Origin of the sequence: Actinoplanes sp. NPDC049316 (genome assembly GCF_040677315.1) — a bacterium.
Taxonomy (GTDB): domain Bacteria; phylum Actinomycetota; class Actinomycetes; order Mycobacteriales; family Micromonosporaceae; genus Actinoplanes.
In genome coordinates, this window is sequence record NZ_JBFAQM010000007.1 from 113469 (window position 1) to 226232 (window position 112764).

Annotated in this window: 109 protein-coding genes and 2 pseudogenes (2 of these 111 running past the window's edge); 74 read left to right on the plus strand and 37 right to left on the minus strand. The window is 73.0% G+C overall.

What is annotated here, in order from left to right:
- A protein-coding gene (locus AB0K03_RS13385) for a LacI family DNA-binding transcriptional regulator (RefSeq protein WP_364683948.1) crosses the window boundary here: on the minus strand, window positions 1-267 show its 5' portion. It extends 735 nt beyond the left edge of the window; 267 of the gene's 1002 nt are visible here — the first part of the coding sequence; its start codon is at window positions 265-267; its stop codon lies beyond the left edge, outside the window.
- A 40-nt stretch (window positions 268-307) separates the two neighbouring features.
- Here AB0K03_RS13385 and AB0K03_RS13390 point away from each other — a divergent pair, with 40 nt between their 5' ends.
- Complete coding sequence (locus AB0K03_RS13390) at window positions 308-1150, plus strand: ATP-dependent sacrificial sulfur transferase LarE (RefSeq protein ID WP_364683950.1); 843 nt, start codon at window positions 308-310, stop codon at window positions 1148-1150.
- Window positions 1143-1832, plus strand: coding sequence for a nickel pincer cofactor biosynthesis protein LarB (gene larB, locus AB0K03_RS13395; RefSeq protein WP_364683952.1), 690 nt, complete (start codon window positions 1143-1145; stop codon window positions 1830-1832). Before AB0K03_RS13390 ends, larB begins: the two co-directional genes overlap by 8 nt.
- Before the next feature lies 1 nt (window position 1833).
- Here larB and larC read toward each other — a convergent pair whose 3' ends face one another.
- Entirely contained in the window at window positions 1834-3054 is a 1221-nt protein-coding gene (larC, locus tag AB0K03_RS13400) for a nickel pincer cofactor biosynthesis protein LarC (protein ID WP_364683954.1), read from the minus strand.
- 84 nt (window positions 3055-3138) lie between these two features.
- Between larC and AB0K03_RS13405 the strand changes: the two genes are divergently transcribed.
- The 4 genes from AB0K03_RS13405 (at window position 3139) to AB0K03_RS13420 (ending at window position 8321) form a co-directional block, all read left to right on the plus strand.
- Complete coding sequence (locus AB0K03_RS13405) at window positions 3139-4212, plus strand: LacI family DNA-binding transcriptional regulator (protein WP_364683956.1); 1074 nt, start codon at window positions 3139-3141, stop codon at window positions 4210-4212.
- Window positions 4213-4384: 172 nt separating this feature from the next.
- The gene (locus tag AB0K03_RS13410) at window positions 4385-6757 is read left to right on the plus strand and encodes a cbb3-type cytochrome c oxidase subunit I (protein ID WP_364683958.1); all 2373 of its coding nucleotides are present in this window, start codon (window positions 4385-4387) and stop codon (window positions 6755-6757) included.
- A 5-nt stretch (window positions 6758-6762) separates the two neighbouring features.
- Window positions 6763-7485, plus strand: coding sequence for a hypothetical protein (locus tag AB0K03_RS13415; RefSeq protein WP_364683960.1), 723 nt, complete (start codon window positions 6763-6765; stop codon window positions 7483-7485).
- The gene (locus AB0K03_RS13420; RefSeq protein ID WP_364683962.1) at window positions 7482-8321 is read left to right on the plus strand and encodes a slipin family protein; all 840 of its coding nucleotides are present in this window, start codon (window positions 7482-7484) and stop codon (window positions 8319-8321) included. Before AB0K03_RS13415 ends, AB0K03_RS13420 begins: the two co-directional genes overlap by 4 nt.
- Window positions 8322-8366: 45 nt before the next feature.
- Here AB0K03_RS13420 and AB0K03_RS13425 read toward each other — a convergent pair whose 3' ends face one another.
- Both AB0K03_RS13425 and uidA read right to left on the minus strand, forming a co-directional pair.
- Window positions 8367-9770: a glycoside-pentoside-hexuronide (GPH):cation symporter gene (locus AB0K03_RS13425; RefSeq protein ID WP_364683964.1), complete on the minus strand. Its 1404-nt coding sequence runs from the start codon at window positions 9768-9770 to the stop codon at window positions 8367-8369.
- Between the two features lie 5 nt (window positions 9771-9775).
- A complete protein-coding gene (uidA, locus tag AB0K03_RS13430) occupies window positions 9776-11551 on the minus strand; it encodes a beta-glucuronidase (protein ID WP_364683966.1) in 1776 nt (591 codons plus the stop codon).
- Window positions 11552-11723: 172 nt separating this feature from the next.
- Between uidA and AB0K03_RS13435 the strand changes: the two genes are divergently transcribed.
- The 3 genes and pseudogenes from AB0K03_RS13435 (at window position 11724) to AB0K03_RS13445 (ending at window position 12727) form a co-directional block, all read left to right on the plus strand.
- Window positions 11724-12338: a cytidylate kinase-like family protein gene (locus AB0K03_RS13435; protein ID WP_364683968.1), complete on the plus strand. Its 615-nt coding sequence runs from the start codon at window positions 11724-11726 to the stop codon at window positions 12336-12338.
- Window positions 12339-12348: 10 nt separating this feature from the next.
- Window positions 12349-12456: pseudogene (locus AB0K03_RS13440) on the plus strand (TRIC cation channel family protein); the annotation flags it as partial.
- A gap of 16 nt (window positions 12457-12472) precedes the next feature.
- Window positions 12473-12727 (plus strand): TRIC cation channel family protein, encoded by a 255-nt coding sequence (locus AB0K03_RS13445; protein ID WP_364683970.1) that lies wholly within the window; start codon window positions 12473-12475, stop codon window positions 12725-12727.
- Window positions 12728-12810: 83 nt separating this feature from the next.
- On the opposite strand, the gene AB0K03_RS13450 is transcribed toward AB0K03_RS13445, so the two are convergent.
- Window positions 12811-14181, minus strand: coding sequence for a lactate racemase domain-containing protein (locus AB0K03_RS13450; RefSeq protein WP_364683972.1), 1371 nt, complete (start codon window positions 14179-14181; stop codon window positions 12811-12813).
- Window positions 14182-14308: 127 nt separating this feature from the next.
- Here AB0K03_RS13450 and AB0K03_RS13455 point away from each other — a divergent pair, with 127 nt between their 5' ends.
- A complete protein-coding gene (locus AB0K03_RS13455) occupies window positions 14309-14695 on the plus strand; it encodes a response regulator (protein ID WP_364683974.1) in 387 nt (128 codons plus the stop codon).
- On the opposite strand, the gene AB0K03_RS13460 is transcribed toward AB0K03_RS13455, so the two are convergent.
- From AB0K03_RS13460 to AB0K03_RS13480, 5 genes and pseudogenes are all read right to left on the minus strand, one after another.
- Window positions 14696-15103: an arsenate reductase ArsC gene (locus AB0K03_RS13460; protein WP_364683976.1), complete on the minus strand. Its 408-nt coding sequence runs from the start codon at window positions 15101-15103 to the stop codon at window positions 14696-14698.
- A gap of 17 nt (window positions 15104-15120) precedes the next feature.
- Complete coding sequence (locus AB0K03_RS13465; RefSeq protein ID WP_364684327.1) at window positions 15121-15594, minus strand: N-acetyltransferase family protein; 474 nt, start codon at window positions 15592-15594, stop codon at window positions 15121-15123.
- A gap of 20 nt (window positions 15595-15614) precedes the next feature.
- Complete coding sequence (gene arsB, locus AB0K03_RS13470; protein ID WP_364683978.1) at window positions 15615-16694, minus strand: ACR3 family arsenite efflux transporter; 1080 nt, start codon at window positions 16692-16694, stop codon at window positions 15615-15617.
- 1 nt (window position 16695) lies between these two features.
- On the minus strand, window positions 16696-16998 hold the full coding sequence (locus AB0K03_RS13475) for a metalloregulator ArsR/SmtB family transcription factor (RefSeq protein ID WP_364684329.1): 303 nt from the start codon (window positions 16996-16998) through the stop codon (window positions 16696-16698).
- A gap of 78 nt (window positions 16999-17076) precedes the next feature.
- Window positions 17077-17379 (minus strand): annotated as a pseudogene (locus AB0K03_RS13480) (metalloregulator ArsR/SmtB family transcription factor); the annotation flags it as partial.
- A gap of 113 nt (window positions 17380-17492) precedes the next feature.
- On the opposite strand from AB0K03_RS13480, the gene AB0K03_RS13485 reads away from it, so the two are divergent.
- On the plus strand, window positions 17493-18929 hold the full coding sequence (locus AB0K03_RS13485; protein WP_364683980.1) for an FAD-dependent oxidoreductase: 1437 nt from the start codon (window positions 17493-17495) through the stop codon (window positions 18927-18929).
- A 159-nt stretch (window positions 18930-19088) separates the two neighbouring features.
- On the plus strand, window positions 19089-19757 hold the full coding sequence (locus tag AB0K03_RS13490) for a class I SAM-dependent methyltransferase (RefSeq protein ID WP_364683982.1): 669 nt from the start codon (window positions 19089-19091) through the stop codon (window positions 19755-19757).
- Here AB0K03_RS13490 and AB0K03_RS13495 read toward each other — a convergent pair.
- The 5 genes from AB0K03_RS13495 to AB0K03_RS13515 all read right to left on the minus strand — a co-directional run bounded on the left by AB0K03_RS13495 (window position 19717) and on the right by AB0K03_RS13515 (window position 24573).
- Window positions 19717-21825: a peptidase M6 immune inhibitor A gene (locus AB0K03_RS13495; RefSeq protein ID WP_364683984.1), complete on the minus strand. Its 2109-nt coding sequence runs from the start codon at window positions 21823-21825 to the stop codon at window positions 19717-19719. The genes AB0K03_RS13490 and AB0K03_RS13495 overlap by 41 nt on opposite strands.
- A 48-nt stretch (window positions 21826-21873) precedes the next feature.
- Complete coding sequence (locus AB0K03_RS13500) at window positions 21874-22140, minus strand: hypothetical protein (protein WP_364683986.1); 267 nt, start codon at window positions 22138-22140, stop codon at window positions 21874-21876.
- Between the two features lie 84 nt (window positions 22141-22224).
- A complete protein-coding gene (locus AB0K03_RS13505; protein ID WP_364683988.1) occupies window positions 22225-22848 on the minus strand; it encodes a suppressor of fused domain protein in 624 nt (207 codons plus the stop codon).
- Between the two features lie 22 nt (window positions 22849-22870).
- Window positions 22871-23677 (minus strand): ABC transporter permease, encoded by an 807-nt coding sequence (locus tag AB0K03_RS13510; RefSeq protein WP_364683989.1) that lies wholly within the window; start codon window positions 23675-23677, stop codon window positions 22871-22873.
- Entirely contained in the window at window positions 23674-24573 is a 900-nt protein-coding gene (locus AB0K03_RS13515; protein ID WP_364683991.1) for an ABC transporter ATP-binding protein, read from the minus strand. Before AB0K03_RS13515 ends, AB0K03_RS13510 begins: the two co-directional genes overlap by 4 nt.
- 131 nt (window positions 24574-24704) lie before the next feature.
- Between AB0K03_RS13515 and AB0K03_RS13520 the strand changes: the two genes are divergently transcribed.
- The 4 genes from AB0K03_RS13520 (at window position 24705) to AB0K03_RS13535 (ending at window position 27560) form a co-directional block, all read left to right on the plus strand.
- Window positions 24705-25970 carry a histidine kinase gene (locus AB0K03_RS13520; protein ID WP_364683993.1) on the plus strand — a complete coding sequence of 422 codons (1266 nt, stop codon included), beginning with the start codon at window positions 24705-24707 and terminating at the stop codon, window positions 25968-25970.
- Window positions 25958-26635 (plus strand): response regulator transcription factor, encoded by a 678-nt coding sequence (locus AB0K03_RS13525; RefSeq protein ID WP_364683995.1) that lies wholly within the window; start codon window positions 25958-25960, stop codon window positions 26633-26635. The genes AB0K03_RS13520 and AB0K03_RS13525 overlap by 13 nt, the downstream gene beginning before the upstream one ends.
- A 122-nt stretch (window positions 26636-26757) precedes the next feature.
- Window positions 26758-27369 carry an STAS domain-containing protein gene (locus AB0K03_RS13530; protein ID WP_364683997.1) on the plus strand — a complete coding sequence of 204 codons (612 nt, stop codon included), beginning with the start codon at window positions 26758-26760 and terminating at the stop codon, window positions 27367-27369.
- Complete coding sequence (locus AB0K03_RS13535) at window positions 27366-27560, plus strand: hypothetical protein (protein ID WP_364683999.1); 195 nt, start codon at window positions 27366-27368, stop codon at window positions 27558-27560. Before AB0K03_RS13530 ends, AB0K03_RS13535 begins: the two co-directional genes overlap by 4 nt.
- 10 nt (window positions 27561-27570) lie before the next feature.
- Here AB0K03_RS13535 and AB0K03_RS13540 read toward each other — a convergent pair whose 3' ends face one another.
- A complete protein-coding gene (locus AB0K03_RS13540; protein ID WP_364684001.1) occupies window positions 27571-27738 on the minus strand; it encodes a hypothetical protein in 168 nt (55 codons plus the stop codon).
- 253 nt (window positions 27739-27991) lie between these two features.
- On the opposite strand from AB0K03_RS13540, the gene AB0K03_RS13545 reads away from it, so the two are divergent.
- The 4 genes from AB0K03_RS13545 (at window position 27992) to AB0K03_RS13560 (ending at window position 31019) form a co-directional block, all read left to right on the plus strand.
- Complete coding sequence (locus AB0K03_RS13545; protein ID WP_364684003.1) at window positions 27992-28666, plus strand: response regulator transcription factor; 675 nt, start codon at window positions 27992-27994, stop codon at window positions 28664-28666.
- A complete protein-coding gene (locus AB0K03_RS13550) occupies window positions 28663-30000 on the plus strand; it encodes a HAMP domain-containing sensor histidine kinase (RefSeq protein WP_364684005.1) in 1338 nt (445 codons plus the stop codon). Before AB0K03_RS13545 ends, AB0K03_RS13550 begins: the two co-directional genes overlap by 4 nt.
- On the plus strand, window positions 29997-30578 hold the full coding sequence (locus tag AB0K03_RS13555) for a GerMN domain-containing protein (RefSeq protein WP_364684007.1): 582 nt from the start codon (window positions 29997-29999) through the stop codon (window positions 30576-30578). The genes AB0K03_RS13550 and AB0K03_RS13555 overlap by 4 nt, the downstream gene beginning before the upstream one ends.
- 111 nt (window positions 30579-30689) lie before the next feature.
- Window positions 30690-31019 carry a BON domain-containing protein gene (locus AB0K03_RS13560; RefSeq protein ID WP_364684009.1) on the plus strand — a complete coding sequence of 110 codons (330 nt, stop codon included), beginning with the start codon at window positions 30690-30692 and terminating at the stop codon, window positions 31017-31019.
- A 226-nt stretch (window positions 31020-31245) separates the two neighbouring features.
- On the opposite strand, the gene AB0K03_RS13565 is transcribed toward AB0K03_RS13560, so the two are convergent.
- Window positions 31246-32049: a polysaccharide deacetylase family protein gene (locus AB0K03_RS13565; RefSeq protein WP_364684011.1), complete on the minus strand. Its 804-nt coding sequence runs from the start codon at window positions 32047-32049 to the stop codon at window positions 31246-31248.
- A 72-nt stretch (window positions 32050-32121) separates the two neighbouring features.
- Window positions 32122-33351, minus strand: coding sequence for a dipeptidase (locus tag AB0K03_RS13570; protein ID WP_364684013.1), 1230 nt, complete (start codon window positions 33349-33351; stop codon window positions 32122-32124).
- A 220-nt stretch (window positions 33352-33571) separates the two neighbouring features.
- Here AB0K03_RS13570 and AB0K03_RS13575 point away from each other — a divergent pair, with 220 nt between their 5' ends.
- Window positions 33572-35239 (plus strand): DUF7594 domain-containing protein, encoded by a 1668-nt coding sequence (locus tag AB0K03_RS13575; RefSeq protein WP_364684015.1) that lies wholly within the window; start codon window positions 33572-33574, stop codon window positions 35237-35239.
- Between the two features lie 58 nt (window positions 35240-35297).
- Here AB0K03_RS13575 and AB0K03_RS13580 read toward each other — a convergent pair whose 3' ends face one another.
- Window positions 35298-35549, minus strand: coding sequence for a DUF3455 domain-containing protein (locus tag AB0K03_RS13580; protein WP_364684017.1), 252 nt, complete (start codon window positions 35547-35549; stop codon window positions 35298-35300).
- On the opposite strand from AB0K03_RS13580, the gene AB0K03_RS13585 reads away from it, so the two are divergent.
- A complete protein-coding gene (locus AB0K03_RS13585) occupies window positions 35526-38249 on the plus strand; it encodes an EAL domain-containing protein (protein ID WP_364684019.1) in 2724 nt (907 codons plus the stop codon). The two genes, AB0K03_RS13580 and AB0K03_RS13585, sit on opposite strands and share 24 nt — an antisense overlap.
- 243 nt (window positions 38250-38492) lie before the next feature.
- Here AB0K03_RS13585 and AB0K03_RS13590 read toward each other — a convergent pair whose 3' ends face one another.
- On the minus strand, window positions 38493-39479 hold the full coding sequence (locus tag AB0K03_RS13590; protein ID WP_364684020.1) for an alcohol dehydrogenase catalytic domain-containing protein: 987 nt from the start codon (window positions 39477-39479) through the stop codon (window positions 38493-38495).
- A gap of 109 nt (window positions 39480-39588) precedes the next feature.
- Here AB0K03_RS13590 and pgi point away from each other — a divergent pair, with 109 nt between their 5' ends.
- The 5 genes from pgi to AB0K03_RS13615 all read left to right on the plus strand — a co-directional run bounded on the left by pgi (window position 39589) and on the right by AB0K03_RS13615 (window position 45146).
- On the plus strand, window positions 39589-41220 hold the full coding sequence (gene pgi, locus AB0K03_RS13595) for a glucose-6-phosphate isomerase (protein ID WP_364684022.1): 1632 nt from the start codon (window positions 39589-39591) through the stop codon (window positions 41218-41220).
- 110 nt (window positions 41221-41330) lie between these two features.
- On the plus strand, window positions 41331-42446 hold the full coding sequence (locus AB0K03_RS13600) for a winged helix DNA-binding domain-containing protein (RefSeq protein WP_364684330.1): 1116 nt from the start codon (window positions 41331-41333) through the stop codon (window positions 42444-42446).
- Window positions 42443-43624: a winged helix DNA-binding domain-containing protein gene (locus tag AB0K03_RS13605; protein WP_364684024.1), complete on the plus strand. Its 1182-nt coding sequence runs from the start codon at window positions 42443-42445 to the stop codon at window positions 43622-43624. Before AB0K03_RS13600 ends, AB0K03_RS13605 begins: the two co-directional genes overlap by 4 nt.
- 38 nt (window positions 43625-43662) lie before the next feature.
- Window positions 43663-44583: a CehA/McbA family metallohydrolase gene (locus AB0K03_RS13610; RefSeq protein WP_364684026.1), complete on the plus strand. Its 921-nt coding sequence runs from the start codon at window positions 43663-43665 to the stop codon at window positions 44581-44583.
- 5 nt (window positions 44584-44588) lie between these two features.
- Window positions 44589-45146, plus strand: a complete 558-nt coding sequence (locus AB0K03_RS13615) for a GNAT family N-acetyltransferase (protein WP_364684027.1) — start codon at window positions 44589-44591, stop codon at window positions 45144-45146.
- A gap of 114 nt (window positions 45147-45260) precedes the next feature.
- On the opposite strand, the gene AB0K03_RS13620 is transcribed toward AB0K03_RS13615, so the two are convergent.
- Window positions 45261-45740: a MarR family winged helix-turn-helix transcriptional regulator gene (locus tag AB0K03_RS13620; RefSeq protein WP_364684029.1), complete on the minus strand. Its 480-nt coding sequence runs from the start codon at window positions 45738-45740 to the stop codon at window positions 45261-45263.
- Window positions 45741-45826: 86 nt separating this feature from the next.
- On the opposite strand from AB0K03_RS13620, the gene AB0K03_RS13625 reads away from it, so the two are divergent.
- The 8 genes from AB0K03_RS13625 to AB0K03_RS13660 all read left to right on the plus strand — a co-directional run bounded on the left by AB0K03_RS13625 (window position 45827) and on the right by AB0K03_RS13660 (window position 54826).
- Entirely contained in the window at window positions 45827-46699 is an 873-nt protein-coding gene (locus AB0K03_RS13625; RefSeq protein ID WP_364684030.1) for an alpha/beta hydrolase, read from the plus strand.
- Window positions 46700-46765: 66 nt separating this feature from the next.
- Entirely contained in the window at window positions 46766-48115 is a 1350-nt protein-coding gene (locus AB0K03_RS13630) for a carbohydrate-binding protein (protein ID WP_364684032.1), read from the plus strand.
- A gap of 86 nt (window positions 48116-48201) precedes the next feature.
- Window positions 48202-50034, plus strand: coding sequence for a glycoside hydrolase family 76 protein (locus tag AB0K03_RS13635; protein ID WP_364684034.1), 1833 nt, complete (start codon window positions 48202-48204; stop codon window positions 50032-50034).
- Between the two features lie 96 nt (window positions 50035-50130).
- A complete protein-coding gene (locus AB0K03_RS13640) occupies window positions 50131-51234 on the plus strand; it encodes an LLM class flavin-dependent oxidoreductase (protein WP_364684036.1) in 1104 nt (367 codons plus the stop codon).
- On the plus strand, window positions 51231-51836 hold the full coding sequence (locus tag AB0K03_RS13645) for an FMN reductase (RefSeq protein WP_364684037.1): 606 nt from the start codon (window positions 51231-51233) through the stop codon (window positions 51834-51836). The genes AB0K03_RS13640 and AB0K03_RS13645 overlap by 4 nt, the downstream gene beginning before the upstream one ends.
- A gap of 42 nt (window positions 51837-51878) precedes the next feature.
- Window positions 51879-52451 carry a histidine phosphatase family protein gene (locus tag AB0K03_RS13650; RefSeq protein WP_364684039.1) on the plus strand — a complete coding sequence of 191 codons (573 nt, stop codon included), beginning with the start codon at window positions 51879-51881 and terminating at the stop codon, window positions 52449-52451.
- A gap of 117 nt (window positions 52452-52568) precedes the next feature.
- On the plus strand, window positions 52569-54212 hold the full coding sequence (locus tag AB0K03_RS13655) for an alpha/beta hydrolase (protein ID WP_364684041.1): 1644 nt from the start codon (window positions 52569-52571) through the stop codon (window positions 54210-54212).
- 77 nt (window positions 54213-54289) lie between these two features.
- Window positions 54290-54826 carry a DUF488 domain-containing protein gene (locus AB0K03_RS13660; protein WP_364684043.1) on the plus strand — a complete coding sequence of 179 codons (537 nt, stop codon included), beginning with the start codon at window positions 54290-54292 and terminating at the stop codon, window positions 54824-54826.
- Here AB0K03_RS13660 and AB0K03_RS13665 read toward each other — a convergent pair.
- Window positions 54802-55398: a TIGR03086 family metal-binding protein gene (locus tag AB0K03_RS13665; protein ID WP_364684045.1), complete on the minus strand. Its 597-nt coding sequence runs from the start codon at window positions 55396-55398 to the stop codon at window positions 54802-54804. The two genes, AB0K03_RS13660 and AB0K03_RS13665, sit on opposite strands and share 25 nt — an antisense overlap.
- 56 nt (window positions 55399-55454) lie before the next feature.
- Window positions 55455-56552 (minus strand): ROK family transcriptional regulator, encoded by a 1098-nt coding sequence (locus tag AB0K03_RS13670; protein ID WP_364684047.1) that lies wholly within the window; start codon window positions 56550-56552, stop codon window positions 55455-55457.
- A 91-nt stretch (window positions 56553-56643) separates the two neighbouring features.
- Here AB0K03_RS13670 and AB0K03_RS13675 point away from each other — a divergent pair, with 91 nt between their 5' ends.
- Entirely contained in the window at window positions 56644-57942 is a 1299-nt protein-coding gene (locus tag AB0K03_RS13675; protein WP_364684049.1) for a DUF1479 domain-containing protein, read from the plus strand.
- Between the two features lie 81 nt (window positions 57943-58023).
- On the opposite strand, the gene AB0K03_RS13680 is transcribed toward AB0K03_RS13675, so the two are convergent.
- Genes AB0K03_RS13680 through AB0K03_RS13690 form a run of 3 tightly spaced genes read right to left on the minus strand, consistent with a single transcriptional unit; the run spans window position 58024 to window position 61828 of the window.
- The gene (locus AB0K03_RS13680; RefSeq protein ID WP_364684050.1) at window positions 58024-59766 is read right to left on the minus strand and encodes an L-lactate permease; all 1743 of its coding nucleotides are present in this window, start codon (window positions 59764-59766) and stop codon (window positions 58024-58026) included.
- A gap of 44 nt (window positions 59767-59810) precedes the next feature.
- Window positions 59811-60890 carry a glutamate--cysteine ligase gene (locus AB0K03_RS13685; RefSeq protein WP_364684052.1) on the minus strand — a complete coding sequence of 360 codons (1080 nt, stop codon included), beginning with the start codon at window positions 60888-60890 and terminating at the stop codon, window positions 59811-59813.
- Complete coding sequence (locus AB0K03_RS13690; protein ID WP_364684054.1) at window positions 60887-61828, minus strand: class I SAM-dependent methyltransferase; 942 nt, start codon at window positions 61826-61828, stop codon at window positions 60887-60889. Before AB0K03_RS13690 ends, AB0K03_RS13685 begins: the two co-directional genes overlap by 4 nt.
- A gap of 76 nt (window positions 61829-61904) precedes the next feature.
- On the opposite strand from AB0K03_RS13690, the gene AB0K03_RS13695 reads away from it, so the two are divergent.
- From AB0K03_RS13695 to AB0K03_RS13725, 7 genes are all read left to right on the plus strand, one after another.
- On the plus strand, window positions 61905-62906 hold the full coding sequence (locus AB0K03_RS13695) for a LacI family DNA-binding transcriptional regulator (RefSeq protein WP_364684056.1): 1002 nt from the start codon (window positions 61905-61907) through the stop codon (window positions 62904-62906).
- 21 nt (window positions 62907-62927) lie between these two features.
- Window positions 62928-63257, plus strand: a complete 330-nt coding sequence (locus AB0K03_RS13700; RefSeq protein WP_364684058.1) for an antibiotic biosynthesis monooxygenase — start codon at window positions 62928-62930, stop codon at window positions 63255-63257.
- 148 nt (window positions 63258-63405) lie between these two features.
- On the plus strand, window positions 63406-63663 hold the full coding sequence (locus tag AB0K03_RS13705) for a hypothetical protein (protein ID WP_364684060.1): 258 nt from the start codon (window positions 63406-63408) through the stop codon (window positions 63661-63663).
- A gap of 32 nt (window positions 63664-63695) precedes the next feature.
- Window positions 63696-64148 carry a DUF6232 family protein gene (locus AB0K03_RS13710; protein ID WP_364684062.1) on the plus strand — a complete coding sequence of 151 codons (453 nt, stop codon included), beginning with the start codon at window positions 63696-63698 and terminating at the stop codon, window positions 64146-64148.
- A 135-nt stretch (window positions 64149-64283) separates the two neighbouring features.
- Window positions 64284-64748 (plus strand): hypothetical protein, encoded by a 465-nt coding sequence (locus AB0K03_RS13715; protein ID WP_364684064.1) that lies wholly within the window; start codon window positions 64284-64286, stop codon window positions 64746-64748.
- A 172-nt stretch (window positions 64749-64920) separates the two neighbouring features.
- Complete coding sequence (locus AB0K03_RS13720) at window positions 64921-66171, plus strand: amidohydrolase (protein WP_364684066.1); 1251 nt, start codon at window positions 64921-64923, stop codon at window positions 66169-66171.
- A complete protein-coding gene (locus AB0K03_RS13725; RefSeq protein ID WP_364684068.1) occupies window positions 66168-67676 on the plus strand; it encodes an MFS transporter in 1509 nt (502 codons plus the stop codon). The genes AB0K03_RS13720 and AB0K03_RS13725 overlap by 4 nt, the downstream gene beginning before the upstream one ends.
- 38 nt (window positions 67677-67714) lie before the next feature.
- On the opposite strand, the gene AB0K03_RS13730 is transcribed toward AB0K03_RS13725, so the two are convergent.
- The gene (locus tag AB0K03_RS13730) at window positions 67715-68491 is read right to left on the minus strand and encodes a thioesterase family protein (protein ID WP_364684070.1); all 777 of its coding nucleotides are present in this window, start codon (window positions 68489-68491) and stop codon (window positions 67715-67717) included.
- 90 nt (window positions 68492-68581) lie between these two features.
- Here AB0K03_RS13730 and AB0K03_RS13735 point away from each other — a divergent pair, with 90 nt between their 5' ends.
- From AB0K03_RS13735 to AB0K03_RS13745, 3 genes are all read left to right on the plus strand, one after another.
- Window positions 68582-71380, plus strand: a complete 2799-nt coding sequence (locus AB0K03_RS13735; protein ID WP_364684332.1) for an AAA family ATPase — start codon at window positions 68582-68584, stop codon at window positions 71378-71380.
- 88 nt (window positions 71381-71468) lie between these two features.
- A complete protein-coding gene (locus AB0K03_RS13740) occupies window positions 71469-73703 on the plus strand; it encodes a M4 family metallopeptidase (RefSeq protein ID WP_364684072.1) in 2235 nt (744 codons plus the stop codon).
- A 209-nt stretch (window positions 73704-73912) separates the two neighbouring features.
- A complete protein-coding gene (locus AB0K03_RS13745; protein WP_364684073.1) occupies window positions 73913-74158 on the plus strand; it encodes a hypothetical protein in 246 nt (81 codons plus the stop codon).
- 61 nt (window positions 74159-74219) lie between these two features.
- Here the strand turns inward: AB0K03_RS13745 and AB0K03_RS13750 are convergent, their stop codons facing one another.
- From AB0K03_RS13750 to AB0K03_RS13765, 4 genes are all read right to left on the minus strand, one after another.
- Window positions 74220-75227, minus strand: coding sequence for a TerC/Alx family metal homeostasis membrane protein (locus AB0K03_RS13750; protein WP_364684075.1), 1008 nt, complete (start codon window positions 75225-75227; stop codon window positions 74220-74222).
- 94 nt (window positions 75228-75321) lie between these two features.
- A complete protein-coding gene (locus AB0K03_RS13755; protein WP_364684077.1) occupies window positions 75322-76092 on the minus strand; it encodes a class III extradiol ring-cleavage dioxygenase in 771 nt (256 codons plus the stop codon).
- 61 nt (window positions 76093-76153) lie between these two features.
- Complete coding sequence (locus tag AB0K03_RS13760; protein ID WP_364684079.1) at window positions 76154-77359, minus strand: DUF1501 domain-containing protein; 1206 nt, start codon at window positions 77357-77359, stop codon at window positions 76154-76156.
- Between the two features lie 10 nt (window positions 77360-77369).
- A complete protein-coding gene (locus AB0K03_RS13765) occupies window positions 77370-78611 on the minus strand; it encodes a DUF1800 domain-containing protein (protein WP_364684081.1) in 1242 nt (413 codons plus the stop codon).
- Window positions 78612-78939: 328 nt separating this feature from the next.
- Here AB0K03_RS13765 and AB0K03_RS13770 point away from each other — a divergent pair, with 328 nt between their 5' ends.
- From AB0K03_RS13770 to AB0K03_RS13800, 7 genes are all read left to right on the plus strand, one after another.
- Window positions 78940-79587 (plus strand): GPP34 family phosphoprotein, encoded by a 648-nt coding sequence (locus AB0K03_RS13770; RefSeq protein ID WP_364684083.1) that lies wholly within the window; start codon window positions 78940-78942, stop codon window positions 79585-79587.
- A 34-nt stretch (window positions 79588-79621) separates the two neighbouring features.
- Window positions 79622-81112: an APC family permease gene (locus tag AB0K03_RS13775; RefSeq protein WP_364684084.1), complete on the plus strand. Its 1491-nt coding sequence runs from the start codon at window positions 79622-79624 to the stop codon at window positions 81110-81112.
- Window positions 81109-81690, plus strand: coding sequence for a GNAT family N-acetyltransferase (locus AB0K03_RS13780; RefSeq protein WP_364684086.1), 582 nt, complete (start codon window positions 81109-81111; stop codon window positions 81688-81690). Before AB0K03_RS13775 ends, AB0K03_RS13780 begins: the two co-directional genes overlap by 4 nt.
- 150 nt (window positions 81691-81840) lie before the next feature.
- Window positions 81841-84276, plus strand: coding sequence for a hypothetical protein (locus AB0K03_RS13785; protein WP_364684088.1), 2436 nt, complete (start codon window positions 81841-81843; stop codon window positions 84274-84276).
- Window positions 84277-84502: 226 nt separating this feature from the next.
- Window positions 84503-86179 carry a DEAD/DEAH box helicase gene (locus AB0K03_RS13790; protein ID WP_364684090.1) on the plus strand — a complete coding sequence of 559 codons (1677 nt, stop codon included), beginning with the start codon at window positions 84503-84505 and terminating at the stop codon, window positions 86177-86179.
- 32 nt (window positions 86180-86211) lie between these two features.
- Window positions 86212-87141, plus strand: coding sequence for a helix-turn-helix domain-containing protein (locus tag AB0K03_RS13795; RefSeq protein WP_364684092.1), 930 nt, complete (start codon window positions 86212-86214; stop codon window positions 87139-87141).
- The gene (locus AB0K03_RS13800; RefSeq protein ID WP_364684094.1) at window positions 87129-87707 is read left to right on the plus strand and encodes a dihydrofolate reductase family protein; all 579 of its coding nucleotides are present in this window, start codon (window positions 87129-87131) and stop codon (window positions 87705-87707) included. Before AB0K03_RS13795 ends, AB0K03_RS13800 begins: the two co-directional genes overlap by 13 nt.
- 7 nt (window positions 87708-87714) lie before the next feature.
- On the opposite strand, the gene AB0K03_RS13805 is transcribed toward AB0K03_RS13800, so the two are convergent.
- The gene (locus tag AB0K03_RS13805; RefSeq protein WP_364684095.1) at window positions 87715-88479 is read right to left on the minus strand and encodes a GntR family transcriptional regulator; all 765 of its coding nucleotides are present in this window, start codon (window positions 88477-88479) and stop codon (window positions 87715-87717) included.
- A 218-nt stretch (window positions 88480-88697) separates the two neighbouring features.
- Between AB0K03_RS13805 and iolC the strand changes: the two genes are divergently transcribed.
- The 9 genes from iolC (at window position 88698) to AB0K03_RS13850 (ending at window position 98746) form a co-directional block, all read left to right on the plus strand.
- Window positions 88698-89648, plus strand: coding sequence for a 5-dehydro-2-deoxygluconokinase (gene iolC / locus AB0K03_RS13810; RefSeq protein WP_364684097.1), 951 nt, complete (start codon window positions 88698-88700; stop codon window positions 89646-89648).
- Complete coding sequence (locus tag AB0K03_RS13815) at window positions 89641-90510, plus strand: Cgl0159 family (beta/alpha)8-fold protein (RefSeq protein WP_364684099.1); 870 nt, start codon at window positions 89641-89643, stop codon at window positions 90508-90510. The genes iolC and AB0K03_RS13815 overlap by 8 nt, the downstream gene beginning before the upstream one ends.
- Entirely contained in the window at window positions 90507-91385 is an 879-nt protein-coding gene (gene iolB / locus AB0K03_RS13820) for a 5-deoxy-glucuronate isomerase (RefSeq protein WP_364684101.1), read from the plus strand. The genes AB0K03_RS13815 and iolB overlap by 4 nt, the downstream gene beginning before the upstream one ends.
- Window positions 91382-93235, plus strand: coding sequence for a 3D-(3,5/4)-trihydroxycyclohexane-1,2-dione acylhydrolase (decyclizing) (gene iolD, locus AB0K03_RS13825; RefSeq protein ID WP_364684103.1), 1854 nt, complete (start codon window positions 91382-91384; stop codon window positions 93233-93235). The genes iolB and iolD overlap by 4 nt, the downstream gene beginning before the upstream one ends.
- A gap of 11 nt (window positions 93236-93246) precedes the next feature.
- A complete protein-coding gene (locus tag AB0K03_RS13830) occupies window positions 93247-94743 on the plus strand; it encodes a CoA-acylating methylmalonate-semialdehyde dehydrogenase (RefSeq protein ID WP_364684105.1) in 1497 nt (498 codons plus the stop codon).
- A 42-nt stretch (window positions 94744-94785) separates the two neighbouring features.
- A complete protein-coding gene (locus AB0K03_RS13835) occupies window positions 94786-95781 on the plus strand; it encodes a sugar ABC transporter substrate-binding protein (RefSeq protein WP_364684106.1) in 996 nt (331 codons plus the stop codon).
- A gap of 65 nt (window positions 95782-95846) precedes the next feature.
- Window positions 95847-96914: an ABC transporter permease gene (locus AB0K03_RS13840; protein ID WP_364684108.1), complete on the plus strand. Its 1068-nt coding sequence runs from the start codon at window positions 95847-95849 to the stop codon at window positions 96912-96914.
- A gap of 3 nt (window positions 96915-96917) precedes the next feature.
- The gene (locus tag AB0K03_RS13845) at window positions 96918-97733 is read left to right on the plus strand and encodes an ATP-binding cassette domain-containing protein (protein WP_364684110.1); all 816 of its coding nucleotides are present in this window, start codon (window positions 96918-96920) and stop codon (window positions 97731-97733) included.
- Entirely contained in the window at window positions 97733-98746 is a 1014-nt protein-coding gene (locus AB0K03_RS13850; RefSeq protein WP_364684334.1) for a Gfo/Idh/MocA family oxidoreductase, read from the plus strand. Before AB0K03_RS13845 ends, AB0K03_RS13850 begins: the two co-directional genes overlap by 1 nt.
- A gap of 21 nt (window positions 98747-98767) precedes the next feature.
- Here AB0K03_RS13850 and AB0K03_RS13855 read toward each other — a convergent pair whose 3' ends face one another.
- The gene (locus tag AB0K03_RS13855; protein WP_364684112.1) at window positions 98768-100252 is read right to left on the minus strand and encodes an OmpA family protein; all 1485 of its coding nucleotides are present in this window, start codon (window positions 100250-100252) and stop codon (window positions 98768-98770) included.
- A 2-nt stretch (window positions 100253-100254) separates the two neighbouring features.
- Entirely contained in the window at window positions 100255-100617 is a 363-nt protein-coding gene (locus tag AB0K03_RS13860; RefSeq protein ID WP_364684114.1) for a MerR family transcriptional regulator, read from the minus strand.
- Between the two features lie 58 nt (window positions 100618-100675).
- Here AB0K03_RS13860 and AB0K03_RS13865 point away from each other — a divergent pair, with 58 nt between their 5' ends.
- Both AB0K03_RS13865 and AB0K03_RS13870 read left to right on the plus strand, forming a co-directional pair.
- Window positions 100676-100846, plus strand: coding sequence for a hypothetical protein (locus AB0K03_RS13865; RefSeq protein WP_364684116.1), 171 nt, complete (start codon window positions 100676-100678; stop codon window positions 100844-100846).
- Window positions 100847-100886: 40 nt separating this feature from the next.
- Complete coding sequence (locus AB0K03_RS13870; protein WP_364684118.1) at window positions 100887-101516, plus strand: GyrI-like domain-containing protein; 630 nt, start codon at window positions 100887-100889, stop codon at window positions 101514-101516.
- Between the two features lie 225 nt (window positions 101517-101741).
- Here the strand turns inward: AB0K03_RS13870 and paaK are convergent, their stop codons facing one another.
- From paaK to paaI, 3 genes are read right to left on the minus strand one after another with little or no spacing between them, the layout of a single operon-like run.
- Complete coding sequence (gene paaK / locus AB0K03_RS13875; protein WP_364684120.1) at window positions 101742-103049, minus strand: phenylacetate--CoA ligase PaaK; 1308 nt, start codon at window positions 103047-103049, stop codon at window positions 101742-101744.
- Between the two features lie 12 nt (window positions 103050-103061).
- Window positions 103062-103670 carry a TetR/AcrR family transcriptional regulator gene (locus tag AB0K03_RS13880; RefSeq protein ID WP_364684122.1) on the minus strand — a complete coding sequence of 203 codons (609 nt, stop codon included), beginning with the start codon at window positions 103668-103670 and terminating at the stop codon, window positions 103062-103064.
- Window positions 103667-104071, minus strand: coding sequence for a hydroxyphenylacetyl-CoA thioesterase PaaI (paaI, locus tag AB0K03_RS13885; protein ID WP_364684124.1), 405 nt, complete (start codon window positions 104069-104071; stop codon window positions 103667-103669). The genes AB0K03_RS13880 and paaI overlap by 4 nt, the downstream gene beginning before the upstream one ends.
- 75 nt (window positions 104072-104146) lie before the next feature.
- Here paaI and paaN point away from each other — a divergent pair, with 75 nt between their 5' ends.
- The 10 genes from paaN to AB0K03_RS13935 all read left to right on the plus strand — a co-directional run.
- Window positions 104147-105835, plus strand: a complete 1689-nt coding sequence (paaN, locus tag AB0K03_RS13890) for a phenylacetic acid degradation protein PaaN (RefSeq protein WP_364684126.1) — start codon at window positions 104147-104149, stop codon at window positions 105833-105835.
- Entirely contained in the window at window positions 105828-107006 is a 1179-nt protein-coding gene (locus AB0K03_RS13895) for a thiolase family protein (protein ID WP_364684128.1), read from the plus strand. Before paaN ends, AB0K03_RS13895 begins: the two co-directional genes overlap by 8 nt.
- Complete coding sequence (locus tag AB0K03_RS13900; RefSeq protein ID WP_364684130.1) at window positions 107006-107740, plus strand: enoyl-CoA hydratase/isomerase family protein; 735 nt, start codon at window positions 107006-107008, stop codon at window positions 107738-107740. The genes AB0K03_RS13895 and AB0K03_RS13900 overlap by 1 nt, the downstream gene beginning before the upstream one ends.
- Window positions 107737-108579: a 3-hydroxyacyl-CoA dehydrogenase family protein gene (locus AB0K03_RS13905; RefSeq protein ID WP_364684132.1), complete on the plus strand. Its 843-nt coding sequence runs from the start codon at window positions 107737-107739 to the stop codon at window positions 108577-108579. The genes AB0K03_RS13900 and AB0K03_RS13905 overlap by 4 nt, the downstream gene beginning before the upstream one ends.
- Window positions 108576-109502 (plus strand): 1,2-phenylacetyl-CoA epoxidase subunit PaaA, encoded by a 927-nt coding sequence (paaA, locus tag AB0K03_RS13910; RefSeq protein ID WP_364684134.1) that lies wholly within the window; start codon window positions 108576-108578, stop codon window positions 109500-109502. The genes AB0K03_RS13905 and paaA overlap by 4 nt, the downstream gene beginning before the upstream one ends.
- Before the next feature lie 85 nt (window positions 109503-109587).
- Entirely contained in the window at window positions 109588-109884 is a 297-nt protein-coding gene (gene paaB / locus AB0K03_RS13915; RefSeq protein WP_364684136.1) for a 1,2-phenylacetyl-CoA epoxidase subunit PaaB, read from the plus strand.
- Window positions 109885-109894: 10 nt separating this feature from the next.
- Window positions 109895-110764, plus strand: a complete 870-nt coding sequence (gene paaC, locus AB0K03_RS13920; protein ID WP_364684138.1) for a 1,2-phenylacetyl-CoA epoxidase subunit PaaC — start codon at window positions 109895-109897, stop codon at window positions 110762-110764.
- On the plus strand, window positions 110758-111249 hold the full coding sequence (gene paaD, locus AB0K03_RS13925) for a 1,2-phenylacetyl-CoA epoxidase subunit PaaD (RefSeq protein WP_364684140.1): 492 nt from the start codon (window positions 110758-110760) through the stop codon (window positions 111247-111249). Before paaC ends, paaD begins: the two co-directional genes overlap by 7 nt.
- Window position 111250: 1 nt before the next feature.
- Entirely contained in the window at window positions 111251-112309 is a 1059-nt protein-coding gene (gene paaE, locus AB0K03_RS13930) for a 1,2-phenylacetyl-CoA epoxidase subunit PaaE (RefSeq protein ID WP_364684142.1), read from the plus strand.
- A gap of 117 nt (window positions 112310-112426) precedes the next feature.
- A protein-coding gene (locus AB0K03_RS13935; RefSeq protein ID WP_364684144.1) for a cutinase family protein crosses the window boundary here: on the plus strand, window positions 112427-112764 show its 5' portion. The gene runs 361 nt beyond the window's last position; 338 of the gene's 699 nt are visible here — the first part of the coding sequence; it begins with the start codon at window positions 112427-112429; the stop codon falls past the right edge of the window.

Genomic DNA, 112764 nt, shown 5'->3' on the forward strand with positions numbered 1-112764 from the left:
GGCCTCGTACGCGCCTTTGATGATCTCGCCGTAGAACGGGTTGGTGACGTCCGCGATGACCAGCGCGATCGCCTCGCTCGTGGCATGAGCGCCGGGATGCCGGCCGTCGAGGCGGTCGGAGCGGTAGCCCAGCCGTTCGGCCGCGTCGAAGATCCGGCGCGCGGTGCCGGTGCCGACCCGCCCCGGGCGGGCATAGGCCCGGGACACGGTGGACGCCGCCACGCCGGCCTCGCGCGCGACGTCGTAGATGGTGGGACGCCGTCCCATGTCCGTCATGCTAACGGCACATCACAGTCCGGAGACATCCATGAGTAACGACGAATACGCCGCTCGGATCACGGCGCGGGTCGCGGAGACGCTCGCCGGCGTCGGCCGCCTCGGCGTGGCGTTCTCCGGTGGCGTCGACTCCTCGGTCCTGCTCGCCCTGGCGGCCCGGGCGCTCGGCCCCGGCCGGGTGGTGGCGGTGCTCGGCGTCTCGGCGAGCCTGGCGGCCGACGAGCGTACGGCCGCGCACGACGTGGCCCGGCACATCGGCGTACCGGTGGTCGAGGTGGCCACCCGGGAGGACGAGCGGGCCGCGTACCAGGCCAACGGGCCGGACCGGTGCTATCACTGCCGCGACGAGCTGTTCACGCGCATCAGTGCGGACGTGGTGGCCGCGTACCGGCTCGACGCGGTCGCGTACGGGGAGAACGCCGACGACGCCGGGCGCCCGGACCGGCCCGGCGCCCGCGCGGCGGCCGAACACCGGGTGCTGCGGCCGCTCGCCGACGCCGGGCTCGACAAGGCCGCCGTACGCCGCATCGCCCGGGCCTTCGCCCTGCCCTGCGCCGACAAGCCCGCCGCACCCTGCCTCGCCTCGCGGATCCCGCACTTCTCGGTGGTCAGCCCGCAGAAGCTGGCGCAGATCGAGCAGGCGGAGGCCGCGCTGCGCCGGCTGGGCTTCACCGATCTGCGGGTACGCCACCACGGCGACGTCGCCCGGATCGAGCTGCCCACGGGCGACCTGGTCAGAGCCGTGACCGACCCGCTGCGCCGGGCGGTGCACGAGGCGGTGACCGCGGCCGGGTTCCGCTTCGCCGCCGTGGACCTCGCCGGCGTCCAGTCCGGCGCGTTCACCCTGCCGCTGGTCGCCGTCCACCATGACTGACCCGGACCTGTCGGCGTTCGCCACGCCGGACCTCTCGGCTTTCGCCACGCCGGACCACGAGCGCGCGGACCGGCGCGGCTACCCCGAGGCCGTCTACTGCCAGGGCAAGACGCCCCGGCAGGTGGCGCTGATCGCCGCCGACGCCGCGCGGCGCCCCGGGGTGGTCACGCTGTTCACCCGCGCGGAGCCCGCACATGCCGAGGCCGTCCTGGGGGAGTTGCCGGACGCGCACCACGACGAGGAGGCGCGCGTGCTCGCGTGGCCGCCCACCCCGCCGGCGCCGTCGGGCGGGCTCGTCGTCGTGGTCGCCGCCGGCACGTCCGACCTGCCGGCCGCCCGCGAGGCCCTGCTGACCGCCCGGTACCTCGGCCGGGCCACCGAGCTGGTGGTGGACGTGGGCGTCGCCGGCCTGCACCGGATCCTCGCCCGGCTGGAGCTGCTGCGCCGGGCCCGCGTCGTCGTGGTCGCGGCCGGGATGGACGGCGCGCTGCCCAGCGTCGTGGCGGGCCTGATCCCCGCGCCGGTCGTCGCGCTGCCCACCTCCGTCGGCTACGGCGCGGCGCTGCACGGCGTCGCGGCCCTGCTGACGATGCTCAACGCCTGCGCCCCCGGCATCGGCGTCGTCAACATCGACAACGGGTACGGCGCCGGGCACCTCGCCGCCCAGATCGCCGCCCCCTGAGTCAGCCCGGCCGGGCCTCGCGGGGCAGCGGGGCGCCCGGGACCAGCCCGGCGGCGGCCGCGGCGGCCACCGCCTCGGTGAGCGCCGAGCGCTCGGGCCGGCCGAGGCGGCGCGCCAGGGCCGCGACGTCGTCGAACTCGGGCATCACGTGGGTGATGAGACCCCGGTCGTGGCCCACCTTGACGGCGACGGTGTCACCGGCCACGGCGACGTCCACGAACGCGCGGGCCAGCGCGTGCTTGCGCAGTTCGCCTTCGCGGACCCCCAGCGTGCTGGTGTCGCGGAAGATCCGGTCCCGCAGCGCCGCCGCGCGGCCGGGGTGGCAGAGCACGCTGAGGGTGTGTGCCGGGCGGCCCTTCTTCATGACGATCGGGACCAGCCAGGCGTCGGCGGCGCCGCAGTCGAGGAGCCCGGCGAGGACGCCCGGCCACAGCCGGGGGTCGAGGTCGTCGATGTTGGCCTCCAGCAGCACGGCCGGCTCGCCGAGCCCGTCCGCGGCGGTGCTGCCGAGGACGACGCGGACCACGTTGGCCCGGCCGGGAGTGTCCCGGTTGCCCGCGCCCGTGCCGACCGCTTCGATCCGCAGCGACGGCAGCTCCTCACACGTCTCCGCGAGCGCGCGGATCACCGCCACCCCGGTCGGTGTGGCGAGCTCCCCGGGGCCGCCGGAGCGTACGCGCCACCCGAGGGCGAGCCGAGTCACCGCGGGCACCGGCACGGGGAGCTCGCCGTGCGCGGTCCGGACCCGTCCCGAGCCGACGGCGACCTCACCCGCGCTGAGGGTGCCGACCCCGAGCTCCTCCAGGGCGGCGCACACACCGACCACATCCGCGATCGAGTCCAGGGCGCCGACCTCGTGGAAGTGCACGTCCTCGGCCGCGATGCCGTGCACGTACGCCTCAGCCTCGGCCAGCCGCGCGAAGACCGCGGTGGACCGGTCCCGGACCCGCTCCGGCAGCCCCGAGCCGTCGAGCAGACCGCGGATGTCCCGCCACGTACGCCGCGGAACATCGTCGACAAGCGGCTCCACCCGGATGTGCAGAGCGCGTAACCCGGCCCGGGTGGCCGGCGCCGAGCGGAGCCGGACGGCCCCCGGGACGACCAGGTCCACGGCGCGCTGGACGGCCCGCAGGTCGGCGCCGGCGTCGACGAGCGCGCCGAGGAGCATGTCGCCGGCGACGCCGGCGGACGCGTCGATCCAGGCGTGCCGGTGGTCTGTCACGCGCCGGCCGCTGCTGGACGGTTGCCGGGGGCCGTGCCGCTCACTAGCGTCAGGATCGGACCGCCTCGGCGCTGGAGGTGCGGTGTGGACGGAGCCGGGCCCGGCCCTCGACCGCCCAGGATCGACGACGTCGCGCGGGCCGCGGGCGTCGCGCCGTCGACCGTGTCACGGGCGTTCTCCCGGCCGGGACGGGTCAGCTTCGAGACCGGCGAACGCATCCGCCGCATCGCGGCAGAGCTCGGATACCGCACGACCTCGCTGGCCCGGGCGCTGCCGGCCGGGCCCACCTCGATGATCGCGCTGGCGATCTCGGACATCACCAACCCGTTCTACAACGAAATCATCCGGGGCGCCCAGGTGGCCGCGTCCGAGGCGGGTTACACCATCCTGCTCGCCGACACCCAGGAGTCCGGCGCGCACGAGCGCCGGGCCCTCGACCGGGCCGCGGCGACGGTCGAGGGCATCGTGCTGGTCACTACCCGCATGTCGGACTCGGCGATCCGGATGACGGCGAAGCAGCGCCCGTTGATCGTGCTCAACCGGGCGGTCAGCGACGTGCCTTGTGTGATCACCGACAACCCCCGCCGCGTACGCCGGGCGGTGGAACACCTGGCCGAGCTGGGCCACCGGCGCATCACCTACCTGGCGGGGCCGGAGGCTTCGTGGGCCGACGGCATGCGCTGGCGGTCGCTGCGCGAGTCCGCGGTGGAGCTGGAGCTGCAGGTCCGCCGGATCGGCCCGTTCCCGCCGACCGTGGCGGGCGGCGCCCGGGCCGCCGAGCAGTTCGCGGTGCACCCGACGTCGGCGGTGCTGGCCTACAACGACCTGGTCGCCATCGGGGCGATCCGGGCGCTGACCGCGATGGGGGCGCGGATCCCGCGCGACGTCAGCGTGATCGGCTTCGACGACATCTTCGCGGCGGAGCTGGTGACGCCGCCGCTGACCACCGTCGCCGCGCCACTGGGGGCCATGGGCCGTACGGCGGTGGGCAACCTCCTCGCGATCGTGCGCGGCGCCCGCCCGCGCTCGCAGGCGCCGGTCAGCCTGCCGTGCCGGCTCGTGGTCCGCGAGTCCACCGCGCGCCGCGGGCGCACCCGGATCGCCGCACGGACCGCGCCGGCCGGCCGCCGGCCTCCACCCGGCGGCGCCCCGGTGTAGTCGCGTGCGCATTGATCAGCGACTATGCGCTCACGGCCGGGCGAAATTCTGCGAAACGCGAGGAACTCATCGCGCCGGAATGGCGCGCGAGTGCCTTCTTTGTGCTTGCATGAGACCGTGCGACCGCGGACGCGAAGTCGCTTCTTTCCAGGTCCGGTTGGCTGGAGGTGTCGTGACCACTGTTCGCGAGCGGCCCGGGGAAACGGGTCGCCGGCCGTTGCTGGTGAGCAAGGCCTGGATCCAGGCCGTTGCGCTGGTGATGCTTTTCGGGTTCGCGGTGATGGGTCTGCTGGCGTACCGCACCTACACCGCCGAGCCGCCCATTCCCGACCGGGTCGTCACGACCGACGGCCGGGTGCTCTACACCGGCGCCGACGTCAGCCGGGGTCAGCAGGTGTTCCTGCACAACGGCCTGATGGAGTACGGCTCGATCTTCGGTCACGGCGCCTATCTCGGTCCGGACTTCACCGACGACTACCTGCACCGCTCGGCCGAGTCCGTGACCCGCCAGCTCGGCGGCGCCGGGTCGGACGCCGTCGCGCAGCGGGTGATCCATGACTTCCGGGAGAATCAGTACAACGAGGCGACGGGAACCCTGACCGTCACGCGCGAGCAGGCGGTGGCGTTCGACGAGAACGTCGCCTACTACGGGCAGTTCTTCGGCGCGAACGACACGAGCAAGGGCCTGCGACCCGAGGCGATCACCGATCCGACCGAGATCCGGCAACTCACCGCGTTCTTCTCCTGGACGGCGTGGGCGGCCTCGACCGACCGGCCGGGCAAGGACTACTCGTACACCAACAACTGGCCGCCCGAACCGCTGGTGGGCAACAAGCCGACGGCGAACGTGGTGGTGTGGAGCGTGTTGTCGCTGGTCGCGTTGCTGGCCGGCATCGGGGCGCTGTTCGCCGTGTTCGGCCGGTGGGGCGACCGGCTGGGCTGGCGCGGCCGCCAGGCGGACACCTTGTCGTTCCGGGGGCCGGACGCCGTGACGCTGACCCCGGCACAGCGCGCCACCGCCTGGTTCTTCCTCGTCGTCGGCCTGCTGTTCCTCGTGCAGACCCTGCTGGGGGCGGCGAGCGAGCACTACCGGGCGGACGTGACCAGCTTCTTCGGCTTCGACCTGGCCCGGCTGCTGCCGTACAACCTCGTGCGGACGTGGCATCTGCAGCTGGCGCTGTTCTGGGTCTCGGCGGCGTTCCTGGCGGCAGGCATCTTCCTGGCGCCCATCATCGCCGGGCGGGAGCCGCGACGGCAGAACGTGCTGGCCTACATCCTGCTCGGCGCCGTCGCCGTGGTGGTCTTCGGCAGCCTCATCGGTGAGGGCCTCAGCATCCACGGTGTGTTCTCCCGGCCGGGCTCCTTCTTCCAGAGCCAGGGCTTCGAATACCTCGACCTGGCCCGGGCCTGGCAGGTGCTGCTCACCCTGGGGTTGTTCATCTGGGCGGCGATCCTGTTCCGCGGCCTGCGGGTGCGGCTGGCCCGCGACCACATGGGCAACATGCCATGGCTGTTCTTCCTGGCGGCACTGGCGATCCCGGCCTTCTATGCCGTGGGGCTGCTGGTCGACAACAGCGACAACTTCACCCATGCGGACTTCTGGCGCTTCTGGGTCGTCCACCTGTGGGTGGAGGACTTCCTGGAGCTGTTCACCACGGTCATGGTGGCCTACATCTTCGTGATGCTCGGGGTCATCCGCGAACGGGTCGCGATGACAGTGATCTACCTCGACGTGCTGCTGTACTCCGCCGGTGGGGTCATCGGCACGATGCACCATCTGTACTTCTCAGGCGAGCCGGCCGAGCACATGGCGCTCGGCGCGTTCTTCTCCGCGGCCGAGGTCATCCCGCTGACGTTCCTGACCGTCGAGGCCTGGAGCTTCCTGCAGCTGGGTTCGCGACAGGAAGGAAAATCGGCCACGCCCTTCCCGCACCGGTGGGCGGTGATGTTCCTCGTCGCCGTCGGTTTCTGGAACTTCGTCGGCGCGGGGATCTTCGGCTTCCTCATCAACCTGCCGATCGTGTCGTACTACGAGATCGGCACCGCGTTGACGGCGAACCACGGTCATGCGGCGATGATGGGCGTCTACGGGATGCTCGCCATGGGTCTGGCCCTGTTCTGCCTGCGCTACCTCATCCCGGAGCGGCACTGGCCCGAGCGGCTGGCGAAGATCTCCTTCTGGTCGGCCAACCTCGGTCTCCTGTGGATGTGCTTCGCCACGCTGCTGCCGGTGGGCATCCTGCAGCTGTACGAGTCGGTGGACTCCGGATACCACGCGGCCCGCACGCTGGAGTACGTCACCAACCCCACCAACAGCGTCTTCGAGTGGCTGCGCCTGCCCGGCGACGTCGTGTTCATCGTCGGCGGGGCGCTGCCGTTCCTGTGGATCTGCTGGCTCGGGGTACGGCACAGTGTGCGCCGCCGCCTCCCCACGACCCTGGAGGAGCCGGAGGACATGCTGTTCACCGACATCACCGTGCCGGCGGAGGACGGCCGCCAGCGGGAGGCCTCCGGCGCGTCGGCGACCACCAGCACGAGGGAATGACGGCCGTGGACCCTGTGGTCGTGCTCGTCCTCGGCTACGCCGGGCTGATCCTCGCCGTGGCCGGCGGCCTGGAGCGGCTGGCCCGGCACGCCGCGGCGCGCTCGGACCGCTACCGCACCGCGGGTTTCACGTATCAGCCGGAACACGATCTGTGGGTGTGCCCCCGCAACGAGCAGTTGTGGCCGCACGAGGTCGACCGGGACCGCCGGCTGGTGCGTTACCGCGCCCGCCCGGCGGTGTGCAACGCCTGCCCGGCCAAGACCGACTGCACCGGCTCACACGACGGCCGCGAGATCGTCCGGCCGGTCGACCGGTGGCCGCACTCCGAGGCGGGCCGCTTCCACCGCGCGGTGTCGGTCACGCTCACCGCGATCGCGGCGGCCTTCATCGCGACCGCGGCTGTGGCGTACCACCGGCCTCCGGAGCTGGCAGCGCTGGTCCCGGCCGGCGCGCTGACCGGTTGGCTGCTGTGGCGCTGGGCGCGTGACTTCTGGCGTACGCCGTCGGGCTTCCCGGACGTGCAGACCGTGCGCGGCCGCACCTCGGGCGATCCGCTGCCGGGCCCGGCGGCCGCGCGCGGGGGCGCCGGGCCGGTCCTCGTGGACCTCGTACCGCCCTCGCGGCAACGCGCCGGCACGGTGTGGGGCTTCGACCGGCACTCGTCCGCACACCGTTACCGGTCGGCCCGCGAGGCGGCCTCCGACGACATCGGGGAGGACCCGGCATGATCGGGTACTGGATCGGCGCAGCCGTACTGCTTGTGGCGCTCGCGCTGCTCGTCAGCCTGCGGGTGCTGCGCGAGTACGAGCGTGCCGTGGTGTTCCGCCTGGGACGGCTGCACGGCGCCCGCGGTCCCGGGCCGCTGCTCCTGCTGCCCCTCGTCGACCGGATGGAACGGGTGCCACTGCGGACGATCACACTCACCATCCCGCCGCAGGAGGTGATCACCCGGGACAACGTCCCGGCCCGCGTCAACGCCGTGGCGTACTTCCGGGTGACCGATCCCGTCCGGGCCATCGTCGAGGTGGAGGCCTATCCGGTGGCGACGTCCCAGATCGCCCAGACCACCCTGCGCAGCGTCCTCGGCCACGTCGACCTCGACACGCTGCTCGCCGAGCGGGAGCAGCTCAACGAGAGCATCCGCAAGATCGTCGACGAACAGACCGAGCCGTGGGGCATCAAGGTGACCACGGTGGAGATCAAGGACGTCGAGATCCCCGAGGCCATGCAGCGCGCCATGGCCCGCCAGGCCGAGGCCGAGCGGGAACGGCGGGCCAAGGTCATCAACGCCACCGGCGAGCACGAGGCCGCCCAGGCGTTGCACGACGCCTCCCACATCCTGTCCGCCAGCCCGTCGGCGCTGCAGCTGCGTTATCTGCAGACGCTGCTGGAGATCGGCGGGGACCAGCGGACCACCGTCGTCTTCCCGCTGCCGATGGACCTCATCGCGCCGTTCCTGCAACGGCAGTCGCCGGCCCCGGACGGCGAGAGCGACGCCGGGCCGTTCCGGCAGCGGCAGCACCCGGCCGGGGACAGCGACGGGGACCGGCCGGGAAGGATGTGAGCCGGCCGGCCACGCCGGCACTGCGCAGGCCGGCCGGGCCCGGCGTCAGGGGGCCGGCCGGGCCGCACCCGCCAGGCGGCGCTGCTGCGTCTCGGCGACCATGGCGGCGAACTTCTGCTCGGTCAGCGGGTAGCGGAAGAAGATCAGCATCCCCAGCAGGATGAAGACGACGGGGATGAAACCCGAGGCGTACCGGATCGCGTCGAGCGCGGCCTGACTCTGGGTCGCGGCGCCGCCGACGTAGCCGCCCAGGGCGATCGCGAACGCGGCCACCGCGCCGCCGACCGCCTGGCCGAGCTTGCGGGTGAAGGAGAACACCGCGTAGGTGATGCCCTCGGTGCGGACACCGGTGCGCCATTCGCCGTACTCGACGGTGTCCGCCTCCAGCGCCCACATCAGCGTGTTGATGCCGGCCGTGGAGACGCCCATGATGCCGAAGAACGTCATCGACACCCACGGCGTGCCCGGCGGGGACACCGAGATGCCGACGCCGGCCAGCAGACCGATGGCGCCGAAGGACAGGAAGGCCCGCTTCTTGCCGATCGCGCGGACGATGCGGGGCGTCAGCGGCGCCACGATGAAGATCGCGCCCACGCTCAGCACGGTCAGCGCGGTGAGCAGCTCCGCATTGCCCAGCACGTCCCGCGCGTAGTACACCTGCACGGTCTGCAGCGAGAACAGCGCCGTGAGGAACGCCAGCGACGCGAGGCAGAGCATGATGAGCGGCTTGTTGCCGCGCAGCGTGCCGAAGCTCTGCCGGGCGCTGACGTGCTCGACGTCGCGCTGGACCGACTCGCGCGCGGTACTGAACAAGAACAGGTACAGCGCGAGGCCGATGACGGCGAACACGGCCGTGGTGATCAGCAGCGAACGCTGGAAGCCGTCCGGGTCGCCTCGGTATTGCTGGATCTGCGGCGAGACGACGAGCGCCAGCATGATGGTGGTCAGGGCCGTGCCGATCATCCGGAAGCTCGCCAGCTTGGCGCGCTCGTCCGGGCGCTGGGTCATGGCCGCGGCCAGCGAGCCGTACGGGATGTTCACCAGGCTGTACGCCAGCCCCAGCAGCCCGTACGTGACATACGCGGCGACCAGGCTCAACCCGCCCCCGTCGAACAGCCCCGGCACGGTGAACGTGGCGAGACTCAGCAGCAGCACCGGCGGGCCGGCGAAGAGGAAGAACGGCCGGAATTTGCCCCACCGGGTCATCGTCCGGTCGACGACCCGCCCGGCGAAGACGTCCGCGAAGCCGTCCCAGACCCGGATCAACAGGAACAGCGTGCCGGCGGCCGCCGCGCTGATACCCACCACGTCGGTGTAGTAGATCAGCAGGAAGAACGACGTCATGGAGAACGCCAGGTTGTTCGCCGCGTCGCCTGCGGCGTACCCGAGGAACTGCGCGGTGCCCAGCCGGGGCGCGGTCGTGGCCGGCACGGTGATCGTGGCGCTCATGGCGGTCAGACGTCCTTACGCCAGCGGCGCCGCAGCGCGAAGGCCGCCGCCTTGGGCTGCCGGTCCCGGGTGAACACGCCCTTCTTGTTGCCGCCCACGCGCATCACGCCGGAGGTGGTGGCGAAGTCCGCGAAGTTCCAGACGTGCTCGCCCACGACCGCGTCGATGCGGTCGAAGACCCGGTGGTTCATGTCCAGGTACTCGACCTGGTACTCCTCGGTCCACGGCTGGTTGCCGAGGGCGTGCAAGCCGGGGTACGTGTCGGCGCCGTACTCGGTGATGATGATCGGCTTGTTCTCGCTCGCCCAGCCGCGTAGTTCCTCCTCCCACGCCTGCTCGGCGGCGGCGAGATCGCCGGTGTGGACGTACCAGCCGTAGTAGCGGTTGAGCATGAGCACGTCGGCGAACTGCGAGACCCGGCACTTCCCGTACGGCGCGAGCATCACGTTGACGAAGCCGACGGGCCGGCTGGGATCCAGCTCCCGGGTCAGCTCGAACAGCGGCCGGAAGTAGTCCTCCGCCCCCTCGGTGTCGCTCTCCGGCTCGTTGGCGATCGACCACAGCACGACGCTCGGATGATTCTTGTCCCGTCCCACCAGCTCGCGGATGGCCTGTGCGTGCACCTCGCGGGACTCGTCGTTGATCGTGTCCGGGCTGAACGTGGTGTAGCCCTGTGCGCCGAAGATGCCGCCGCCGAGTCCCATGTTGAGCCCCACGGCCGCGGTCTCGTCGATCAGCACGACGCCGTGGCGGTCGGCGTAGTCGAGGACCTCCTCCGAGTACGGGTAGTGCGACGTGCGGAACGAGTTCGCGCCGATCCACCGCAGCAGCTCGAAGTCGTGCACCATGTACGCGTCGTTGTGTCCCTTGCCGAGCACCGTGACGTCCTCGTGCTTGCCGAAGCCGGTGAAGTGGAACGGCTCGCCGTTGATGAGGAACCGGTTGCCGCTGACCTTGACCGTACGGATCCCCACGCTCTGGTGGTAGCTGTCCACGACGGTCCCGTCGTCGTCGGCGAGCCGCACCTCCAGGTCGTAGAGGTAGCCGTCGCCGGGGGCCCACCGGTGTGCGTCGCGGACGGTCAGCGTGCCGCTCGCGCCGCTGCCCTCGGCCACCGTGCGGCCGGCCGCGTCGCGCAGCACCACGCGGGTGGTGGCGGCCGCGCCGGCTTCGGTCGCGTACTCGACGATGCCGTCGGAGCCGTCCAGTCCGGTCACGACAGTGACGTCGGTGAGGTGCAGCGGGTGCGTCTGGTAGAGCCAGACCGGCCGGTGGATGCCGGCGTAGTTGAAGAAGTCGTGCCAGTAGCGCTGCCGCGGGCCGGCCGGGGTCTCCTCGACGACCCCCGGCGGGATCGACTGGAAGGTCAGCGTGTTGTTGACGAGCACCGTGATCCGGGCGAGGTCGCCGGCCCGCACGTGGGCGGTGATGTCCGCCGCGAACGGTGTGTAGCCGCCCTCGTGCGAGACCACCTCGGCGTCGCCGACCCACACCGTGGCGCGGTGCGTGGCCGACTCGAAGTGCAGCACGATCCGCCGGCCGTCCCAGCCGCGCGGCACCCGTACCTCGGTCTGATACCAGACGTCGCCGAAGTAGTCGCGGACCGCGGGGTCGGCGGCGATGTCGTTGAAGCTGGCCGGCACGGCCATCTCGCGGGCGTCGGCCAGCGGGCCGGCGAACCGTCGCGCGGCGCGGCCCGCGCCGGCCGGGTCGAGGCTGAAGCGCCAGAGCCCGTCGAGGCGCTTGCGCTCGCGGGTGGCGGTGTCCTGGGGTCGAAGCACGAGGGACCTCCTTGGGTCTGGCGGCAAGCGGTCCCCTCCATTGGGCGCGCGGTGAAAGATCGAGGTCAACGAATTGCCATCTGTTGCCGCGGCCCCCGCGTGCCGCTTGCAACCGGCCGTCGCGCGGCGCACGATGAGGCCGGGTCCCACCCGATCGGCGGAGGAGGTGGTCATGGTCCCGCCCGTCGTGACGATCTTCGAGTCGTACGGCTCCGGGGCGCAGGAGATCGGCATCCGGGTCGCCGCTGCGCTCGGGGTGGCCTTCCACGCCCAGGCCTTCTCCTCCGAGGAGCTGGAGGGGCTGCGGAGGCCGGACGACGAGGGCCTGTTGTCCCGCGTGTTCGCCGCCATGGGTGGCTCGTACGCCGCCCTCGAAGGGCCGGCCGTGGCGATGGCGCAGCGCGACGACCACGACCTGATCCTGCGCAACACCCGCTGGGTCACCGACGCGGCGCGCCCGGGTGCGGTGATCGCCGGCCGCAACGGGGCGCTGATCCTCGCCTCGTGGCCGGGGGCGCTGCACGTCCGGCTCGACGCCCCGGTGCAGGCCCGCATCGAACGGGCCGCCCGGATCGACGCCATCTCCCCGCAGCGCGCGGCGAAGCGGCAGCGCCGGGAGGACACGATCCGCGCCGACATGTCGATCCGGCTGTACGGCTGGGACCCGCGCGATCCCACCCGGTACGACCTCGTGCTGAACACCGCGACCCTGGACCCGGACGCCTGCGCCGACATCATCGTCGGCGCGAGCCGGGTGAAGTCCTCCCGGACCGCCCCGGCGACCTGACCCGGTGCCGGTGTTCCTGGTCCTGGACCTTCTCGGCACATCGGCGTTCGCGGTGAACGGCGCGCTGACCGCCATCCGGGGCGCCAGGGTGGATCTCGTCGGCGTCGTCACGCTGGGCATGATCACCGCGGTGGGTGGGCGGCGGGACCCTGCGCGACGTGCTGATCCGGCAGGTGCCCGGCGTCCTCAGCAGCGGCCTGTACGCGATCCCGGCCCTGGCCGGCGCCGGGCTGGTCGTCGCGGCCGACGCCGTCGGCGTGGCCCGCCTGCTGGGTGTGCCGGCGACGATGTGGGCGGCGGCGGTGTGCTTCCTGATCCGGGTGCTGGGCCTGCACTTCGGCCTGGACGCCCCGAAGCCGCCCGGGGCGCCGCCCGTCGGCGGTGACTAGCGGGCCAGCCAGGTGAGCGCGGTAGAGCTCCTCCTATTCGGCCCGGATGCCGTCCAGGACCGCCGCAGCGGCGGAGGCGGTGCTCATCGCGTACGCAGCCGGAACAGCGTCTCGCCGGCCCGCGGGACGACCAGGGTGTCCGGGTCTTGCGCGTACGCCGCCGCATCGATCAGCGCCGGGTCGAGGTAGCCCAGGTTGGCGGCCCGGCAGACCTCCTCGGGGATCGCCGTGGCGAGCGTGACCCGGACCCGCAGCCGTTCCTGTCCGGTGGCCGCGTCGAACGAGCCGGCGCCGCGCAGGTGCGTCGAGTGGGCCAGCACGCCCCACGGCACCTGGGCGAACCGGTCCCACTGGGCGACGAAGTAGTCGCGGCAGTGGTAGCCGATCTCGTAGATCTCGGGATGTGTGGAGGACAGCTCGGTGACGTGCGGGGCGTAGAGGATCACCTCGCCGCCGTCGGCCACCACCGGTTCGACCTTGTAGAAGCCCTTCGCGGCGGTCCAGATCTCGTCGTACATGGCGGGGACGATCGACAGCACCCGGCGGACCGGGGCGTCGAGGTAGGTGACGTGGGTGGCGGCGCACACCTCGGCGGCGGAGGCCCACGAGGCGCGGGTGTCGCCGAACGACACCGAGTGCAGCCTGCTTCCGGCCCCGGCGGACGGGCCCGCCGCGGCCGCCGGCACGGCGTCGTCCACCGCGCCGTCGGCGGCGCCGTCGGCCACCTCGGCGGTGACCACGCTCAGGGCCAGCTTCTCCGCCGGGATCAGCGCGGCGCCGTCGTCGATCAACGCGCGTACGGGGGTCAGCCCGCTCGTGCCGATGATCTCCGCCGAGGTGATCAGCGCGCCCAGCCAGTGCGAGACGTCGATGATCCGCTTGCCGCCGACACCCGGGAAGAAGTACTTGTTGCCGCCGGACATCCCGACGACCTCGTGGGGCAGCACCGGCCCCACCACCAGCGCGACGTCGTGCTCCACGACCGCCCGGTTCAGCAGCACCGGCACGGCGACGTCCATCCGGCCCGCGGAGAGCTCCGCGATCCGGGCGGCCGGGATCGTGCCGAGGTCGGCGAAGGTCTCCGGCTTCCACCACTCGTGGTTGACGACCACGGTGCCCGGATAGGTCTCGGCGAGCCGGCCCGGCTCGTACCCGAGGTGCCGGGCGAGCGCCTCCTCGGTCATCGGCGCGTGCGTGCCCAGCGCGACGAGCACGGTCAGCCGCGTGACGCGTCCGTGCAGGGCCCCGTGCACGGCCCGCAGGAGCAGCGGCAGGGGACACGTACGCGTCGCGTCCGGCACGAGCACGCACACGCTGCGCCCGTCGAACGGATGCGCGGCAAGCTGCTCGGTGATGAACGCGGTGACCTCCGCGTCGCCGAGCACCGTACCGGCATCCCCCACGCGGGCCGCCGACGCCGCCAAGCCCGGCGGAAGCGCACTGATGGACGTCATACCCGTAGCGTCCCCCGCTCCGGCCGCCGCGTCCAGGCGGACGCAGATCGCGGCCCGGTTCGGCTCAGGGAACGGCCGCGCCGGCCGATCAGATCCCTTGGCCGGACCTGCGACGAAAGGCGACCGCATGCTCGCATTGGTGGTCGACGACTCCAGCACGATGCGCCGCATCCTGCAACGCACGATGGCCGGGCTGGGCTTCGCCGTGTACGAGGCGAGCAACGGCCGGGAGGGCCTGGACCTGCTGGTGGAGATCCCGACGGTGCCGGACGTGGCGCTGATCGACTGGAACATGCCGGTGATGGACGGCCTCGAGCTGATCCGGCACATCCGCAAGATGCCGCCGCTGCGCGACATGTGCATGATGATGGTGACGACCGAGGCCGAGCACAGCCAGATGGTGCGTGCGCTGGCGGCCGGCGCCCACGAGTACGTTCTCAAGCCGTTCGCGCCCGACACCATCAAGCAGAAGCTGACGTATCTCGGCCTGCTGCCGCCGGAGCCGCGGCCGTAGTCAGCCCGCGGGCAGCAGCTCGGCGAGCAGCGTCGCGACCCGGTCCCTGATCTCGTCGCGGATCGGGCGTACGGCGTCGACGCCCTTGCCGGCCGGGTCGTCCAGCTTCCAGTCCTCGTAGCGCTTGCCGGGGAAGTACGGGCAGGAGTCCCCGCACCCCATGGTCACCACGACATCCGACGACTCGACGGTGTCGTACGCCAGCAGCTTCGGTTTCTGATCCGTGATGTCGATGCCGACCTCACGCATGGCTTCCACTGCTGCGGGGTTGACCGCGGCGGCCGGCGCGGACCCGGCGGAGCGCACCTCGACGCGGTCGCCGGCGAGGTGGCGCAGCCAGCCGGCGGCCATCTGGGAGCGGCCCGCGTTGTGTACGCAGACGAACAACACGCTGGGCTTGCCGGTCATGGTTCTCCTCGGGGTCGTCAGACGATGGTGGCGCTGCGGCGCTCGAGCAGGATGACGTCGCGCCAGCGGCCGTGGTGGCGCCCGACGCGCTCGCGGGTGCCGATGGTGCGGAAGCCGCAGCGGGCGTGCAGGGCCAGGCTGGCCACGTTCTCGGGGAAGACGCCGGACTGGACGGTCCAGATCCCGGCGCTCTCGGTGGACGCGATCAACGCCTCGAGCAGCGCCCGGCCGATGCCGCGGCCGCCGTACGCGGGATGCACGTAGACGGAGTGCTCGACGACCCCGGCGTACACGGGCCGGGCGGAGACGCGGGAGCAGGCCACCCAGCCGGTGACCGTGCCGTCGGCGTCCAGGGCGACGAAGCTGTGGCCCGGCAGCTTGCCGCCGGTGAACGTCTCCCACCCGGGCACGGCGGTCTCGAACGTGGCGTTGCCGCCCGCGATGCCCGCGGCGTAGATGCCGAGCACCGCCCCGGCGTGCTCGCCGGTCATGGGCGCGAGCCGCACGGCGGTCACGCCGAGGCCGCCGGGAACAGGCGCCGGCGCAGCGCGAGGCTGACGTACACGAGCGCGACCAGCACCGGCACCTCGATGAGCGGGCCCACCACCCCGGCGAGGGCCTGCCCGCTGGTGACCCCGAAGGTGCCGATCGCCACGGCGATGGCGAGCTCGAAGTTGTTGCCGGCCGCGGTGAACGCGAGCGTGGTGGTGCGTTCGTAGCTCAGCCCGATGCCGCGGCCCAGCGCGTACGACCCGGCCCACATCACGGCGAAGTACACGAGCAACGGTACGGCGATCAGTGCTACGTCCCAGGGCCGGTTCGTGATGGCGTCGCCCTGCAGCGCGAACAGCACGACGATCGTGAACAGCAGCCCGTACAGCGCGTACGGCCCGATCCTGGGGAGGAACGTGGCCTCGTACCGGGCGCGGCCCTGTGTCCGCTCGCCGAGGCGGCGGGTGAGGAAACCCGCGAGCAGGGGGATGCCGAGGAAGATCAGGACGTTGCGGGCGATGTCCCAGCCCGACACCTGCAGCTGAGCGCCGGACAGGTGCAGCCAGCCGGGCAGCACGCTGAGGTAGAACCAGCCGAGCAGCCCGAACGCGAGCACCTGGAAGAGGGAGTTCAGCGCGACCAGCACCGCGGCCGCCTCCCGATCGCCGCAGGCCAGGTCGTTCCAGATGATCACCATGGCGATGCAGCGGGCCAGCCCCACGATGATCAGGCCGGTGCGGTACTCGGCGTGATCCGCGAGGAAGATCCAGGCGAGCGCGAACATGACGGCCGGCCCGGCGAGCCAGTTGAGCACCAGCGACGACACCAGCAGCCGCCGGTCGCCGGTCACGGTGCCGAGCCGGTCGTAGCGGACCTTGGCGAGCACCGGATACATCATGATCAGCAGGCCGAGCGCGATCGGCAGCGAGATCCCGCCGATCTGCACCGCGTCGAGGGCGGTGTTCAGCCCCGGGACGAGCCGGCCGAGCAGCAGGCCGAGGGCCATCGCGAGGCCGATCCACAGCGGCAGGAACCGGTCGAGGCGGGACAGGCGGGCGACGACGGCCGGCGCCTGGCCGGCGGTGGTGGCGGCGGTCATGTCAGCACGCCCGGAACGCGTCGGCGGTGGCGCGGGCCTGCGCGGCCAGGTCGGCCAGGTGCAGCGCGGCGCCCTGCAGCGCGTCGGGGACGAGCCGGTAGAAGGTGAACCGTCCGCGCGGCTCGGCGGTGACGACGCCCGCCTCGCGCAGCTGCTTGAGGTGCCCGGACACGTTGGGCTGCTTGGCGCCGGTCTCCGCGACCAGGTGCGAGGTGGTGGCCGGCCCCTGCGCGAGGATCCGCACGATCCGGTCGCGCAGCGGATCGGCGAGCAGGCGTACGACATCAGAATTTGCTGATATCACATCTGCCTGATGCGTGCCGAGGTCGGCGGTCGGCTCCGGTCGCGCGGTGAGCAGGCCGCCGAGCAGGTCGAGTGCTTCCCGGCGCGCCCAGTAGTAGACCCAGGTGCCGCGGCGCTCACAGTCCACCATGCCGGTCTCCCGCAGCACCCGCAGGTGATGCGAGATGGTGGCGCCCGTCACCTCGAAGGCGTCGGTCAGCTCGCAGACACAGACCTCGCTGGACGAGGCGATCATCGAGAGCAGGCGCAGCCGTACGGGATCGCTGAGCGCCTTGAACAGCGGCGCCAGCTGACCGGCTACCTGCGGCGCGAGGGCCTGCGCGGACAGCGGCGGGCAGCACCCCGGCGCTGCCGGGGTGTCCGCGAGGGGGAGAACCGACATGCCGATTAGCTTGACACTCGTCTAAGCGCGATGCAAGGTGGGGGCGACAGTTCGACGAGCATCGAGACAAGGATCAGCTGCGGCTGATGCGAGGCTCCGGCGAAGGGGTTCCCATGACCGACCAGCCCACCAAGCCCTGCTGCGGCACCGCGGAGGCCGCCGAGGCCGCGAGCGCCTGCTGCGACCCGGCCGCCCGGGAGGAGGCCACCGAGGCCGGCGCGACGTGCTGCGCCGCCGCCGCCGAAGCATCATCCGTCGATGATGAGTCGTACCCGGTGGTGGTGATCGGCGCCGGGCCGGTGGGCCTGGCGGCCGCCGCGCACCTGCACGAGCGCGGCCTCGCGTTCACCGTCCTGGAGGCCGGCCCGGCCGCGGGCGCGGCGATCGCCGAGTGGGGCCACGTCCGGCTGTTCTCGCCGTGGCGTTACGACCTCGACCACGCCGCCCGCCGCCTGCTGGAGACGGCCGGCTGGGCCGCGCCGGATCTCGACGCCCTGCCCACCGGTGCCGAGCTCGTCGAGGGCTACCTGAAGCCGCTGGCGAAGCTGCCGCAGCTGGCCCCGCACGTGCGCTACGACGCCCGGGTCGAGGCGATCGGCCGCGCCGGCATGGACCGGGTGCGCACCGCCGGTCGCGACCGCGCGCCGTTCGTCGTCCGGCTCGCCTCCGGCGAGGACGTCCCGGCCTCGGCGGTGCTCGACGCCTCCGGCACCTGGCGTACGCCCAACGTGCTCGGCGCGAACGGCCTGCCCGCCCACGGCGAACGTGCCGCGGCCGACCTCATCGGCCCGGCGCTGCCCGACGTGCTCGGCGCCGACCGGGCCACGTACGCGGGCCGGCACACCGTCGTCGTGGGCGCCGGGCACTCGGCCGCCAACACGCTGCTGGCCCTGGCGGAGCTGGCCGGGCAGGAGCCGGGCACGCGGATCACCTGGGTCGCCCGGGGCGGCAGCATCGACCGAGCGGTCGGCGGCGGGGACGCCGACGCCCTGCCCGGCCGGGGCGCGCTGGGCACGGGCGTCAAGCGGCTGGTGGAGTCCGGCCGTGTCGAGCTCGTCACCGGCTTCGCCGTGCACGCGATCACGCCGGTGGGCGGCCACGCCGAACTGACCGCAGTGGACGGGCGCACCCTGAAGGCCGACCGCATCGTCGGCGCCACCGGGTTCCGGCCCGACCACTCCATCGCCGACGAGCTGCGCCTCGACCTCGACCCGGCGCTGGGCAGCACCCGCGCCCTCGCCCCGCTGATCGACCCGAACGAGCACTCCTGCGGCACCGTACGCCCGCACGGCGTCGACGAGCTCACGCAGCCGGAGCCCGGCTACTACGCGGTCGGCATGAAGTCGTACGGCCGCGCGCCGACGTTCCTGCTCGCCACCGGGTACGAGCAGGTGCGGTCCATCGCCGCGGCGCTGGCGGGGGACTGGGCCGCCGCCCGTGACGTCCAGCTGGACCTGCCGGAGACGGGCGTCTGCTCGTCGAACGCCGCGCCGGCCGGACCGCAGCTGGAGCCGGCCGCCGTCTCGTCCGGCGGCGCCTGCTGCGGGTGAGCCGGGTGGCCGCCCTGGCGGCCGCCTGCTCGACCGGCACGGCGGCCGCGTCCTGATGACTGCCGGCTCCCTGATGGGCGCTGCGGTGTTGCGGCCGCCGCGCTGATCGCCGCCGGCCGGGTGGTTCCCCCGGTGGCGGCGCGCTGCCAGGCTTGAGCGATGAGGCACCCGATCTTCGCCCGGATGTACGAGCGGGCCAGCGAGCAGATGGACCGGGCCGGCGTCGCGGCGCACCGGCACGCCGTCGTGGCGGGCCTGCGGGGGCGGGTGATCGAGGTCGGTGCCGGCAACGGGCGGATGTTCCCGCACTATCCGCCCGGGGTCACCGAGGTGCTGGCGGTCGAGCCGGAGCCGTACCTGCGCGCGGCCGCCGAGACCGCGGCGCGCACGGCGCCGGTTCCGGTCCGGGTGGTCGCCGGCGTGGCGTCGGACCTTCCGGCCGGCGACGGGGCCTTCGACGCCGCGGTGACCGCGCTGGTGCTGTGCTCGGTGCCCGATCAGGCGGCTGCGCTCGCCGAGATCCGGCGGGTGCTACGCCCGGGCGGGCAGCTGCGCTTTCTCGAGCACGTGGTGGCCGAGCGCCCGGGCGGGCTGCGGCGGGCGCAGCGGATCCTCGACGCGACCGTCTGGCCCTGGTTCACCGGCGGGTGTCACACCGGCCGCGACACCCTCGCCGCCATCGCCGCCGCCGGGTTCGCCGTGGACGAGGTGCACCGCTTCCGGTTCCCCGAGTCCGGGCCGCAGGGCCCTGCCGCTCCGCACGTGCGCGGCAGGGCCACGGCCGCCGTCACGACGCCGGGCCACCGCCCGGCTGCGCCACCCCGTTGACCGTGAGCGTGTACGGCGCGTACTGCCGGACGGACCCCGTCGGCTCGTCGTAGGCGACGATCGCGACGACCTTCGGGTACGCGCGCAGCGCGGCGAACCGGGACACCGGCACCTGCCGGGCCCGGTGGCCGGCGTCGTCGAGCCCCACCAGCCGTACGGTCCACCCGTGCACCGCCACCGGCACGATCTGCGTCGGTGAGCGGAAGCCGCGCAGCGTGGTGCCGTCGGAAAGCACCCGGCCGCCGACCGTCACGTCGTCGACGTACCAGCCGCCCTCGTTGACCGCGCCGTCGCTGACGTAGCGGAAGCCGAGGAGGATCCGCTTGCCCGCGTACGCGGCCAGGTCGTACGTGTGCCGTTCGAAGCCGTCGGTGGAGCCGGTGACGGCGGGGCCGAGCGGGCCCGCGACGGTGCGGTCGCCGGGGATCGCCGTGTACGTGCGTCCATCGTCGGCGGACACGGTCACGTAGCCGAAGTCGTACCCCTGCTCGGCGCCATACTTCGCCCGCAGGGTGAGCTTCGCGGCGGTACGCGGGACCGTGACCGCGAGGACGGCGGCGGCGTCCGTGGCGCTGGCGTCGCCGGAGAACAGCGCGCCGTCGCGGACCGTCCACAGCAGAGGCTGGGCGGGTAGCGTACTCGCCCCCGCGAACCGCACCGACCGCAGCGTCGCGCCGGTGAGCGAGCGGCCGGACCGGTCGCGCAGGCGTACGTAGTCCGCGCCGTTCGGGGCCGCGCCGGGGCGGGCGTAGGAGGCCGGGTTGGCCAGGTTCACCGTGGAGCGCAGGCTCGGGGCGCTCACCCGTCCCCGCGGCACCCCGGTCATCGTGCCGCCCTCGACCACCTTGTCGACCAGCGTCATCGTCTGGAAGTCGTGCAGGACGTCGTACAGCCGGGTGTGCGTACCCAGCGCGGCCTGCACCGCGGCGAGGCCCTGCCGGCTGCCGTCGCGATGCAACCGCGACAGGACGCCGGGGCCGAAGCGGTCCCGCAGGTACAGCAGGAACTGGTACGCGTTGCCGTAGTCGGAGAGCACCTCCGCGGGAGCACCCTCGTCCCACAGGTTCAGCGAGTTCTGCGGGCCGCCGCAGTCCCTGGGGTTGGGGTTGTAGCGGGTGCGGACGGTCCCGAAACCCTGGAAGCACACGAGGTGGCTGTCCGCCCCGGGGTGGTGGACGGTCGCGGTGGCGTCGACGTACCCGACGAGGGTCTGCGCGTAGTCGGACAGGCCCTCGTTGACCCAGACGTCCTCGTCCGGGTCGCTGTAGTACTGCAGCAGGTGCTGCCACTCGTGCGCGAAGGTGCCTTCGTACAGGCGGGGCCGCGCCGGGCGGCTCTTGCACAGGTCGTCGGCCGGCTCGTCCGGCGGGGCGGCTCCGGTGCGGTGCTGCCAGTCGTACGCGTCGATCGTCATGACGTTGCGGTCGACCAGCTCGTTGAGTTGCGAGGAGAAGAACCCGGCGATGTACGTGACGGCCTTCGGGAAGTCGAAGTAGTTGTCGTCGCGGACGTTGTCCACCAGCGTCACGGTCCTGCCGCCGGCGCCGGTGAAGTCGCCGGTGATCAGCGGGTCGGTGCCGTCGCGGTCCGGCGGGGTGCTGAACGCGGCGGTCTCGCGCGGCTGGATGCGCCCGTCGAACTCGCGGATCAGGCCCGAGACCTGCGCATCGGTCACCCGGGTCGACGCGGCGCCCCGGCAGTCGCCCTTCGGGAAGGCGATGTCGCGGGCGACCCACACCTCGATGTGCTTCCCGATGCCGCGCAGCGTGTAGTCCTTGCGGTACAGGGTGCCCTTGACGTCGTCCAGGGCGAGCCATTCGCGGACCGTGCCGACGCGCGGGGTCGCGGCGGGGGCCCGGCGGGCGAGGCCGGACCGGCGTACGGCCAGCCCGTCGGTGGCGAAGGTCTTGCGGGACGGCTCGCGGCGGTCGTCCATCAGCGTCGCGGCCGCAGCGGGGGCCGCGGCGGCGGGTTGCGTCGGCGCTGCCGTCGCGGCCGGGGTCCCGGGCGGCAGCAGCAGGGGTGTCAGCAGGAGAGCAGCGGCTACAAGCCGGTGGGAGGCGCGCACAGAACCGCACGGTACAGGCAGATACGCCGCAAAAGGTGCATGACGCGGCTACTCGAAGAGGGAGTGGTTCCCGTCGCCCTCGGCGCGGGCCCGCGCCCGTCGCCGGAGTTGCACCACGACCGCGTCCACGACGGCGACCACCGCCCAGGCGGCCAGCAGCCACCCGCCCACGGTCCAGCCCGCCCGGAACATGAGGACGGACAACACCGTGCACACCACGAAGCCGAATCCGGCCAGGATCAGCCGCAGGTTGAGCGGGCTGTACGGCTCGTCGACCGTTCCCCGCCGCCCGGGTGGTTGCGCACCGATCGGCATGCGGCCAGCCTAGTCCCCGGCGCGGACCCCGGCGCGACATGCACCTGCACGCGCGGATCCGGGCGGACCCGCCGCGCCCCGCGATCAGCCCCGGCTGATCGCGTCGGGCCGCTCGGCGAAGATGTCGACGCTCTCCCGCAGCGACCGGGCGAAGTCGACCGGCGGCAGCTCGCGGCCGCGGTCGCGTTCCGCGTCCGTGATCGGCACGACGTTGATCAGGCGGACCGGCCCGTCGCCGGTCTGCACGTAATCCGGGTCGTCGTCGCTGAGCGGACCCGCGAGCAGGACCGACGGGCAGCCCGGGAAGGTGGGGAAGTCGCCGCCGAAGCCGATCATGTGACCCCAGCTGAGCCGGCTGCCGGCGAGGAACGGATGGATCGCGAGGTTCGCCAGCTGCACGGCGATGGCGTGCTCCTCGGGCCGGGAGAGCGACCCGCGCCGGCGCAGCCGCAGCTCGGCGCGGGCGCCCCCGCCGGACAGCTGCTCAGCGCGGGCCGCTCCGCCGGGCCGCGGCTTCGCCGGCATCTGCTGCGCCGCCATGCCGATGGTCGCGAACGAGGTCAGGTCCACCGTGGAGGTGGGCCGGTAGACCAGGACGTCGAGCCGGTTGATCGGCGCCTGATCGTCTTCGAAGAGGAAACCGTCATCCTCCTCGGCACGGTCGCGGTAGGCATGGAAAACGTCGCGCAGGACGGCCGGAGCGGACATGGGGGCACACACTACCGCCCGCCTAAGCCACTTCCCGCCGCAACACGCGTACGGTCCCGGCCGCCAGCGGCACTATCACCCAGACGGCGCACGACACGCCGAGCCGGGCCCACTCGCCGGAGGTCATCGCCGGCTCGCTCAGCGGTATCGAGGTGATGTTGAGGTCCAGCCACCCGGCCGCCTCGCTCAGCCGCTTCACCATCTGCCCGAGCACCGACCAGACCGTCGGCAGTGCGAAGAACAGCACGATCGCCAGCGCCGGGCTCATCAGCAGCGCGCCGAACCCCGCGCCCATCAGCACGAAGATCACCTGGTTGAGCAGCAGCCGCCCGCCCTGATCGGCGGTGAGGTGCCAGCTTCCGTCCCCGCCGGTGCCGAGCGCGACGAGATTGGCCGCGGCGGAGAGCAGTGCCGCCGCCGCGGTGGCCGCGACCGCGATGAGCACCGCCGCGATCAGCTTCGCCGCGACGACGCGTCCCCGGGCCGGGGTGAGGGTGAAGGTGGTCAGCGCTGTCCGTTGCGACCATTCGCTGGTCATGGACAGGATGCCGAGCACCGGCAGCAACACCGTCGCCGGCACCAGACCGAACGAGAAGAACCCCTGGAAGGTCTGCTCCTCGTCGGGCGCGGCGGCGAGCAGGATCGCGGCCGTGCCGGCCGCGGCCAGCCCGATGACGATCAGCATCCAGAACCCGGCCCGCGTGTCGGCCAGCTTGCGCAATTCGACCCGGGTCAGCCGGGCGACGGAGATCTTCTCGACGGTACGGCCACGGTCGTCGCCAACCGCAACACCGGCCGGCCTGGTCGCCGGGCTCTGCACGGCGGTCATCGCACACCCTCCTGCACCGAGTCGCCGGCGGTCAGGGACAGGAACATCTGTTCCAGCCCGCCGCTGTCCGCCGGGCGCAGCTCGAGCAGGACGAGGCCCGCCCCGGCGGCCGCCCGTCCGATGACCTCCGCGCCGGCCTGCACCACGACGCCCCCGTCGGTCGTCGGCGTGCCGGCCAGCCCGTGGCGCCGCAGCGTCGCCTCCAGAGCCGGCATGTCCAGCGCCTTCACCACCGTGCCCGAGGCGGCGAGCAGCTCCGCCTTGTCGCCCTGGGCCACGACCCGGCCGGCCCCGATGACGACGAGCCGGTCCGCGACCGCCTCCACCTCGCGCAGCAGGTGCGAGGAGAGCAGCACGGTGCCGCCGCGGTCGGCGAAGTCGCGCAGCAGCCCGCGCATCCAGAAGATGCCCTCCGGGTCCAGCCCGTTCGCCGGCTCGTCCAGGATCAGCACCGACGGGTCGCCGAGCAGCGCGTACGCGAGCCCCAGCCGCTGGCGCATCCCCAGCGAGTACGCCTTCACCCGCCGCCGCGCCGCCGTCTTGTTCAGCCCGACCCGATCCAGGCTCTCGCCCACCCGCCGCCGGTCGACGCCCATGGTCAGCGCGGCCAGCGTCAGCACCTCCCGGCCGGTACGGCCCGAGTGCTGCGCGGAGGCGTCCAGCAGCACCCCGATCCGCCGCCCCGGGTTGCCCAGGTGCCGGTACGGACGCCCGTCCACGGTCGCGGTGCCGGAGGTGGGCGGGGTCAGGCCGCAGATCATCCGCATCGTGGTGGACTTGCCGGCCCCGTTGGGCCCGAGGAAGCCGGTCACCGTGCCGGGCTCGCAGGTGAACGACACGTCGTCGACGGCCGGGTGGGACCCGTACCGTTTGCTCAGATGTTCGACCGTGATCATGCGTCCCACCGTGCCGTGACCGGCCGGTCGTGCGCGTCGGCCGCCGGGCGACGCCGGCGAACCTTGGTCGGCCTGCCGTTACTACTTTGGTCGGTATCGGCCGGCGCGGCGGCGACCGTACGATGACCGGCATGGGGGAGGTTGTGGCCGCGCGCCCGCACGGGCGGCTGCCGGAGTACCGATGGCTGCTTCCGGCGGCGTTGCGTGACGACCCCGACGCCCCACCCGGCCCGCGCTCCACCCGCGACTGGGTCATCGACACCGTCGGCTTCCTGCTCGCCCTGAGCTGGGCCCTGCTGAGCACCGCCGACCTGCTGCAACCCCATCCCGACGTGCTGCCGCAGTGGGCGGGTACCCCGCAGTGGCTGGTCCTGAGCGACCTGCTGATCGGCGTCGGGTTCGCCGTCGCCCTCTGGTGGCGCCGCCGCTGGCCGGTGCAGCTGGCGGCCGCCGCCCTCGTGTTCGGGCTCTTCTCCGTCTCGATCGCGATCGCCGCGCTGATCATCATGTTCTCGGTGGCCGTGCACCGCCGCTTCGCCGTCACGGCGGTCGTCACCCTCGCCGGGGTGCTCAACAACGCGGCGTTCTGCGCGATCCGTCCCGAGCAGGGCACGACCTGGCTGGAGTCGTTCTCCTGGGGTGTCGTGATCATGACGATCGTCCAGCTCTGGGGCATGATCGTCCGGTCCCGGCGGCAGCTGGTCGTCTCCCTGCGCGACCGGGCCGAACGCGCCGAGGCCGAGCAGCAGCTGCGGGTCGCCCAGGCCCGCGCGCTCGAACGCACCCGCATCGCCCGCGAGATGCACGACGTGCTCGCCCACCGCATCTCGCTGCTCAGCCTGCACGCGGGGGCGCTGGAGATCCGCCCGGAGGCGTCGCCCGCGGAGGTGGCCGGCGCCGCCGGGGTGATCCGGGCCAGCGCCCATCAGGCCCTGCAGGACCTGCGCGAGGTCATCGGGGTGCTGCGCGAGCCGGCCGCGGCCGAGCCACCGGAGCGACCCCAGCCGACCCTGCACCAGCTCCCCGCCCTCGCCGACGAGTCCCGCGCGGCCGGCGTCAAGGTACGCCTCGACGTCACCGTCGACCGGGCGGCCGACCTGCCGGCGGGCACCGGGCGGACGGCGTACCGGATCATCCAGGAGGGCCTGACCAACGCCCGCAAGCACGCCCCGGGCACGGCGGTCCGGGTGGCGGTCGGCGGGACGGCCGGGCAGGGCCTGACCGTCGACGTGCGCAACCCGCTCCCGGTCGGCCGGGCCGGGCCCGGCATTCCCGGCACCGGGACGGGCCTCATCGGGCTGGCCGAGCGTGCCACCCTGGCCGGCGGCCGGCTCTCGCACGGCCGCGGCCCCGACGGCGACTTCGTCCTGCGGGCCTGGCTGCCGTGGCCGGCGTGACCCCGCGGCCCGGCCCGGTCCGGGTCCTCATCGTGGACGACGACGCCCTGGTCCGCGCCGGCCTGACGATGATCCTGGCGGGCTCCGACGACGTACGGGTCGTCGCGGAGGCGGCCGACGGCTCGGAGGTGCCCGCCGCGGTGGCCCGGCACCGCCCGGACGTGGTTCTCATGGACATCCGCATGCCCCGCGTCGACGGTCTCGCGGCCACCGAGACGCTGCGCGAACGCCCGGACGCCCCCGAGGTCATCGTGCTCACGACGTTCGACGCCGACGAGTTCGTGCTGCGCGCCCTGCGCGCCGGGGCCAGCGGCTTCCTGCTCAAGGACACCCCGCCGATCGAGATCCTGCAGGCCGTCCGCAAGGTCGCCGCCGGCGAGGCCACGTTGTCGCCGACGGTGACCCGGCAGCTCATCGCGCACGTCGCGGCCCCCGACCGGAACAGCGGCCGGCACCGCGCCCGCCGGCTCCTGGACACCCTCAGCGAACGCGAACGCGAGGTCGCGCTGGCGCTGGGGCAGGGCCGGTCGAACGCGGAGATCTCGGCGCAGCTCTTCATGAGCGTGGCCACGGTGAAGGCGCACGTCTCCCGGCTGCTGGTGAAGCTCGGGCTCAACAACCGCGTCCAGGTGGCTCTCCTCGTCCACGACGCGGGGCTCGAGTAGCCCGTCGCCGCTGCGACGGCTGGATGTCATCGGATCGTCATGACTCCGCGGGACCGCCGCGACACCCGCGAGTGACGGTGGGGTGCACCGGATGCGCAGCGAACGACCTTGGAGATGACGACATGACAGCTGTCTCGACCACGCACAGCCCGGCCGTCGAGCTCACCTGCGACGGGTGCGGCACGACGACGACGGTCGACGGCTGCGGCTGGCTCGACGCGGACGTCGTCTACGTCCCGGTCGCCGCCGTCGGGTGGACCGGGTCGCCGTACGCGCGGGGACAGCACCGATGCCCCTCGTGCGCGGCCGGCGACGCGTCCCGGCCGGCGCTGCCCCGCCAGCCGGGCCCTCGTGACGAGGCGCCCGCCCACGTCGCGCTGACGGTGACGTCGCCGGCCGTGCTCATCCGGGTCACCGGCGACATCGACCTCGACCTCGTCCCCGATCTACGGACCGGGCTCGAGACCGCGGTGGCGCTGCGGCCGTACGTGATCGTCGATCTGACCGCGGCCCGCACCGTCGACTCGCTGGGGCTGGGCGCGCTGGTCCGGGGCCGCTCGGCCGCCCGGCAGCGCGGCGGGGATCTGCTGCTGGTGGCTCCGTCGCGGTTCGTGCAGACGGTGGTCCGGACCATGCGCCTGCACCGGGCCTTCCGCATGTTCGACACGGTTCCGCAGGCCATCACGGCGGCGCTGGCGGCGGACGACGCCGTGCCGAGCGGGGCAGGGTCATGAGCCGGGCGGCCGCGGCCGCCGTGCCGGCGATCTGCGCCGTCGTCGTGTGCACCGTGGCGGCCCTCATGGCCCGGAGCGAAGGGCTGCCCACGGTCGCGGTGATGTTGCTGCTCAGCGGGGTGCTGATCGCCGCGTACGCCGTCCGGCACCGGGCCCGCGAGGAGCGGATCTACCGCCGTACCCGGAAGTGACGGGCCGTGCTCACTGCGAGCCGCGGACTCCGGTCACGGCGACCACGGTGACCGCCGCGGCGGCGAACGCCACCTGCAGGATCACCTCGATCGCGGTCACGGCGGAGGTGTCGATCCCGGCGAGGCGGCCGACGACGGTGCCGAGCACGGCCGCGCCGACGGCCACGCCCAGCGGCACCCAGAACGGACCTCGCGGGCGGCCGGCAGGACCCAGCGGGCGCCGAGGCCGAGGGCGGCGCCGACGGCCAGGGCGGTGACCAGGCTGCTGAGGGTCATGGCGGGATCCTTCGGTGGCGCGGTTCTCGAGATGCCTGTTCACCCTGCCGCGCCGAGCCGGCGGACTGTGCCCGGCCGTATGACAGTCGGGTGACAAACCCCGCGGCCGGCCGGGGCGACGTGTCGCGGTCCCGGTGGCGAGGCATCATGCGGGTATGGGTTCCGTGCTGCTGATCGAGGACGACGACCGCATCCGGCTCTCGCTGAGCATGGCGCTGGAGGACGAGGGGTACACCGCCCATGCCGTGGCAACCGCCGAGGAAGGGCTGGAGGCGCAGCGCAACGACCCCGCAGACACCGTGCTCGTCGACCTCATGCTGCCGGGCATGGACGGCTTCGAGTGCATCCGGCAACTGCGGCGCGTGGACGACGTGCCGATCATCGTCGTCAGCGCCCGCGACGACACCCACGACATCGTCGCCGGGCTGGAGGCGGGCGCCGACGACTACATCGTCAAGCCGGTCGCGGTGAAGGAGCTCGCCGCCCGGCTGCGCGCCCTGCGGCGCCGGGCCCGCGCCGTGGCGCCGGCCGTGTCGGTGGCCGCCTTCGGCGACCTGGAGATTCTGCCGGAGGCCGGCGAGGTGCGTCTGCACGGCGAGCCGGTGGCGGTGACGCGTACGGAGTTCCGCCTGCTGTGCGAGCTCGCGGAGCATCCCGGCCAGGTCCTGTCCCGCCAGCAGCTCCTGCAGCGGGTGTGGGGGTACGAGATCGGCGACGAGCGCCTGGTCGACGTGCACGTGGGCCGGCTGCGCCACAAGATCGAGGACGTCCCCGGCGCGCCCCGGCACCTGGTGACCGTCCGCGGCCTCGGTTACAAGCTGCAGCGATGAGGGTGGGGCTGCGGACGCGGGTCAGCGCCGCCTTCGCCGTCGGTGCCCTCGTGCTGTCCGCCTGTGTCTCGATGGTCTCGTACGAGCTCGCCCGCAGCACCCTGTTCAGCGAACGCGAGCGGACCGCGGTGCGTGCGACGTACTTCGACGCCGCGGTCGTCGACGCGAGCCTGCCCGACCGCACGTCCGATGTCGGCGAGGTGCTGCGGTCGCTGGACACCGGCGTCGACCGGTACGTGCTGCTGCACCGCGACGACCAGTGGTACTCGCCCAGCGCCGGTCCGGCGGCGGGCTCGGCGGTACCGGCCGCCCTGCAGGAGATGACCGCGCGCGGCACGGCCGGAGCCCAGCGGATCCGCCTCGACGGGCAGGCCGCGCTCGTGGTCGGGATCCCGTTGCGGTCGGGCGTCTTCTACGAGGTCGTGTCACTGTCCGAGCTGGACCGCACCCTGCAGCTGCTGGCGCTCGTGCTCACCGCGGTGGCCATCATGGTCGCCGGCGCCGGAGCCGCGGTCGGCTGGTACGTCACCCGGCACGCCCTGCGTCCGCTCACCACCGTCGCCGCCGCGGCCCGCAACATCGCCGACGGCGACCTCGACACCCGCCTGGACCCGGACGCCGAACCGGACCTCGCCGTGCTGTCGGCCTCGTTCAACCACATGGCCGACCAGCTGGCCCGCCGTATCGAACGGGACCGCCGGTTCGCCGCGGACGTCAGCCACGAGCTGCGCTCGCCGTTGCAGACGCTGTCGGCGGCCGTCAGCGTCGTGGACCGCCGCCGCGACAGCCTCGACCCGAAGGCCGCGGCGGCCGTCGGCCTGATCAGCGACGAGGTCGGCCGCTTCCAGGACCTGGTCCACGACCTGCTCGAGCTGGCCCGCAGCGACCGGCCCGCCGATCGGGAGCCCACCGGCATGCGCGAGCTCGTCACGCGCGTCTGCCGGGCCCGCGGCCTTCCGGACGACCTGCTCGAGGTGGAGCCCGGCACGCCGGACACCTGGCCGGTGGAGCGCCGCCGCATCGAGCAGGCGCTGCGCAACCTCCTCGACAACGCGGTCCGCTACGGCGGGGGACCGGTCGCGGTGCGCCTCGGCCGCAGCGGCGACCGGCACGTCATCGAGGTGGACGACGCCGGGCCGGGCGTCGCGGAGGAGAACCGTACGGTCATCTTCGACCGCTTCGTGCGCGGCCCGGCGGCCCATGCGCGCGGCGGCGGCGACGGCACGGGACTCGGCCTGTCCATCGTGGCCCGGCACGCCGCCGCGCACGGCGGCACGGTCAGCGTCGGCGAGCGCCCCGGTGGCGGCGCCCGGTTCCGGATGGAGCTTCCGTGACACGTACGGCACGACGACCGGCCCGCTGGCTCGTCATCCTGCTGGCGGGCTCGCCGGCCGCATCGTGCGGCCTGCCCGCCGAGGACGAGCCGCACGCCGTGGAGCTGCCCCAGCGGGCCCTGACCAGCCCGACCCCCGGTGCCGCCGGCGCGGACCCGCCGGGCGCGGTCGCGGAGGTGCTCTGCCTGGTGCGCGACGGCCGCCTGGTGCAGACCGTACGCCGGGTCGGCGCGGCGCCCACCCCGCAGCGGCAGGCGGAACACCTGGTGGCCGGCCCGACCGAGGCGGAACGCGCCACCGGCCTCAGCACGATGCTCGCCGGCACCTCCCTGCGGGTCGACGTGCCCCGCGGCGGCACCGAGGCCCGCGTGGAGGTGGCGGGGGAGCAGGGCAGCGCGCGCAGCGACGAGACGATCGCGTACGGCCAGCTGGTCTGCACGCTGACGTCCCGGCCGGACGTGAACTCCGTCGTCTTCACCCGCAACGGCGAGGTGCTGCAGGTGCCGCGCGCCGACGGGTCGCTGTCGCGCGGTCCCCTCGGCATCACCGACTACGCCCGGCTCATCGCGCCGTCCTGAGCCTCGGTCATCGAACTGTCATCCGCTCGCGCATCGCTCGCCATACCGCTCGGCGATCGTGGTCGATGAATCCGACCGACCCGGCACCGCACCGACCTGGCAGGAGTGGCCATGTATCCGTGGTGGTACACCGACTGGTACAACGGGGCGTCGTACCCGCGGCGGCCCCAGGCGGCCGACGAGCAGCGCGGCTCCGCGCGTGCCGATACGCCGCGCACCCGGGACGAGCGGCTGGCGCGGGCCGTGGCCGACGCGGTGCTCGCCGACCCGGTGGTGACCGGCGGCCGCATCGACCTCGGCGTGCAGAACGGCGTGGTGATCCTCGACGGGGAGGTGGACACCGAGTCCACCCGCCGGGCCGTGGTGGCGCTGGCCTGGTCCGTGCCCGGGGTGACCGACGTGTGCAACGCCCTGTCCGTCGGCCGGGATGTCGCGGGCTGATCCGCGGTCCGTGTGTGCGGGCGCCCGCATCGGTACGCCCGCACACAGCCCGGCGGGTGGGTTCGGCACCCGGGTGACCCGGCGCCCCAAGCGGTGATCGTGCCGGGGGCAGGGCCGATCAGGGCGCCGGGTATGGTTCCCAGCTTGCGGGCCGGGGATGGCGGCGCCTGCACGACTTCATGACAGTCTCATGACAGCGGCCGGGCCGCCGGTCCCGGTAGGACAGTCAGCTGATCGACCCGGCGCCGCGGTCGCCGAGGGCGATGAGCTCCGACACGGTCGCGAAGCGGAAGCCGCGCGCCTTGATGCCCGCGATCATCTCACCGAGGTGGCGCAGCGCCACCAGCCGTCGCTTCGCGCCGACGTCGTGCGCCAGGACGATCGAGCCCGGCCGGACCGCGTTCACGATGGCCTGCACCTGTCCCGCCGGGTCGTCCTCGTAGTGGCGTTCGCGCATCTGCTCGGACCACAGCACGATGTCGTAGCCCATCGAGTCGGCGGCGAGCAGCGTGGAGCCGCCCAGGTGGCCGTACGGCGGCCGCATCAGCGTGGGCACGCGCCCGGTCACCCGCGCGATCGTCTCGTGCGTACGGGTCAGCTGCCCGGTGATCGCCCGCAGGTCCAGCGTCGCCAGGTCGGGGTGCGACCACGAGTGGTTGCCGATCTCGTGCGCGCCCAGCCGTCCACGGACGAGCTCGGCATGGTCCTCGAGGTTGCTCCCCACCATGAAGAACGTGGCGGGGATGCGGGCCTCGTCGAGGGCGTCGAGGACCATCGGCGTCCAGCGGGGCCCGGGCCCGTCGTCGAACGTGAACGCGACGACGGGCTCGCGCGTCTCGACGTAGTACCGCACGCTCACCGCGGCGCGGCTGACCGCCGACGGGTTGTCGGCGGCGGACGCGTACCCGCCGCCCAGCGGGGGACGGTCCCACCCGCACCAGTGCGGCACCTCGGTGGCGCCCACGGCGCCCACGGCCACGCCCGCCACACTGAGCAGCGCGCCCCGGAGAAGAGTTCGGCGATCTGTCATGATCGCGTCAGCCTCGCCCGGCCGGGCGGCCGGCGGTATCCGGCCCGGGACGGAGTTCGTGGTGTCCCTGCATCAACCCAAAGTCGCACCCGGCCACAAGGGCTCGGCCGCGTGCTCCTCGGCCGCGCGCAGGATGCGCAAAATGTTGCGGCCCGTGAGCTTCTCCAGATCGGCCTGCGACCATCCGCGCTCCGCCAGCTCGGCGAGCAGCCGGGGGTAGCCGGAGACGTCCTCCAGTCCGACGGGCAGCCGGTCGCAGCCGTCGTAGTCGCCGCCGAGCCCGACGTGGTCGATGCCGGCGGTGTCGCGTACGTGCTCGATGTGATCCGCCACCTGCGCGATCGTCGCCTCGGGCCGCGGGTTGGCGGCCAGCCAGGAACGGAACTCCGCCGGCGGTTCCGCGCCCCCGGGACCGTCCGCGCGCACGAGGGAGGCGGGGATCTCCTCGCCCGGCCGGGGCGCCCGCGGCCACGGGTCCGGCGCCGGCGGGAGACCGAGCCGCTCCCACTCCGCCTCGGCGGCCTCCGCCCACTGCGCCACCTCGGTGGAGACGAACACCGGGACGAACGCCACCATGCAGACGCCGCCGTTGTCGCGCAGCCGGACCAGGACGTCGTCGGGCACGTTGCGGCGGTGGTCGGTGCGGGCCCGCGCCGACGAATGGCTGAAGACCACCGGCGCCCGCGCGACGTCCAGGACGGCGTGCATCGTCGTCGTGGCCACGTGCGCTAGGTCGGGCAGGACGCCGATGCGCTGCATCTCGGCCACCACGGCACGGCCTTCGTCGGTGAGGCCGCCGGCCTGCGGTTCGTCGGCCGCCGAGTCCGCCCACGGGGTGTTGTGGTTGTGCGTGAGCGTCACATAGCGCACGCCCAGCCGGGCGAACGAGCGCAGTACCCCGAGCGAGGAGGCGAGGCTGTGCCCGCCCTCGATGCCGATCAGCGACGCGATCCGGCCGGACCCGATCGCCGCGGTGACGTCCGCGGCCGTGTACGCGATCGCGAAGTCCTCCGGGTACGCGGCCACGAGCCGGTACACGGCGTCGATCTGTTCCATGGTCGCGGTGACCGCCTCGGGCTCGGGCAGGTCGGACGGCACGTACACGGACCAGAACTGCCCGCCCACCCCGCCGGCGCGCAGCCGCGCGATGTCGGTGTGGAACTCGGGCCGGTTCGCCGCCAGCCCCTCCACCCGGTAGCCGGCGGCGGCGCGCAGCGCCATGGGCAGGTCGTTGTGCCCGTCGACGACCGGCATGGCGGCCAGCGCGGCGGCGACGTCCGCCCTCGTCCGGTGCTCCCGCATCGCTGTTCCTCCTCCGTACGGCCCATGATCGCCTGCGAAGCATAGGCACGGAGCACCCGTGCCGCGCCCGATCGCGGCCCCGGAATTCTCAAGTGCCGACGTTCGTACGGTTCGCAACCCGGCCGCACCGCGACGGGCACTTCCCGCGCACCTGCCGTCCCGGAATCTTCTTCGCATGCCCGGCCGAGACGCGGCCGGACAACGCGGGGGAGATGAGAGAGTGCGTCGCTCGAAGCTGACGAAGTCCGTGACCGCCCTGGCCGCGCTGGCCGCCGGCGCCGGGTCCGTGGTGGCCGGCGCCCCGGCCGCCCAGGCGGCCACCGGCGCGGAGCTGAAGCTCGCCGCCGCCGACGACACCTACGTGTCGAGCGGGCGCAAGGACGCCGCCTTCGGCGCGGAGCAGAAGCTCGCGATCGGCCGTCTCGCCGGTGACTCGAAGACCGCGTTCCTCAAGTTCGTCGTCCCGGCGGGCACCCAGGTCACCGGCGCGCAGCTGAAGCTGGCCACGGTCGGCGGTGTCACGGGCCGGCTCACCCTCAACCGCGTCGCCGAGACGGCGTGGACCGAGAAGAAGCTGACCGCGCGTACGGCTCCCAAGCTCGGCGCGGTCCTCGGCACGGCCGCCCCCAAGGCGGACGCCGCCGAGGTCAGCTTCGACCTGGGCGCGACGGTGACCGGCCCGGGCGCGTACGCGTTCGCGCTGCGCTCGTCGGCCACCTCCGCGGTGACCCGCTTCCGTGCGGCCGAGGGGAAGAGCGGCGCCCCCGTGCTGCTCGTCACCACGGGCGCCGCAGCGACCTCACCGGCCACTCCGGTGGCGCAGCCCGCGCCGGTCGAGCCGGCTCCGGCCGCCCCGCCGGCCGCCCCGGCCGAGGAGACCGCCCCGCCCGCCCCGCCCGCCACGCCGGTCGAGGACGAGGACATGCCGCCCCCGCCCGCCCCGGCGACCGGCGACTGCGTCACCGGCAAGCTGCTCGTACCCTCCTGCGGGGTGCTGTGGGGTGCGGCTGCGGGTGGTTTCACGAGCGCGCCGCGGGATGCCGCGTTGAAGGATTGGGAGAAGCTCAGCGGCCGCACGGCCAGCATCTTCCACACCTACCACAAGGGTGACGAGCCGTTCCCGACCAAGGCCGAGATGGCGATGGCCCGCGACACGGCCCGCCCGCGGGTGCTGCTGATGAACTGGAAGATCGCGTACGGGTCGACCTGGGCGAAGGTCGCCAAGGGTGAGCAGGACGCCCGCATCGACCGCTTCGCCGCCCGGGTGAAGGCCTCGTTCCCGGAGAAGTTCTTCCTCGTGCTCAACCACGAGCCGGAGAACGACGTGGTCGCGCGGGCCGGTTCCGGCTGGGAGGCCAAGGACTTCGCCGCGATGTACCGCCACACGATCGAGCGGCTGCGCGCCAAGGGTGTGACCAACGCGATCAACGTGATGGCCTACATGGGCAACGAGAAGTGGATGGCGCAGTCGTGGTGGAAGGACCTGTACCCCGGTGACGACGTCGTCGACTGGATGGGTCTCGACTCGTACGTCAGCGCCGAGAAGGGCTACTACCACTACGGCATGTTCGCCGACCTGCTCGACCGCAAGGCCCCGAACGGCCCCACGTTCTACGACTGGGCGACGACCAAGCACCCGGCCAAGCCGCTGATGGTCGCCGAGTGGGGCGTCTACCACCGCGTCGGCAAGGTCACCGACAAGACCGCCGGTTTCCAGAGCGTCCTGCCCGAGCTGAAGAAGCGCCCGAACATCAAGGCCGTCGTCTACTTCGACACCTCGCACGACGACGAGGGCGACCGCGACATCAGCATCGACAGCACCAAGGCCAACCTGGCGGCGTTCCGTGCGCTCGCTGCTGACAAGATCTTCGACGTGACCCTGCGCTGAGGTCACAGTGGACTCACGAGCCGCCCGGCGGGCCTGCCGGGCGGCTCGTGCCGTCGTGTCAGTTGCCCCAGAAGAGGTAGTCGGCCTGGTGCGGCACGCTGACCTTCTCCCCGTCGGCGCAGGCGGTCGCCGGCGCCACGCCACCCGACGTGTTCATCCGCTGGATGTGCGTCACCGAGCTCAGGATTCCCTGACCGGCCGGTTCGCCGCGCCGCGAAACCCTCAGGTCGGCCCGCTCGCGCCCGATGTCCCTTGACCGAGGACCGACGAGCGGGAGGGGGGTGCGATGGCCGGCGCCCGCCGACCGCACGCCACGACCACGCTCGTCGCGCTGCTCACCGCCGCCTTCGCCGGCTGTACGGCCACCGGCCTCGGCGGCCCGTTTCTGACCCAGGCCGTCTCCAACGTCGCCACGGCGGCCGTCGCCGCCGTCGCCGGTGCCGCCGGTCTCGTGCGGGCCGTCCGGTCGCGCGGGCGCACGGGCGCGGCGTGGGTGGGCATCGGGCTCGGGGCCCTCGCGTACGCCTGCGGCGAAGCCGGCTGGGTGTGGACGCAGACCGTCCGCGGCGCGGTGGTGCCGTTCCCCGGCTGGCCCGACACGGCCTACCTGGCGATGGTGCCGCTGATGGCCGGCGGCCTCCTGCTGCTTCCGGGCCACCGCCGCACGCCGGCGTACCGGGCCCGCGGTGTCGTCGACGGGCTGATGATCGGCTGTTCGCTGCTGCTGATCAGCTGGATGCTGGTGCTGCGCCCGGTCGCGCACGCCGGGGGCCACGGCTCGCTGGGGCTCGGCGTCCTGCTGGCGTACCCGCTGGGCGACGTGGTGCTGGTCACCGTTGCGCTGTCGCTGCAGGCCGGGCCGGCCGGCGCTGCCGCGTACTCCCGGGCGTTGCGGCTGATCGGCGCCGCCGCCCTCGTCATCGGCGTCTGCGACAGCGCGTACGCCTACCTCGCCCTGCACGGCGCGTACGACTCGGGCGGGCTGCTCGACACCGGATGGTTCCTCGCCTTCGGCCTGATCCTGCTGGCCGCGCTCCACCCCGGCGTCCCGGCGGGAGCCGACGACACCCCGGCGGACCGTAACCCCGAGCGGCCGGCGACACTGCTGCTGCCGTACACGGCCGTGCTCGCCGCCCTGGTGTGCAGCGTCGCCGACTTCGCCGCCAGCGGGCGCGCGGACGCCTTCACCGTCTGGTGCCGCTCGGCGCTCATCGTGCTGGCCGTCGCCCGCCAGCTGCTCACCCTGCTCGAGAACCGTCACCTGTCCCGGCGGCTGGAGTCGCGCGTCGGCGCCCGTACCGCCGAGCTGCAGGCCAGCGAGCAGCGGTTCCGCGCGCTCGTGCGGCACAGCTCCGACTCGGTCGCCGTCATCGGCACCGACTCGACGATCCGCTACCAGAGCGACTCCATCGAGCGGATCTTCGGCTGGCCCGCGTCCGCGCTGCTCGGTCACCGGCTCGTCGACATCGCCGGCCCGGTGGCGGGACCGCGCATCGCGGCCGCCTTGGTGAAGGCCGCTTCGGTCGCGCGGGCCACGACGGTCGTGGAGGTTCCGGTACGCCACCGCGACGGGCGGGTCCGCTCCGCCGAGATGACGATCACCAACCTGCGCGACGACCCGGCCGTACGCGGCTTCGTGCTCAACACCCGCGACATCCACGACGCCCAGGAACTGCAGGACCGGCTGGTGCACGAGGCGTACCACGACCGGCTCACCGGCCTGCCCGCGCGCGCCCTGTTCCGCGAGCGCATCGCCGAGGCGCTCGACCGCGGCCGCGGCGCCGACCACTCCGCCGTTCTCCTGCTGGACCTCGACGCCTTCAAGGGCGTGAACGACAGCCTCGGCCACGCCGCCGGTGACCTCCTGCTGCGGCAGGTCGCCGAACGGCTGCGCGCGGCCGTCCGCGAGGAGGACCTGGTCGCCCGCTTCGGCGGCGACGAGTTCGGGGTTCTCGTCACCTCGCCCACCGCCCGTGCCGACGCGGAGACGGTCGCCCGCCGCATCGCCGTAGCGCTCACCCCGCCGTTCGTCCTGGACGAGCACGAACGGCACGTCGCGGCCAGCATCGGGCTCGCCGGGGCGGTCGACGCCGAAGACGCCGACCAGCTCCTGCGCAACGCCGACCTGGCGATGTACCGGGCCAAGTCCGCGGGCGGCGACCGGGTGGCCGCGTACGACCCGGCGCTGCTGACCGGGCTCGTCGAGCGGCTCCAGCTCGAGGCCGACCTGCGCCGCGCCCTCGACCGCGACGAGCTGACCCTGCACTACCAGCCGACGGTCGACCTGCGCACCGGCGCGATCACCGGCTTCGAGGCGCTGGTCCGCTGGATCCACCCGGACCGCGGCATGGTGCCCCCGCTCGACTTCATCGGCATCGCCGAGGCGACCGGGCTCATCGTGCCGCTCGGCCGCTGGGTGCTCGCCGAGGCCTGCCGGCAGGCGGTCGCCTGGGGCGCCGGGCGTACCCGGGCGCTCAAGATGGCGGTCAACGTCTCCGTCCGGCAGTTCGAGCTGGGCGACCTGGCCGCCACGGTGGCCGAGGTGCTGGCCGAGACCGGCCTGCCCGCCGGCAGCCTGTGCCTGGAGATGACCGAGAGCGTGCTGCTCACCGACACCGACGAGAACCTCACCCACCTGCACCGGCTCAAGGCGCTCGGGGTCAGCCTCGCCATGGACGACTTCGGCACGGGCTACTCCTCGCTGGCGTACCTGCGCCGCTACCCCCTCGACATCCTGAAGATCGACCGCTCCTTCGTGGACCGCCTCGGCGGCGAACGCGAGGACGAGGCCCTGGCCGCGGCGATCGTCCGGCTCGGGCGCGACCTGGGCATGGCCACGGTCGCCGAGGGCATCGAGGACGACGTCCAGCTGGCGACGCTGCAGGACCTGGGCTGCGACTTCGCGCAGGGCTACCGGCTGTCCCGCCCGCTGCCGCCCGTGGACGCCGGCCGCGTCCTGGCCGACGGCCTCCCGGCGCCGCTGCGCGCCGCCCTGGCGGCGGGCCGCTGAGCCGGACTCCGGTATGGGCCTCGGACGCGCCCGGGTCCGGGGGATCGCGAATGGGATGCGACACGGCGGCTGACGGCGGCGTAGCGTGCCGGGTCTGCGGAGCAGAAGGGTGAATCCGATGGATGAGCAGCGCGCGGGTGAGCGTGGACTTCCGCGCCCAGTACGACGCGGGCGTGCTGCTCCTCTGGCACGACGAGCACCCCTGAGCGACCTGCGCGACGGGTCCTGACCCGCTCGGGGCGGCTATGCCGCTGACGGATCGATATGGATTTTGGGGCCGGCGCCCCACTCCGGGCGGCGCCCGCCGGCGAGGACCGCGGCCGCGTCGTCCAGCCCGACGGTGGCGGCCACCAGCGGCCGGGGGTCGACGCGGCCGGAGGCGTAGAGCTCGACCGTCCCGGCCAGGCCGCCGGAGCCGCTGAGCACGCCGGTGGCCGTCACGTCCTTGAGGACGAGCCGCCGGGTGTCCACCTCGCTGGGCCGGGCCGCGAGCCCGATGAAGACCACCCGGCCGCCGGGCTCGACCAGCTCCACCGCGCGGGCCGGGACGCCGGCGCCGGTGGACGCGTCGATGACGGCGTCCCAGCGCAGATCGGGCAGGTCCGCGGCGGTCCACACCCCGGCCGTACGGGTCTCGCCCAGCACGTGCACCTCCGCGTCGCCGGCCGCGGCGATGGCGGCGGCGAGCAGCCCGATCGTGCCCGGCCCGACGATCAGCACGCGGTCGCCGGGGCTCAGCGCCGCCGCCCGGACCGCCCGCAGCGCGTTGGCGCCCGGCTCCACCAGCGCGCCGAGCGTCGCGTCGACCGTGTCCGGCAGCGGCACGAGCGCTGTCACGGGTACGGGCAACCGCTCCGCGAGCGCGCCCGGCCAGCCGTTGCGGATGCCGATCTCGTACCGGTCCGCGCACAGGTGCTGCTTGCCGCCGCGGCAGCGCTCGCAGTGCCCGCAGCCGAGCATGGTGTCCCCGGTGACCCGCCGCCCCACCCAGGCCGGGTCGGCGCCGGGGCCCACGGCGCTCACCGTTCCGCACCACTCGTGCCCGATCCGCACCGGGTACGCCGCCTGCCCGCTGTGCAGGTACGTCATGTGCCCGGAGAAGAACTCGGCGTCCGTGCCGCACACGCCCGCCCGCTCGACGGTGACGATCACCTCACCCGGACCGGCCACCGGTTCGGGGACGTCTTCAACCGCGGCGGTACCCGGAGCCGTGATGACGAAGGCACGCATAGCTCTATCAAACACGGGCACTGAATCGCCGCGCGGGCATCCGCCGCGCGGCGGGGGGATCCGTGCCACGATGGCACCGATAGTTCGGTTCAGGCGGGAGTCAACAGCAATGAGCGAACACGTTTCCGACAGCGCCGAATGGCAGGCGTTGCAGGGCCACGCCGAGAAGTTCTCGAGCGTGCACCTGCGCGAGCTGTTCGACAGCGATCCGCGGCGCGGCGAGCGGCTCACCGCCCAGGTCGCCGACCTGTACGTCGACTACAGCAAGAACCTGGTCACCGACGAGGTGATCGGCGCGCTCGTGGCCCTCGGCGAGCGGGCGCGGCTGCGCGAGCGCATCGCGGCGATGTTCGCCGGCGAGCACATCAACGTCACGGAGGACCGCGCGGTGCTGCACACCGCGCTGCGGCTGCCCCGCGACGCCACGCTCGTCGTCGACGGCCAGGACGTCGTCCGTGAGGTCCACGAGGTGCTCGACCGGATGGGGGCGTTCAGCGACCGGGTGCGCTCGGGGGAGTGGAAGGGCGCCACCGGCGAGCGGATCAAGACCGTCGTCAACATCGGCATCGGCGGGTCCGACCTCGGGCCGGTCATGGCGTACGAGGCGCTGAAGGCGTATGCCGACCCGGGCATCGAGTGCCGCTTCGTCTCCAACATCGACCCGACCGACCTGCACGAGAAGACCCGCGACCTCGACCCGGCCGGCACGCTGTTCGTGGTGGTCTCCAAGACGTTCGGCACGCAGGAGACGCTGACGAACGCGAAGGAGGCCCGCAACTGGCTGCTCGCCGGCCTCGGCGGGGATGCCTCGGCGGTCGCCAAGCACTTCGTCGCGGTCAGCACCAACGCCCAGCGCGTCGCCGACTTCGGCATCGACACCGAGAACATGTTCGGCTTCTGGGACTGGGTCGGCGGGCGCTACTCGCTGCCCTCCGCGGTCGGCCTGTCGGTGATGATCGCCGTCGGCAAGGAGCAGTTCGCCGAGATGCTCGCCGGCTACCACGCCGTCGACGAGCACTTCCGCACCACGCCGCTGGAGCGCAACGTGCCGGCGCTGATGGGTCTGCTCAACGTCTGGTACGACACGTTCCTCGGCGCGCAGTCGCACGCGGTGCTGCCGTACTCGCAGTATCTGCACCGGTTCGCGGCGTACCTGCAGCAGCTCACGATGGAGAGCAACGGCAAGCACGTCCGCCTCGACGGCTCGTCGGTGGAGTACCAGACCGGCGAGGTCTTCTGGGGCGAGCCGGGCACCAACGGCCAGCACGCCTTCTACCAGCTGATCCACCAGGGCACGAAGCTGATCCCGGCGGACTTCATCGGCTTCAGCGTGCCGAACCACGACACCGGCGAGATGCACGACCTGTTCATGTCGAACTTCTTCGCGCAGACCGGCGCGCTGGCGTTCGGCCGTACGGCGGAGCAGATCGAGGCCGAGGGCGTCGCGGCGGAGATCGTGCCGCACAAGGTCATGCCGGGCAACCATCCGACCACGACCATCCTGGCCGAGAAGCTGACCCCGGCGACGCTCGGCCAGCTCATCGCGCTGTACGAGCACATCACGTTCACCCAGGGCACGATCTGGGAGATCAACTCCTTCGACCAGTGGGGCGTGGAGCTCGGCAAGGTGATGGCCAACCAGCTGGCGCCGCTGCTCACCGGCGCGTCCACGCCGGAGGCGCCGAACGACTCGTCGACCGACGCGCTGATCGCCCGGTACCGCCGCCAGCGCGGCCGCTGACCCGGCTCCGAGCGTGGGGCGCCCCTTTTGTCAGAGGGTCGCCCTACGCTCGTGCCGTGGACCTGACGACCGATCAAGACCTGACGGCTGATCAAGCTCTGGCGCTGCGGATGCGCAGCCTGCTGCTCTCCGCTCCCGAGCGGCCCGGCACGGTGGCCGGCATCGTCGAGTGGTTCGGCGCGATGCAGGCCCAGGACATGGCCAGCGGGCTGTGGTCGCTCGGCGTCCGCCTGCCCGGCTCGACCGCCGCCGCCGTCACCGAGGCCCTGGAGCGCCGCGAGGCGATCCGCACCTGGCCGATGCGCGGCACCGTGCACCTCGTGCCGCCGGCCGACGCCCACTGGATGCTCGAGCTCATGGGCGTGCGCGCGCTGGCCGGCGCGGCGAAACGCCGGGAGACCATCGGCCTGTCCGAGAAGACCGCCGACCGCGGCGTCGAGGTCCTCGCGCAGGCTCTCGCCGGCGGCCGCCGGCTCACGCGAGCCGAGTGCCTGGCCGCGCTCGCCGAGGGCGGCGTCGAGCTGAGCGGTCAGATGGGCTACCACCTCCTCTGGTACGCGAGCCAGCGCGCCGTCACCTGCATCGCCCCCAACATCGGCAAGGAACAGACGTTCGTGCTGCTCGACGAGTGGGTGCCGGAGCCCCGCCGCCCGTCCCGGGAGGAGGCGCTGGCCACCATCGCGCTGCGCTACTTCCGCAGCCACGGTCCCGCCACACGGCAGGACCTGGCCCGCTGGACCGGGCTGACCCTGGCCGACGTGAAGGCGGGCATCGCCGGCGCCGGGGACGCCCTCACCTGCGTCCGCGTGGACGGCACCGAGATGATCGCCGACGCGGCGGCCCTGGAAGCGGAGGCCCTGGACGCAGACCCGCCGGCCGTCGGCACGGCCCGGGTGTCCGTGGACGCGGGTCCGGCGGCCGTCGACGGATGGGTCGCGTTGCCGGGCTTCGACGAGTACATGCTCGGCTACAAGGACCGCGACCTCATGCTCGACCCGGAGCACTTCACCGCCGTCGTCCCGGGCGGCAACGGCGTCTTCCAGGCCACCCTCGTCGAGCGCGGCCGCACGGTGGCGACCTGGAAGCGGACCATCGGCGCCAAGGCGGTGACCGTGGAGGTCTTCCCCCTCGTTCCGCTGAGCAAGGCGGCCCGCGGACGCGCGGAGGCGGCCCTCCAGCCGTATGCGACGTTCGTCGGTCTGCCGTTGCAGGTGCGCTGGCGGTGAGCCCGACTGTGCGCCACGTGACCGACCGGGAACGGCGGGCCCGCCTCGCGGTGCGGCATGCGCTGGCCCCCGCCTTCCGCGCCGGCTCGCCGGAGGCCGCCACCCGGGCGGTGGCCGTCCTGCACGCGACCGAGCCGGCCACCGTCTACCTGTCCTGCTGGGCCCGCACCGGCGCGATCACCCCCGCCGACGTCGACCGCGCCCTGTATTCCGACCGCAGCCTGGTCAAGCAGCTGGCGATGCGCCGCACCCTGTTCGTGTTCCCCCGGGATCTGCTGCCCGCGGTGTGGCCCAGCGCCTCCGCCCGGGTCGCGGCTACCGAAAGGGCCCGCATGACCCGGGACACGGTGAAGGCGGGACTCGCCGCGGACGGCTTCGACTGGCTCGACCAGGCCCGTGCCGGGGTGCTGGCGGCCCTCGCCGACGCCCCCGAGGGCCGCCCGGCGCAGGAGATCCGCCTGGCCGTGCCCATGATCGACGTGAAGGTGGCGGCCACCGCGGGGGAGGTGTGGTCCGCGCACCGGGTGCTCACCCACCTCGGCGCCACCGCCGACATCGTGCGCGGCACCAACACCGCCGGCTGGCACGCCTCCCGCCCGCGCTGGACGCTGATGCGGCACTGGCTCGGCTACGTGCCGCCGCATCTGGGCCCGGCGGACGGCTACCGCGAGCTCGTCCGCCGCTGGCTGGCCTCGTTCGGCCCCGGCACGGAGGACGACCTCACCTGGTGGCTCGGCTCCACGAAGACGGTGGTCCGCGCGGCCCTGGCCGCCCTCGACGCGGTCCCCGTCTCCCTCGACCACGCAGCGACCGGCTGGCTCCTCCCCGGCGACATCGAGGAGCCACCCGACCCGGGCCCCTGGGCGGCGCTGCTGCCGGTCCTCGACCCGACGGTCATGGGCTGGCGGGGCCGGGACTTCTACCTCGGCCCGTACCGTGACCAGATCTTCGACACCCGCGGCAACGCCGGCACGACGGCCTGGGTAGACGGCCGGGTGGTGGGCTGCTGGGTCCAGGACGCGGCGGGAGTGGTGCGGATCCGCCTGCTGGAGGACGTGCCGGCCGCGGGGCGACGCCTGCTCGAGGCGGAAGCGGAACGGTTGACGGTGTGGCTGGGCGGTTTCCGGGTGTCCAGCGTGTACTCATCGCCCGCCATGAAGACCGCCGCCACACCCTGACGACTACGATCGGCCGGTGTCCATGCGTTGGTATCGCGGTGACTGCCACGTCCACTCGCAGCGGTCGTACGGCGGCGAGCTCACCCCGGCCGAGCTTGCGGCCCGCCGCCCGCCGGGCCGGGCTGGACTTCGTCGCGGTCACCGAGCACAACACCGCGGACACCCACGCCGAGTGGGCGGCGCTCGCCGGTGACGACCTGCTGGTCATCCTCGGTCCGGAGGCGACCACGACGACCGGCCTCTGGCTCGCGCTCGGCCTCCCGCCCGGCCACGTCGTCGACTGGCGGTACGGCGTCCGCGACGACCGGATCGACGAGCAGGTGCGGGCGGTGCACCGGGCCGGCGGCCTGTGCGTGGTGGCGCATCCGCACGCGCCGTACCCCTCGGGCGTCTTCATGTTTCCGTTCGAGGGCTTCGATGTGATCGAGGTCTGGAACGGGTTGTGGGCCTCGGATCTGCCGTGGGACGCCGACAACGAGGCGGCCCTGGCCGAGTGGGGCCGCCACCTCGGCGCCGGCGTGCGGACCGGTGACTGGCGTCCGGCCATGGGCAACAGCGACACGCACCTGCGGGATCAGATCGCCGTTCCGCACACCGTCGTCCTCGCCGGGGAGCGGAGCGCGGACGCGATCCTCGCGGCGATCCGGGCCGGTCGCAGCTGGATCGCCGGGTCACCCGGGATCGGCCTGTCCTTCACGGTGACCGCGGCCGGCCGCACCGAGGACATCGGCGCGACGGTGAAGACCGGCGGCCGCGGCGCGGTGGCTCGCTTCGTGGTCGACGGGGTGCCCTCCGGCACGGTCCGCTTCGTCACCGACCGGGGACGCGTTCGCGAGGCCGAGCTGCCGGGCGAGGCGCGGTGGGAGACCACGGCCGAGGAGCCCGCGTACGTCCGCGTCGAGGTGCGCCACCCCGACGGTCGCATGGCCGTGCTGTCCAATCCGATCGTCCTCACCTGACCGTCATGGCCACTCCCGCTGCTCCCGGCCGTCTGGCCGTCCCCGACGTCCGATATCGAGGCTCGTTCCTCGCCGCGATGGCCGAGTTCGCGGCCGAGGGGCGCGGAGGCGCGACGGACTCCACCGAGGTCGGCCAGGAGATCCGGACGTTCGGCGGCTCGTGGGGCTCGCCGGAGGGCTTCGCGGCGTACGTGCGGTGGCTGCTCGACCAGGCGCGGGAGAACGCGCCCCGGCCCGAGGGGTACGTGCCGGCCACGAACCTGTGGATGCTCGACGGCGACGGCTACGTGGGCCGCATCGCCATCCGGCACCGGCTCACCGAAGCGCTGCGCCGCGTGGGCGGGCACATCGGCTACGACGTCCGGCCGTCGGCGCGCCGCCGCGGGTACGCCACGCACATGCTGCGGGACGCGCTGCCCGTCGCGCGAGGCCTGGGGATCACCACCGCGCTGGTGATGTGCGACGTCGGCAACGTGGCCTCGCGCAGGGTCATCGAACGCAACGGCGGCGTCCTGCAGGACGAGGCGGGTGGCAAGCTCCGCTTCTGGGTGCCGACGGCTTGAGCCCGGCGCCTGAGGTTGAGCCGCCGAGGTCGCGCGGGGTAGCCGGCCTGAGCCCGGCGCCTGACGCTGAGCCGCCGAGGTTGCGCGCCGGGGTAGCGGCCTGGGCTTAGCGCCTCAGGACGAGCCGCCGAGGTCGCGCGCGAGGTAGCCGGCCGTGTCGAAGCGCACGGGCTGGGCCCCCACCAACGCCGTCAGGTGCTTCTCGAACGTCTCGAGCTGGGCGGCGCCGATCTGCTGTTCCCACCGCCGGCGCAGGTCGTCGAAGATCTCCTCGCCGTGCCGCATCACCTCGAAGCCCAGCGGGGTGACCTGCAGGCGCTTGCGCCGGGCGTCGTGCGGGTCGGTGTCGCGGGCCACGTACCCGCGCTCCTGCAGCACCGCGATAGTCTTCGCGGCCGACTGCTTGGTGATGGACAGCCGGCGGCCCAGCTCGGAGGCGCTGTCGGCGCCGGCGGCGATGGCGCGCATCGCGAAGTCGTGGACCGGGCGCACGTCCTCGTAGCCGCGCCGGGCCAGCTCGGCGATCGCCGCGTCGACGAGCGTACGGAAGCCGCCGAGCAGCAGCAGGGCCAGATCGGCGCCGGAGCGGGACACAACCGACAGGCTACGGCACCGCGCTGGACGATCGACAGCCAGGATGTCTAGTATTCGACACCCAGGCTGTCTATTGGAGGAGTGTCATGATCACGCACCACACCGCCGGGGTTAACGGCACGAAGCTGCACTATGTGGCCGCGGGCGCCGCCGGGTCGCCGATCCTGCTCGTGCACGGCTTCCCCGAGACCTGGTGGGCCTTCCACAAGCTCATCCCACTGCTCGCGGAAACCCACCGTGTCTTCGCCGTCGACCTCCGCGGCTTCGGCGACTCGGACACGGCGACCGATGAGGTCGACAGCTCCGTTGCCGCCGAGGATCTGCACCAGCTGATCGACCACCTCGGCGTCGGCCCGGTCCACCTCGCCGGCCAGGACATCGCCGGGGCCACGGTCTTCCGCCTGGCCACCACGTATCCGGGCGACATCCGCAGCTTCACCGCCGTCGAGATGGGCCTGCCGGGCTTCGGCCTGGAGGGGCTCGCCGACGTCACCCACGGCGGCGGCTGGCACATCGGCGTGCTGGCCGCGCCCGGCATCCCCGAGCTGCTCCTGGCCGGCCGTGAGCGCGACTTCCTCGCCCGGTACGCCTTCCCGGCCATGACCGCGACCCCGGAAGCGATCACGGACGCCGACATCGAGGAGTTCGCCCGCGCCTATGCGCGCCCCGGCGGCTGGCGCGGCGCGGCCGGGCTCTACCGCTCGATGCTGCGGGAAGGTGCCGAGATCAGGGCGCTGGCCGAGAAGCCTGGGTTGCACATGCCCGTGCTCGCGGTCGGAGCCGGCGGCGGCCCGTTCACGGCGGCGACCATGTCGCGGGCAGCGGGCGGGGATATCAGCACCGCGCAGCTCGACGGTGTCGGTCACTATGCCGCGCTGGAGGCCCCCGAGGCGCTCGCGCGGACCCTGCTCGGCTTCGTGGATCACGTCGACGGCGCTGGATCTGTTAACAACCCTTGATATTCAAGTTCACGAACGTCAAGATGTGGGGGACCTGCCTGGTCATCGATGCGTCCGGGAGCCGCCATGAGGAAACGACGTACCGTTCTCGCCCTGTTCACCGGCGCCGCGATGACCCTGGCGACGGCGGTGATCGCCGCGCCCGACGGCATGGCCGCCGTCGGCGCGGCGCCGCTGCAGGCGGCCGCGGTCGCCTGTTCCGCACCCGCCTGGGCCGAGGGGAACACTTACACCGCCGGTACGCAGGTGACCTACGGCGGCCGTCTCTATTCGGCGCTCGTCACCCACACCGCCTATCCGGGAGCGGGCTGGAATCCGGTGGCCACCCCGTCGCTGTGGCGTGACCTCGGTGCGTGCACGGGCGGCACGACCCCGCCGACCACCCCGCCGACGACGCCCCCGACCACCCCGCCCACGACACCACCCACCACCCCGCCGACCACGACGCCGCCGGGTGCCGACACCTGCGCGGTCAAGCCGAAGCCGGCCGGCAAGGTGCTCGTCGGCTACTGGGAGAACTGGGACGGCGCGAGCAACGGCGTGCACCCCGGGCTCGGCTGGATCCCGGTCACCGACGCCCGGCTCAAGCAGCACGGGTACAACGTGCTGAACCTCGCCTTCCCGGTGATCCGGTCCGACGGCACGGTGCTCTGGGAGAACGGCATGGACGCCGGCGTGAAGGTCGCCACCCCCGCCGAGATGTGTACGGCCAAGGCGAACGGCGCGACGCTGCTCATGTCGATCGGCGGCGCGGCGGCCGGCATCGACCTCAGCTCGAGTGTCGTGGCGGACCGGTTCGTCGCCACCATCGTGCCGATCCTCAAGCGGTACAACTTCGACGGCATCGACATCGACATCGAGACCGGCCTGTCCGGCAGCGGCAGCATCGGGACGCTGTCCGCCTCGCAGGCCAACCTCGTCCGCATCATCGACGGCGTGCTCGCCCAGATGCCGTCGACCTTCGGCCTCACCATGGCGCCGGAGACCGCGTACGTCACCGGCGGCAGCGTCACGTACGGCTCGATCTGGGGCGCGTACCTGCCGATCGTCAAGAAGTACGCGGACAACGGCCGCCTCTGGTGGCTGAACATGCAGTACTACAACGGCAGCATGTACGGCTGCGCCGGCGACTCGTACGCGGCCGGCACGGTCCAGGGCTTCGTGACGCAGACCCAGTGCCTCGACAACGGCCTCGTCATCCAGGGCACCACGATCCGCGTGCCGTACGACAAGCAGGTCCCCGGCCTGCCGGCGCAGCCGGGCGCGGGCGGCGGCTACATGAGCCCGTCGCTGGTCAGCCAGTCGTGGAACGGCCTCAACGGCAGCCTCAAGGGGCTGATGACCTGGTCGGCCAACTGGGACGGCTCGAAGGGCTGGACCTTCGGCGACAACGTGAAGGCCCTGCAGGGCCGCTGAGTCCACACCGGACGGCCCCGGCGCACCTCGCGAGCGCCGGGGCCGCCTTCTTGTCACAATCCATTTATAAACGTCAATATGAATGGATGCGCCGAGCCGCCATCGCCCTGGTCCTCCTGCTCGCCGTCCCCCACCCGGCCTCACCCGGCCCGCGAGCCGTGCAGGCCCTGGCGGCCGTGTGCTCGGTGTCGTGCGACGGCCGCGACCCGTCCACCGCTCGCCAGGACACCTTCCCCGTACCGGATCGCACGCCCAACGGGCGCCGGATCTCGCTGCACCTGTCCGAGGCCGACGCGATGGCCTGGGCGAGCATCGACAACGCCGTACCCGGTGACTCGGTCTGGATCGATCGCACCTGGGACGGCGGTGCCGGCTGGGAGGGCCTGCTCGGCAAGGCGAGCGTCCCGGCGACGTGGACCGGCACCCGTACGCTCATGCACAACCTCGCCGACCCCGCCGCGCACCGCCGCGGCATGGTCCGCGCCTGCGGCGACGCCGCGGCCGTGCAGTGCACCGACTGGGTGCGCCCCCGAGCCTGCGACGCCGCCTGTGACGGTGCGGCGCCCGGGCCCGGCGACGCCCGGCCGGTCCCGGCCACCACGCTCGCCGGACGGACCATCGCCCTGCACGCCGACGACCGCGGCATGATGTGGGCCACGATCGGCGGCGGCGCGCCCGGCGACGAGGTGTGGCTCGACCGGTCCTGGGACGAGGGAACGAGCTGGCCCGGCGGATCGTCCCTCGGGCGCACGAGCGTCCCGGCCGGGGCGGCCTCCACCCGCACGGCCGCCTTCGCGGCCGCGGATCCCCGGCTTCTGCTGTACGGCGGCGCGCTGCGGGCCTGCGGCCGGGCGGTCACCGGCAACGAGGGCAGCTGTACGGCGTGGGCCCGGCCGGCCGGTGACCGTGCCGCCGCGGCCGTCGACGCGCTGATGCAGGCGTACCGGCCGGACACCGCGTGGTGGCCCTCGAGCTGGTGGAACTCCGCGGCTACGCTCACCGCCCTGATGAACTGGATGCGGCGTTCCGGGCGCACCGATCTGCGGTGGGTCGTCGGACGCACCTTCGAGGTCAACCGCGCCGCCTTCCCGGCCGGGGTGAAGAGCGGGGACGCGATCGAGGGACACTTCATCAGCCGCGCGATCGACGACGCGGCCTGGTGGGGCCTGGCCTGGATCGAGGCGTACGACCTCACGGGCGAGACCCGGTACCGGGACGAGGCGGTCACGATCGCGTCGTACGTGCACGGCTTCTGGGACACCTCGACGTGCGGTGGGGGAGTGTGGTGGGACCGTGAGCGCACGTACAAGAACGCCGTCACCATCGGTCTGTACGTCCGCCTCGCCGCGGCCCTGCACAACCGCCTCCCCGGCGACACGGCGTGGCGCGACCGGGCCGTCGCCGGCTGGAACTGGTACGCCCGCAGCGGCCTGATCAACGCGTCCGGCCTGGTCAACGACGGGCTCACCGGCTCCTGCGCCAACAACGGCCAGACCGTCTACACCTATAACCAGGGCCTGGCGATCGGCGCCGCGCTCGAGGTGTACCGGGCGGCCGGCGACCCCGCTGTGCTGGCGGCCGCCCGCCAGCTCGCCGACGCGGCGCTCACGTCCCCGGTGCTGACCAGGGGCGGCATCCTCACCGAGGCCTGTGACGCGGCCGACCGTACGTGCGACGACAACGCCAAGCAGTTCAAGGGCATCTTCATGCGGTACCTCGGTGACCTCGCCGACGTGACCGGCGACGCCGGCTACCGGGCGTACGCGCGTACCCAGGCCGACCGGTTGTGGTCCGCCGACCGGGACGCGCTCAACCGCATCGGGCAGCGCTGGAGCGGGCAGACGTCGGCCGCGTACCCGAACGCGCGTGACTGGCGCACCCAGGCATCGGGGCTGGAGGCCCTGACCGCGGCCCGGTGACCCACCATTCTTTGACTGTGAAATAATTGCGGAGTCAAAGGAGTTGTGCGGGTCAGTCCGGGACCGATGGTCCCGACCGGAACACCGGGAGCGGTCATGCAGTTCGGGATCTTCACCGTCGGCGACGTCACGCCCGACCCCACGACCGGGCGCGCGCCGACCGAGCACGAGCGCATCAAGGCGATGGTGACCATCGCGAAGAAGGCGGAGGAGGTCGGCCTCGACGTGTTCGCCACCGGCGAGCACCACAACGAGCCGTTCGTGCCGTCCTCGCCGACGACGATGCTCGGCTACATCGCCGCGCAGACCTCCACGCTGCTGCTGAGCACCTCGACCACGCTGATCACCACCAACGACCCGGTGAAGATCGCCGAGGACTACGCGATGCTGCAGCACCTCGCCGACGGCCGCGTCGACCTCATGATGGGCCGCGGCAACACCGGCCCCGTGTACCCGTGGTTCGGCAAGGACATCCGCGCCGGCATCCCGCTCGCCATCGAGAACTACGCCCTGCTGCACAAGCTGTGGCGCGAGCACGTCGTCGACTGGAAGGGCAAGTACCGTACGCCGCTGCAGTCGTTCACCTCGACGCCGCGCCCGCTCGACGGCATCCCGCCGTTCGTCTGGCACGGCTCGATCCGCAGCCCCGAGATCGCCGAGCAGGCCGCGTACTACGGCGACGGCTTCTTCGCCAACCACATCTTCTGGCCGGCGTCGCACACCCAGCGCATGATCGCCCTGTACCGCGAGCGCTACGCCCACTACGGCCACGGCAGCGCCGACCAGGCCATCGTCGGCCTCGGCGGCCAGGTCTTCATGCGCCGCAACAGCCAGGACGCGGTCAAGGAGTTCCGCCCGTACTTCGACAACGCCCCCGTCTACGGCCACGGCCCGTCCCTGGAGGACTTCAGTCGGGAGACGCCGCTCACGGTCGGCAGCCCCCAGCAGGTCATCGACCGTACGCTCGGCTTCCGCGAGTACGTCGGCGACTACCAGCGCCAGCTGTTCCTGATGGACCACGCCGGCCTGCCGCTCAAGACCGTCCTCGAGCAGCTCGACCTGCTCGGCGAGGAGGTCGTACCCGTGCTCCGCAAGGAGTTCGCCGCGCTCAAGCCGGCGCACGTCCCCGACGCCCCGACCCACGCTTCGCTGCTCGCCGCCAAGGCGGCGAGCGAGTCCCAGGAGGTTCCGGTCGCATGACCGAGCGCACTCTCGTCGTCGTCGCGGCGGGGCTGAGCCGGCCCTCCTCCACCCGCCTGCTCGCGGACCGGCTGTCCGCGGCGGCGGTGGAGCGGGCCGCCGGTCTCGGCGTCGACCTGACCGTCCGCGTCGTCGAGCTCCGCGACGTCGCCCACGACCTGATGGACCACATGCTCACCGGCTTCCCGCCGGCGCGGCTCCGGGAGGCCCTGGACGCGGTCGCGGCGGCGGACGGCCTGATCGCCGTGACGCCGATCTTCAACGCCTCGTACAGCGGCTTGTTCAAATCGTTCTTCGACGTGCTGGAGAAGGACGCGCTGCACGACAAGCCGGTGCTCCTCGCGGCGACGGGCGGCACAGCCCGCCACTCGCTGGCACTCGAGCACGCGCTGCGGCCGATGTTCGCGTACCTGCGGGCCGCCACCGTCCCCACGTCCGTGTACGCCGCCTCCGAGGACTGGGGCGGCGACGACGAGCTCCGCGCCCGTGTCGAACGCGCCGCCGCGGAACTGGCCCGCGAGATCGAACGCCGCGAACCGGCCCGGGTCACCGACCCGTTCGCGCTGACAACCTCGTTCGAGGAGCTGCTCGCGGGGAACTGAGCAGTTCTGGGGGTACAAGGAACCCAGCGAACAGGGGGAGACATGGCGGAGATCGTGCTCATCCGGCACGGACAGACCGAGTGGAGCGCGGCGGGCAAGCACACCTCGTACACGGATCTGGATCTGACCGCGACCGGCGAGCAGCAGGCCCGCGAGGCCGGGAAGAGGCTCCAGGGCCGCACCTTCGCCGCCGTGATCTCCAGCCCGCGCAAGCGGGCCCTGCGCACCGCCGGGCTCGCCGGCCTGGAGGTCACGGAGACCACCGAGGACCTCGCCGAATGGAACTACGGCGACTACGAGGGCAGCACGACGGCGACGATCCGCGAGACGCGGCCGGACTGGTCGCTCTGGACCGACGGGTGCCCCGGCGGGGAGTCGCCCGAGCAGGTGGGGGAGCGGCTCGACCGGGTGCTCGCCCGGGCGCGCGAATTCCTCGACCGCGGGGACGTCGCGCTGATCGCGCACGGGCACAGCCTGCGGGTCGCGGGGGCGCGCTGGATCGGGCTGCCGCCGAGCGGAGGCGCGCTGCTGAGGCTGGACACGGCGACGCTGTCGACGCTCGGCTTCGACCACGGCACGCCGGCGATCGACAGCTGGAACGCGCCGGCCGTCTGAACGGGGGACGGTCCGCGCCGGGCGCGGGATAGCGTTCATCGATGGTCGCGAGTATGTTCGGCCCCGGATCGGGTGGCCGCCGCGGGGCGCGGCGGTCCTGACGCCGGGGGAGTCCGCATGACGCGACCGAAGTCCCTGCTTGCCGTCCTCGTGGTGACGACCGTTCTCGGAGCCGCCCCGCCGGCCTCCGCCTCGGCGTCCTCGCCGCCCGCCGTCCCGCGCGTCGCGTGGTCGGCGTGCGACGACGGGTTCCAGTGCGCGACCGTCGCCGCTCCGCTGGACTACGACCGGCCGCGGGACGCCCAGATAGCGATCTCGCTGATCCGGCTGCCCGCTGAACAGCCCACCGCGCGCATCGGCTCGCTGCTGGTCAACCCCGGCGGCCCGGGCGGCTCCGGCGTCGACTTCGTCCGCATCGTCGGCAGGCAACTGCCCGCCGGCCTGCGTGCCCGCTTCGACATCGTCGGCTTCGACCCGCGGGGCATCTACCGCAGCACGCCGCTGCGCTGCTTCGACACGTACGAGCAGGCCGTCGCGGTGCTGCCGCCGTTCCCGTACCCGCAGACGCCGGCGCAGGAACAGGTGCAACGCGTGTCGGACGACCGGCTGGCCGCGGCCTGCGCCCGGCACGGAGGGGCGATCCTCAACCACATGTCCAGCGCCGACGCGGCCCGTGACATGGATCTGCTGCGCCAGATGCTCGGCGACCGCAAACTCACGTACCTCGGCTACTCGTACGGCTCGCTGCTCGGCCAGAACTACGCCAACCTGTTCCCGGACCGCTTCCGTGCCCTGGTCATCGACGGCGTGGTCGACCCGGTCGCCTGGGTCGGCACCGGCGCCCGGGATGTTCCGGTCGGCACCCGCATCGGCAGCGCCGACGGGGCCCGGCGCACGCTGGGCGAGTTCTTCCGCCTGTGCGACGCGGCCGGCCCGGAATGCGCGTTCTCCGGCGGCACCGCCCGCCGGTACGCCGCCTTGGCCGCGTCGCTGCGCCGCCACCCGGCGGTCATCGTGGACCCCGGCACCGGGGAACCGGCCACGTTCACCTACAACGACCTCATCGCCGTGACGCTGGGAGCGCTGTACGCGGCGGACGTGTGGCCGGACCTCGCGCGGTTCCTCGCGGACGTGGACGCCCAGGTGCCGCCGGCCGCGCTGGGTGAGCGGCTCGCGGCCCTCCGGACGGGACTCGGGCTCACCGCGGACGCCGTGGAGGATTATCCGAACGACGTGGAGGGCTCCCCGGGCGTCGCCTGCTCCGACACGCTGAACCCGAGGACGTTGCGCCCGTGGCAGCGCGCCGCGGACGCGGCCGAACGCCGCGACGGCTACTTCGGCCGGATCTGGAACTGGGCCTGGAGCGCCTGCCGCGCCTGGCCGCCCACCGCCGGCCAGGACCGCCGTCTGGGCCCGTGGACCGCCCGGACGTCGTCGCCGGTGCTGGTCGTCGGCAACTACTTCGACCCGGCCACCCGTTACCAGGGCGCCGAGGCGGCGGCTCGGCTGCTGCCCCACTCGCGACTGCTGTCGTACGCGGGGTGGGGGCACGCGGCGTACTTCATCGCGGGCAACGCCTGCGTGGACGGCCAGGTCACCCAGTACCTGGTGACCGGGCAGGCGCCGCCGCCGGGCCTCGTCTGCCAGCCCGAGGGCTCGCCGTTCGATGCCGCACCGGCGGCGCAGGACGTACGGGTCACCGGCGCCCTGTCGGCAGTCACCGTGCCGGAAGCCGTCCGCCGGGCGATGCGCGGCAGCTGAGCGCGGGCTGCGCCGGCCGGTGGATCGTCATCGGGGTGAGAAGGGTGGCTTGCCGTCCGGCCGGGTATGCCTGAGCCGTGGAAACGGGTCTGATCACCGTCGGGCACGGCGCCGCCTCGCAGCAGGAGCTCACGTCGTTGCTGCAGGGCGCGGATGTGCGGCTGCTCGTGGACGTCCGGCGCTATCCGGGTAGCCGGGCGCACCCCCATGCCGGCCGGGATGCCCTCGAGCAGTGGCTTCCCGAGGCGGGCGTCTCGTACCGCTGGGAGCCGCGGCTCGGAGGCCGGCGCTCGGTGCCGGCCGAATCCCCGGACGTGTGGTGGCAGGTTCCGGCGTTCCGCGGCTACGCGGCGCACATGCGGACGGCGGAGTTCCTCGAGGCGGCCGACGCCCTGGTCGCCGACGCGGAGAAGGCCCGCACCGCGGTGATGTGCAGCGAGAGCCTGTGGTGGCGCTGCCATCGCCGGATGGTGTCGGACTTCCTCGTGCTGGTCCGGGGCCTGGCGGTCGATCACCTCGACCACCGCGGTGGGCTGACGGCGCATCGCGTGGCGGCGGGAGCCCGCCTGTGTGCTCCGGACCGGCTCGTCTACGACGCCACCGGTGAGGGGTGACCCCCCGTCCAGAACGGGTCGCGGCCGATGAACCCGATCAGCCGCGTACACGCGTCCGCGTCCGCCGGAACAGGAACGCGGGGCCCGTACTGGCCGGACGCGCGCAGCATCTCGTCCAGCGGTTCCATCCCGGCCAGCAGGGCCGCGCAGAAGTCCGGGTCGAGCCGGTCGTCCTGGCCGGTGGCGCGGGCCAGGTCCCACGTGTGCAGGAAGACGTCGGTCGTGTAGAAGCGGTCGATCGCCTGGTCCACCGGCACCTCGCCGATGTGCGGGTTCGACAGCGTGCGCTCCGCCGACGACGGGTCGTCCAGCACCGCCTGCACCGCCTCGCAGTGAGCCTCCCAGGCTGCGACCGGGTCCTCGTCCACGGCGGGTGTCGCGGGCAGGTGGACGTCGGAGCCGCCGGCCAGCAGCGCCGGGAGCCATTCGACGAGGTGGCGCACGACGTCGCGGGCCGTCCAGCCGGACACCGGGGCCGGGGCGTCCCAGTCCTGTGCGGACCGTACGCGGTCGGTGAACGTCGCCGCGATCCCGCGGTGGCGGTCGGCGGGGCCGAGGTCGGAGAGCGTCATCAGTGAGCAGCCTTTCGAGGTCGGTGTGTCCGTGTTCAACGCCGGTCTCCGTGCCGCTACCCGGCCGAGGCGACGATGTCGGCGCGCAGCCGCCGGGCGGCGTCCAGGCGGGCGCCTGCCAGCGCCGGCCGTTCGCGGACGACGGCGGCCCGGATCTCCACCTGGCGGGGCCCGCCCGCGAAGCCGGCGCGGATCGCCTCCAGGATCGCGGGGTCGCTGCCCCAGGGGCCGCCGATGACGACGGCCGTCGGGTCGGCCAGCGCCACCACCGCGGCGAGCACCCCGCTGACGGCCCGGCCGAGTGTGGCGTGCAGCGGGGTCGAAGCGGCGGCCAGGAGTCTGTCGACGTCGATGGCGGTCGTGCCCGGCCGGTGCAGGCCCAACTCGGCGAAGACCCGGGTCAGCGGCATGGCGCGGTCCCGCGGGCCGGTGGTGACGAGGTGGGCGATCTCGCCGGCCAGGCCCGTCGCGCCGCGGCGTACCTCGTCGTCGCTGACGAGCGCGCAGCCCAGGCCCTCGCCCAGGTAGAGGTACGCGAAGTCGGCGAGCGGGGGATCGGCGGCCGCGCGTTCCGCCTGGGCGGCCCAGTTGACGTCGTTGTCGACGACGACCGGCCCGGCGACGGACGCGGCCAGCACCTCGACGGGATCGAGCTCACCGACGAGGAACGGCGCGTCCGGCAGCTGGACGAGCCGGCCGGTGGCCCGGTCGACCGGGTCGGCCGCGCTGACGACCGCCAGCCGCGGCGGAGCCGGTGCCTTGCCGGCGGCCTGCGCGGCGACCGTGCGTACGGCGGCGGCGACCTGGGCGGGGCGGGCCGGTCTGCTGATCCCGTGCTCGGCGCGGGCGATCACCTCGCCGTACGCGTCGACCACCTCGGTGACGGCGCCTTCCGGGGCGATGCCGACCGCGAGCGCCGTACCGATGTCCTCGGCGAGCGCGTAGTAGGAGCCGACCCGTCCGCGTCCCCGCCCGCCCGGCGTGCGGGCACCCGTGTCCGCGACCAGGCCGGCCTCGCTCAGCCGGCGGACACTCTCGCCGGCCGTGGGCTTGGAGATGCCGATCAGGGCGGCCAACTCGGCGCGGGTCAGGCGGCGGTGATCCATGAGGGCCCGCAGGACCCGTTCGTCGGTCGCCGCGCGTACGAGGTCCACGTGCCGATTCTAGTCAGGCCTCTTGCCTGGAACGTGCGGCGCGCCGTACGGTCATTCAAGTAAGGAGAGCTGACTAGAAGGAGCCGCCGCTGTGTCCGCCCCGACCCTTCCGAACGCCACGGAACTGCCCGCCCTGCCGCACTGGGAGGAGACGCCCGAGGACCTCACGGCGGCGATCCGCGAGATCAAGACCGCCCTGCGGGCCCGGATCGCCGCTTCCGGCCGTACCGTCGAGGAGGTCTTCGCCGTCGTCGAGCGGCAGGTGAAGGCCGAGGTCGAGGAGATCGAGGCCGCGCGCGAGCGCGGCGAGACCATCTGGCCGGTCATCGAGTACGCCGACATCGCGGCCGGCGCCGTGCCGGCCGAGACGGTCGCGAAGCTCAAGCGGCGCGGCTGTGCGGTGATCCGCGGCCACTTCGACCGCGAGCAGGCGCTCGGCTGGGACCGCGACATCCTCGAGTACGTCGAGAGCAACCGGTTCTTCGAGAACTACCGCGGCCCCGGCGACGACTTCTTCGGCAGTGTCGGCTCGAAGCCCGAGATCTACCCGATCTACTGGTCGCCCGCGCAGATGCAGGCGCGCCAGAGCGACCGGATGGCGCGCGTGCAGGCGTTCCTCAACAGCCAGTGGAAGCACACTTCCGACGGCGTGCAGTGGTTCGACCCGGAGCGCGACTCGCTCTACCCGGACCGGATCCGCCGCCGCCCGGAGGGCGCGTCGTCCAAGGGTCTGGGCACGCACCTCGACCCGGGCACGCTCGACCTGTGGATGACCCAGGCGTACCAGAAGGCGTTCCGGCACCTCTTCGACGGCACGGTCGAGCAGTACGACCCCTGGGACGCCGCCTACCGTACGGACGGCCCGCAGTACCCCGGCAGCACCATGTGCTCGGCGTTCCGCACGTTCCAGGGCTGGACCGCACTCTCCGACATGGCCCACGACCAGGGCGTGCTGCACACCGTCCCGATCCCGGGCGCGATGGCGTACCTGATGCTGCGCCCGCTGCTGCCCGACGTGCCGGACGACGACATGTGCGGCGTCACCGTCAACCAGGTCTTCCCGGCGAGCGAGAAGTGGCACCCGCTGCTCATGGAGGCCGTCAGCGGCATTCCGGACGTCCGGGCCGGCGACTCGGTCTGGTGGCACTGCGACATGATCCACAGTGTCGCGCCGGTCGAGAATCAGCAGGGCTGGGGCAACGTCATGTACATCCCCGCGGCGCCGTGGTGCCCCCGCAACGAAAGGTACGCGAAGAGCGTGCGCGAGGCGTTCGCGCTGGGGAACAGCCCGAGCGACTTCCCGGAGGAGCACTACGAGAGCACGTGGCCCAACCGGTTCACGGCGCAGGACCTGAACGAGACGGGCCGGCGCGGGCTCGGTCTCGCCTGATCGGTGCGGCGCGGGGCCCCTACGATGCCGGGCATGACCGGCACCCCTGCGATGACGGCGTTCGCCGCGCTGCTGGGCCGGTCAGGGCACCATCCAGCTGAGCACCGGTGTGCCCTGCAGCGTGACCAGGATGCACATCACCAGGAGGAGCAGCAGGCTCCAGCCCACCACCCGGCGGAAGATGTCGCCCTCCCGGCCGGCCATGCCGACCGCCGACGCCGCGATCGCCAGGTTCTGCGGGCTGATCATCTTGCCGAGCACGCCGCCGGAGGAGTTGGCCGCCGCGAGCAGCAGCGGGTCGAGGCCGGCGCGCTCGGCCGTCTGGACCTGCAGCGCGCCGAAGAGCGCGTTGGCCGAGGTGTCCGAGCCGGTCACGGCCACGCCGATCCAGCCGAGGATCGACGAGAGGAAGACGAACAGCCCGCCGGCCGCGGCCAGGAACTCGCCGAGGGTGTTGGTCTGGCCGGACTGGTTCAACACGTACGCCAGGGCCAGCACCGCCATCACCGTCACGATGGCGTGGCGCAGTTCCACGTACGTGCCGGCGTACGCCTTCAGGGCCCGGCCCGGACGGATGCGCAGCACGATCGCGGTGAGCAGGCCCGCCAGGATCATCAGCGTGCCGGCGGCCGGCAGCCAGCCCAGGGTGAACGTCGTCGACGACAGCGGCTTGCCGCTGGAGCCCAGCACGTGCAGGCCCGGCCACGCGAAGGCGACCGTCCACGGCTCCTTCGCCAGCGCCGTCTTGACCGCGCCGATGTTCGCGATCGAGAAGATCGCAATGATGATCAGGTACGGCGCGTAAGCGCGGGCCACCTCGGCCCCGGTGTCGCGCCGCTCGGAGGTGGCGACGGCCGCCCCGCCGGAGGACGGGCCCGGGGAGGAGGGGCGGGTGCCGGAGGCCGCGGGCGCGTCCGCGAGCCGGCCGGCGGGCGGAGCCGCAGCGCCCGGCTCACGCAGGTCGGGAGTCTCCGCGGGCCGCCAGAACCGCAGCAGCAGCACGACCGCCGCCGCCGCGAGCAGCGCCGCGATGATGTCCGTCAGCGGCACCGACACGAAGTTGGACGCCAGGAACTGCCCGGCGGCGAAGACCACGCCGGCGACCAGCGCCGCCGGCCAGGTCTGGCGGACGCCGCGGCGGCCGTCGATGACGGCCACGAGGACCAGCGGTACGACCACCGCCAGCAGTGGCGTCTGCCGGCCGACCATCGCGCCGAGCGTCTCCGTGGTGAGCCGGGCGTCGTCGCTGGCGCCCGAGGTGACCGTACCCAGCGTGACGATCGGCGTCGCGAGGGCGCCGAACGCGACCGGGGCGGTGTTGGCGATCAGCGCGACCGAGGCCGCGCGCAGCGGCGGGAAGCCCAGAGCCATCAGCATGACCACGGTGACCGCCACCGGGGTGCCGAAGCCGGCGAGCGCCTCCAGCAGCGCCCCGAAGCAGAACGCGACGATGATGGCCTGGATGCGCATGTCCGGGCTGACCCGTTCCATCGAGCGGCGCAGCACGTCGAAGTGCCCGCTGACGACGGTCAGGTTGTAGACCCAGATCGCGTTGATGACGATCCACAGGATCGGGAAGAAGCCGAACGCGGCGCCCTCGCTCGCCGACAGCAGCGCCTGGCCGACCGGCATCGAGTAGATCGCGACCGCCACCACGAGCGCGACGAGCAGCGAGATCAGCCCGGCGAGCCAGGCGCGCATGCGGACGGCGCCGAGCAGCACGAACAGCGTGAGCAGAGGCAGGACCGCGAAGATGGCCGAGAGCGCCACGGAGCCGGCGACGGGGTCGGTCACGATCGTGAACTGATCCGACATGGCTGCCATCCAGGATCGTCGATGATGCTGATGGCAATGTAACCGCTGACGGGTTACGGCGAAACCGCCATGGCGGTCAGGACGGCCGGGAGGTTCCCCTCGCGGGCGAGCAGGCGGCGCTGGCGGGCCGCCCCGGTGCCCTCCGCGCGTACGCGTTCGAGGCCCGCCGCCACGGCCGTGTCGTCGCCGAGCCGCCGCAGCGCCGGGGTGACGAGGTCCAGCAGGTCGGCGACGAGGTCCCAGGCCGGGCGGGTCTCGCCCGTACGCGGGTCCAGCAGCGTGCCGTCCATGCCGGAGTGGGCGGCGTTCCAGTGGGCGGCCTCGAGGACGTGATCGGCGATCGGCGCCGCCGGGCCGGCCCCGGCGAGGATCGTGGCGACCAGGCCGCGGATCAGGGCGGCGAGCAGCACGGTGTCGGCGGGCGCCGGGCAGACGTCGGCGACCCGGACCTCGACCGTCGGGTAGGTGGCCGACGGCCGCGCGTACCAGAGGATCATGCTCTGGTCGAGCATCGCGCCGGAGGCCACGAGCGACGCGACGGTGCGGTCGTAGTCGGCGCCGGAGGTGAACGCGGGGAAGGGTCCGAGCGCGGGCCAGCGCTTGAGCTGCAGCGACCGCCAGCTCGCGTGCCCGGTGTCGGAGCCGGCGTAGAACGGGGAGTTGGCCGTGAGCGCCTGCAGGGCCGGCAGCCACGGCCGCAGCTCGGTGCAGACCCGTACGGCGGTCTCCCGGCCGGGCACGCCCACGTGGACGTGGCAGCCGCAGACGGCGGCGTCGTACGCGATGGGGCCGTAGTGCCGGGCGATGGCACGGAAGCGCGGATCGTCGGCGGGCTCCCGGACCGGTTCGGCGACCGGGGTGGCGCCCACCGGCACGAGCAACGCCCCCGCCTCGGCCGCCGCGTCCGCCGCGGCCCGGCGCAGCCCGGTGAGCTCGTGGCCCAGACCGGCCAGGTCAGCGCACACCGGGGTGACCATTTCGAGCATGCTGAGCCGGAACTCCAGCCGGCTCTGCCCGCGGGCCGCGTCGCTCAGCGCGGCGATGACCTTGGGCACCACCGGCGCGTTGTGGCCGGTGACGGGGTCGAGCAGGAGGAACTCCTCCTCGACCCCCAGCGTCAGCCCGGAGGTCACCGGCGGGTCGCGATCAGCACGACCACCGCGATCCGCTCGGCGTGCGCGTACGCGGCGCCGTCCAGCTCCTCGCCGTACACGTCGGGGTCCACCTCGCGATACTCCCATTCGAGGTCGGTACCCGCGAGGCTCTGCGCCGCGGCCGCCCGCAGCGGGTCGCGGCCGTCGGCGATGCCCGTACCGCTGAACAGCACGAGTGAACCGCCCGGGGCGAGCCGCTCCTTGGCCGCGTCGAGGATCTTCAGCGACAGGCCGTGCCCCTCGGGGCCGCCGCCGTCGCGGTACGCCCGCCCGGCCGGGTCGATCATGAACGGCGGGTTGGAGATGATCAGGTCGAAGTCGCCGTCCACGCCCGACAGCAGGTCGCTGTGGCACGGCTTGACGTTCGCGACGCCGGCGAGCGCGGTGTTGACCTCGGTGAAGCGCAGCGCGGTGTCGTTGATGTCCACGCCCAGCACGTCGGCGCCGGGCGCGCGTTTGGCCACCGTGATCGCCCCGGTGCCGGTGCCGCAGCCGATGTCGACCGCCCGGCGTACCGGACGCCCGAGCCGCTCGACATGCGCGGCGGCGGCGTCGGCCATGCGGTAGGTGTCCGGCCCGAAGAACACCGAGTCGGGAGCGTCGGTGGGGAACGCCGAGTGGACGAACAGCTCGCCGTCGTAGCTGGAGAACCGTACGCGGCTGCGCCAGTGCTCGCCGGAGCGGTCCAGCACCCCGGCGGCGTCCATCAGCTCGACGATGCGCCCGGGCAGCGTGCCGGGGTCGAACGGGCGGCTCCACCCGAGCACGTCGCGCAGGTCGCGGGCGAGCGCGTTGCGCGGGCGGCGGTTGACCCGGGCGTGGGTGGCCGGGGTGACGGTGGTGAAGGTGTACCCGAGGTCCTTGAGCGCGACGCCCAGCTCCTGCAGGGCGGTCACGGCGGTCGGCGTCGTGATCATGCCCGCGTGCATGCCCAGCATCGCGCCGGCTAATCCCGGGATCGGCGGGCGCGACTGACACGTGTAACTTGCTCCCGTGACGGATGGTCCGGCCCGCCGCGTGACGAGCGCGGACGTGGCCCGCATCGCCGGGGTGTCCCGCGCGACGGTCAGCTATGTCCTCAACGACACCCCGCGCCAGACGATCTCCGGCGCCACCCGCGCCCGGGTCCTCGACGCCGCCGCCACCCTCGGGTACGCGCCCTCCGCGGCCGCGCGCACGCTGCGTACCGGCCGCTCCGACGTGGTGTTGTGCCTGCTGCCGGACTGGCCCATCGGCCAGGAGGTCGGCAGCCTGCTGACCCACCTGTCCACCGAGTTCGCCGCCGCCGGGCTGACGTTCGTCGTGCATCCCGGCACCCCCGCGGACCGGCCGGGCGGCGACCTGTGGAAGGCGATCACCCCGGCCGCGGTGCTCGCCTTCACCGGCTTCTCGGACGCGGGGATCGCGGCGCTGCGCGCCGCCGGGGTCGCGCTGGTCGTGGCGCTGCTCGGCCCCGGACCCCGGCCGCACCGGGAACTGCAGGCGACCCAGGAGCGCATCGGGCGCCTGCAGGCCGCGCATCTCGCGGACGCGGGTCATCTGCGGATCGGGTACGCGTACCCCGACGACGCCCGGGTCCGCATCTTCGCCGAGCCCCGCCTCGACGGGGTCCGCGCCGGGTGCGCCGAACGCGCGCTGCCGGAGCCCGAGGTGCACACGGTCGCCGTGGACGCCGAGGCCGCCGCGGTGGCGGTGCGCGCGTGGCGCTCGGCCGGCGTGACGGCGGTCTGCGCGTACAACGACGAAGTCGCCCTGGCGGTCCTGGCCGGGATGCGCGACACCGGCCTGGACGCCCCCGCCGGCCTCGCGCTCGTCGGCGTCGACGACCTCCCGGCGGCGCGCCTCGCCGCTCCCGCGCTGACCACCGTGACCACCGACCAGCGCGCCGTGGCCGCCCACCTCGCCGCCACGGTCGTCGCCGCCGTCCGCGGCGGTGAGCGGCCGGTCCTCGACGCCGCGGCCGTGGTCCGCCTCGTCCGGCGCGCGTCCACCTGAGACACCCCCTACCGTGGGGGCATGTCCGAGACCACCATCGCCGCCGGCAAGCCGGGGATCACCGCCATCAACATCTACACCGTCGCCGAGACGCGGCAGAACGCCCTGGTCATGGCCCTGGACAAGGCGACAACCGACATCTTCGCGCAGGTGCCCGGCTTCATCTCCGCCACCGTGCACGCCAGCCTCGACCGCACCCGCGTGGTGAACTACGCGCAGTGGACGAGCCTGGAGGCGTACGAGGAGATGCTGCGCCGGCCGGAGGTCCGCGAGCACCTGCTCGAGGTCATGTCGATCGCGCACACCGCGGACCCGCGGCTCTACACGGTCAGGTCCGTGCACCGCCCCTGACCCGCCCGGCGCCCTCACCGGTCCGGCGTCCGCGGCCGGCCCGTCGCGGATCGGCCGCCGGAATCCATGGCGGCGGCGTGCGGGAGGGGCCTAGCCTAGGTCTTCGGACAAGAGGCACACGCCGGAATCTGGCCGGGAGGTCGGTCCGATGGGAACCAACGACCGGGAACGACAGTTCGACCAGATCGTCGCGCGCCTGACCGCGGACTATCCGTCGCTGGCCGGCCGCCGGCGCCGGTCCCGGCGGGTCGTGGCCGCGCTCGCCGTCCTGGGCGGGCTGGTCTGGGGGCTGCTGTCGGTGGCGATGGTCGCCTGGGGAGCGGCGGGGGTGGCGCTCACCCTCCTGATCGTGGGCGCGACCGGCACGGCTATCGCCGTGGACGAATACCGGTGGCGCAACCGCTGACCGTCTCCGGGCTGCGGTGACAGGGGCGCCGGATGCGGATCTATTACCACGACCCGGGGGTCTGCGTCAGCTCCGCGGCGTTCTCCGTGCCGGGCTTCCGCTATCCGTTGGACGACATCGAGCGGGTCTGGCGGGTCCGTCGCCGGGCCCTCGGCCGCCGGTCGCTGGCCGCCGCGGCCCTGCTGACCGGCGCCGGCCTGGCGCAGGTCGGCATCTGCCTGGCCGGCCGGTGGATCCTCGGCGGCCGCGGCCTGGCGCTCGTCGTCGCGGCGCTCGTGGTCGTCCGGGCCATGGCCCGGCTCATCACCGGTGCGGTGGCCGTCAACGCCGTCGAGGACCTGCGCCGCTACGGCCGGCGCCTCGAGCTGTGGGCCGGCATCCAGGGCACCCCGGTGCTGCTGGTCAGCACCGACGACGCCATCCGGCACGGCCGGATCTGCCGGGCCCTGGCCCGCGCGCTGGGCGACCGCGCCGACATGCGCTGACGGTGAGCAGATCGACCCGCTGCCGGGACTGCAGCGGCGGCATTGACAACAGACGCACAGGTACGGCACACGGTGGGTTCAGCCTCGGCCGCAAGAGTGGGCAGCGTAGACGACGACGGCTTGGGGGAGTCCGAGATGCTCGTGCAGCTGAACCGCACCGACCAGAACAGGGCGTTCGCGCCCAACTCCACAGCGCTGCCCGCGCCGGACCTCAACCGGCAGCGCGCCGACCCGGTGGTGGCCGTGCTGGGCCGGCCCAGCCGGGTGGCCGCTCTCGGCGCGCACCTGCCCGGCGGCTGGACGCTACGCTTCGCCGCCGGCCTCGACGACGTGCGCACGGGGGAGATCCTGCTGCTCAGCGGCGCGAAGCGGCCGGACGTGGTCCGGGCCCGTGCCGCGCTGTCCGCGCGTACCCGGATCGTGGCGCTGGTCGACGACGACGCCCCGGCCGACCTGGTCGCCGGCGTGCTCAGCGACGGCGCGGACGTGTGCGTCCGCGGCGGTCAGCCGGTGATCCTGGCGAGTCACCTCATCGCGTGCCGCCGCCGCCAGACCGCCGACCGGTGGATCAACCTCGAGGCCGCGCTGCCGCCGGCGTGACGGTCGCCGGGCCGCCCGCGGCGGCCCGGCGGGTCCGGGGATCCGCCCGTGCGGACGGCATGGCGTCCGGCTCCGGGACCATCGGCCCTACCGCGCCCGGCGCGCCCGCGAAGACCGTGGATGGCGACCCTCAGGCCTTCTTTCGCAGCGAGCCCCGGCGGCATGGTGCCGGATGCGCGCAGCCGGGGAGATGAGCGCAATGGCCGGCGCCGGTGACGTGCTGAAGCGGATCGACGAGACGCGGACGTGGCAGGAGCAGCTCTACCGGCACCTGCACGCCCATCCGGAGCTGAGCTCGCACGAAGTGCGGACCGCGGCCGAGATCGCCCGGCGCCTCCGGGAGTGGGGCTACGAGGTGCAGCACATCGGCGGCGGCGTCGTGGGGGTCCTCGCCAACGGCAACGGCCGGACCGTGCTCATGCGCGCCGACATCGACGCTCTGCCGGTGACCGAGCTCACCGGCCTGCCGTACGCGTCCACCGTCACCGCCGTGGACGAGTCCGGTGCGGCAGTCGGTGTCGCCCACGCGTGCGGGCACGATGTCCACATCACCTGCCTGCTGGGGGCGGCCGCGCTGCTGAGCGGGGCCAGACAGGCCTGGAGCGGCACGTTCATCGCCCTCTTCCAGCCGGCGGAGGAGACCGCCGCGGGCGCGCGGGCCATGCTCGCCGACGGGCTCACCAGCAGGATCCCCCGTCCCGATGTCGCCTTCGGACAGCACGTCCTCAACCACGAGGCCGGGGTGCTCGGCTGGCAGGCCGGCCCGGTCCTCTCGGCGGGCGACAGCATCAGGATCACCCTGTCCGGCAGAGGGTCGCACGGCTCGATGCCGCACCTGGGCGTCGACCCCGTCGTGCTGGCCGCCTCCGTCGTGCTGCGCCTGCAGACGATCGTGGCCCGGGAGGTCGAGCCCGGGGAGTTCGCCGTGGTGACGGTCGGCAGCAGCGTCGCCGGCACGAAGAGCAACATCATCGCCGACCACGCGGTCCTGCTCGTCAACGTGCGGACCTACGACGCGGAGATCCGCGAGCGGGTCATCGCGAGCATCGAGCGGATCGTCCGCGCGGAGTGTGAGGCTTCGGGATCGCCTGAGCCGCCGGCGTTCGAGTACTACGACCAGTTCCCGTTGACGGACAACGACCCGACGGTGACCGCCCGGGTCGCGGCGGCCTTCCGGGAGTACTTCGGCGAGGACCGGGTCGTCGAGCTCGGCCGGATCACCGCCAGCGAGGACTTCAGCCGGGTCCCGGACGCCTTCGGGATCCCGTACAGCTACTGGGGCGTCGGCGGCTTCACCCGCGACCAGCAGGCGTACCCCAACCACTCGCCGCACTTCGCGCCGGCGATCCATCCGACGCTCGACGCCGGGACCGAGGCCATCGTCGTGGCGACGCTGGCCTACCTCGGGGAGGACGCGTCATGACAACCACCCAGCCGGCCACGGCGGCCGGGCAGGGATTCAAGGGCAACGACCGGCTGCTGACGGGCATGGTGCTCGGCGTCCTGACCTTCTGGATGTTCGCCGGCACGGTGGGAACCGTCGCCCGCAGCATCCTCACGGACATCAACGGCGCGCCGATCGACGAGGTGGCCAGGCCGCTGGTCAGCCTCGACCAGATGAACCTCGCCGTCTCGATCACGGCGCTCTTCTCCGGCCTGTTCATCGTGTTCATGGGCGGCCTGGCCGACCGCGTGGGCCGGGTGCGTATCGCCCTGGTCGGCAACGCCCTGGGGATCCTCGGCTCCCTCCTGATCATCCTCGCCTCGGGCGGCGCGGCCCTGCCGCTGCTGCTGGCGGGGCGGGCGATCCAGGGCCTGTCGGCAGCGTGCATCATGCCCGCGACCATGGCCCTGGTGAAGGCCTACTGGGACGGTGCGGCGCGGCAGCGGGCCGTGTCGATGTGGTCCATCGGATCCTGGGGAGGCTCGGGTGTGGCGGCGCTCTACGGCGGATTCGTGGCGTCGACCTTCAACTGGCGCGTCATCTTCTACCTCGCGATCGCGGTCTCGGCGGCCTCCATCGCGCTGATCTGGGGCACTCCCGAGAGCCGTGCCGAGCGCGGCGCGCACGCCCGGTTCGACGTGGTGGGCCTGGTGATCTTCATGATCACCGTGCTGTCCCTCATGATCGTGTTGATCTTCGGCCGCCAGCTGGGGTGGGCGTCGGTCACCACGCTGGTCCTCGCCGCCGTGGCCGTCATCGGCGGCGTCGCGTTCTTCTTCTACGAACGGACGCGGGTCTCGCCCTTCGTCGACTTCGGGCTGTTCCGCAACACGACGTTCACCGGCGCCACGATCTCGAACTTCGTCCTCAACGGCACGATCGGTCTGCTCATCGTCAGCCAGCAGATGCTCCAGATCGCCCGCCCCGAGCTGTTCGACCCGTGGAAGGCCGGGCTGCTGACCATCGGCTACGCGGTCGCGATCATCGGGTTCATCCGGGTCGGTGAGAAGCTGCTCCGGCGGTTCGGCCCCCGCAAGCCGATGCTCTGGGGTTCCATGATCGTCGCGCTGTCCTGCGTCCTGCTCATGCCGACGAACATCCTGGTGGGCCCGTACATCGTGCTCGCCGTCATCGCCTACAGCCTCTTCGGCGTCGGCCTGGCCTTCTACGCGACCCCGTCGACGGACGCCGCGCTGTCCAACCTCCCACCGGCCGAGGCGGGAGCCGGCGCGGGCATCTACAAGATGGCGTCGTCGCTCGGGAGCGCCATCGGGGCGGCGCTGTCGCTGACGATCTTCAGCTCGTTCCTGGGCAGCGGCGTGACGATCGTCGGTGAGCTGCTGCACACCCAGGGCATCCAGACCAACGCCGCGGTCCGCCAGGCGGGGCTCATCACGTTCCTCTTCAACCTCGTCCTCGCGCTGATCGCGATCATCTCGATCCTCGTCACGATTCCCAAGGGGCGCGAGTACAGCGCCGAATGAGCCGGCTGCCCGCGCCGATCGGCGCGGTGCGGCCCGGGTCAGATCGGGCGGATCGTCAGGATCTGCTCGGCGCGGCCGACCGGTCCCCGGTCGTCGTGCAGCACGCTGCTCGTCAGCCCCACGCCCTGCGCCCCGAACGTGACCGCCGTGTCCAGCCCCACCCAGCGCCCTTCCGGCTGCCGGTGCAGGTGGATGGTCAGGTCCAGGTTGGGGAACATCCATTCCTTGGGGGACTCGCGCACCGCGATGCCGTTGGCCGTGTCGATCAGTTTCACGTACTCGGCGAGCGGGCTCGCCTCCTCGCCGGCGACCAGGCTCGCGGCGGAGGTGATCCAGACCCGAGCGTGGCCGGGGCGTGGCTCGCCGACCGGGCGTACGTCCACCGAGCCGATGAAGCCGCCGGGCCACACGTCGCCGAGCGGGTACGAGACCAGCCCGTCCGGGTGCGGCAGGACACCGCCGTCGCCGCCGGCCACCGCCGCGGTGTCGTACGGGCCCATGCGCCAGATCCGCGCGCGGACGGCGACCCGCCCCCGCGCGGTCACCACGGCCTCGAGCAGCTCGATGGTGCGTCCGGGCCGTACGACGGTCACCTCCACGTCGAACTCCGCGAGCTTCAGCACGCCCAGGATGTCCATGCTGATCCGCGTGATCACCATGCCGTCGGGCCCGCGCCGGGCGGCGAAGCGTTCCACCTCGTGCGCGATCAGGCCGGTCATCGGGGCGATGTGTTGCTCGTCGGTGGCCCAGGCACCGCCGGTCAGCTCGCTGGGCCGGAACCGGCCGGCGCTCACGCGCGCGAAGTAGCTCGTCACGCTCCGAGCGTAGAGCGGCGGCCCATTGATGCATTCCCGGAGGGTCCTTAGGCTGCAACCGATCGACCGGTATCCACCTGGGGAGACGCCCTGGACACCCCCGCGCGGCCCGCGAACGCTGCCCTCGTCGGCAGGCAGCCGCTGCTGGCCGCCGTGGAGGCCCGGCTGGCTTCCGGCGGCGGGGTGGCCCTGCACGGGCCGGAGGGCATCGGCAAGACGGCCCTGCTCGACGCCGTCGCCGCCGCGGCGTGCGCGCGTGGTGAGCTGGTCGTACGGCTGCGGCCCGCCCCGGCCGAGCGGCTGCTGCCGTACGCGGGGATCGCGGACCTCGTGGCGCAGCTGCCGCAGGCCGCCGTCGCCGCCCTGCCCCCGGCGCACCGCGCGGCCCTGGCCGTCCTGCGCCGCGGCAGCGCTCCCCGCACCGGCGCCCCGGCCCTGGCCCGTCGCCTGGTCCTGCCCAGCCTGCTGGCCCACTGCGCCCGCGGCGGCCCGGTCCTGCTCGTGGTGGACGACGTGCAGTGGCTCGACGCCGAGTCCGCCGAGCTGATCGGGTTCGCCATGCGCCGTCGCCCGGGGCCGCGGGTCCGGGTGGTGGCCGCGCAACGCCATCCGGACGAGGCCGGCCGGCACCGTGCGGCCCGGCTCTGCCCCGCGCCGGTCGCCGACCTGCTGGTCCCGCCGCTGGACCCGGACGACCTGACCGCGCTGCTCGAGGAGCGCGGCCTGCCGTGCCGGAAGGCCGCGGCGCTGCACGAGGCGAGCGGGGGCAATCCGCTGCTCGCCCTGGCTCTGGGCGGCGTGGTCGGCGCCGGGCCGGCGTGGCGCCCGGCGCCGCTGCCCGAGGCAGCCCGGGCGGTGCTGCGCCGCCGCCTGTCCGCGCTGCCGCCACATGTCACGTCGACGCTGCTGGTGGCCGCCCTGGCCACCGAGCCCACCATCGCGACGCTGACCCGCTGCGGGCACGACGACGCCGCCCGCGACGTGCGCGCGGCGGCGGCCGCCGGGGTGGTCCGGCTGGACGGCGAGACGATCCGGTTCACGCCGCCCGCGCTGGCCGGCGTCCTGGCCGAGGACGCGGGCGCCGCCCGGCGCGCCGGGGTGCACGACGCGCTGGCCGACGCGGCGCTGGACGAGACGGTGGCCGTCCGGCACCGGGCCCTGCGCAGCGGCCGCCCGGACGCCGACGTGGCCCGCGAGCTGGTCCGCGCGGCGACCTGGGCCGCGGCCCGCGGCGACGGGGGCACCGCGGCGGAGCTGCACCTGCTGGCCGCCGACCGGTGCCCGCGCAGCCTGGCGGCCGAGCGTTTCGACTGGCTCGTGGCGGCCGCGCGGACGGCGACGACCGCCGGGGCGCCCGAGCTGGCCGGCCGGGCCGCCGAGGCCGTGCTAGCCGCGGCCGGCGCGCCGGCCGTGCACCGGGTCCGGGCCCGGCTGGTGCTGCTGGACCTGGCCGGGCAGGCGCTCGCCGACATGGGGGAGACGTTCGCCGCGGCGCTCAACGAGGCCGGCGGCGACGCGATGCTGCTGGCGGCGGTCCGGCTCCGGCTGACCTGGGCGGCCATGCTCGGCGGCGCGCCGGACACCGCCGCCTCGTGCGCCGCCGAGGCGGCCGCCGACGCCCGGCTGGCCGGCGACCCGGCCACCGAGGCGATGGCCCTGAGCGCCCTCGCCCAGGTGCAGCGGTTGCGCGGCGAAGCGGAGTGGACGGGCACGCTGGAGCGCGCGCTGGCGCTGCCCGCGCCGCCGGAGCCGGGCTGGCTGCACCTGAGCCCGCGCTATCTGGCGGCCCGTTTCGCCATGATGGACGACCGGCTCGACGAAGCCCGCGCGGAACTGCTCACGCTGCTCGCCGTCGCGGAGCACGACCGTACGGGCGAAGCGCTCGTCGAAGTGCTCCGCAGCCTGTCCGAGGTGGCCACCCGCGCCGGGCGCTGCCGCGACGCGCTGCGGTACGCCCACCGCGCCGTCACCGCCGCCCAGCGGGCCGGGCTCAGTCCCGGGCCGACCTGGTACACGGCGGCCGTCGCCGAGCTGGCCGGTGGCAGCCTCGAGGCCGCCGCCGGGTACGCCCAGCGCGGCGCCCGCGCGTCCGAACAGGAGGGTGACAGCCTCTACCTGCGCCGCAACCTGCACGCCCTGGGCCAGGCGCGGCTGCGCTCGGGCGACACCCGGGCCGGCGTGGCGGCGCTGCGCAGGCTCCGTGAGCTGGAGGGCGGCGCGGCGGACCCGATGATCGTGCGCTGGCAGGGCGATCTCGCGGGCGGCCTGGCGGCGCTGGGCGAGCACGACGAGGCGGCCCGCATGCTCGCCGAGGCGCGGGCCGCCGCCGAGCGGCTCGGTGCCTCGCCGGGCCTGAACGGCTACCTCGACCGGGCCACGGCGGTCGTGCTCTCCGAGAGCGGTCAGGCCGACTCGGCCGTCCGCCTGTCGGCCGCCGCGGCACAGCGGTTCGCCGGCCTGCGCCAGCCCGTCGAGCAGGCCCACGCGCTGCTCGTGCAGGGCGGGGCGGAACGGCGGCGCCGCCGGTACGCGGCCGCCCGCGTGGCCATCGGCGCGGCGCTCGCCCTGTTCCTGGCCGCGGAGGCGAAGCCGTGGACCGAGCAGACGCAGCGTGCGCTGGCCCGTACCGAGGGAACCGCGGCCCTGCCCGCCGACCTGGGCCTGACCGCCACCGAGGCCCGCATCGCCGGCCTGGTGCGCGAGGGCGCCAGCAACCGGGAGATCGCCACCCGGCTGTTCCTCAGCGTCAAGACGGTCGAGGCGACCCTCACCCGGGTCTACCGCAAACTGGGCGTACGCTCCCGCACCCAGCTCTCCCAGCGGCTCGGCGCGACCGCCCCCGCATCGACAAGGGTTTTCCCCGATTCGGTGACGGCTGTCGATCCCTAGCGTCACAGCCAGTCAGCCTGGTGCCGCCCGACCCCGGGACCTCGCGCCCAGGCCTCGCCCTGACCGGGTCGAGAGAAGGAGTACGAGCGTGGGACGTAAGAAACTCATCCCGGCCGCGGCGGCGCTCGCCGCCGGGGCCGCGCTGACGCTGGCGGCCTCGCCGGCCTCCGCCCAGCCGCAGCAGTCGCCCAGCCCCGCACCTGCCCCCTCCGCGCTGGCCGCGGCCTCCGCCGACCGGCTCGTCGGCAGCGCCGGCACCGCGTCGCTGCTGCGCCGCGCCGACGGGGACGCCCTCAAGCGCACCGGCGTCGTGCAGGGCACGCGTGGCCTGCAGTACGTGACGTACGCCCGCACGTTCAAGGGCCTGCCCGTGGTCGGCGGCGACGTCGTGGTGACCACGGACGCGGCCGGCACGGTCAAGGACACCGCGGTCGCGCAGACGGGCGCGATCGACGTCGCGACGACCGCCACGGTCAGCGCCGCGAAGGCCACCGCGGCCGCGCGGGCCCGGCTGGCCACGGTGGACAGCGCCGCGCCCGCGCAGCTCAAGGTCCTCGCCTGGGGCACGCCCAAGCTCGCGTACGAGGTGGTCGTCGAGGGACGCACCGCCCAGCAGCGGCCGAGCCGCCTGCACGTGTTCGTCGACGCGCGTACCGGCCGGGTCCTCGATCAGGTCGACGACGTCCGCGAGGGTACGGGCAACGGCTACTACTACGGCAATGTCACCATCAACACCTCGGGCTCGGGGTCCTCGTACTCGATGACCGACACCACCCGTCCCGGCCTCAAGTGCGGCGGGCAGAACGGCAGCGCGTACACCGGCACGGACGACGCGTGGGGCAACGGCTCGGGCACCAACCTCGAGACCGCCTGCGTCGACGCGTTGTGGGGCGCGCAGCGTGAGGTCGACATGTTCTCGGCCTGGTTCGGCCGCAACGGCATCCTGGGCAACGGCTCCAACCCGCCGATCCGGGTGGGGCTGTCCGACGTGAACGCCTACTGGAACGGCTCGTACGTCAACTTCGGCCACAACCAGGCGAACACCCGGCAGGCGACCCCGATCGACGTGGTGGGCCACGAGCTGGGCCACGCCGTCTTCCAGAACACGCCGGGCGGCGCGGGCAGCGGCAACGAGAACGGCGGCATCAACGAGTCCACCGGCGACATCTTCGGCGCGCTGACCGAGGCGTACGCGAACAGCCCGCTGGACCCGCCGGACTACAGCGTCGGCGAGGAGGTGGACCTGGTCGGCGACGGCCCGATCCGCTACATGTACAACCCGTCGCTCGCCGGCGACCCGAACTGCTGGTCGAGCTCGATCCCGTCGACCGAGGTGCACTCGGCGGCCGGCCCGCTCAACCACTGGTTCTACCTGGTGGCCGAGGGCTCCGCGCCGAGCAACGGGCAGCCGTCCAGCCCGACCTGCAACTCCTCGTCGGTCACCGGCATCTCGATCCGCAAGGCCGGCGAGATCTACTACAACGCGATGCAGGCCAAGACCTCCACGTGGAAGTACGCCAGCATCCGTACGGCCACGCTGAACGCGGCGAAGAACCTCTACCCGGGCAGCTGCACCGAGTTCGACACGGTCAAGGCGGCGTGGAACGCGATCAGCGTCCCCGCGCAGTCCGGCGAGGCGACCTGCACCGGCGGCGGTACGCCCACGAACGACTTCTCGATCTCGGCGTCGCCGGCTTCGGGCAGTGTGGCCGCGGGCTCGGCGGCCACCACGACGATCGCCACCGCGACCACCGCGGGCTCGGCGCAGTCCGTCGCGCTCAGCGCCTCGGGCCTGCCCGGCGGCGCGACCGCGGCGTTCAGCCCGGCCTCGGTGACCTCCGGCTCGTCGTCCACGCTGACGATCTCGACCAGCGCGTCCACCCCGGCGGGCAGCTACCCGGTCACCGTCACCGGCACCGGCTCCGCGACGCACACCGCCACGTACACGCTGACCGTCACCGGCGGCACCGGCGGCGGCTGCACCGGCACCAACGGCACCGACGTGGCCATCCCGGACGCCGGGTCCGCGGTGACCAGCACGATCACGATCAGCGGCTGCGCGCGCAACGCCTCGGCCACCTCGACGGTGGCGGTCTCGATCGTCCACACGTACCGCGGTGACCTGGTCGTGGACCTGGTCGCGCCGGACGGGTCGTCGTACCGGCTGAAGAACAGCAGCTCCTCGGACAGCGCCGACAACGTCAACGCCACCTACACGGTGAACCTCTCCTCGGAGGCGGCGAACGGCGCCTGGAAGCTGCAGGTACGCGACGTGTACAGCTGGGACACGGGCCGTATCGACACCTGGACGCTGACCCTCTAGTTTTTACTCCCCTGTGGTGCAAAACACGGGAGGGGCGTGACCAGGCAATAAGCAACGCAGAGTGACGCGGGCTACAGCATTCCGGTGGCCCGCGTCACGTCTGCATCGAATGTTTTACCTGGTTGATTTGTTGCGGTAGTCCGTAAGGCGGAAGCTGGATCACGAGAGCGACGAGGCTTTCGCCATCACTTTCCGTAAGGAGACGGACGATGCCCCTCAAGAACCGAATCACCGACGCGCGCATCAGCCTGGCGAACCGTCGTACGCAGCGACGGGCGCACCGGCAGCTGAGCGCGGAGCTGGCTGCCTTCCAGACCCCGGCCGAACGCGCCGAGCTGGACCTCATCCTCGGCCGTCACGACGAGGCCGACACCGCGCAGATCCGCGCGATCCTCAACCAGCAGGACTACGAGCGGATGCGTACGCGGACCGCCGTCGGCAGTTATCGCGGCTGAGCGCGCCACCCCCAGCGCGAAGGCCCCGGCGCTCTGCCGGGGCCTTCGTCGTCTCCGCAGGTCAGCGGTCCGCGTGGTCCTCGCGCGGCGCGTGGGCCCGCAGGCTGCCGGCGTGGGCCTTCGCCGTCGGGTCGCGCCGGGTCTTCGCCAGGCTGGCCACCGTCGTGATCACCAGGATGACCAGGATGACGATCAGCGAGACCGGCGTGCTGATCTGCGGCGCGTCGTGCCAGACGTCCTCGTGCAGCCAGTGCAGCACGAGCTTCACGCCGATGAAGGCGAGGATCAGCGACAGGCCGGTCGACAGGTAGACCAGCCGGTCCAGCAGCCCCTTCACGAGGAAGAACAGGGCGCGCAGCCCGAGCAATGCGAAGGCGTTGGCGACGAAGACGATGTACGCCTCCTCGGTCACGCCGAACACCGCCGGGATCGAGTCGAGCGCGAAGAGCAGGTCGGTGCTGCCGATCGCGATCAGCGTGATGAACAGCGGTGTGGCCATGCGGCGCCCGTCGATGCGGGCGAACAGCTTGCCGCCGGCGTACTGATCGGTCACCGGGAAGAGCCGCTTGCTGGCCTTGACCAGGGCGTTGTCGTCGACACTGGGATCCTCGTCGCGGTGCCGGAAGAGCTGCACCGCGGTGTAGATCAGCAGCAGGCCGAAGATCAGGAACATGAACGAGAACAGCGACAGCAGCGTCGCGCCCAGCGCGATGAAGACGACCCGCAGCACCAGCGCGATGATGATGCCGAAGGTCAGCACCTCCTGCTGGTACTTCTCGGGCACCGCGAAGGTGCTCATGATGATCACGAAGACGAAGAGGTTGTCGACCGACAGGCTCTTCTCGACGATGTAGCCGGCGAAGTACTCGGTGCCGTAGTCCCACCCGGCGATCTGGGCGAAGACGACGCCGAACGCCAGGGCGACGGCGATGTAGAAGACCGACCAGGCGGTGGCCTCGCGAAAACCCACGGCGTGCGGTCGCAGCACGCCGAGGGTCAGGTCGAGGGCGAGCAGGGCGACGATGACCGCGATGGTCAGCGTCCAGCCGAGCGCGGTGACCTCCAGCATCAGGGGGGAACCTCCGGGCGTCGGTGCGACGGGGATGGCGGAACGTTCCCACAGAATCCCCGGTCACGCTGGGAGGAACCTGAAAACCCCCCGGTCAGGCCACCTGGAACGAGCGCTTCGCCAGCCCCATCCAGAAGCCGTCGATCGGCTGCTGCGCGCTCTGCTCCGGGTTGCCGGACGCGCCCAGCGTCAGGAACATCGGGGCGAAGTGCTCGATCGTGGGGTGCGCGTACGGCATGCCGGGCGCGCGGCTGCGGAAGTCGGCCAGCTCGTCGACGGCGCCGCGGGTCAGCGCCTCGGCGGCCCACGCGTCGAACTCGCGCGACCAGCCCGGGGCCGGCGCGTCGGTGCGGAATTCCCGCAGGAACGGCAGCCCGTGCGTGGTGAACCCGGAGCCGATGATCAGCACGCCTTCCTCGCGCAGCGGGGCCAGCCGGCGCCCCAGCTCGAGCAGGCGGTCGGGTTCCAGGGTGGGCAGCGACATCTGCAGCACCGGGATGTCCGCGTCGGGATACATCACGCTCAGCGGCACGTACGCGCCGTGGTCCAGCCCGCGGTTCGTCCGGGCGACGTGCTCGGTGTCGGGCATCAGCTTCTCGACGCGGGCGGCGAGCTCGGGCGCGCCGGGCGCGTCGTAGCGGGCCTCGTAGTAGCGACGGGCGAAGCCGCCGAAGTCGTACACCAGGGGAACCGTCTCGGTGGCGCCGAGCATGAGCGGCGCCGACTCCCAGTGCGCCGAGGCCATGAGGACGGCCTCGGGCCGGGGGAGGGCCGCGGCCAGCTCCTGCAGCTGAGCGACCCACGTGGGGTCGTCCACCAGCGGGGGAGCGCCGTGGCTGAGGAACAGGGCGGGCATGGTGCTCATGGGTTGCCTCCGTTGACGCTTCAACCTTCTGGAGCAACGGTACGGCGAATTACTTGATTCGTCAACTAAATCGGAGACGCCCCGTCCAGCCGCCGAGAATGCGCTCCGGGTCCGCGCCGAGCACGTCGGCGAGCAGGGTGGCGTACACGTCGCGGAAGTCGGTGGTGTGCCGCAGGTCGCCGTCGTCGAGGTCGGTGAGGCCGGGCGGCTCGCCGTACCGGCCGCCCGGGATGCCGCCGCCGGCGAGCAGGACCGTGGAGGCCGTGCCGTGGTCGGTGCCGTCGGAGGCGTTCGCGCGGACCCGGCGGCCGAACTCCGAGTAGACGGCCACCACCACGTCCCGGTCCGCCATCCGGTCCACGAACGCGGCGAGGGGCTTGTCGAGCGCGGCCAGGATCGATTCCTGGGCCGTCCTCTCGTCGGCGTGGAAGTCGAAGCCGCCCAGCGAGACGGAGTAGACCCGGGTCGCGGAGCCCGCCTCGATGCAGCGCGCCACGAGGGCCAGTTGACGCTCCAGCGGGGGAGCCTGCCCGCCGGTGGCCGTGGCCGGGGCCTCGGCATCCGGATCCTCGTCGGGGATCACGTCGTCCACGAGGTCGCGCACCTTCACCAGGTCGGCGAAGCAGGCCGCCGCGCGCGCCCGGGCGGGCGACTCGCCGGCCGAGGGCGTACCGAATCCGGCCAGGACCTGCGTGGTGACACCCTCCGGCAGGATCAGGGCGCCGCCGGGAACGGTGGCGCCCGCGCTCGTCGCGCCGGCCAGCAACGGCGGCAGCACCGGTTCGAACGACACGGCCAGGCGCGGGTCGCCGCCCGCGGTGTCCAGCCAGCGGCCCAGCCAGCCGGTCGTGCCGGGACGCTCGGGCCGGGCCGTCTGCCAGATGTCCATCGAGCGGAAATGGCTGCGGTCCGGGCTCGGGTAACCCACCCCGTGGACGATCGCGAGGCGGTGCTGCCCGTACAGGCGGTGCAGGCCGGCGAGGCCGGGGTTCAGGCCGAACTCGTCGTCGAGGCGCAACACCTCGCCCTCGTCGTACGCCATCGACGGGCGGTTCGCGGCGTAGGCGGGGTCCGCGTACGGGATGACCGTGTTGAGCCCGTCGTTGCCGCCGTAGAGGGTGACCAGCACGAGCGTGCGGCCGCGCGGCTCGTCGGTGCGGAAGCCCAGGACGTCGCGCAGGCCGTACGCGGTCCCGCCGGCCGCCAGCGCACCGGCCGCGACGACCCCGCTGGCGGTCAGGAACCGGCGCCGGGTGACGGTGTTCATGGACTCCTCCTCAGTGGACGGCGTATTCAGGGCTGGCCAGCGCGAGCGCGAGCAGGCGGCGCGGCTCGTCGGCGGCATCGGCCAGGACCGCGCGGGTGCGCTCGCTCCAGCCGTCGACGACCAGCAGCCGGGCCACGGCGTCGAGCCGCCCGGCGGCCGGGGTCCGGCCCAGCTCCCGCACAGCGTCCGGGGCCAGCGCGGACAGCTTGCGGGCGTGCTCCAGCCGGGCGCGGGTCGACGAGGTGGTCAGCCAGGCGGCGCCCACCGGCCAGCCGCCGACGCTCGGCGGCCGGAACGGCACCTGACCCAGCGCGCGCAGCATCTTCTCGGACGCCTCGACCGGATCCGCGCCGAGCTGGCGCAGCGCACCCACCAGCCACTCGACGGGCTGTTTGACGAGCTGCCCGGCGGTGGTCGGGAACGCGGGATCGGTGGCGATCGCCCGCAGCAGGCCGGTGGTGCTGCGCCCGCCGGCGGCGGTCACCCGGGCGATCGTGGCGGCGTCCGGTGCGGTGCCCGAGCCGTAACGCACCCAGAGCCGCGTGACGAGATGGGGAAGATGCGCCGGGTGGCGGACGAGCAGGTCCGCGTACCCGTCTGCGTCGACCGTGCCGGTGCGCCCGAGCAGGGTGACCGGGCCGGGGTCGTGCCGGCCGGGGACGAACGTCGCCGTGCCGCTCGTGCGCGAGGCCCGCCACCCGGTGAGCACCCGCGCGCCCGCCTTGACGTCGTCCTCGGTGTACGCGCCCACGCCCAGCGTGAACAGCTCCATCAGCTCGCGGGCCAGGTTCTCGTTCGGGGCCGTACGGGTGTTGCGCTGCCCGTCGAGCCACAGGATCAGGGCGGGGTCGCGCAGCATCGCGCGGACCAGCGCGCCGGTGTCGCCGCCGCCGTAGCGCCGCAGCGTCTGCTGCTGGGCGAGCATGAGCGGCATCGCCCGTACCTTCTGGACCGACGTGGCCCAGTGCCCGTGCCAGAAGAACGTGAGCTTCTCGGCCGCCCCCGGCTCGGCCACCATGCGGCGCAGCCACCACCGGAGGGCGTCGCGGGCCTGCCGTCGCGCGTCCTGACGGCCCTCCTTGCCCGGCCGGAACGTGCCGGGCTCCGGAAGCGGCACGGTACGGCCGACCGGGGCCAGCACCGCGTCGAGGGTCGCGCCGGCACCCGCGTCCAGCGCCGCGTCGACCTCCGCGGCCGTCGGGCCGAAGGTCAGGCGGCGGAGCAGATGGGCAACCGTGCTGCGGTCGGTCATGGCGGCGACGCTAGGGACGCCGTGTCAGGAAACGGTAAGGGCGGCGTTCGGTGGGCGTACGGGGGACCCCAGATGACGATCGTGTTAACTCCCCGGATTTCCTTGCGGGCATAGGCGCAGCTCAGAACGGTCCTGCACGATGCATTGAAGCTTTGACCACTTCGGACATTGCGCGGGGTAGTCGCGCGCTGGCAAGCTACCCGGTGTCGCATTCACGCCGCTCACCGTGATGGTCCGCGGCCGCCCCACCCCGCCCCGCTCAGTCCGACCTTCCGACTGCCGGTCACCCCGACCGGCGGTCATTCCGTCATGTTCCGAGGGGATCGTCGTGTCGTCATCGCAGCTGCCGCTGGCCGACGACCTGTACCTCGCCGCCCACGACTCCGCCCGCGGCCGGTGCCTGCTCACCCCCGCCACGCTCGGCCTCGGGCTCGCCGCCGCGCTGCTCGCCGAGCTCGTGCTCTGGCGCCGCCTCGACGTCCGCGACAACCACATCGTCGTCATCGACGACCAGGCGACCCCGGACCCGGCCACCGCCGCCGTCCTGGGCCAGCTGTTGCGCGAGAGCCACCACCGCCGCATCCGGGACTGGATCTCCTTCCTGGCCACCGGCGTGGCCACCGACCTGGTCGAGCGCCGGCTCGCCCGCGCCGGCGTCGTGCACCGGCAGGAGAAGCGAGGGTTGCTCGGCACCAAGGTGCGGTTCGTGCCCGTCGACTCGTCCGTGGCCGGCTGGCCCGGCACCCGCATCCGCATCGCCGCCGGCCGCGGCGAGATGCTCGACACCTCCGATCTGGTGCTGACCGGGCTGGTGCTCGCCACCGGCCTCGACCAGCACGTGCTCGTGACGCTCGAGGCGCACGAGCGTGACCAGTTGTTCGGCCAGCTCCGCCGGCGCATGCCGACGATGCTGCAGCACCTCGTCGGCCACGCAGAGGCCGCCGTGGGCGACGCCGTGATGGCCCGCCGGGCCTGACCACTCCTCCCTCCTCCCCGCCTTGGAGACCAGCGTGTCCGCCACCACCACCCCCGCCAGACCCAGCCAGCTCTCGACCGCCCTCGCCCGCGACCGCCTCGGTGTGGCGGCCGTCGTCTTCTTCGTCATGTCCGCCGCCGCCCCGCTGACCGTCGTCGCCGGCGTCGTCCCCACCGGCCTCGCGGTCACCGGCCTCACCGCCATCTCGATCGCGTTCCTCGCCGTCGCGGTGGTGCTCGCGGTCTTCTCCGTCGGCTACGTCGCCATGGCCCGGCACATCGCCAACGCCGGGGCCTTCTACGCGTACGTCGCCCGGGGCATCGGCCGCCCGTTCGGGGTGGGCGCCTCCTGGGTCGCGCTGCTGGCGTACAACAGCTTCCAGGTCGCCTCGTACGGCGGCTTCGGCGCGATCGCCTCGCCGCTGTTCGCCGACTGGTTCGGCGTGGACGTGCAGTGGTGGGTCATCTCCCTGGCGGCCTGGGCGCTCGTGGCGGTCCTGGGCGTGCGCGACGTCGCCGTCAACGGCAAGGTCCTCGCCACCCTGCTCGTCGCCGAGATCGTCCTGGTCGTCGTCTTCAGCGTCGCCGACCTGTTCGCGCCCGACTTCGCCGCCTCCTCGGCCCCGCTGAACCCGGGCAGCCTCGTCGGCGCCGGTGCCGGCGCGCTGCTGGTCATGGCGGTCACCGGCTTCGTCGGCTTCGAACAGTCCGTCGTCTTCAGCGAGGAGTCGCGCGACCCGCGGCGCACGGTGCCCCGCGCCACCTACATCGCGGTCGCGCTGATCGCGGTGCTGTACGCCTTCTCCGCCTGGGCCATGATCTCCGCCACCGGCGGGCAGGCCGTCGACCGGGCCGGCGCGGAGGGCCCCGAGCTGTTCTTCAACCTCGCCTCCGACCGGCTCGGCAGCACCGCCCTGCACCTCGGCCACGCCCTGTTCCTGACGTCGCTGATCGCGGCGATGATCTCCTTCCACAACATCATCGCGCGCTACACGTTCTCGCTGGGCCGCGAAGGCGTGCTGCCGCGGGCGTTCGGCCGTACGGTGCCCGGCACCGGCGCACCCAAGAACGGCTCGCTCCTGCAGTCCGCGGTCGGGCTCGCCGTGATCCTCCTGTACGCCGTCATGGGCTGGGACCCGCTGGTGCAGCTCTTCTTCTGGGGCGGCACCACCGGCGGCATCGGCGTGCTGCTGCTCATCACCGTCACGTCGCTGGCGGTCATCGGCTACTTCACCCGTAACCCCTCCGGCGAAGACGCCTGGCACCGCATCGGCGCGCCGATCATCGGCACCGTCCTGCTGCTCGTCATGACGTACCTGGCGCTCACCAACATCGCGACCCTCTTCGGCGTCGAGCCCGGTTCCAAGCCGACCTGGGTGGTGCCGCTCGCGTACGCCGTCGTCACCCTCGCCGGCGCCGGCTGGGCGCTGATCCTGCGCCGCACCCGCCGCACGGTGTACGAGGGCATCGGCCTCGGCGCCCGCAGCGCCACCACCTCCTTCTCCTTCTCGGAGGCCACCAAGTGACGCCCATCCGCACCGCCGCCCCCACCGAGATCCCCGAGGTCGGCCGGCTCATCGCGCTGTCCTTCGACCACCTCCCGCAGAACCGGTCGCTGGTCCCGGACGAGAACGACCGGCTCCCGGTGATGACGGAATTCTTCACGTTCCTGTCGGAGTCCGCGCCGGAAGCCGGCCGCATCGACGTCATCGAGGACGCCACCGGCGCCCTCGCGGCGGCCGCGGTCTGGTTCGACCGCACCCGGGAGATGCCCGAGATCGAGGGGTACGAGCAGCGCCTCAGCGCCGTCGCCGGCCCCTACCTGCCCAACTTCCAGGCCCTCGACGAGGTCTTCGAGAAGCACCACCCGGACGAGCCGCACTGGCACCTGGCGTTCCTGGCGGTCCGCCCGGACCACCAGAGCGCGGGCCTCGGCAGCGCGCTGATGCAGCACACCCACGAACAGATCGACGTGCCGGCGTACCTCGAGGCGACCAACGAGGACAACATCCGCCTGTACGAGCGGCACGGCTACACCCGGATGTCGCCGTTCGACATCCGGCTCCCGGACGACACCCCGTTCTTCCGGATGTGGCGTCCCTGATCGGCTCCGAGCGCGGGGTACGCCCGTACCCCGCGCTCGGAACGCTGCTTTACCGCTCCCGGGCGGCTGGTCGTCCGCCAGGTGACAGCCGCGGAACGCCCATCTGCGGTATACCGAGGCGATATCCATGCGGGATCGGGCGGTGGGGCGATGGCCGGGTGCGTGAACCAGGGCCGCAAGGGCTGGACCGAGCTGCGGGTGCACGGCGTGTCCGGGACGCCGCCGGACCGGATGCTGCAGCACGCGCAGATCGAGATGGTCGCCGGGGACACCGATGCCGGGTTCTTCCGGCGGCGCTACGACGCGCCGGCGGTGTCGGACGACGACGATCAGCAGCGTGCCGAGGCGTACTCGTGGGGAGGGCTCACCGCGGGCGCCGGCGCCCGGGCGCTGTGGCTGCTGCTGGCGCCCTTCATGCTGGCCAATCTCGCCTTCTTCGCGCTGCCCCGGGTCACGGCGGGCGGCAAGGGGTGGCGACGATGGCCCGCGGTCGTACCCGAAGCGCTCGTGCGGCTCTTCGCGCTGTCGGTCACCGTGACCTTCGTGCTGGTCCCGGTGCAGGTCGCGATGGACCTGATCGGCTGGCAGTGCGTACGTCCCGGCCTCCGGGACTGCACCGCGCAGACCTCGTGGCTCGGCTTCCTGCAGTGGAGGTGGCTCGCGACGCCGGGCGGACGGCTGGCGGTGACGGCGCTCGTACCGCTGCTCGTGGTCGTCCTGCTGTGGAGGCTGGGCCGCTCCACCTGGCTGCGGCTCGAGAACACCACGGTGCCCGGCGCCGTGGCTGCGGAGACGGACCAGACGCCGCTGGAGGACCGGAACATGTGGAACGGCCGGGAGCCGGTGCGCAGGCTGCGGGCCGTGCACCTCGCGGCCGCGCTGGCGGTGGTCGGCGTCTTCCTGGTCGCCCCGCTGCGTCTTCCCGTCGCGACGGGCGTGCTGTGGCTCCTGACGGCAGCGCTCGCGCTGGCCGCCGTCCTGGTGTGTGTGCCGGCGACGAGCCGGAGGACGCGCCCCGGCGAGACCCCCGGCGCTGCCGGACTCGACCGGTACACGGCCTTCCCGCTCGTCGTTGCCGTCGTGGTGCTGGTTGCCGTGTTCACGGCGGGGTTCGCGGGCCGGGGTTCGTTCCGGGAGGAGCCGTCGCTCCCCGGGCTCGCCGGCGCCGTGCAAGGGTTGTTCACGGCGCAGCTCGTGCTGCTGCTCCTGCTGGCCGGCCTCCTTCTCCGGCTGAGACGGACGATGCCGCCTCCGGAGGCGGTCGGCCCGGTGCAGGGCCGCACCGGCGAGGCGTACGAGGACCGGCCGGCGTGGGGCGGCCTGGCCGCTGCGGCCCTGATGATGCTGGCGCTGGCGTTCATCGGTGAGGTCGCCGCCGGGGCCGGCATCCGGATCGCCGACCTGCTCGGCGCGCCCGCCGTCGACTACGAGAACCCGTCGTCGTTCCTGGTGCCCGGAGGCTACTTCTCGGCGGCGGCGGTGACCGCTGTGCTCGTGCTCGCGCTGCTCGTGGCCGCCCTCGCCGGGTGGCGGCACGTGGCTCGGGAAGCGACGTCGATCGAGTCCGGATTCGAGGACTTCTACGACGATGCGGCCGGCGAGGCGCACGCCGGGCGGCGCAGAGCCATCGCCGGAGTCTGGGCCCGGGCGGAGGTCGGCGAGGTGGCGCAGCGGCTGGCCGGCTGGCTTCTCGTCGTCGCCGCCGTGGTGCTCGCGGCCGGGCTCGCCGTGTTCTGGCTCGATCCGACGTGGCTGCTGGACCACGCGCGGTGGCTGGTCAACGTGGGCACGTTCCTGGTCGTCGGCTTCCTGCTTCTCCTGCTGTACGTGGGCCGCCAGGCGTACCAGAACGCGAACTTCCGGCGGACCGTCGGGGTGCTGTGGGACGTCGGCACCTTCTGGCCCCGCGCCGCGCACCCGCTCGCCCCGCCCTGCTACACCGAGCGGACCGTGCCCGACCTGATGACCCGGATCCGCTATCTCGGAGACCGGTCCGAAGGCGGCAAGGTGCTGCTCTCCTGCCATTCGCAGGGCACCATCATCGGCGCGGCCGTCATCATGCAGTTGACGTACGACGAGAGCGCACCCGTGGCGTTCCTCACCTACGGAAGCCCGTTGCGCCGGCTCTACTGCCGCTTCTTCCCGCAGTACTTCAACGTCCGGGTCATCAACCGGACAGGGTCGTTCCTGCTGGGATGCGCCCACGAGAACACACCGCGCGAGCACCGCCCGTGGCGCAACCTGCACCGGCGCAGCGACCCCATCGGCGGGCCGCTCCTGATCACCTATCCGCCCCGAGTCCGGGGCCCCGGCGGGCTGGGACCGCTGACGCCGGCGGGTGACAACGGCGACCTCGACCGGCAGCTGATCGACCCGCGCTTCGACCGCCCCGACGGCGACACCTGCGACCCCGCGCCGTGCGGGCACTCCAACTACTTCGCGGACCCGGCCTTCGCGGACTCCGTCACGACACTGAGGGAGCTGCGGGACGCGTACCCCAGCGTCCGCGGCCGATGCCCCGGCAACCATTCAGGAACGAACACGCCGCTGCAACCTCCGTCAATCGTGGTCTCCGGTTCGAGCTGACCCGCACGGGGTGTTCCGGGTGCTTTCCTCGCCGCATCCTGATGCCGGCGTTCGGCCGGGCTGTCGTGCCGAGCGCCACCATCGGCGGGGGTGCGTGGGTGTTCACCCTCGCCGATGGTGGTCGGGTGGGCGGGGGCCGCTGCTCGCGCTGCCGGCGTAGGGGATGCGTCACCCACCGGTAGCCCGGGCGGAGCCCGCCGCCGGCGGTTCTCCTATGGTTGTCGGCATGGAAGACGATCCGTTCGAGGCCGAGGCGGGTTTCGCCGGGCTGGGGTTGCGGGCGGAGCTGCTCCGTGCGTTGAGCGCCCTCGGCTATGAGGAGCCCACCCCCATTCAGCAGGGGGCGATCCCGCCGCTGGTGGCCGGCCACGACCTGGTGGGTCAGGCCGCGACCGGCACCGGGAAGACCGCCGCGTTCGCGCTGCCCCTGCTGCAGGGGATGACCGCGGGGGAGCGGGGTACGGGCCCCGCGGCGCTCGTGCTCGTGCCGACCCGGGAGCTGGCCGAGCAGGTGTCCCAGGCGGTCCACCGGTACGGCCGTGAGCTGGGCGTCCGCGTCCTCCCCGTGTACGGCGGCCAGCCGATCGGGCGGCAGTTGCAGGCCCTGCAGCGCGGCGTGGACGTCGTCGTCGGTACGCCCGGGCGGGTGCTCGACCACATCGAGCGGGAGACGCTGCGGCTGGGCGACGTCCGTACCGTGGTGCTCGACGAGGCCGACGAGATGCTCGACATGGGGTTCGCCGAGGACATCGAGGCGATTCTCGCCGAGACGCCGGAGAGCCGGCAGACCGTGCTGTTCTCCGCGACGATGCCGCCCCGCATCGACGGCATCGCCCGCCGGCACCTGCGGGAGCCGGTCCGGATCACGATGGGCCGGGAGGCTCCCGCGCCGGGCGAGCTGCCGCTGGTGCGGCAGAGCGCGTACATGGTCGCCCGGGCGCACCGGTCGGCCGCCCTCGGGCGGATCCTCGACGTCGAGATGCCGTCGGCCGCGATCGTCTTCTGCCGTACGCGGGAAGAGGTCGACCAGGTCACGGAGGCGCTCAACGGGCGCGGCTACCGGGCGGAGGCGCTGCACGGCGGCATGAGCCAGGACCAGCGCGACCGGGTCATGGGCCGGCTGCGCGGCGGGAGCACCGAGCTGCTGGTCGCCACGGATGTCGCCGCCCGCGGGCTCGACGTGGAGCAGCTGACCCACGTCATCAACTTCAACGTGCCGGCGGCGCCGGAGGCGTACGTGCACCGCATCGGCCGGGTCGGCCGGGCCGGGCGGGAGGGTTCCGCCATCACCCTCGCGGAGCCGCGGGAACAGCGCATGCTCAAGGCGATCGAGCGGCTCACCGGGCAGCGCATCACCCTGGAGAAGCTGCCGACGGTGACGGACCTGCGGGCCCGGCGGCTGGAGAAGACGCGTACGGCGTTGCAGGCGAGCCTGGAGACCGACGACCTGGAGCGGTTCCGGGTGGTCCTCGACTCGCTGACCGACGAGTTCGACGTCGAGAACATCGCCCTCGCCGCCGTGAAGCTGTTGCACGAGGCGGCCGGCGGCGACGTCGACGAGGACGACATCCCCACGCCGGCCGCGCCGCGCGAGGGCCGGGACGCCCGTCCGGCCGGCGGTGGGCGCGAGCGGCGCCCGGGTGCCCGGGCCTCGGACGCCGGGGTGACGCGGTTGTTCTTCGGGATCGGCCGGCGCGCCGGGCTGCGCCCGCAGGACCTGGTGGGCGCGATCGCCGGCGAGTCCGGGCTCAGCGCCCGGGAGATCGGCGCGATCCAGATCACCGACCGGTTCTCGCTGGTCGAGGTGCCGGAGCCGGCCGCCGACATGGTCATCGCCGCGATGCAGCGCAGCACCATCCGCGGCCGGCGCCCGACGGTACGCCGGGAGCGCTTCGTCCGCTAGAACCGGCCCCGGCCGGCCCGCAGACTGGGTCCATGCGCTACGTCTCGCGGGTGCCGGCCGCGCCGCTCGACCGGTTCGTCGACGACATCTACTGCCTGAGCGGGCAGCCACGGCATCGGCGGATGAACGTCCCGCCGATGCCGTCGGCGCATCTCTTCGTCAACCTGGGCGGCCCTGTCCGGCTGTGGGACTCCGACCCCTCCGTGCCGCCCGCGGTGCTCACCGGCGCCTGGTTCATGGGCGTGTGGACCCGGCGGTTCCTCGTCGAGCACCCGACGCCGGTACGGCTCCTCGGTGTGCACTTCAAGCCGTGGGGGATGGCGCCGTTCATCGGTCTGCCGGCGAGCGAGCTGCGTGACCGGTGGGTCCCGGCGGACGCCGTCTGGCACCGGTTCCCGGACCGGATGCGAGATCGGGCCGGCGAGGCCGCGTCGGCCGCTGATGTCCTCCGGTGGATGGAGGACGAGCTGCGTGAGCGCCTCGCCGAGGCGCCGCCGCGGGGTCTCGACCTGGTCCGGCACACCGGCGGCCGGCTGGAGCGCTCCCACGGCGTGGTGCCGGTCGGTGCCCTGACCGACGCCGCCGGCGTGAGCCGCAACTACCTGGCGGCGCAGTTCACCGCACATGTCGGCGTCACACCGAAGCTCGTCGCGCGGATCTACCGCTTCGCCCGGCTGATCGTCTGCGTGGACACCTCGCGTCCGGTGGACTGGTCGCGGCTCGCCCAAGCGGCGGGTTACTTCGACCAGGCCCACCTCAGCCGCGAGTTCAAGGACTTCACCGGCCACACCCCGACGCAGTACCTGGCCCTGCGGCGCCGGTGGCCGGGCGAGCGCGGGTTCCCGCCGGACAGCGGTCCGATGCCCGCCGAGGGATTTCCTACAAGCCTGGACGGCCCAGGGCGCAGCATGATCGGGGGTGAGGACACCGGAGACGCCGAGGAGGGCCCGTGGGCACAGTGATCATGCACAGCGTGATGTCGGTGGACGGCTTCATCGCGGACGGCAACGACGAGGTGGGGCCGCTTCACGACTGGTACTTCAGCGGCGACACCCCGATTCTCGGCGGGGACGGCTTCAAGGTCTCCCGTACGTCGGCGGAGTACGTACGGCCGATGTGGGAGTCGATCGGTGTGATCGTCATGGGCCGGCACCTGTTCGACCTGGTGAACGGCTGGGAGGGCCGCCCGCCCGCGGGGGACCACGTGGTCGTGGTGTCGCACCGGCCCAAGCCGCAGGGCTGGCACCCCGAGGCGTCGTACCACTTCGCAGGCGACGTCCGGGCCGCGATCGCCAGGGCGCAGGACCTCGCCGGTGACCGGACCGTCGCCGTGAACGCCGGCGACGTGGGCGGCCAGATCTTCGCGGCCGGCCTCGTCGATGAGGTGGCGATCGATGTGGTGCCCGTCGTGTTCGGGTCGGGCAGGCGCTACTTCGGCAGCGGCGAGGGACAGCGTCGCTTGGCGGACCCGCACGTGGTGATCCCGAGCGACGGAGTGCTGCATCTGAGGTTCAAGACCGCACGGTGACGCGGGGTCAGCCCGCCGAGAGGTTGAGTTCGAAGCTGTAGCGGCTCGCGCGGTAGACGTGCGAGCCGTATTCGAGCGCGCGCCCGCTCACGTCCCACGCCGTCCGGGTCATCGTCAGCAGCGAGGCGCCGCGCTTCTCCTGCAGGGTGCGGGCCTCCTTCGCGGTCGCCGAGCGCGCGCCGATGACCTGGGTCGCTATGCGCGGCTGGTAGCCGGCCCGGCGCAGCAGCTCGTACAGGCCGTGCCGGGCGAGGTCCTGCGCCTCCAGGTGGATGAGGTCGAGCGGGATCGCGTTGTGCATCAGCGCGAGGGGCTCACCGCCGGCGTAGCGCAGCCGTTCGATCCAGGTGACCTCCGTGCCGGGGGCGAGCTCGAGGGCCTCGGCGATGTCCACGGGCGCGGGCACCACCGTCAGCCGCAGCACCTCCGTGCGCGGCTTGCGGTCGGCGCTGACGAGGTCGTCGTACAGGCTGGACAGCTCGACCGGGCGGCGGACCTTGGGGTGCACGACCTGGGTGCCGACGCCGCGCTTGCGCACGAGCATGCCGCGCTCGACGAGGTACTGGATCGCGCGGCGGGTCGTGGGGCGGGAGACGCCGAGCCGCTCGGCGAGGTCGACCTCGTTCTCGATGCGCGCGCCGACGCCGATCTCACCGGCCTCGATGAGCTCCTGCAGCCGGCTCGCGACCTGGAAGTACAGCGGCACCGGGCTGCTGCGGTCCACCTCGACGGGGCGGACCGGGCTGCGCGGCGGCGAGACATCGGATGCCACAGGACCCCCTTCGTTTTTCAGTTTGTCAGGACAAAGTATTGACGTCGAAGCACTCACGTTATTACATCGAAACGAACCGAGACACCCCCACCGGCTTCGAGCTTCCGGTCCCAGAGCCTTGCGAATCGCGCCGTAGTCAGCACGGCATCCGGGCGTCGTCACGCCCCTTCTGTACCCGCTATCGCCGTACGCCCCGACCGCTCCTGCAAGGGGGACGCATGCCCGCAGACGAGGTACTGACCATGGGACGTATCGGCGTCGACCTGTATCCACAACAGATCGGCGCGTCGCTGCGCGAGGTCCGCACCTTCGAGAAGTTCCTCGGCGGCAGCCCCACCAACGTCGCGGTCGCCGCCGCCCGGTACGGCCGCCGCAGCGCCGTGATCACCCGGACCGGCGACGACCCGTTCGGGGTGTACATCCACGACGCGCTGCGCGCCTTCGGCGTGGACGACCGGTACGTCTCGGCCGTGCCGGCGCTGCCCACGCCCGTCACGTTCTGCGAGATCTTCCCGCCCGACGACTTCCCGCTCTACTTCTACCGCTTCCCGAAGGCCCCGGACCTCGAGATCCACGAGTCCGAGCTGGACCTCGGCGCGATCCGCGCGGCCGACGTCTTCTGGGTCACCGGGACGGGGCTGTGCCAGGAGCCGTCGCGCTCGGCGACCCTCGCGGCCCTGCGCGCCCGCGACCGCTGCGGCATCACCGTGCTCGACCTCGACTACCGGCCGATGTTCTGGGAGTCCCGCGACGAGGCGCGGCGGTGGGTGCAGGAGGCGCTGCCGTACGCGACCGTGGCGGTCGGCAACCTCGACGAGTGCTGCACGGCCGTCGGGGTCCGCGAACCGCGCAAGGCCGCCGCCGCGCTGCACGACCTCGGGATCGAGCTGGCCGTCATCAAGCAAGGGCCGGACGGGGTGCTGGCTTCCCGGGCCGGCGAGGAGGTGCAGGCCCCGCCGATACCCGTCGAAGTGGTCAACGGCCTGGGCGCCGGGGACGCCTTCGGCGGCGCGCTGTGCCACGGCCTGCTCTCCGGCTGGGACCTGGAGACCACGATGCGCTTCTGCAACGCCGCGGGCGCGATCGTGGCGTCGCGGCTGGCCTGCGCGGACGCCATGCCCACCGCGGCCGAGGTCGAGCTGCTCGCCGCGGGAGGCTCCGGTGCCTGACGTCCACGACATCGTCACCGCGCGGGTCGACCGGCCGTACGCGATCGCCTCGGCCGCGAAGAAGCGCCGCCGGCCCCCGTCCTGGCGGGGCGAGCACGGCCGGCTCATGGTGATCGCGGCCGACCACCCGGCGCGCGGCGCCCTGCGGGCCGGCGCCGACCCGCTCGCCATGGGCAACCGGGCCGACCTCCTCGACCGCATCTGCACCGCGCTGGCCCGTCCCGGGGTCAACGGCGTGCTGGGCACCCCGGACGTCCTCGAGGATCTGCTGCTGCTCGGGGCGCTCGACGACAAGGTGGTCATCGGGTCGATGAACCGCGGCGGCCTCGCCGGCACCAGCTTCGAGATCGACGACCGGTTCACCGCGTACGACGCCGCCGGGATCAGCACCGCCGGGTTCGAGGGCGGCAAGATGCTGCTGCGCATCGACCCGGCCGACGCGGGCACCGCGAACACCCTGCAGGGCTGTGCGCACGCCGTCGGGGAGCTGGCGCAGCGCCGGCTGATCGCGATGGTGGAGCCGTTCATCACGCATCGCGTCGACGGGCGGGTCCGCAACGAGCTCAGCGCCGAGGCGATGGTGCGGGCGATGACCGTGGCCGCCGGGCTGGGCCCGACCTCGTCGTACACGTGGCTGAAGGTGCCGGTCGTCGACGACATGGAGCGGGTCATGGCGGCGACCACGCTGCCGGCGCTCATCCTCGGCGGCGAGGTCTCCGCCGACGCCGACGCCGCGTACGCGCGCTGGGGCAAGGCCCTCGCCCTGCCCACCGTGCAGGGCCTGGTGATCGGGCGCAGCCTGCTCTACCCGCCCCGCGGAGACGTGGCCGGCGCGGTGGACCGGGCGGTGAGCCTGCTGTGAGCCACCTGCTGCGCCGCGGCGAGGCCGCCGAGAAGCCCTTCGACCTGGTCGTCACCCCGGAACGGGCCGGCTGGGGGTTCAGCGGCCTGCGCGTGCTCGACATGACGATCGGCCAGCGGGTCAGCTTCGTCACCGGCGACGAGGAGATGATCGTCCTGCCGCTCTCCGGCGGCTGCGACGTGACCTGCGACGACGAACGCGTCACGCTGACCGGGCGGCGGTCGGTGTTCACCCGGGTCACCGACTTCGCGTACGTGCCGGCCGGGTCCGCGGTGACGATCCGCGCGGGCAACGGCGGCCGGTTCGCGCTGCCGTCGGCGCGCACCACGAAACGGCTGCCCTTCCGGTACGGCCCGGCCGAATCCGTACCCGTCGAGCTGCGCGGTGCGGGCCAGGCGAGCCGTCAGGTCAACAACTTCTGCACCCCGGAGTCGTTCGAGGCCGACCGGCTCATCGCCGTGGAGGTCCTGACGCCGGGCGGGAACTGGTCGTCGTACCCGCCGCACAAGCACGACGAGGCGGGCGAGCACGAGACCGCGCTCGAGGAGATCTACTACTTCCAGGTCGCCGCCTCGCCGGCCGGGACACCCGGCGCGGCGTACCAGCGGGTGTACGGCCACCCCGGCCACGACATCGACGTCTGCGCCGAGGTGCGCAGCGGCGACGTGGTGCTCATCCCGTACGGCTGGCACGGCCCGTCGATGGCCGCACCGGGCTACGACCTGTACTACCTCAACGTCATGGCCGGGGCGGGACCGCGCAAGTGGCTGTTCTCCGACGACCCCGTGCACGCCTGGGTGCGCGGCTCGTGGGACGGCCGGCCGATGGACCCCCGGCTTCCCCTGACCTCCACCACCGAGAGGAGACGATCGTGAGGCTCACGGTCGCGCAGGCCGTCGTCCGGTTCCTGGCCAGCCAGTGGACCGAGCGCGACGGCGTCGAGCAGCGGGCGATCGCGGGGACGTTCGGCATCTTCGGGCACGGCAACGTCGCCGGCATCGGCCAGGCGCTGCTGCAGGCCCAGCGCACCGGCGAGGCGGACATGCCGTACCACCTGGCCCGCAACGAGCAGGCGATGGTGCACGCCGCCGCCGGGTTCGCCAAGATGAAGAACCGCCTCTCCGCGCTGGCCTGCACCGCCTCGATCGGTCCCGGCTCGACGAACATGCTCACCGGCGCCGCCCTGGCCACGGTGAACCGCCTGCCCGTGCTGCTGCTGCCCAGCGACGTCTTCGCCACCCGGGTCGCGCCGCCGGTGCTGCAGGAGCTCGAGGACCCCCGCTCGTACGACGTCAGCGTCAACGACGCGTTCCGCCCCCTGTCGCGCTTCTTCGACCGCATCTGGCGGCCCGAGCAGCTGCCGTCGGCGCTGCTCGCGGCGATGCGGGTGCTGTTCGACCCGGCCGAGACCGGCGCGGTCACGCTGTGCCTGCCGCAGGACGTCCAGGCCGAGGCGTACGACTTCCCGGACGAGCTGTTCGAGCGGCGCGTCTGGCACGTGGCCCGCCCGGCGCCGGAACCCGCGGCCGTGGCCCGCGCGGTCGAGGTCATCCGCTCCGCGCGCCGCCCGCTGATCATCGCCGGTGGTGGCGCGGTGTACGCCGAGGCGTCCGCGGAGCTCGACGCGTTCGCCCGCGCCACCGGCATCCCGGTGGCCGACACCCACGCCGGCAAGGGCGCCCTGCGCTGGGACCACCCGAACTCCGTCGGCGGCGTCGGCTCGACCGGCACCCCGGTCGCGAACCGGCTCGCCCGCGAGGCCGACGTGATCATCGGTGTCGGCACCCGCTACAGCGACTTCACGACCGCCTCGCACACCGCGTTCGCCGACCCGGACGTCCGGTTCGTCAACCTCAACGTGGCCGCGTTCGACGCGTCCAAGAAGGGCGCGACGGCGCTGGTGGCCGACGCGCGCGCCGGTCTGACCGCGCTCACCGAGGCGCTCCAGGGCGTGCGGTTCGACCTGGCGTACGCGGAGGACGTCGCGGCGTGGCAGCGGCGCGTCGACGAGGCGTGCCACCTGGGGCACGCGCCGCTGCCCGCGCAGAGCGAGGTCATCGGCGCCGTCAACGACGCCTGCGGCGAGCGCGACGTGGTGGTGCAGGCGGCCGGGAGCATGCCCGGCGACCTGCAGCTGTTGTGGCGCGCCCGGGACCCGAAGCAGTATCACGTGGAGTACGGCTACTCCTGCATGGGCTTCGAGATCGCCGGCGCGCTCGGCGTCAAGATGGCCGACCCCACCCGTGAGGTGTACGCGCTGGTCGGCGACGGCTCGTACCTGATGATGGCGCAGGAGATCGTCAGCGCCGTGGCCGACGGCCACAAGCTGGTCATCGTCCTGGTGCAGAACCACGGCTTCGCGTCGATCGGCGCGCTGTCGGAGTCGCTGGGCTCGCAGCGGTTCGGCACGAGCTACCGCTACCGCGGCGGGGACGACGACTACGACGGCGGCTACCTGCCGGTGGACCTGGCCGCCAACGCCGAGAGCCTCGGCGCGGCCGTCATCCGCTGCCGGACGATCGCCGACCTGACCGAGGGCCTCAAGCAGGCCCGCGACGCCGACCGGCTCACCGTCGTGCACATCGAGACGGATCCGCTGTCCCCGGTCCCGTCCTCGGAGTCCTGGTGGGACGTGCCGGTCGCCGAGGTGTCGTCGCTGGACAGCACCCGGGCGGCGCGGGCCGCGTACGAAGCCGCGAAGCGCGCCCAGCGGAATCACCTGTAGAGAGGCCTGACGTGACAACCATCGAACACTGGATCGGCGGCGGCACCACGAGCGGGACCGGATCCCGCCGCGCGCCGGTCTACAACCCGGCGACCGGTCAGCAGCAGCACGAGGTGCTGCTCGCCGAGGCCGCCGACGTGGACGCCGCCGTGGCCGCCGCGAAGGGCGCCTTCGCCGAGTGGAGCCAGGCGTCGCTCAGCAAGCGCACGAAGATCCTGTTCGCCTTCCGGGAGCTGGTGAACACGCACGTCCAGGAGCTCGCCGAGATCGTCTCGGACGAGCACGGCAAGGTGCTCAGCGACGCGGCCGGGGAGGTGCAGCGCGGCCTGGAGGTCGTCGAGTTCGCCTGCGGCGTCCCGCAGCTGCTCAAGGGCGAGTACTCCGACCAGGCGTCCACCGGGGTGGACGTGTTCAGCTTCCGCGAGCCGCTGGGCGTGGTCGCCGGGATCACCCCGTTCAACTTCCCGGTGATGGTCCCGATGTGGATGCACCCGGTCGCCATCGCCTGCGGCAACACGTTCGTGCTCAAGCCCAGCGAGCGCGACCCGTCGGCGTCGAACCTCGTCGCCGATCTGTGGCGCCGGGCCGGGCTGCCCGACGGCGTGTTCAACGTGGTGCACGGCGACAAGGTGGCGGTCGACGCGATCCTCGAGCACCCGGACGTCGCCGCGGTCTCCTTCGTCGGCTCGACGCCGATCGCCCGCCACATCCACGGCAGGGCCACCGCGTCCGGCAAGCGGGTGCAGGCCCTCGGCGGCGCCAAGAACCACGCGATCATCCTGCCCGACGCCGACCTGGAGTTCGCCGCCGAGCACCTGAGCGCCGCGGCGTTCGGCTCGGCGGGGGAGCGGTGCATGGCCGTCTCCGCGGCGGTGGCGGTCGGCGGCGCCGCCGACCCTTTGATGGACATCCTGGCCCGCAAGGCCGCCGACGTGGTCGTGGGCCCGGGCCGCGATCCGAGAAGCGAGATGGGGCCGGTGGTCACGGCCGCGGCCAAGGAACGCATCGAGGGCCTGATCGGTACGGGCGAGCAGCAGGGCGCGAAGGTGCTCGTCGACGGCCGCGGCCGCACGGTGCCCGGCCACGAGAACGGCTTCTTCGTCGGCCCGACGGTCCTCGACCACGTCGGCACCGGCATGGACGTCTACACCGAGGAGATCTTCGGGCCGGTGTTGTCGGTGCTGCGCAGTGACAGCGTGGACGCCGCGATCGACCTGATCAACGCCAACCCGTACGGCAACGGCACCGCCATCTTCACGAACAGCGGCGAGGCGGCCCGCCGGTTCCAGCGCGGGGTGAACGTCGGCATGATCGGCATCAACGTCCCGATCCCGGTGCCGATGGCGTACTACTCCTTCGGCGGCTGGAAGGACTCGCTCTTCGGCGACAAGCACGTCCACGGTCCCGAAGGCGTCTCGTTCTACACCCGCGGCAAGGTCGTCACCTCCCGCTGGCCGCACGTCGAGGCCGCGCACGGCGCCTCCCTGCACTTCCCGACCGCGAGCTGACGATCGCGGCCTGCATCCATCCCTCTTCGGAAGGCACATTTCATGATGACGAGTCGATCACGGAGCGCCCGCCTGACCCTGCTGGCGGCGGTGATGGTCCTCGGGGTCACCGCCTGCAGCGGCGGCGGCAAGGAGAAGTCCGCCGACACCACCACCGGCGGCGGCAACGCGGCCGGCAGCTCCGGGTACACCGTCGCCTTCATCACCCACGAGACGCCGGGCGACACGTTCTGGGACAAGGTCAAGGCGGGCGCGCAGCAGGCGGCCAAGGACACGGGCGTCACGCTCAAGTACTCCAACGACCCGGACGCCGCGAAACAGGCCGTGCTCATCCAGAACGCGGTCGACTCGAAGGTGAGCGGCATCGCCACCACCCTGGTCACGCCCAACGCCCTCGCGGGTGCGGTGAAGGCGGCCACCGACGCGAAGATCCCGGTCGTCGGTCTCAACGCCGGCATCGACCAGTACAAGCAGCTCGGCGCGCTGATGTACTTCGGCTCAGACGAGAGCCTCGCCGGGCAGACCGCCGGGCAGCGCATCGCTCAGAACGGCGGCAAGCACCCGCTCTGCGTGATCCATCAGGCCGGCTCGGTCTCCCTCGAGGCCCGCTGCGCCGGCGTCAAGAGCGCCGTGCCGGGCACGGAGAACATCCAGGTCAACGGCGCCGACGACGCGGCCGTCACGTCGACCCTGCAGGCCAAGCTGGCGCAGGACAAGTCGATCGACTACATCGTGACGCTGGGCGCGCCGCAGGCCATCGACTCGATCAAGGCGATCGACGCCGCCGGCAGCAAGGCGAAGCTGATCACCTTCGACCTCAACCAGGAGGCCGCCCAGGACATCCAGGACGGCAAGATCGAGTTCTCCATCGACCAGCAGCCGTACGTCCAGGGCTACATGGCGGTCACGTCGCTCTACCTGTACCTCAAGAACGGCAACGACATCGGTGGCGGCAAGGCCGTGCTCACCGGCCCGTCCTTCGTGGACAAGGACAACATCGGCAAGATCCTGCCGTTCGCGAAGAACAACACCCGCTGACCGGCGTCCCGGGAGGCCGCGGCACCGCCTGCGGCCTCCCGGCCCCCATCGATCGGAGTGCAGTCATGAGCCACAGCGTGCAGGCGGCGCCGCCGAGGCCGGCGCCCTCGGACGCGTCCAACCGGGTCACCCTCGGGCTGTCCAACCGGCTGCTGGCCCGCCCCGAGGTGGGCGCGCTGGTCGCGGCGATCCTCATCTTCGTCTTCTTCATGGCCGCGGCGCCGGCGTTCCGGTCCGCCGATTCCTTCTTCACGGTGCTCTACCAGTCGTCCACCATCGGCATCGTCGCCGTCGGCGTCGGCCTGCTGATGATCGGCGGCGAGTTCGACCTGTCCGCGGGCGTCATCACCACCAGCGCCGGCCTGGTCAACTCGATGTTCTGCTGGTACTTCGGTGTCAACCTCTGGGCCGGCGCCCTGCTGTCCCTGGCGTTCTGCCTGTTCGTCGGCTTCGTCAACGGCTACCTGGTGATGCGGACCGGGATCCCGAGCTTCCTGATCACCCTCGGGACCTTCTTCGTGCTGCAGGGCGCGAACCTCGGTGTCACCAAGCTGGTCACCGGATCGGTGTCCAGCACCGACATCAGCCGGATCGACGGGTTCGGGTCGCTGAGCAAGATCTTCGCGTCCAGCTTCAAGGTCGGCTCCGTCACCGTGTGGATCACGGTGATCTGGTGGGTCCTGTTCGTCGCGCTGGCCGCCTGGATGCTGCAGCGGACCCGCATCGGCAACTGGTTCTTCGCCGTCGGCGGCGCCCCGGACAGCGCCCGCGCGGTCGGCGTGCCGGTGGTCAGGACGAAGATCGGGCTGTTCATGACCGTGTCGTTCCTCGGCTGGTTCGTCGGCATGCACACCCTCTACCGGTTCAACACCCTGCAGGCCGGCAACGGCGTCGGCAACGAGTTCCTCTACATCATCGCCGCGGTCGTCGGCGGCACGCTGCTCACCGGCGGCTTCGGCAACGCGATCGGCGTCGCGATCGGCGCGTTCATCTTCGGCATGACCAGCCTGGGCATCGTGTACGCGGGCTGGGACCCCAACTGGTTCAAGGCGTTCCTCGGCGTCATGCTGCTGCTCGCCGTCCTGGTGAACCTCTACGTCAAGCGGATGTCGACCGCCCGGAAGGTGGGCTGAGCCATGACCGACACCCTCGCGGACCACGCCGACAGCCGGCTGCAGCCGGGCGAGCCGCTCATCGAGATGACCGGCGTGGGCAAGTCGTACGGCGCCATCCGCGCCCTGCGCGACGTCAACCTGCGCGTCAACGCCGGCGAGGTCACCTGCGTGCTGGGCGACAACGGCGCGGGCAAGTCCACCCTGATCAAGATCATGAGTGGCCTGCACCCGCACAACGAGGGCACCCTGACCGTCGACGGGCGGAAGGCGACCTTCTCCTCGCCCCGGGAGGCGCTGGACCGCGGCATCGCGACCGTCTACCAGGACCTCGCCGTCGTCCCGCTCATGGAGGTGTGGCGCAACTTCTTCCTCGGCTCCGAGCTGAGCAGCGGCCGGTTCCCACTCGCCCCGCTCAAGGTCAGACAGATGCGGCGCATCGCCGACGAGGAGTTGCGCAAGATGGGCATCGTCGTCAAGGACATCAACCAGCCCATCGGCACCCTCTCCGGCGGCCAGCGGCAGTGCGTCGCGATCGCCCGGGCCGTCTACTTCGGCGCCCGGGTGCTGATCCTCGACGAGCCGACCGCCGCGCTGGGCGTCAAGCAGTCCGGCGTGGTGCTCAAGTACGTCGCCGCGGCCCGCGACGCCGGGCTGGGCGTCGTCTTCATCACCCACAACCCGCACCACGCGTACCTGGTCGGCGACCACTTCGTCATCCTCAAGCTCGGCGGCACCGTGCTGGACAAGAACCGCAAGGACGTCACGCTCGACGAACTGACCGGCCAGATGGCCGGCGGCGACGAGCTGGCCGAGCTCTCCCACGAGCTGGGGCGGTGATGCTCAGGGTCGGAGTTGTCGGCACCGGGATGATCGGGCAGGACCACATCCGGCGGATGACCACGGTGCTGGCCGGCGTCGAGGTCGCCGCGGTCACGGACGTGGACGCGGAGACCGCCAAGCGGGTCGCGGAGGGGCTGCCCGGGGCGGTCGTGCACGGCACCGGCGAGGAGCTGATCGCCGACCCGGGCGTCGACGCGGTCGTGGTCTGCTCCTGGGGACCCACCCACGAGCAGTACGTGCTCGCCTCGATCGCGGCCGGCAAGCCGGTCTTCTGCGAGAAGCCGCTCGCGACCACCGAGGGGGCCTGCCGGCGCATCGTCGAGGCCGAGGTCGCGCACGGCAGCCGGCTGGTCCAGGTCGGCTACATGCGACGGTACGACGAGGCGTACCGCGCGCTGAAGGCCGTGGTGGACAGCGGCCGGATCGGCGCGCCGCTGATGATGCACTGCGCCCACCGCAACGCCTCGGTGCCCGCGCACTACGAGAAGGAGATGGCGATCACCGACACCGCGGTGCACGAGATCGACATGGTGCGCTGGATGTTCGGCGAGGAGATCACGGCGACCCGGGTGCTCGTGCCGCGCAGGAGCCGCAACGGGGGAGCGCTGCAGGACCCGCTCATCCTGGTGCTGGAGACGGCGAGCGGCGCGATCGTGGACGTGGAGATCTCCGTCAACATCCGGTACGGCTACGACATCCGCGGCGAGGTCGTCGGCGAGGAGGGCACCGCGGCCCTCGGCGAGCTCACCCCGGTGACGCTGCGGGCGAGCCGGCAGCTGGTCAGCCCGATTCCGGCCGACTGGCGCGAGCGGTTCCGCCGCGCGTACGACGTGGAGCTGCAGGAATGGGTCGACTCGATCGCCGGCGGGGGCCGACCGGTGGGCCCGAGCGCCTGGGACGGGTACGCGGCCGCCGTGGTCTCCGACGCGAGCGTGGCGGCGCTGCGCGGCGGCTCCCGCGTCGAGGTGACCCTCATGCCCCGACCGGACCTCTACGCGGACGCGGCGTGACCATCCGCGGTGGCTGGTTCCTCAGCTCACCGGGACATCCTTGATCCGGAACTTGCCGGGCACGTCGATCGTGACGGCCGTCGTGCCCGGGTCCGGCGCGGGGAACCACAGGGCCAGCAGCCGCGAACCGCCCGGCGGGATCGCCTGGTTCAACAGCCGGTCGCACAGGCAGCGGTGGTCGCCTCGCTCGAGCTCGTAGTCCATCGGGTACGCCACCGTGTCACCGGCGAGCAGCCGCACCCCGGAGGCGCCGTACGGGGCGAACGGGTCGAACTCCTTGCGGGCCGTGAACACACCCTGACCCAGGTAGTCGAGGATCGTCGCGTCGTCGTCGCCGACGTTGCGCACCACGAGGTCCAGCTGCAGGAGCTCTCCGCGTACCGTCGCCGGTCCCGGCGTGAAACGCACGGTGCCGCGATGCAGCGGCAGGGCGACCCGAACGCCTTCGGTGGGGGGCGGCGCGGGCTTTCCCGCCGGCTTCTCCGCGGTCTTGTCCCCGGCCCGGAAGCTGACGGTCACCCGGCGGTTGCGGGCCCGCCCGGCGGCCGAGTCATTGGGCACGACCGGCTGGGTCTCGCCCTTCGCGCTGACCGTTTTCGGCCAGCGCCGGTCCGGCAACCGGCCGCGCAGCGCCTCCGCGACCGCCTCGGCCCGCGCCTGCGACAGCCGCTGATTGTGCGTGGCGCTGCCCGTGTCGTCGGTGTGCCCGGTGATCGTCAACGGTCCCGCACCCGCGGCCGTGATGTCGGCGACGGCCGCCGCCACCGTCTTCGCCGCCGCGGTGGTCAGGCGCGCGCTGTCGACCCGGAACAGCACATCGGTGTCCAGATCAAGATCAATCCGGTCGGGGGTACGCCGCGCGCGCAGCCCGACGTCCCGCCGCTCGGTGTACGCGCTCAGCTCCGCCACCCGCGACGAGGCGTCCGCCACCTCCAGCGCGTCCTCGCCCTCGGCCGGCGCCGGCACCGGACCGCCGATGATCGGCACGTCCGCGAACACCCCCGCGTACGGCAACATCACGGACAGCCGGTCCACCGTGGCCGGGACCCCGGCGAAGGCCGCCTGCAGCGTCGTGGTGTCCCCGGCTCCGGCCCGCACCGAGCCGGTGCAGACACAGTCCCCGCCGGACGACTCGGCGACCAGATGGACCCGCCGCGACCGCTCGTCCACGAGCCGCCCGCCGGCGAACGACAGCGACTGGTCACCGGAGAAATGGCGGCTCACCACGGTGGACCCCCGCCCGCCGGCGATCTCCTCCACCCGCGTACGGACACTGAGCACGACCGTCGCGCCGGACCGCACCAGGGGGCCGACGGTCAGGGTCAGCCGGTCGCCGGCGGCGTCGACGGTCCGGCCCTGCTCCCACGCGGCCGGCGCGGCGGCCGCCGACGGGGTCGCTGCAGGCGGTGACGGCGGGGCCGGACGGGTGGGCGGCGGTTCGCTGTCGCAGCCGGCCGCCGCGAGGGCCGTCGCTCCGGCCGTGACGGCTGCGAGAATCCGCTGCATCCTCATACGTAATCGCACTGCGGGTTCGGCCTCGAGGTCATGTCGATGATGTCGTTGAGCCTGTCCCGGGCGACGATGAGCTCGGCGATCTGCGTGGTGATGCGGTCCCGCTCCTCGATCAGGAGTCTCCGCGACTCCGGCGTGCTCACCTTGGCGTCCACGCACGGCAGGAGCTCCGCGATCGTCTTGCTCGACAGCCCGGCGCCGTACAGCTGCTGGATCAGCCGTACCCGGTCGACCGCCGTGCTCCCGTAGAGCCGCTGCCCGCTCTCACTGCGCGTCGAGGCGAGCAACCCCTGCTCTTCGTAGTAGCGCAGCGCGCGCACGCTCACCCGTGTCCTGGTCGCCAGATCCCCGATCCGCACCGTGGCCTACCTCGCAACCCTTGCCTCTGACGTCAACGTGAGGTTTTAGCGTAGCGGCATGCAGAGCAACGGCACGAAAGCCCGCGAGTTCGAGACGAACTTCCGGGCACGCCGGCCGTCACCCGCGCTTTCGCCCCCCGGCTCGCCGGGGGGCGCCATCCTGAATGTCATCTCGGTGCTGAACTGGTACGCCTTCGCCCCAGCGGCAACGGTTACGCCGCCCTGCTGATCGTGGTACCTGTAGGTATGGTCGTCTGGGCGCTGCGCGAATGACGAGTCAGCCGGAGAAGGCCGACTTCAAGAAGGAGATCGGCGCGTACCGGGCCCGCCGGGGCTCGTTCACCGTCGTGGACGTGCCCGACCTGCAATACCTGATGATCGACGGGCACGGCGACCCCAACCACGGCCAGGCGTTCGCCGACGCGACCGAGGCGCTCTACCCCTTGGCGTACCGGCTGAAGTTCGCGAGCAAGCAGACCCTGGGGCGCGACTACGTCGTGATGCCCCTGGAGGGCCTCTGGTGGGCCGACGACATGGACTCGTTCACCGCCGCGCGCGACAAGTCCCGATGGCACTGGACCCTCATGATCATGGTGCCCGGGTGGATCGACCCGGCCATGCTGGCCACCGCGGTCGACCAGCTCGCCTCCGCGAGCCCGCCGCAGCGTCTGCACGAGGTCCGCCTGCAGTCACTCTCCGAGGGGCGCTGCGTGCAGACCCTGCACGTCGGCCCGTACGACGACGAGGCCGAGGTCCTGGACCGGATGCACCACGAGTTCATCCCGGGGCACGGGCTGCGCATGACCGGCCGCCACCACGAGATCTACCTGAGCGACGCCCGCAGGGTCGCGCCCGCCAGACTCCGCACCATCCTCCGGCAGCCGGTCGCGGCGAAATGACGAGGTGATCGTGCCGGCCTGCGAGCCGGCGATCACCCGGTGCAGGTAGTCACCGAGGACGTCGCCGAGCACGACGCGGTCCCGGCTGATGCCGCGGAGCCCGGGAAGCGCTTCGGCGGGGTCGCCCGGCGGGTGGGCGGCACTGACCCGGTCGACGAAGGCGGTGATCCGGGCGGCGGCCGCCCGCTCAGGTCGGGCTGCTGCATGTCCGCACGGTACGCCCGGTCAGGGCTTCGGGCGGTGGTCCAGGATGCGCCGCATCTTGCCCATCGAGCGTTCCACGCCGTCCGGCTCGATCACCTCGACCGCCACGCTCACCCCGATCGTGTTCTTGACGAGCGTGGCCAGTTGCCGTCCCGCCGCCTGCGCCGACTCCGGGGCGGCGCCGGGCCGCCGTTCCACCTTGACCGTCAGCTCGTCGAGGCGTCCCGAGCGGCTCAGTACGCACTGGAAGTGCGGGGTGAGCTCGGGCGTACGGACGATGAGCTCCTCGATCTGGGTGGGGAAGAGGTTCACGCCGCGCAGGATGATCATGTCGTCGGTGCGGCCGGTGATCTTCTCGATGCGGCGCATGGGCCGGGCGGTGCCGGGCAGCAGGCGGGTCAGGTCGCGGGTGCGGTAGCGCACGACCGGCATCGCCTCCTTGGTGAGCGAGGTGAAGACGAGTTCGCCGAGTTCGCCGTCGGGGAGCACCTCGCCGGTCAGCGGGTCGATGATCTCGGGGAGGAAGTGGTCCTCCCAGACGTGCAGGCCGTCCTTGGTCTCGACGCATTCCATCGCCACGCCGGGGCCCATCACCTCCGACAGGCCGTAGATGTCCACGGCGTGCAGGTCCAGGTCCTTTTCGATCTCGGCGCGCAGCTCCTGCGTCCAGGGCTCGGCGCCGAAGATGCCGACCGCGAGCGACGTGGCGCGCGGGTCGAGGCCCTGGCGGCGCATCTCGTCGACGATCGCGAGCATGTAGCTGGGCGTGACCATGATGATGTCGGGCTCGAAGTCCTTGATGAGCATGACCTGGCGCTCGGTCATGCCGCCCGACACGGGGATCACGGTGCAGCCCAGTTCCTCGGCGCCGTAGTGGGCTCCCAGCCCGCCGGTGAACAGCCCGTACCCGTAGGCGACGTGCACCCGGTCGCCCGGGCGGCCGCCGGCCGCGCGGATGGAGCGGGCCATCAGGCGGGCCCAGGTGCGCACGTCCTCGTGCGTGTAGCCGACGACCGTGGGCCGGCCGGTCGTCCCCGACGACGCGTGCAGCCGCGAGATGCGCTCGCGGGGCACGGCGAACATGCCGTACGGGTAATGGGCGCGCAGCACCGCCTTGTCGGTGAACGGGAACTCGGCCAGGTCGGCGAGGTCATGCAGGTCGTCGGGGTGGACCTGCCGTTCCTCGAACATCTTCCGGTACGGCGCCACGTTCTCGTACGCGTGCCGCAGCGTCCACCGCAACCGTTCGAGCTGCAGCGCGCGCAGCTCGTCGATCGAGGCGCGCTCGACGGGTTCGAGGTCGGACAGGCGAGGGGTGCGGTCCTGCATCGTCGTTCTCCTTTACGCAGGCCTCGTACGCAGGCCGTCGAAGGCGATGGCCGTGACGGTGGCGGCCAGCTCGGCCGCGCCTCCGCGGGACGGGCTGTACCACTCGATGAGCGAGTTCACCATGCCGAAGAGCAGGCGCGCGGCGGTGGCCGGGTCCACGTCGGCGCGGATCGAGCCTTCCGCCTGGGCCTGCTTCACGAGCGTGGTGACCTCCTGGTCGAACAGGCGCCGGCGGTCCAGCGCCTCGGTCTCCACCTCGGTGTTGCCGCGTACGCGCAGCAGCAGCGTCACGTACGGCAGCCGCTCGGCCAGCACCAGCACGCTGAGCCGGATCAGCGTCTCGAGCCGGTCCAGCGCGCTGGCGCCGGCCAGGTCGCGTACCCGGGTCGCGGCCTCGTCGAGCCCGTCGAGGGCGTGCCCGACGGCCAGCCGCAGCAGCTCCTGCTTGCCCCGGACGTGGTGGTAGATGCTCGACTTCGTGATGCCCAGCCGCCGGGCGAGGTCGTCCATGCTCGTGGCGTCGTACCCGCGCTCGTTGAAGAGCTGCACCGCGGCGGTGAGCACGGCGTCGAGGTCGTGCCCGGGACGGCCGCGACGGCCACGCGCCGCCGGATCGCTCACGCGGGCCGTCCGGGGCTGATCCTGCGGCTGCGGCCGCGGAACTCGGCGACCACGTCGCCGTCGCGGGTGACCGTGACGTCGTAGATGCCGCTGCGCCCGCTGGTCGAGCGTTCGACGGCGCGGGCCTCCAGCACGTCGCCCTCGGCGGTGGGGCGCAGGAACGTCACGTCCGCGCCGGCCGCCACGGTCACCGGGCCGCGGCTGTTGCAGGCGCAGGCGAAGGCGGTGTCGGCAAGGAGGAACACGTAGCCGCCGTGGGTCATGCCGTGGCCGTTGACCATCTCGGCGGTGACCGTCATGCGGACCGTCGCGGCCCCGTCACCTGCGCAGACGAGGTCCATCCCCAAGCGCTGGGACGCCCTGTCGCGCGCGAACATCTCGTGCGCCGCCGTGTGTGCCATGAGAAACCCCAGGGACTTGTTAACCGACCGAACGGACGGTAGATAATAGGCACACCCCATCGCAAAGGAGCGCCGGTGACAAGCCCCGCCGAGTTCTACGAGACGCACCGCGACCTGCTGGACCGGGCGATCGAGGCCGCCGCGACCCGCGATCACTGGTCGGCGTACCCGGAGTCGCCGAGCAAGTCCGTCTACGGCGAGGAGGCCGCCCCCGCGGGGGAGCAGGCGTTCCAGGCGCTGCTCGGCAAGGAGTTCCCGATCGAGGTGCCGGGCGCCACCACGAGCGTCGCGACCGAGCGGTCCCCGTACGGCATCGAGCTGGGCATCCGCTATCCGAAGGGTGAGCCGGGCGACCTGATCGCCGCCGCGCGGGCCGCCACGCCGGCCTGGCGAGCCGTGGGCCCGCACGCCCGCGCCGGCGTCGCCGCCGAGATCCTGCGGCGCGTCAACGCGCGGATCTTCGAGATGGCCCACGCCGTGCAGCACACCAGCGGGCAGGCGTTCGTCATGGCGTTCCAGGCCGGCGGCGCGCACGCGCAGGACCGCGGGCTGGAGGCCGTCGCCGTCGCGCTGGCCGAGCAGACGCGCATCCCGGCGGCCACCACCTGGACCAAGCCGCAGCGCGGCGGCGACCCGCTGCGGCTGAGCAAGACCAGCACGCCGGTCGGCCGCGGCGTCGCGCTGGTGATCGGCTGCAACACGTTCCCGACCTGGAACAGCTACCCGGGCCTGTTCGCCAGCCTGGTCACCGGCAACCCGGTGATCGTCAAGCCGCACCCCGGCGCGGTCCTCCCGCTGGCCATCACCGTGCAGGTCGCCCGCGAGGTGCTCGCCGAGGCCGGGCAGGATCCGAACCTCGTGACGCTCGCGGTCGAGGAGCGCGGCGACGGGATCGCCGCCACCCTGGCGACGCACCCGGACGTGCGCATCGTCGACTTCACCGGCTCCAGCGAGTTCGGCAACTGGCTGGAGGCCAACGCACGCCAGGCCGTCGTCTACACCGAGAAGGCGGGCCTCAACACCGTCATCGTCGACTCCACCGACGACTACCGCGGCATGCTGCGCAACCTGGCGTTCTCGCTGTCGCTCTACAGCGGCCAGATGTGCACGACCCCGCAGAACCTGCTCGTGCCTTCCGGCGGCATCGGCACCGACGCCGGCCCGAAGACGCCCGAGGAGTTCGCCGCCGACCTGGCCGCCGCGGTCGGCAAGCTGCTCGGTGACCCGAGACGCGCCGCCGGCACGCTGGGCGCGATCGTCAACGACGGCGTCCTGGCCCGGCTCACCGAGGCCGGCTCGCTCCCGGGCGTCGTGCACCCGTCCGCCGGGATCGCCGACGAGCAGTTCCCCGGCGCCACGATCCGCACGCCGGTGATCGCCCGTCTCGACGCCTCGGACGAGAAGACGTACACCCGGGAGTGGTTCGGGCCGGTGTCGTTCGTCATCACCACCGGGTCGACCGAGCAGAGCCTGCGGCTGTTCACCGAGACCGTACGGCACCACGGCGCGCTCACCGCGTCGGTGTACTCGACCTCCGAAGAGGTGCTCGCCGCCGCGCGGGAGGCCGCCCTGGACGCCGGGGTGCACCTCTCGCAGAACCTGACCGGCGGCGTCTTCGTCAACCAGACCGCGGCCTTCAGCGACCTGCACGGCACCGGCGCCAACCCGGCCGCCACGGCCTCGCTGACCGATGCCGCGTACGTCACCGGACGCTTCTTCACCCTGCAGTCGCGGCACCACGTCAGCGAGGAGAGCAATGCCTGAGGCGTACCTGGTCGGCGGTGTGCGTACCCCGCAGGGCAAGTACGGCGGCGCCCTGTCCGGGGTGCGCCCCGACGACCTCGCCGCGCTCGTGGTGGGCGAGGCCGTCCGGCGTGCCGGCGTGCCCGCGGAGTCGATCGACGAGGTCGTGCTCGGCGCCGCCAACCAGGCCGGCGAGGACAACCGCAACGTCGCGCGGATGGCCGCGCTGCTGTCCGGGCTGCCCGACACCGTGCCCGGCTACACGGTCAACCGCCTGTGCGCCAGCGGCCTCACCGCGATCATCTCGGCGTCCCGGGCGATCCGCGCCGGCGAGGCCGACGTCGTCGTGGCCGGCGGTGTCGAGTCGATGACCCGGGCGCCCTGGGTGATGGCCAAGCCCGGCACCCCGTGGGCGCGGCCCGGCGAGGTCGTGGACAGCTCGCTGGGCTGGCGTTTCACCAACCCGAGGTTCAGCGCGAAGCAGACGCTCTCCATGGGCGAGACGGCCGAGGAGGTCGCCGCGCTCGACGGCATCACCCGCGAGGACAGCGACGCCTTCGCGCTGCGCAGCCACGAGCGGGCGATCGACGCGATCGACGCGGGCCGCTTCGACGCGGAGATCGTCCCGGTGCCGGTCAAGGACGGCGAGGTCGTGCGGGACGAGGGCCCGCGGCGCGGCGGCAGCCTGGAGAAGCTCGCGAAGCTCAGGCCCGTCTTCCGCGCCGGCGGCATCGTCACCGCCGGGTCGTCGTCACCGCTCTCGGACGGCGCCGCGGCCATCGTGGTCGCCAGCGGCGAGGCCGTCGAACGGTACGGCCTGACCCCGCGCGCCCGCATCGTCGTGGGCGCCAGCGCCGGCGTCGAGCCGCACGTCATGGGCCTGGGCCCGGTTCCCGCCACGGAGAAGGCCCTGGCCCGCGCCGGCTGGAGCATCGACGACCTGGACGCCGTCGAGCTGAACGAGGCCTTCGCCGCGCAGTCGCTCGCGGTCGTCCGCCGGCTCAAGCTCGACGAGGAGCGGGTCAACGCCGACGGCGGCGCGATCGCCCTCGGGCACCCGCTGGGCTGCTCCGGCGCCCGGCTCACGGTGACGCTGCTGGGCCGCATGGAGCGCGAGAACGCCCGCCGCGGCCTGGCCACCCTCTGCGTCGGCGTGGGGCAGGGCGTGTCGATGCTGGTGGAGCGCGTCTGATGGGAGCCACCCTCGCCATCGAGGAGCACGCCGACCGGGTGGTCGTGACGCTGCGGCGGCCCGAGGCCCGCAACGCGATCAACGCCGCCATGATCCGCGAACTGCACGACGTCTGCGCGGGCCTGGAGGAGCACCCCCGGCTGCTGCTGATCACGGGCGCCGAGGGCACCTTCGCCGCCGGCGCGGACATCGGCGAGCTGCGCGAGCGCGGCCGTGACCAGGCGCTGCAGGGGATCAACAGCCGCCTGTTCGACCGGATCGCGCGGCTGTCGCTGCCCACGGTCGCCGCGGTCGACGGGTACGCGCTCGGCGGCGGCGCGGAGCTCGCGTACGCCTGCGACGTGCGGCTGGCCTCGCCCGCGGCGGTGTTCGGCAACCCGGAGCCGGGGCTGGGCATCCTCGCCGCGGCCGGCGCGTGCTGGCGGCTGCGGGAGCTGGTCGGCGCCTCGGTGGCCAAACAGGTGCTGCTGGCCGGGCGCCGGCTCGACGCGGACGACGCGTACCGGTTCGGGCTGGTCGCCGAGGTCGTGCCGGCGGGGGAGCTGATCGAGCGGGCGCACGCGCTGCTCGACCGGATGGCCCGGTCCGGGCCGCTGGCGTTGCGGCTGACCAAGCTGGTCGCGGACGCGCCGGGCGGTCACCCGGTCACCGACGACCTGGCGCAGGCCGTCCTGTTCGAGTCCGAGGACAAGCGGTCGCGGATGGACGCTTTCCTGGCGGGTGAGCGGCGATGACCGGCGTACCGAAGCGGGTCGGGGTGATCGGCGGCGGCCGGATGGGCGCCGGCATCGCGCAGGTCTTCGCCGTGGCCGGCGCCGTCGTGACGGTCGTCGAGCCGGACGCCGCGGCCGCGCGGGAGCGGATCGCGACGGGGCTCAGGCGCGCGGAGGAGCGCGGCAAGCTGGCCGGTGACGCGGCGGCGGTCCTGGAGCGGGTCGAGCTGTCGGGTGAGCTGCCAGGCGACGCCGGCCTGGTGGTCGAGGCCGTCCCCGAGGACGCGGCGTTGAAGACCAGCGTGCTCGCGGCCGCCGAGAAGGTCGTCGGCGACGACGCGGTGCTCGCCACCAACACCAGCTCGCTGTCCGTCGCGGGGCTGGCCGAGGGCCTGCGGCGGCCCGAGCGCTTCGTGGGTATGCACTTCTTCAACCCGGTGCCCGCCAGCGATCTCGTCGAGATCGTCGTCGGCCCGCGGACCGCCGGCGCCGTGCGCGACGCCGCGGCCGGGTGGGCGGGCGCGCTGGGCAAGACCGCGATCGTCGTACGCGACTCGCCCGGCTTCGCCACCAGCCGCCTCGGCGTGCTGCTCGGGCTGGAGGCCATCCGCATGCTCGAGGAGGGCGTGGCGGACGCGGCGGCGATCGACCGCGCGATGGAGCTGGGCTACCGGCACCCGATGGGTCCGCTGCGCTCCACCGACCTCGTCGGCCTCGACGTCCGCCTGGCCATCGCCGACCATCTGCACCGCGAGCTCGGCGACCGGTTCGCGCCGCCGCGGCTGCTGCGCGAGAAGGTCGCACGCGGCGAACTGGGCCGCAAGAGCGGGCAGGGCTTCTACACCTGGGAGGCGTCATGACCGGTGAAGAGGTCTTCACCGAGACCATCGCGAAGGACCAGCGGGTCGAGCCGCGTGACTGGATGCCGGACGGCTACCGCAGGACGATGATCCGGCAGATCGCGCAGCACGCGCATTCGGAGATCATCGGCATGCAGCCGGAGGGGGAGTGGATCACCCGGGCGCCGTCGCTGCGGCGCAAGGCGATCCTGCTCGCCAAGGTGCAGGACGAGGCCGGCCACGGGCTCTACCTGTACTCGGCGGCCGAGACGCTCGGCGCGGACCGCGGGGACCTGACCCGGCGGCTCATCGAGGGGCGGCAGAAGTACTCGTCGATCTTCAACTACCCGACGCTGTCCTTCGCCGACGTGGGCGTCATCGGCTGGCTCGTCGACGGCGCGGCGATCTGCAACCAGGTGCCGCTGTGCCGCAGCTCCTTCGGCCCGTACGCGCGAGCCATGATCCGTATCTGCAAGGAGGAGTCGTTCCACCAGCGGCAGGGCTACGAGTTGCTGCTGACCATGATGGGCGGCACCCCCGCGCAGCGCGACATGGTCCAGGACGCGGTGAACCGGTGGTGGTGGCCGTCGCTGATGATGTTCGGCCCGCCCGACGACCGCTCGCCGAACTCGGCGCAGTCGATGGCCTGGAAGATCAAGCGGCACAGCAACGACGAGCTGCGCCAGCGTTTCGTCGACATGACCGTGCCGCAGGCCGAGGCGCTGGGCGTGACCCTGCCCGACCCGTCGCTCGCCTGGAACGCCGAGCGCGGGCATTACGACTTCGGCACGCCGGACTGGGCCGAGCTGACCCGGGTGATCTCGGGCGACGGCCCGTGCAACGCCCAGCGCATCGAACGCCGTCGCCGGGCCGACGAGGACGGCGCCTGGGTCCGCGAAGCCGCGGCCGCCCACGCCGCGAAGCAGACGGGAGTCCCGGCGTGAGCGACTGCACCGAACCTCTCATGCCGGGAGTCGGCAACGGCCGTGACGGTGAGGGCCAGGAGGGCACGCCGACAGGAGGCACAGCATGAGTGACGAGATCCGGCACGAGTGGCCGCTGTTCGAGGTCTTCGTCCGGGCCAAGCGGGGCCTCAACCACGTGCACGTCGGCTCGCTGCGGGCGGCCGACCACACGATGGCCCTGCACCACGCCCGGGATCTCTACACGCGGCGCAACGAGGGCGTGAGCATCTGGGTGGTGCGCTCCGACGACGTGGCCGCGTCCAGCCCGGACGAGAAGGAGGCGTTCTTCGCGCCGAGCGGCGACAAGGCGTACCGGCACCCGACGTACTACTCGATCCCCGACTCCGTACCGCACATCTGAGGCGGCCACCATGTCCTTCGACGCGGCCTACGAGGCGCTGACCGACCACGACGACGACACGCGGTGGGCGTACGGCACCGGCTTCACCGATCCCCTCGCCGGGGTGGACACCGCGGTCCCGGCCGGGGTGCCCCGGGCGGAGCTGGCCGCGTACTGCCTGATGCTCGGCGACGACGCGCTGATCCTGTCGCACCGGCTGCAGCAGTGGGTGACCCGCGCGCCGGAGCTGGAGGACGAGCTCGCCATCGCGAACATCGCCCTCGACCTGCTCGGCCAGGCGCGGCTGCTGCTGAGCCGCGCCGCCGAGGTGGAGGACGCCGGCCGCGACGAGGACGCAATGGCGTACCTGCGCGGCGAGGACGAGTTCCGCAACGTGCGCCTCGCCGAGCGCGCCGACGCCGACTTCGCGCACCTCGTCGCGCGGTTGCTCGCCTTCTCGGCATGGCGGCTCGCTCTGCTGGACCGGCTGACCGCCTCGGCGGATCCGGTGCTGGCGGCGGTGGCGGCCAAGGGCGTCAAGGAGGTGACGTATCACCGGGACTACGCGGCCCAGTGGGTGGTGCGCCTGGGCGACGGCACGCCGATGTCCCACGAGCGTATGCAGGCTGCGGTGGACGCGGTGCTGCCGCTGACCGCCGAGCTGTTCGCCGTGTCCGACGTCGAGCACCGCCTGGCCGGGCTCGGCGTGGCGGTGGACCCGTCCACGCTGCGCGAGGAGGTCGATGCGGTGTGGGGGCAGGTTCTGCAGGCCGCCACGCTGCGCCCGGCGACGGTCCCCGCGAGCGCGCCAGGCCGCGAGGCCGGCCACACCGCGGCGCTGACGGAGATCCTCACCGAGCTTCAGGCCGTCGCGCGCTCGACGCCGGGCGGTGTGTGGTGACCGCCGCCGCGGTCGCCGCGCGGGTCACCGACCCCGAGCTGCCCCTGCTCACCCTCGCCGACCTGGGCATCCTGCGCGGGGTGCAGGAGCACGCCGGCGAGGTCGTCGTGACCGTCACGCCGACGTACTCGGGCTGCCCGGCGATGCAGACCATCCGCGACGACCTGGTCCGCGCCCTGACCGGCGCCGGCTACCGGCGGGTCGAGGTCCGCACGGCGCTGAGCCCCGCCTGGACCACCGACTGGATCACCGAGGCGGGACGGGCCAAGCTCGCCGCCGCCGGCATCTCGCCGCCCGGTCCGGCCCCGCGCCGGCCGTCCGGCCCGGTGCCGCTCACCCTCGGCGCGCCGCGGCGCGACATCGCGTGCCCGCACTGCGGGCACACGGTGACGGAGGAGATCGCCGCGTTCAGCGCCACGGCGTGCCGCTCGCTGCGCCGCTGCCCGGCCTGCCGGGAGCCGTTCGAGCACGTGAAGGAGATCTGACGTGGTGGTCCGCGAGTTTCACCCGCTGCGGGTCGCCGCCGTCGAACGGCTCTGCGCCGACGCCGTCGCGGTCACCTTCGACGTGCCACGCGAGCTCGCCGGCCGGTACGCGTTCCGCCCCGGCCAGGCGCTGACCGTACGGCGCGCCGCGGACGGCTCGGACGAGCGCCGCACGTACTCGATCTGCTCGCCGGCCGGCGGGCGCCCGCGCATCGGCGTCCGCGAGGTCCCCGGCGGCGCGGTGTCGTCGTGGCTCGTGCACGACGTGCGGCCCGGCGACGAGATCGAGGTCGCGCCGCCCACCGGCTCGTTCACGCCGGACCTGGAGTCGGGCGGCCGGCACGTGCTCATCGCGGCCGGCTCGGGGATCACCCCGGTGCTGTCGATCGCCGCGTCGCTGCTGCAGGGCCCGAAGGCGGTCGTCAGCATCCTGTACGGCAACCGCCGCGCCGACACGGTCATGTTCGCCGAGGAGCTCGCCGACCTCAAGGACGCCCATCCGTCCCGGCTGGAGCTGGTGCACCTGCTGTCCCGGGAGGCCCGCGAGGTCGAGCTGTTCAACGGCCGGCTCGACGCCGCCAAGCTGCGCGCGCTGCTGCCCGCGCTGATCGACGTGCCCGCCGTGGATCACTGGTGGCTCTGCGGGCCGTACGGCATGGTCAGCGACGCCACCGAGGTGCTCGGCGGATTCGGCGTGCCCTCCGGCCGGGTCCACCGCGAGCTGTTCTGGGTGGACGAGGCGCCGCCGGAGCCCGTACGCCCGGACCGGCAGGCGGCCGGCCCCGGCAGCGAGGTGACCGTCGTGCTCGACGGCCGGGCCACGACGATCCCGGTGATGGAGGGCGAGACGATCCTCGAGGGCGCGCAGCTGACCCGCCCCGACCTGCCGTTCGCCTGCAAGGGCGGGGTGTGCGGCACCTGCCGGGCGCGCGTGGTCGAGGGTGAGGTGCGGATGCGGCGCAACTTCGCGCTCGAGGCCGCCGAGGTCGCCGCGGGTTACGTGCTCACGTGCCAGTCCACGCCGGCATCACCGAAGGTAGTCATCGACTTCGATGAGTGACGGATCACCGCGGCACTGAATCGTGCACGTGATGTGAAAAAACAAACAACGGCCGTCGTCCCGGGCTCTTTGTGCGTACCGAGTGCATGAAGTTGTCGCCGACGAAGGGATGGCGGAATGCGGTTACGCACAATTCTCACGGTTGTGGCGGCGGGGGCCGTCGCCCTCGCCGGTCTTGTGGTGGCGCCCCTGACGTTCGCCGCGCAGGCCCCCGGTGACTCCTGCCCCGACGTCGAGATCATCGGCGCCCGCGGCACCACCGAACGGCCCGGGCTCGGCGTGGTGCTGACCCCGCTGGCCCAGCAGATCACCCGCGAGGTGCCGCAGACCGTACGCACCACCGCGCTGGACTACCCCGCGAACTTCACCTACACCGCGAGCGTCCAGCAGGGCGTCACCGCGCTGGCGGCCGACGTGCGGCGTACCGCGGCGGCCTGCGGGAACACCCGGTTCGT

Excerpts from the sequence above, each read along its gene's own strand:
- AB0K03_RS13625 (WP_364684030.1), top strand. The coding sequence starts at position 45,827 with ATGATCACGCACCACACCGCCGGGGTTAACGGCACGAAGCTGCACTAT.
- AB0K03_RS13640 (WP_364684036.1), top strand. The coding sequence starts at position 50,131 with ATGCAGTTCGGGATCTTCACCGTCGGCGACGTCACGCCCGACCCCACG.
- AB0K03_RS13490 (WP_364683982.1), top strand. The coding sequence starts at position 19,089 with ATGAGGCACCCGATCTTCGCCCGGATGTACGAGCGGGCCAGCGAGCAG.
- AB0K03_RS13785 (WP_364684088.1), top strand. The coding sequence starts at position 81,841 with ATGGCCGGGTGCGTGAACCAGGGCCGCAAGGGCTGGACCGAGCTGCGG.
- AB0K03_RS13520 (WP_364683993.1), top strand. The coding sequence starts at position 24,705 with ATGGGGGAGGTTGTGGCCGCGCGCCCGCACGGGCGGCTGCCGGAGTAC.
- AB0K03_RS13435 (WP_364683968.1), top strand. The coding sequence starts at position 11,724 with ATGGTCCCGCCCGTCGTGACGATCTTCGAGTCGTACGGCTCCGGGGCG.
- AB0K03_RS13630 (WP_364684032.1), top strand. The coding sequence starts at position 46,766 with ATGAGGAAACGACGTACCGTTCTCGCCCTGTTCACCGGCGCCGCGATG.
- paaI (WP_364684124.1), bottom strand. The coding sequence starts at position 104,071 with ATGGCACACACGGCGGCGCACGAGATGTTCGCGCGCGACAGGGCGTCC.
- AB0K03_RS13565 (WP_364684011.1), bottom strand. The coding sequence starts at position 32,049 with ATGACAGATCGCCGAACTCTTCTCCGGGGCGCGCTGCTCAGTGTGGCG.
- AB0K03_RS13865 (WP_364684116.1), top strand. The coding sequence starts at position 100,676 with ATGCAGAGCAACGGCACGAAAGCCCGCGAGTTCGAGACGAACTTCCGG.
- pgi (WP_364684022.1), top strand. The coding sequence starts at position 39,589 with ATGAGCGAACACGTTTCCGACAGCGCCGAATGGCAGGCGTTGCAGGGC.
- AB0K03_RS13745 (WP_364684073.1), top strand. The coding sequence starts at position 73,913 with ATGCCCCTCAAGAACCGAATCACCGACGCGCGCATCAGCCTGGCGAAC.
- AB0K03_RS13720 (WP_364684066.1), top strand. The coding sequence starts at position 64,921 with ATGCGCGCAGCCGGGGAGATGAGCGCAATGGCCGGCGCCGGTGACGTG.
- AB0K03_RS13750 (WP_364684075.1), bottom strand. The coding sequence starts at position 75,227 with ATGCTGGAGGTCACCGCGCTCGGCTGGACGCTGACCATCGCGGTCATC.
- paaC (WP_364684138.1), top strand. The coding sequence starts at position 109,895 with ATGTCCTTCGACGCGGCCTACGAGGCGCTGACCGACCACGACGACGAC.
- AB0K03_RS13570 (WP_364684013.1), bottom strand. The coding sequence starts at position 33,351 with ATGCGGGAGCACCGGACGAGGGCGGACGTCGCCGCCGCGCTGGCCGCC.
- AB0K03_RS13765 (WP_364684081.1), bottom strand. The coding sequence starts at position 78,611 with ATGACCGACCGCAGCACGGTTGCCCATCTGCTCCGCCGCCTGACCTTC.
- paaB (WP_364684136.1), top strand. The coding sequence starts at position 109,588 with ATGAGTGACGAGATCCGGCACGAGTGGCCGCTGTTCGAGGTCTTCGTC.
- AB0K03_RS13530 (WP_364683997.1), top strand. The coding sequence starts at position 26,758 with ATGACAGCTGTCTCGACCACGCACAGCCCGGCCGTCGAGCTCACCTGC.
- AB0K03_RS13680 (WP_364684050.1), bottom strand. The coding sequence starts at position 59,766 with ATGGCAGCCATGTCGGATCAGTTCACGATCGTGACCGACCCCGTCGCC.
- AB0K03_RS13460 (WP_364683976.1), bottom strand. The coding sequence starts at position 15,103 with ATGACCGGCAAGCCCAGCGTGTTGTTCGTCTGCGTACACAACGCGGGC.
- AB0K03_RS13650 (WP_364684039.1), top strand. The coding sequence starts at position 51,879 with ATGGCGGAGATCGTGCTCATCCGGCACGGACAGACCGAGTGGAGCGCG.
- AB0K03_RS13710 (WP_364684062.1), top strand. The coding sequence starts at position 63,696 with ATGCGGATCTATTACCACGACCCGGGGGTCTGCGTCAGCTCCGCGGCG.
- AB0K03_RS13760 (WP_364684079.1), bottom strand. The coding sequence starts at position 77,359 with ATGAACACCGTCACCCGGCGCCGGTTCCTGACCGCCAGCGGGGTCGTC.
- AB0K03_RS13420 (WP_364683962.1), top strand. The coding sequence starts at position 7,482 with ATGATCGGGTACTGGATCGGCGCAGCCGTACTGCTTGTGGCGCTCGCG.
- AB0K03_RS13795 (WP_364684092.1), top strand. The coding sequence starts at position 86,212 with ATGCGCTACGTCTCGCGGGTGCCGGCCGCGCCGCTCGACCGGTTCGTC.
- AB0K03_RS13895 (WP_364684128.1), top strand. The coding sequence starts at position 105,828 with ATGCCTGAGGCGTACCTGGTCGGCGGTGTGCGTACCCCGCAGGGCAAG.
- AB0K03_RS13855 (WP_364684112.1), bottom strand. The coding sequence starts at position 100,252 with ATGCAGCGGATTCTCGCAGCCGTCACGGCCGGAGCGACGGCCCTCGCG.
- AB0K03_RS13545 (WP_364684003.1), top strand. The coding sequence starts at position 27,992 with ATGGGTTCCGTGCTGCTGATCGAGGACGACGACCGCATCCGGCTCTCG.
- AB0K03_RS13725 (WP_364684068.1), top strand. The coding sequence starts at position 66,168 with ATGACAACCACCCAGCCGGCCACGGCGGCCGGGCAGGGATTCAAGGGC.
- AB0K03_RS13560 (WP_364684009.1), top strand. The coding sequence starts at position 30,690 with ATGTATCCGTGGTGGTACACCGACTGGTACAACGGGGCGTCGTACCCG.
- AB0K03_RS13665 (WP_364684045.1), bottom strand. The coding sequence starts at position 55,398 with ATGACGCTCTCCGACCTCGGCCCCGCCGACCGCCACCGCGGGATCGCG.
- AB0K03_RS13465 (WP_364684327.1), bottom strand. The coding sequence starts at position 15,594 with ATGACCGGCGAGCACGCCGGGGCGGTGCTCGGCATCTACGCCGCGGGC.
- AB0K03_RS13390 (WP_364683950.1), top strand. The coding sequence starts at position 308 with ATGAGTAACGACGAATACGCCGCTCGGATCACGGCGCGGGTCGCGGAG.
- AB0K03_RS13535 (WP_364683999.1), top strand. The coding sequence starts at position 27,366 with ATGAGCCGGGCGGCCGCGGCCGCCGTGCCGGCGATCTGCGCCGTCGTC.
- AB0K03_RS13600 (WP_364684330.1), top strand. The coding sequence starts at position 41,331 with ATGCGCAGCCTGCTGCTCTCCGCTCCCGAGCGGCCCGGCACGGTGGCC.
- AB0K03_RS13655 (WP_364684041.1), top strand. The coding sequence starts at position 52,569 with ATGACGCGACCGAAGTCCCTGCTTGCCGTCCTCGTGGTGACGACCGTT.
- AB0K03_RS13550 (WP_364684005.1), top strand. The coding sequence starts at position 28,663 with ATGAGGGTGGGGCTGCGGACGCGGGTCAGCGCCGCCTTCGCCGTCGGT.
- AB0K03_RS13900 (WP_364684130.1), top strand. The coding sequence starts at position 107,006 with ATGGGAGCCACCCTCGCCATCGAGGAGCACGCCGACCGGGTGGTCGTG.
- AB0K03_RS13700 (WP_364684058.1), top strand. The coding sequence starts at position 62,928 with ATGTCCGAGACCACCATCGCCGCCGGCAAGCCGGGGATCACCGCCATC.
- AB0K03_RS13715 (WP_364684064.1), top strand. The coding sequence starts at position 64,284 with ATGCTCGTGCAGCTGAACCGCACCGACCAGAACAGGGCGTTCGCGCCC.
- AB0K03_RS13510 (WP_364683989.1), bottom strand. The coding sequence starts at position 23,677 with ATGACCGCCGTGCAGAGCCCGGCGACCAGGCCGGCCGGTGTTGCGGTT.
- AB0K03_RS13755 (WP_364684077.1), bottom strand. The coding sequence starts at position 76,092 with ATGAGCACCATGCCCGCCCTGTTCCTCAGCCACGGCGCTCCCCCGCTG.
- AB0K03_RS13705 (WP_364684060.1), top strand. The coding sequence starts at position 63,406 with ATGGGAACCAACGACCGGGAACGACAGTTCGACCAGATCGTCGCGCGC.
- AB0K03_RS13905 (WP_364684132.1), top strand. The coding sequence starts at position 107,737 with ATGACCGGCGTACCGAAGCGGGTCGGGGTGATCGGCGGCGGCCGGATG.
- iolC (WP_364684097.1), top strand. The coding sequence starts at position 88,698 with ATGCCCGCAGACGAGGTACTGACCATGGGACGTATCGGCGTCGACCTG.
- AB0K03_RS13455 (WP_364683974.1), top strand. The coding sequence starts at position 14,309 with ATGCTCGCATTGGTGGTCGACGACTCCAGCACGATGCGCCGCATCCTG.
- AB0K03_RS13645 (WP_364684037.1), top strand. The coding sequence starts at position 51,231 with ATGACCGAGCGCACTCTCGTCGTCGTCGCGGCGGGGCTGAGCCGGCCC.
- paaK (WP_364684120.1), bottom strand. The coding sequence starts at position 103,049 with ATGCAGGACCGCACCCCTCGCCTGTCCGACCTCGAACCCGTCGAGCGC.
- AB0K03_RS13485 (WP_364683980.1), top strand. The coding sequence starts at position 17,493 with ATGACCGACCAGCCCACCAAGCCCTGCTGCGGCACCGCGGAGGCCGCC.
- AB0K03_RS13450 (WP_364683972.1), bottom strand. The coding sequence starts at position 14,181 with ATGACGTCCATCAGTGCGCTTCCGCCGGGCTTGGCGGCGTCGGCGGCC.
- AB0K03_RS13590 (WP_364684020.1), bottom strand. The coding sequence starts at position 39,479 with ATGCGTGCCTTCGTCATCACGGCTCCGGGTACCGCCGCGGTTGAAGAC.
- arsB (WP_364683978.1), bottom strand. The coding sequence starts at position 16,694 with ATGACCGCCGCCACCACCGCCGGCCAGGCGCCGGCCGTCGTCGCCCGC.
- AB0K03_RS13845 (WP_364684110.1), top strand. The coding sequence starts at position 96,918 with ATGACCGACACCCTCGCGGACCACGCCGACAGCCGGCTGCAGCCGGGC.
- larB (WP_364683952.1), top strand. The coding sequence starts at position 1,143 with ATGACTGACCCGGACCTGTCGGCGTTCGCCACGCCGGACCTCTCGGCT.
- AB0K03_RS13835 (WP_364684106.1), top strand. The coding sequence starts at position 94,786 with ATGATGACGAGTCGATCACGGAGCGCCCGCCTGACCCTGCTGGCGGCG.
- paaA (WP_364684134.1), top strand. The coding sequence starts at position 108,576 with ATGACCGGTGAAGAGGTCTTCACCGAGACCATCGCGAAGGACCAGCGG.
- AB0K03_RS13615 (WP_364684027.1), top strand. The coding sequence starts at position 44,589 with ATGGCCACTCCCGCTGCTCCCGGCCGTCTGGCCGTCCCCGACGTCCGA.
- AB0K03_RS13585 (WP_364684019.1), top strand. The coding sequence starts at position 35,526 with ATGGCCGGCGCCCGCCGACCGCACGCCACGACCACGCTCGTCGCGCTG.
- AB0K03_RS13790 (WP_364684090.1), top strand. The coding sequence starts at position 84,503 with ATGGAAGACGATCCGTTCGAGGCCGAGGCGGGTTTCGCCGGGCTGGGG.
- AB0K03_RS13635 (WP_364684034.1), top strand. The coding sequence starts at position 48,202 with ATGCGCCGAGCCGCCATCGCCCTGGTCCTCCTGCTCGCCGTCCCCCAC.
- AB0K03_RS13515 (WP_364683991.1), bottom strand. The coding sequence starts at position 24,573 with ATGATCACGGTCGAACATCTGAGCAAACGGTACGGGTCCCACCCGGCC.
- AB0K03_RS13500 (WP_364683986.1), bottom strand. The coding sequence starts at position 22,140 with ATGCCGATCGGTGCGCAACCACCCGGGCGGCGGGGAACGGTCGACGAG.
- AB0K03_RS13690 (WP_364684054.1), bottom strand. The coding sequence starts at position 61,828 with ATGATCACGACGCCGACCGCCGTGACCGCCCTGCAGGAGCTGGGCGTC.
- AB0K03_RS13870 (WP_364684118.1), top strand. The coding sequence starts at position 100,887 with ATGACGAGTCAGCCGGAGAAGGCCGACTTCAAGAAGGAGATCGGCGCG.
- AB0K03_RS13425 (WP_364683964.1), bottom strand. The coding sequence starts at position 9,770 with ATGAGCGCCACGATCACCGTGCCGGCCACGACCGCGCCCCGGCTGGGC.
- AB0K03_RS13840 (WP_364684108.1), top strand. The coding sequence starts at position 95,847 with ATGAGCCACAGCGTGCAGGCGGCGCCGCCGAGGCCGGCGCCCTCGGAC.
- AB0K03_RS13850 (WP_364684334.1), top strand. The coding sequence starts at position 97,733 with ATGCTCAGGGTCGGAGTTGTCGGCACCGGGATGATCGGGCAGGACCAC.
- AB0K03_RS13505 (WP_364683988.1), bottom strand. The coding sequence starts at position 22,848 with ATGTCCGCTCCGGCCGTCCTGCGCGACGTTTTCCATGCCTACCGCGAC.